116 protein-coding genes and 1 riboswitch (2 of these 117 running past the window's edge) are annotated in these 109,132 nt (G+C 61.3%); of the genes, 82 read left to right on the top strand and 34 right to left on the bottom strand.

Annotated elements, in window-relative coordinates; all coding sequences use genetic code 11:
- Positions 1-1,451: the 3' portion of a methyl-accepting chemotaxis protein gene (locus O9X91_RS21135; protein ID WP_142912404.1), read on the top strand. It extends 907 nt beyond the left edge of the window; only the last 1,451 of its 2,358 coding nucleotides appear in the window; its start codon lies beyond the left edge, outside the window; it ends in the stop codon at positions 1,449-1,451.
- Positions 1,452-1,525: 74 nt separating this feature from the next.
- Here O9X91_RS21135 and O9X91_RS21140 read toward each other — a convergent pair whose 3' ends face one another.
- Positions 1,526-2,413: a LysR family transcriptional regulator gene (locus tag O9X91_RS21140; RefSeq protein ID WP_269833742.1), complete on the bottom strand. Its 888-nt coding sequence runs from the start codon at positions 2,411-2,413 to the stop codon at positions 1,526-1,528.
- A gap of 96 nt (positions 2,414-2,509) precedes the next feature.
- Between O9X91_RS21140 and O9X91_RS21145 the strand changes: the two genes are divergently transcribed.
- The 9 genes from O9X91_RS21145 (at position 2,510) to O9X91_RS21185 (ending at position 9,218) form a co-directional block, all read left to right on the top strand.
- Positions 2,510-3,052 carry a GNAT family N-acetyltransferase gene (locus O9X91_RS21145; RefSeq protein WP_142912406.1) on the top strand — a complete coding sequence of 181 codons (543 nt, stop codon included), beginning with the start codon at positions 2,510-2,512 and terminating at the stop codon, positions 3,050-3,052.
- Between the two features lie 180 nt (positions 3,053-3,232).
- Positions 3,233-4,084: a class I SAM-dependent methyltransferase gene (locus O9X91_RS21150; protein WP_142912407.1), complete on the top strand. Its 852-nt coding sequence runs from the start codon at positions 3,233-3,235 to the stop codon at positions 4,082-4,084.
- A gap of 187 nt (positions 4,085-4,271) precedes the next feature.
- Positions 4,272-4,874, top strand: a complete 603-nt coding sequence (locus tag O9X91_RS21155) for a superoxide dismutase (RefSeq protein WP_142912408.1) — start codon at positions 4,272-4,274, stop codon at positions 4,872-4,874.
- 112 nt (positions 4,875-4,986) lie between these two features.
- Entirely contained in the window at positions 4,987-5,832 is an 846-nt protein-coding gene (locus tag O9X91_RS21160; protein WP_173988374.1) for a metallophosphoesterase, read from the top strand.
- A gap of 260 nt (positions 5,833-6,092) precedes the next feature.
- A complete protein-coding gene (locus O9X91_RS21165; protein WP_162520410.1) occupies positions 6,093-6,527 on the top strand; it encodes a c-type cytochrome in 435 nt (144 codons plus the stop codon).
- A 91-nt stretch (positions 6,528-6,618) separates the two neighbouring features.
- Positions 6,619-7,539: a cytochrome c gene (locus O9X91_RS21170; RefSeq protein WP_269833743.1), complete on the top strand. Its 921-nt coding sequence runs from the start codon at positions 6,619-6,621 to the stop codon at positions 7,537-7,539.
- A 66-nt stretch (positions 7,540-7,605) separates the two neighbouring features.
- Positions 7,606-7,833: riboswitch (cobalamin riboswitch) on the top strand.
- Between the two features lie 161 nt (positions 7,834-7,994).
- On the top strand, positions 7,995-8,177 hold the full coding sequence (locus tag O9X91_RS21175) for a CbtB domain-containing protein (RefSeq protein WP_010971223.1): 183 nt from the start codon (positions 7,995-7,997) through the stop codon (positions 8,175-8,177).
- Between the two features lie 11 nt (positions 8,178-8,188).
- Complete coding sequence (locus O9X91_RS21180; RefSeq protein ID WP_269833744.1) at positions 8,189-8,899, top strand: CbtA family protein; 711 nt, start codon at positions 8,189-8,191, stop codon at positions 8,897-8,899.
- A gap of 4 nt (positions 8,900-8,903) precedes the next feature.
- Entirely contained in the window at positions 8,904-9,218 is a 315-nt protein-coding gene (locus tag O9X91_RS21185) for a hypothetical protein (protein WP_269833745.1), read from the top strand.
- Positions 9,219-9,392: 174 nt separating this feature from the next.
- Here O9X91_RS21185 and O9X91_RS21190 read toward each other — a convergent pair whose 3' ends face one another.
- The 4 genes from O9X91_RS21190 to O9X91_RS21205 all read right to left on the bottom strand — a co-directional run bounded on the left by O9X91_RS21190 (position 9,393) and on the right by O9X91_RS21205 (position 11,494).
- The gene (locus tag O9X91_RS21190) at positions 9,393-9,959 is read right to left on the bottom strand and encodes a type 1 glutamine amidotransferase family protein (protein WP_269833746.1); all 567 of its coding nucleotides are present in this window, start codon (positions 9,957-9,959) and stop codon (positions 9,393-9,395) included.
- A gap of 21 nt (positions 9,960-9,980) precedes the next feature.
- Positions 9,981-10,469 (bottom strand): GNAT family N-acetyltransferase, encoded by a 489-nt coding sequence (locus O9X91_RS21195; protein ID WP_077982725.1) that lies wholly within the window; start codon positions 10,467-10,469, stop codon positions 9,981-9,983.
- 203 nt (positions 10,470-10,672) lie between these two features.
- Positions 10,673-11,086 (bottom strand): MerR family transcriptional regulator, encoded by a 414-nt coding sequence (locus O9X91_RS21200; protein ID WP_077983013.1) that lies wholly within the window; start codon positions 11,084-11,086, stop codon positions 10,673-10,675.
- A gap of 60 nt (positions 11,087-11,146) precedes the next feature.
- Positions 11,147-11,494, bottom strand: coding sequence for a hypothetical protein (locus tag O9X91_RS21205; RefSeq protein ID WP_162520411.1), 348 nt, complete (start codon positions 11,492-11,494; stop codon positions 11,147-11,149).
- Between the two features lie 129 nt (positions 11,495-11,623).
- Here O9X91_RS21205 and dmeR point away from each other — a divergent pair, with 129 nt between their 5' ends.
- Entirely contained in the window at positions 11,624-11,896 is a 273-nt protein-coding gene (gene dmeR, locus O9X91_RS21210) for a Ni(II)/Co(II)-sensing transcriptional repressor DmeR (protein WP_077982723.1), read from the top strand.
- Positions 11,897-11,973: 77 nt separating this feature from the next.
- Positions 11,974-12,969, top strand: a complete 996-nt coding sequence (gene dmeF / locus O9X91_RS21215) for a CDF family Co(II)/Ni(II) efflux transporter DmeF (RefSeq protein ID WP_269824426.1) — start codon at positions 11,974-11,976, stop codon at positions 12,967-12,969.
- A gap of 10 nt (positions 12,970-12,979) precedes the next feature.
- Here the strand turns inward: dmeF and O9X91_RS21220 are convergent, their stop codons facing one another.
- From O9X91_RS21220 to O9X91_RS21240, 5 genes are all read right to left on the bottom strand, one after another.
- Complete coding sequence (locus tag O9X91_RS21220) at positions 12,980-13,267, bottom strand: hypothetical protein (RefSeq protein ID WP_077982721.1); 288 nt, start codon at positions 13,265-13,267, stop codon at positions 12,980-12,982.
- Positions 13,268-13,555: 288 nt separating this feature from the next.
- Positions 13,556-14,674 (bottom strand): quaternary amine ABC transporter ATP-binding protein, encoded by a 1,119-nt coding sequence (locus O9X91_RS21225; RefSeq protein WP_269824425.1) that lies wholly within the window; start codon positions 14,672-14,674, stop codon positions 13,556-13,558.
- Positions 14,667-15,575 carry an ABC transporter permease gene (locus O9X91_RS21230; RefSeq protein WP_077982719.1) on the bottom strand — a complete coding sequence of 303 codons (909 nt, stop codon included), beginning with the start codon at positions 15,573-15,575 and terminating at the stop codon, positions 14,667-14,669. The genes O9X91_RS21225 and O9X91_RS21230 overlap by 8 nt, the downstream gene beginning before the upstream one ends.
- Positions 15,576-15,819: 244 nt before the next feature.
- Positions 15,820-16,830 carry an ABC transporter substrate-binding protein gene (locus O9X91_RS21235; RefSeq protein WP_077982718.1) on the bottom strand — a complete coding sequence of 337 codons (1,011 nt, stop codon included), beginning with the start codon at positions 16,828-16,830 and terminating at the stop codon, positions 15,820-15,822.
- A 494-nt stretch (positions 16,831-17,324) separates the two neighbouring features.
- A complete protein-coding gene (locus tag O9X91_RS21240) occupies positions 17,325-19,424 on the bottom strand; it encodes a S9 family peptidase (protein WP_269833747.1) in 2,100 nt (699 codons plus the stop codon).
- 223 nt (positions 19,425-19,647) lie between these two features.
- Here O9X91_RS21240 and O9X91_RS21245 point away from each other — a divergent pair, with 223 nt between their 5' ends.
- The 4 genes from O9X91_RS21245 to O9X91_RS21260 all read left to right on the top strand — a co-directional run bounded on the left by O9X91_RS21245 (position 19,648) and on the right by O9X91_RS21260 (position 23,203).
- Entirely contained in the window at positions 19,648-20,049 is a 402-nt protein-coding gene (locus O9X91_RS21245; RefSeq protein ID WP_077982716.1) for a DUF930 domain-containing protein, read from the top strand.
- A gap of 106 nt (positions 20,050-20,155) precedes the next feature.
- Positions 20,156-21,064, top strand: coding sequence for a dihydrodipicolinate synthase family protein (locus O9X91_RS21250; RefSeq protein WP_269833748.1), 909 nt, complete (start codon positions 20,156-20,158; stop codon positions 21,062-21,064).
- Between the two features lie 51 nt (positions 21,065-21,115).
- On the top strand, positions 21,116-21,841 hold the full coding sequence (locus tag O9X91_RS21255) for a polysaccharide deacetylase family protein (RefSeq protein WP_269833749.1): 726 nt from the start codon (positions 21,116-21,118) through the stop codon (positions 21,839-21,841).
- Positions 21,842-22,111: 270 nt separating this feature from the next.
- Entirely contained in the window at positions 22,112-23,203 is a 1,092-nt protein-coding gene (locus tag O9X91_RS21260) for a bifunctional transcriptional activator/DNA repair enzyme AdaA (RefSeq protein ID WP_165691181.1), read from the top strand.
- Positions 23,204-23,220: 17 nt separating this feature from the next.
- On the opposite strand, the gene O9X91_RS21265 is transcribed toward O9X91_RS21260, so the two are convergent.
- Positions 23,221-24,381, bottom strand: a complete 1,161-nt coding sequence (locus tag O9X91_RS21265; RefSeq protein WP_077982713.1) for an AI-2E family transporter — start codon at positions 24,379-24,381, stop codon at positions 23,221-23,223.
- 84 nt (positions 24,382-24,465) lie between these two features.
- Positions 24,466-25,326, bottom strand: coding sequence for a VOC family protein (locus tag O9X91_RS21270; RefSeq protein ID WP_269833750.1), 861 nt, complete (start codon positions 25,324-25,326; stop codon positions 24,466-24,468).
- A gap of 277 nt (positions 25,327-25,603) precedes the next feature.
- On the opposite strand from O9X91_RS21270, the gene O9X91_RS21275 reads away from it, so the two are divergent.
- The 4 genes from O9X91_RS21275 (at position 25,604) to O9X91_RS21290 (ending at position 28,031) form a co-directional block, all read left to right on the top strand.
- Positions 25,604-26,014 (top strand): universal stress protein, encoded by a 411-nt coding sequence (locus tag O9X91_RS21275; RefSeq protein WP_269833751.1) that lies wholly within the window; start codon positions 25,604-25,606, stop codon positions 26,012-26,014.
- Positions 26,015-26,094: 80 nt separating this feature from the next.
- Positions 26,095-26,415 carry a TraR/DksA family transcriptional regulator gene (locus tag O9X91_RS21280; protein WP_077982711.1) on the top strand — a complete coding sequence of 107 codons (321 nt, stop codon included), beginning with the start codon at positions 26,095-26,097 and terminating at the stop codon, positions 26,413-26,415.
- 327 nt (positions 26,416-26,742) lie between these two features.
- On the top strand, positions 26,743-27,411 hold the full coding sequence (trhA, locus tag O9X91_RS21285) for a PAQR family membrane homeostasis protein TrhA (RefSeq protein ID WP_173988408.1): 669 nt from the start codon (positions 26,743-26,745) through the stop codon (positions 27,409-27,411).
- A 122-nt stretch (positions 27,412-27,533) separates the two neighbouring features.
- Entirely contained in the window at positions 27,534-28,031 is a 498-nt protein-coding gene (locus tag O9X91_RS21290; protein WP_269833752.1) for a GNAT family N-acetyltransferase, read from the top strand.
- Between the two features lie 184 nt (positions 28,032-28,215).
- Here the strand turns inward: O9X91_RS21290 and msrB are convergent, their stop codons facing one another.
- The gene (gene msrB, locus O9X91_RS21295) at positions 28,216-28,623 is read right to left on the bottom strand and encodes a peptide-methionine (R)-S-oxide reductase MsrB (RefSeq protein WP_269833753.1); all 408 of its coding nucleotides are present in this window, start codon (positions 28,621-28,623) and stop codon (positions 28,216-28,218) included.
- Between the two features lie 201 nt (positions 28,624-28,824).
- Between msrB and O9X91_RS21300 the strand changes: the two genes are divergently transcribed.
- The 10 genes from O9X91_RS21300 to O9X91_RS21345 all read left to right on the top strand — a co-directional run bounded on the left by O9X91_RS21300 (position 28,825) and on the right by O9X91_RS21345 (position 37,295).
- Complete coding sequence (locus tag O9X91_RS21300) at positions 28,825-31,209, top strand: putative monovalent cation/H+ antiporter subunit A (RefSeq protein WP_142912420.1); 2,385 nt, start codon at positions 28,825-28,827, stop codon at positions 31,207-31,209.
- Positions 31,206-31,625 carry a Na(+)/H(+) antiporter subunit B gene (locus O9X91_RS21305; protein WP_269833754.1) on the top strand — a complete coding sequence of 140 codons (420 nt, stop codon included), beginning with the start codon at positions 31,206-31,208 and terminating at the stop codon, positions 31,623-31,625. Before O9X91_RS21300 ends, O9X91_RS21305 begins: the two co-directional genes overlap by 4 nt.
- On the top strand, positions 31,625-32,002 hold the full coding sequence (locus O9X91_RS21310) for a Na+/H+ antiporter subunit C (protein WP_077982705.1): 378 nt from the start codon (positions 31,625-31,627) through the stop codon (positions 32,000-32,002). The genes O9X91_RS21305 and O9X91_RS21310 overlap by 1 nt, the downstream gene beginning before the upstream one ends.
- 19 nt (positions 32,003-32,021) lie before the next feature.
- Positions 32,022-33,599 (top strand): Na+/H+ antiporter subunit D, encoded by a 1,578-nt coding sequence (locus O9X91_RS21315; protein ID WP_077982704.1) that lies wholly within the window; start codon positions 32,022-32,024, stop codon positions 33,597-33,599.
- The gene (locus tag O9X91_RS21320; protein ID WP_077982703.1) at positions 33,596-34,075 is read left to right on the top strand and encodes a Na+/H+ antiporter subunit E; all 480 of its coding nucleotides are present in this window, start codon (positions 33,596-33,598) and stop codon (positions 34,073-34,075) included. The genes O9X91_RS21315 and O9X91_RS21320 overlap by 4 nt, the downstream gene beginning before the upstream one ends.
- Entirely contained in the window at positions 34,072-34,458 is a 387-nt protein-coding gene (locus O9X91_RS21325; RefSeq protein WP_137409957.1) for a cation:proton antiporter, read from the top strand. Before O9X91_RS21320 ends, O9X91_RS21325 begins: the two co-directional genes overlap by 4 nt.
- The gene (mnhG, locus tag O9X91_RS21330) at positions 34,455-34,793 is read left to right on the top strand and encodes a monovalent cation/H(+) antiporter subunit G (RefSeq protein WP_077982701.1); all 339 of its coding nucleotides are present in this window, start codon (positions 34,455-34,457) and stop codon (positions 34,791-34,793) included. The genes O9X91_RS21325 and mnhG overlap by 4 nt, the downstream gene beginning before the upstream one ends.
- A 427-nt stretch (positions 34,794-35,220) precedes the next feature.
- Complete coding sequence (gene ros, locus O9X91_RS21335; protein WP_003497181.1) at positions 35,221-35,649, top strand: MucR family transcriptional regulator Ros; 429 nt, start codon at positions 35,221-35,223, stop codon at positions 35,647-35,649.
- Between the two features lie 403 nt (positions 35,650-36,052).
- Entirely contained in the window at positions 36,053-36,475 is a 423-nt protein-coding gene (locus O9X91_RS21340; protein WP_077982700.1) for a helix-turn-helix domain-containing protein, read from the top strand.
- Positions 36,468-37,295: a DUF6456 domain-containing protein gene (locus tag O9X91_RS21345; protein WP_269833755.1), complete on the top strand. Its 828-nt coding sequence runs from the start codon at positions 36,468-36,470 to the stop codon at positions 37,293-37,295. The genes O9X91_RS21340 and O9X91_RS21345 overlap by 8 nt, the downstream gene beginning before the upstream one ends.
- 3 nt (positions 37,296-37,298) lie before the next feature.
- Here O9X91_RS21345 and O9X91_RS21350 read toward each other — a convergent pair whose 3' ends face one another.
- Both O9X91_RS21350 and O9X91_RS21355 read right to left on the bottom strand, forming a co-directional pair.
- The gene (locus O9X91_RS21350) at positions 37,299-37,715 is read right to left on the bottom strand and encodes a SufE family protein (protein WP_077982698.1); all 417 of its coding nucleotides are present in this window, start codon (positions 37,713-37,715) and stop codon (positions 37,299-37,301) included.
- A 200-nt stretch (positions 37,716-37,915) separates the two neighbouring features.
- Positions 37,916-38,341: a DUF5330 domain-containing protein gene (locus O9X91_RS21355; protein WP_269833756.1), complete on the bottom strand. Its 426-nt coding sequence runs from the start codon at positions 38,339-38,341 to the stop codon at positions 37,916-37,918.
- 487 nt (positions 38,342-38,828) lie between these two features.
- On the opposite strand from O9X91_RS21355, the gene O9X91_RS21360 reads away from it, so the two are divergent.
- The 3 genes from O9X91_RS21360 to O9X91_RS21370 all read left to right on the top strand — a co-directional run bounded on the left by O9X91_RS21360 (position 38,829) and on the right by O9X91_RS21370 (position 41,868).
- A complete protein-coding gene (locus O9X91_RS21360; protein WP_142912617.1) occupies positions 38,829-40,361 on the top strand; it encodes a sensor histidine kinase in 1,533 nt (510 codons plus the stop codon).
- A complete protein-coding gene (locus O9X91_RS21365; RefSeq protein ID WP_269825847.1) occupies positions 40,333-41,235 on the top strand; it encodes a peptidoglycan-binding domain-containing protein in 903 nt (300 codons plus the stop codon). The genes O9X91_RS21360 and O9X91_RS21365 overlap by 29 nt, the downstream gene beginning before the upstream one ends.
- Before the next feature lie 279 nt (positions 41,236-41,514).
- Complete coding sequence (locus O9X91_RS21370; RefSeq protein WP_173988424.1) at positions 41,515-41,868, top strand: DUF1491 family protein; 354 nt, start codon at positions 41,515-41,517, stop codon at positions 41,866-41,868.
- Between the two features lie 56 nt (positions 41,869-41,924).
- Here the strand turns inward: O9X91_RS21370 and O9X91_RS21375 are convergent, their stop codons facing one another.
- On the bottom strand, positions 41,925-42,860 hold the full coding sequence (locus O9X91_RS21375) for a DUF2336 domain-containing protein (protein ID WP_202048193.1): 936 nt from the start codon (positions 42,858-42,860) through the stop codon (positions 41,925-41,927).
- A 561-nt stretch (positions 42,861-43,421) separates the two neighbouring features.
- Here O9X91_RS21375 and O9X91_RS21380 point away from each other — a divergent pair.
- On the top strand, positions 43,422-43,610 hold the full coding sequence (locus O9X91_RS21380) for a hypothetical protein (RefSeq protein WP_162854287.1): 189 nt from the start codon (positions 43,422-43,424) through the stop codon (positions 43,608-43,610).
- Between the two features lie 19 nt (positions 43,611-43,629).
- Here the strand turns inward: O9X91_RS21380 and O9X91_RS21385 are convergent, their stop codons facing one another.
- Both O9X91_RS21385 and O9X91_RS21390 read right to left on the bottom strand, forming a co-directional pair.
- Positions 43,630-44,178, bottom strand: coding sequence for a DUF1254 domain-containing protein (locus O9X91_RS21385; protein WP_077982692.1), 549 nt, complete (start codon positions 44,176-44,178; stop codon positions 43,630-43,632).
- Entirely contained in the window at positions 44,171-44,758 is a 588-nt protein-coding gene (locus tag O9X91_RS21390) for a DUF1214 domain-containing protein (protein ID WP_077982691.1), read from the bottom strand. The genes O9X91_RS21385 and O9X91_RS21390 overlap by 8 nt, the downstream gene beginning before the upstream one ends.
- A gap of 111 nt (positions 44,759-44,869) precedes the next feature.
- Between O9X91_RS21390 and O9X91_RS21395 the strand changes: the two genes are divergently transcribed.
- On the top strand, positions 44,870-46,258 hold the full coding sequence (locus O9X91_RS21395) for a M20 family metallopeptidase (protein WP_269833757.1): 1,389 nt from the start codon (positions 44,870-44,872) through the stop codon (positions 46,256-46,258).
- Here the strand turns inward: O9X91_RS21395 and O9X91_RS21400 are convergent.
- Positions 46,255-46,863 (bottom strand): LysE/ArgO family amino acid transporter, encoded by a 609-nt coding sequence (locus O9X91_RS21400; protein ID WP_269833758.1) that lies wholly within the window; start codon positions 46,861-46,863, stop codon positions 46,255-46,257. The genes O9X91_RS21395 and O9X91_RS21400 overlap by 4 nt on opposite strands.
- A 286-nt stretch (positions 46,864-47,149) precedes the next feature.
- Between O9X91_RS21400 and O9X91_RS21405 the strand changes: the two genes are divergently transcribed.
- Entirely contained in the window at positions 47,150-48,049 is a 900-nt protein-coding gene (locus O9X91_RS21405) for a LysR family transcriptional regulator ArgP (protein WP_269833759.1), read from the top strand.
- Positions 48,050-48,254: 205 nt separating this feature from the next.
- Here the strand turns inward: O9X91_RS21405 and O9X91_RS21410 are convergent, their stop codons facing one another.
- Entirely contained in the window at positions 48,255-50,447 is a 2,193-nt protein-coding gene (locus O9X91_RS21410; protein ID WP_136903022.1) for a transglycosylase domain-containing protein, read from the bottom strand.
- Between the two features lie 253 nt (positions 50,448-50,700).
- Between O9X91_RS21410 and O9X91_RS21415 the strand changes: the two genes are divergently transcribed.
- Positions 50,701-51,192, top strand: a complete 492-nt coding sequence (locus O9X91_RS21415) for a YcgN family cysteine cluster protein (protein ID WP_077982686.1) — start codon at positions 50,701-50,703, stop codon at positions 51,190-51,192.
- 169 nt (positions 51,193-51,361) lie between these two features.
- Positions 51,362-52,186, top strand: a complete 825-nt coding sequence (gene blaOXA, locus O9X91_RS21420) for a class D beta-lactamase (protein ID WP_077982685.1) — start codon at positions 51,362-51,364, stop codon at positions 52,184-52,186.
- 34 nt (positions 52,187-52,220) lie between these two features.
- Here blaOXA and O9X91_RS21425 read toward each other — a convergent pair whose 3' ends face one another.
- Together O9X91_RS21425 and O9X91_RS21430 are read right to left on the bottom strand one after the other, a co-directional pair.
- Positions 52,221-52,556 (bottom strand): type II toxin-antitoxin system YafQ family toxin, encoded by a 336-nt coding sequence (locus O9X91_RS21425; protein ID WP_142912432.1) that lies wholly within the window; start codon positions 52,554-52,556, stop codon positions 52,221-52,223.
- The gene (locus tag O9X91_RS21430; protein ID WP_077982683.1) at positions 52,553-52,828 is read right to left on the bottom strand and encodes a type II toxin-antitoxin system RelB/DinJ family antitoxin; all 276 of its coding nucleotides are present in this window, start codon (positions 52,826-52,828) and stop codon (positions 52,553-52,555) included. The genes O9X91_RS21425 and O9X91_RS21430 overlap by 4 nt, the downstream gene beginning before the upstream one ends.
- 212 nt (positions 52,829-53,040) lie before the next feature.
- On the opposite strand from O9X91_RS21430, the gene O9X91_RS21435 reads away from it, so the two are divergent.
- The 7 genes from O9X91_RS21435 (at position 53,041) to O9X91_RS21465 (ending at position 57,684) form a co-directional block, all read left to right on the top strand.
- Positions 53,041-55,620: a heavy metal translocating P-type ATPase gene (locus O9X91_RS21435; protein WP_162520414.1), complete on the top strand. Its 2,580-nt coding sequence runs from the start codon at positions 53,041-53,043 to the stop codon at positions 55,618-55,620.
- Complete coding sequence (gene cueR, locus O9X91_RS21440) at positions 55,620-56,042, top strand: Cu(I)-responsive transcriptional regulator (protein WP_142912433.1); 423 nt, start codon at positions 55,620-55,622, stop codon at positions 56,040-56,042. The genes O9X91_RS21435 and cueR overlap by 1 nt, the downstream gene beginning before the upstream one ends.
- A gap of 53 nt (positions 56,043-56,095) precedes the next feature.
- On the top strand, positions 56,096-56,296 hold the full coding sequence (locus O9X91_RS21445) for a heavy-metal-associated domain-containing protein (protein ID WP_077982682.1): 201 nt from the start codon (positions 56,096-56,098) through the stop codon (positions 56,294-56,296).
- Between the two features lie 68 nt (positions 56,297-56,364).
- A complete protein-coding gene (mazE, locus tag O9X91_RS21450; protein ID WP_127758200.1) occupies positions 56,365-56,631 on the top strand; it encodes a type II toxin-antitoxin system antitoxin MazE in 267 nt (88 codons plus the stop codon).
- The gene (gene mazF / locus O9X91_RS21455; RefSeq protein ID WP_142912434.1) at positions 56,631-56,990 is read left to right on the top strand and encodes a type II toxin-antitoxin system toxin MazF; all 360 of its coding nucleotides are present in this window, start codon (positions 56,631-56,633) and stop codon (positions 56,988-56,990) included. Before mazE ends, mazF begins: the two co-directional genes overlap by 1 nt.
- Positions 56,991-57,059: 69 nt before the next feature.
- Positions 57,060-57,329, top strand: a complete 270-nt coding sequence (locus O9X91_RS21460; RefSeq protein ID WP_077982680.1) for a ribbon-helix-helix domain-containing protein — start codon at positions 57,060-57,062, stop codon at positions 57,327-57,329.
- Positions 57,319-57,684, top strand: coding sequence for a KluB (locus tag O9X91_RS21465; RefSeq protein ID WP_077982679.1), 366 nt, complete (start codon positions 57,319-57,321; stop codon positions 57,682-57,684). Before O9X91_RS21460 ends, O9X91_RS21465 begins: the two co-directional genes overlap by 11 nt.
- Here O9X91_RS21465 and O9X91_RS21470 read toward each other — a convergent pair.
- Positions 57,681-57,929, bottom strand: a complete 249-nt coding sequence (locus O9X91_RS21470) for a hypothetical protein (RefSeq protein WP_077982678.1) — start codon at positions 57,927-57,929, stop codon at positions 57,681-57,683. The two genes, O9X91_RS21465 and O9X91_RS21470, sit on opposite strands and share 4 nt — an antisense overlap.
- 176 nt (positions 57,930-58,105) lie before the next feature.
- Between O9X91_RS21470 and O9X91_RS21475 the strand changes: the two genes are divergently transcribed.
- Positions 58,106-59,494 carry an MFS transporter gene (locus O9X91_RS21475; RefSeq protein ID WP_173989587.1) on the top strand — a complete coding sequence of 463 codons (1,389 nt, stop codon included), beginning with the start codon at positions 58,106-58,108 and terminating at the stop codon, positions 59,492-59,494.
- A 75-nt stretch (positions 59,495-59,569) separates the two neighbouring features.
- Here O9X91_RS21475 and O9X91_RS21480 read toward each other — a convergent pair whose 3' ends face one another.
- Positions 59,570-59,743, bottom strand: a complete 174-nt coding sequence (locus O9X91_RS21480; RefSeq protein ID WP_077982677.1) for a hypothetical protein — start codon at positions 59,741-59,743, stop codon at positions 59,570-59,572.
- A 68-nt stretch (positions 59,744-59,811) separates the two neighbouring features.
- Positions 59,812-61,527 carry a glycoside hydrolase family 32 protein gene (locus O9X91_RS21485; RefSeq protein WP_269825842.1) on the bottom strand — a complete coding sequence of 572 codons (1,716 nt, stop codon included), beginning with the start codon at positions 61,525-61,527 and terminating at the stop codon, positions 59,812-59,814.
- A gap of 168 nt (positions 61,528-61,695) precedes the next feature.
- Here O9X91_RS21485 and O9X91_RS21490 point away from each other — a divergent pair, with 168 nt between their 5' ends.
- A complete protein-coding gene (locus O9X91_RS21490) occupies positions 61,696-63,156 on the top strand; it encodes a protein adenylyltransferase SelO (RefSeq protein ID WP_191217130.1) in 1,461 nt (486 codons plus the stop codon).
- A gap of 193 nt (positions 63,157-63,349) precedes the next feature.
- Here the strand turns inward: O9X91_RS21490 and O9X91_RS21495 are convergent, their stop codons facing one another.
- Positions 63,350-64,450: a saccharopine dehydrogenase family protein gene (locus O9X91_RS21495; protein WP_173988442.1), complete on the bottom strand. Its 1,101-nt coding sequence runs from the start codon at positions 64,448-64,450 to the stop codon at positions 63,350-63,352.
- A 144-nt stretch (positions 64,451-64,594) separates the two neighbouring features.
- On the opposite strand from O9X91_RS21495, the gene O9X91_RS21500 reads away from it, so the two are divergent.
- Positions 64,595-65,026 carry an Lrp/AsnC family transcriptional regulator gene (locus O9X91_RS21500; protein ID WP_077982674.1) on the top strand — a complete coding sequence of 144 codons (432 nt, stop codon included), beginning with the start codon at positions 64,595-64,597 and terminating at the stop codon, positions 65,024-65,026.
- Between the two features lie 215 nt (positions 65,027-65,241).
- Here the strand turns inward: O9X91_RS21500 and O9X91_RS21505 are convergent, their stop codons facing one another.
- On the bottom strand, positions 65,242-65,610 hold the full coding sequence (locus O9X91_RS21505; RefSeq protein WP_269834375.1) for a winged helix-turn-helix transcriptional regulator: 369 nt from the start codon (positions 65,608-65,610) through the stop codon (positions 65,242-65,244).
- Positions 65,611-65,752: 142 nt separating this feature from the next.
- Between O9X91_RS21505 and O9X91_RS21510 the strand changes: the two genes are divergently transcribed.
- Complete coding sequence (locus O9X91_RS21510; RefSeq protein ID WP_269825841.1) at positions 65,753-66,592, top strand: SDR family oxidoreductase; 840 nt, start codon at positions 65,753-65,755, stop codon at positions 66,590-66,592.
- Positions 66,593-66,615: 23 nt separating this feature from the next.
- Here O9X91_RS21510 and O9X91_RS21515 read toward each other — a convergent pair whose 3' ends face one another.
- The gene (locus tag O9X91_RS21515; protein WP_269833787.1) at positions 66,616-68,256 is read right to left on the bottom strand and encodes an alpha/beta hydrolase; all 1,641 of its coding nucleotides are present in this window, start codon (positions 68,254-68,256) and stop codon (positions 66,616-66,618) included.
- Positions 68,257-68,615: 359 nt separating this feature from the next.
- On the opposite strand from O9X91_RS21515, the gene O9X91_RS21520 reads away from it, so the two are divergent.
- From O9X91_RS21520 to O9X91_RS21570, 11 genes are all read left to right on the top strand, one after another.
- Positions 68,616-69,131, top strand: coding sequence for a hypothetical protein (locus O9X91_RS21520; protein WP_142912439.1), 516 nt, complete (start codon positions 68,616-68,618; stop codon positions 69,129-69,131).
- Positions 69,128-70,387 carry a DNA-packaging protein gene (locus O9X91_RS21525; RefSeq protein ID WP_162520415.1) on the top strand — a complete coding sequence of 420 codons (1,260 nt, stop codon included), beginning with the start codon at positions 69,128-69,130 and terminating at the stop codon, positions 70,385-70,387. The genes O9X91_RS21520 and O9X91_RS21525 overlap by 4 nt, the downstream gene beginning before the upstream one ends.
- Before the next feature lie 570 nt (positions 70,388-70,957).
- Complete coding sequence (locus O9X91_RS21530) at positions 70,958-71,596, top strand: hypothetical protein (protein ID WP_142912440.1); 639 nt, start codon at positions 70,958-70,960, stop codon at positions 71,594-71,596.
- 58 nt (positions 71,597-71,654) lie between these two features.
- Positions 71,655-71,963: a Dabb family protein gene (locus O9X91_RS21535; RefSeq protein ID WP_003522330.1), complete on the top strand. Its 309-nt coding sequence runs from the start codon at positions 71,655-71,657 to the stop codon at positions 71,961-71,963.
- 269 nt (positions 71,964-72,232) lie between these two features.
- Positions 72,233-73,399, top strand: a complete 1,167-nt coding sequence (locus tag O9X91_RS21540) for a phage portal protein (RefSeq protein ID WP_269833760.1) — start codon at positions 72,233-72,235, stop codon at positions 73,397-73,399.
- 194 nt (positions 73,400-73,593) lie between these two features.
- Positions 73,594-73,914, top strand: a complete 321-nt coding sequence (locus O9X91_RS21545) for a DUF6107 family protein (RefSeq protein WP_077982668.1) — start codon at positions 73,594-73,596, stop codon at positions 73,912-73,914.
- A 29-nt stretch (positions 73,915-73,943) separates the two neighbouring features.
- Entirely contained in the window at positions 73,944-74,516 is a 573-nt protein-coding gene (locus tag O9X91_RS21550) for an HK97 family phage prohead protease (protein ID WP_077982667.1), read from the top strand.
- Between the two features lie 32 nt (positions 74,517-74,548).
- On the top strand, positions 74,549-75,817 hold the full coding sequence (locus O9X91_RS21555; protein WP_269833761.1) for a phage major capsid protein: 1,269 nt from the start codon (positions 74,549-74,551) through the stop codon (positions 75,815-75,817).
- Positions 75,818-75,917: 100 nt separating this feature from the next.
- Positions 75,918-76,487 (top strand): head-tail connector protein, encoded by a 570-nt coding sequence (locus O9X91_RS21560; RefSeq protein ID WP_077982665.1) that lies wholly within the window; start codon positions 75,918-75,920, stop codon positions 76,485-76,487.
- Positions 76,488-76,490: 3 nt separating this feature from the next.
- Entirely contained in the window at positions 76,491-76,826 is a 336-nt protein-coding gene (locus O9X91_RS21565; RefSeq protein ID WP_269833762.1) for a phage head closure protein, read from the top strand.
- Positions 76,823-77,218, top strand: coding sequence for a DUF3168 domain-containing protein (locus O9X91_RS21570; protein ID WP_142912445.1), 396 nt, complete (start codon positions 76,823-76,825; stop codon positions 77,216-77,218). Before O9X91_RS21565 ends, O9X91_RS21570 begins: the two co-directional genes overlap by 4 nt.
- A gap of 7 nt (positions 77,219-77,225) precedes the next feature.
- Here the strand turns inward: O9X91_RS21570 and O9X91_RS21575 are convergent, their stop codons facing one another.
- Positions 77,226-78,425 (bottom strand): MFS transporter, encoded by a 1,200-nt coding sequence (locus O9X91_RS21575; protein WP_269833763.1) that lies wholly within the window; start codon positions 78,423-78,425, stop codon positions 77,226-77,228.
- A gap of 89 nt (positions 78,426-78,514) precedes the next feature.
- Here O9X91_RS21575 and O9X91_RS21580 point away from each other — a divergent pair, with 89 nt between their 5' ends.
- From O9X91_RS21580 to O9X91_RS21680, 21 genes are all read left to right on the top strand, one after another.
- On the top strand, positions 78,515-78,922 hold the full coding sequence (locus O9X91_RS21580) for a phage major tail protein, TP901-1 family (RefSeq protein WP_142912623.1): 408 nt from the start codon (positions 78,515-78,517) through the stop codon (positions 78,920-78,922).
- A complete protein-coding gene (locus O9X91_RS21585; RefSeq protein ID WP_077982662.1) occupies positions 78,922-79,281 on the top strand; it encodes a gene transfer agent family protein in 360 nt (119 codons plus the stop codon). The genes O9X91_RS21580 and O9X91_RS21585 overlap by 1 nt, the downstream gene beginning before the upstream one ends.
- Complete coding sequence (locus O9X91_RS21590) at positions 79,278-79,487, top strand: rcc01693 family protein (RefSeq protein WP_142912447.1); 210 nt, start codon at positions 79,278-79,280, stop codon at positions 79,485-79,487. The genes O9X91_RS21585 and O9X91_RS21590 overlap by 4 nt, the downstream gene beginning before the upstream one ends.
- Before the next feature lie 70 nt (positions 79,488-79,557).
- Entirely contained in the window at positions 79,558-80,139 is a 582-nt protein-coding gene (locus tag O9X91_RS21595) for a phage tail tape measure protein (RefSeq protein ID WP_269833764.1), read from the top strand.
- A gap of 45 nt (positions 80,140-80,184) precedes the next feature.
- Complete coding sequence (locus tag O9X91_RS21600; protein ID WP_077982659.1) at positions 80,185-80,823, top strand: TIGR02217 family protein; 639 nt, start codon at positions 80,185-80,187, stop codon at positions 80,821-80,823.
- Complete coding sequence (locus O9X91_RS21605; protein ID WP_269833765.1) at positions 80,820-81,704, top strand: DUF2163 domain-containing protein; 885 nt, start codon at positions 80,820-80,822, stop codon at positions 81,702-81,704. The genes O9X91_RS21600 and O9X91_RS21605 overlap by 4 nt, the downstream gene beginning before the upstream one ends.
- Positions 81,701-82,135: a C40 family peptidase gene (locus tag O9X91_RS21610; protein ID WP_173988463.1), complete on the top strand. Its 435-nt coding sequence runs from the start codon at positions 81,701-81,703 to the stop codon at positions 82,133-82,135. The genes O9X91_RS21605 and O9X91_RS21610 overlap by 4 nt, the downstream gene beginning before the upstream one ends.
- A gap of 15 nt (positions 82,136-82,150) precedes the next feature.
- The gene (locus O9X91_RS21615) at positions 82,151-85,951 is read left to right on the top strand and encodes a baseplate multidomain protein megatron (protein WP_269833766.1); all 3,801 of its coding nucleotides are present in this window, start codon (positions 82,151-82,153) and stop codon (positions 85,949-85,951) included.
- 34 nt (positions 85,952-85,985) lie between these two features.
- A complete protein-coding gene (locus tag O9X91_RS21620; protein WP_035262738.1) occupies positions 85,986-86,192 on the top strand; it encodes a hypothetical protein in 207 nt (68 codons plus the stop codon).
- 136 nt (positions 86,193-86,328) lie between these two features.
- Positions 86,329-86,583 carry a hypothetical protein gene (locus tag O9X91_RS21625; RefSeq protein WP_003497070.1) on the top strand — a complete coding sequence of 85 codons (255 nt, stop codon included), beginning with the start codon at positions 86,329-86,331 and terminating at the stop codon, positions 86,581-86,583.
- Between the two features lie 93 nt (positions 86,584-86,676).
- Positions 86,677-87,348, top strand: a complete 672-nt coding sequence (locus tag O9X91_RS21630; RefSeq protein WP_006311298.1) for a response regulator transcription factor — start codon at positions 86,677-86,679, stop codon at positions 87,346-87,348.
- Positions 87,338-88,738, top strand: a complete 1,401-nt coding sequence (locus O9X91_RS21635) for an ATP-binding protein (protein WP_077982654.1) — start codon at positions 87,338-87,340, stop codon at positions 88,736-88,738. Before O9X91_RS21630 ends, O9X91_RS21635 begins: the two co-directional genes overlap by 11 nt.
- A 105-nt stretch (positions 88,739-88,843) precedes the next feature.
- Positions 88,844-89,272 carry a hypothetical protein gene (locus O9X91_RS21640; protein WP_077982653.1) on the top strand — a complete coding sequence of 143 codons (429 nt, stop codon included), beginning with the start codon at positions 88,844-88,846 and terminating at the stop codon, positions 89,270-89,272.
- 174 nt (positions 89,273-89,446) lie between these two features.
- Entirely contained in the window at positions 89,447-90,601 is a 1,155-nt protein-coding gene (gene ccmI / locus O9X91_RS21645; RefSeq protein WP_269833767.1) for a c-type cytochrome biogenesis protein CcmI, read from the top strand.
- Positions 90,598-91,110, top strand: coding sequence for a cytochrome c maturation protein CcmE (gene ccmE, locus O9X91_RS21650; RefSeq protein WP_269833768.1), 513 nt, complete (start codon positions 90,598-90,600; stop codon positions 91,108-91,110). Before ccmI ends, ccmE begins: the two co-directional genes overlap by 4 nt.
- Positions 91,107-93,098 (top strand): heme lyase CcmF/NrfE family subunit, encoded by a 1,992-nt coding sequence (locus O9X91_RS21655; RefSeq protein ID WP_269833769.1) that lies wholly within the window; start codon positions 91,107-91,109, stop codon positions 93,096-93,098. The genes ccmE and O9X91_RS21655 overlap by 4 nt, the downstream gene beginning before the upstream one ends.
- Positions 93,095-93,559 (top strand): cytochrome c-type biogenesis protein, encoded by a 465-nt coding sequence (locus tag O9X91_RS21660; protein ID WP_269833770.1) that lies wholly within the window; start codon positions 93,095-93,097, stop codon positions 93,557-93,559. Before O9X91_RS21655 ends, O9X91_RS21660 begins: the two co-directional genes overlap by 4 nt.
- A gap of 152 nt (positions 93,560-93,711) precedes the next feature.
- Positions 93,712-95,280 carry a Do family serine endopeptidase gene (locus O9X91_RS21665; RefSeq protein ID WP_191216914.1) on the top strand — a complete coding sequence of 523 codons (1,569 nt, stop codon included), beginning with the start codon at positions 93,712-93,714 and terminating at the stop codon, positions 95,278-95,280.
- A 301-nt stretch (positions 95,281-95,581) separates the two neighbouring features.
- Entirely contained in the window at positions 95,582-96,340 is a 759-nt protein-coding gene (locus O9X91_RS21670; RefSeq protein ID WP_080791074.1) for a response regulator transcription factor, read from the top strand.
- A 9-nt stretch (positions 96,341-96,349) separates the two neighbouring features.
- Positions 96,350-97,759, top strand: a complete 1,410-nt coding sequence (locus O9X91_RS21675; protein ID WP_269833788.1) for a sensor histidine kinase — start codon at positions 96,350-96,352, stop codon at positions 97,757-97,759.
- 211 nt (positions 97,760-97,970) lie between these two features.
- Positions 97,971-100,940, top strand: coding sequence for a bifunctional [glutamine synthetase] adenylyltransferase/[glutamine synthetase]-adenylyl-L-tyrosine phosphorylase (locus O9X91_RS21680; protein WP_269834372.1), 2,970 nt, complete (start codon positions 97,971-97,973; stop codon positions 100,938-100,940).
- A 216-nt stretch (positions 100,941-101,156) separates the two neighbouring features.
- Here the strand turns inward: O9X91_RS21680 and O9X91_RS21685 are convergent, their stop codons facing one another.
- The 3 genes from O9X91_RS21685 to pepN form a co-directional block, all read right to left on the bottom strand.
- Positions 101,157-103,493 carry a PAS domain-containing sensor histidine kinase gene (locus tag O9X91_RS21685; protein ID WP_142912459.1) on the bottom strand — a complete coding sequence of 779 codons (2,337 nt, stop codon included), beginning with the start codon at positions 103,491-103,493 and terminating at the stop codon, positions 101,157-101,159.
- Positions 103,494-103,719: 226 nt separating this feature from the next.
- The gene (locus O9X91_RS21690; protein WP_142912460.1) at positions 103,720-104,040 is read right to left on the bottom strand and encodes a carboxymuconolactone decarboxylase family protein; all 321 of its coding nucleotides are present in this window, start codon (positions 104,038-104,040) and stop codon (positions 103,720-103,722) included.
- A 138-nt stretch (positions 104,041-104,178) separates the two neighbouring features.
- A complete protein-coding gene (pepN, locus tag O9X91_RS21695; RefSeq protein ID WP_142912461.1) occupies positions 104,179-106,827 on the bottom strand; it encodes an aminopeptidase N in 2,649 nt (882 codons plus the stop codon).
- Between the two features lie 440 nt (positions 106,828-107,267).
- Here pepN and O9X91_RS21700 point away from each other — a divergent pair, with 440 nt between their 5' ends.
- Positions 107,268-108,203: a DMT family transporter gene (locus O9X91_RS21700; RefSeq protein WP_077982642.1), complete on the top strand. Its 936-nt coding sequence runs from the start codon at positions 107,268-107,270 to the stop codon at positions 108,201-108,203.
- A 297-nt stretch (positions 108,204-108,500) separates the two neighbouring features.
- On the opposite strand, the gene O9X91_RS21705 is transcribed toward O9X91_RS21700, so the two are convergent.
- Together O9X91_RS21705 and O9X91_RS21710 are read right to left on the bottom strand one after the other, a co-directional pair.
- Positions 108,501-108,692, bottom strand: a complete 192-nt coding sequence (locus O9X91_RS21705) for a hypothetical protein (RefSeq protein WP_003509784.1) — start codon at positions 108,690-108,692, stop codon at positions 108,501-108,503.
- Positions 108,693-108,844: 152 nt separating this feature from the next.
- Positions 108,845-109,132: the 3' portion of a uracil-DNA glycosylase gene (locus tag O9X91_RS21710; protein WP_269833772.1), read on the bottom strand. Its footprint extends 597 nt past the window's final position; the window shows 288 of its 885 coding nt (coding positions 598-885); its start codon lies off the right edge, out of view; its stop codon occupies positions 108,845-108,847.

Consider the following 109,132-nt stretch of genomic DNA (forward strand, 5'->3'; position numbering starts at 1 on the left):
CTGAAGCGATGGATGTTCTCAACGCCAATGCCGAAAAGGCGAGACAGGACGCCTTTATCGGCGCGATGATCTATCTCGCCGCGTTCATCCTCACACTTGGCATCTGCATTCTCTGCCTTGCCGTCATCGTCGGCCGCGTCACCCGTCCCATCAGCCGCCTGACAAATGCGATGATGGAATTGTCCACCGGCAACCTGACCATCGATGTGCCCGGCGCAAAACGCGGCGACGAGATCGGCGAGATGGCCCGCGCCGTGGAAATCTTCCGCGAGGCGGCCGTCCGCAACAGGCAGCTGGAAGCCGACGCCGTCGCCAACCGGGAGCAGGCCGAACGCGACCGGGCCGAACTGCAGCAGCGTGCGGAGGCGGAGGCCGAAGAGCGGCTCAATCAGGCGACCGGTTCGCTGGCCGGCGGTCTTCGCCGGCTTGCCTCCGGTGATATGGTCTGCGAGATCGCCACGCCGTTCGCACCGCAATTCGAGGCGTTGCGGCACGATTTCAACAGCTCCGTGCACCAGCTGCGCGAGGCGCTCAGCAGCGTCGGCCAGTCCGTGCAGACGGTGAATGGCGGCGCTCACGAGGTGTCGTCGGCCTCCGACGATCTTTCCCGCCGCACCGAGCAGCAGGCCGCTTCTCTCGAAGAAACCGCCGCTGCGCTGGAAGAGATTACCGCCAATGTTTCCGCCACCTCCAAACGGGCGAGCGACGCGCGCGACACGGTGCGTGAGGCAAGGACAAAGGCCGATCTTTCCGGCAAGGTTGTGCGCGATGCTGTCGCCGCTATGGAGCGCATCGAACATTCCTCGCGCCAGATCGGCCAGATCATCGGCGTCATCGACGAAATCGCCTTCCAGACCAACCTTCTGGCGCTGAATGCCGGCGTCGAGGCGGCACGGGCGGGCGATGCCGGCAAGGGCTTTGCCGTCGTCGCACAGGAAGTGCGCGAACTGGCGCAGCGCTCCGCCAACGCCGCCAAGGAAATCAAGCAGCTCATCACCGCGTCAGCCGTTGCGGTGGGTGAAGGCGTGAAGCTGGTGGCCGATACCGGCGTCGGGCTCTCCGAGATCGAGCAGCTGGTGCTTTCCGTCAACAGCCATATGGACGCCATCGCGACCGCAGCACAGGAACAGTCGGCCGGCCTTTCCGAGGTCAACACGGCCGTCAACCACATGGATCAGGCCACGCAGCAGAATGCCGCCATGGTTGAGGAAATGAATGCGGCCGGTGCCGGCCTCGCGCAGGAATGCGCCAATCTCCAGGCGCTGCTGGCACAGTTCCAGCTGGGTCAGCAGACTTCTGCCTTGCGGGAGACGGCGCGGCAGATGCAGCGTGCTGCAAATCCGGTCCACGCGCCCGTCGCACCGGTCACTTCCTCCCCCAAAGCCCGCCCGGCTGCCGCCCGTGGCAATGCGGCGCTGGCCGTGAAGGGTGACGACTGGACGGAGTTCTGAAAGCGGGGCTGTCTCAGGTCCGTCATGACGGAAGAAGAGTATCATGAAGCCCGCGCCGGAGACCGGCGCAGGCTTCACCGTTTCCGCGCATCCGGCAGCGCAGCGGCAAGCGCCCGCAGCGGCGCCGTCATGTGTTTGTCTCTCCGCATCGCCAGCGCGATCCGCCTTTCAAGCGGCGGTTCGAGCGAGCGGTGTCCGAGCCCGGACGCCGCATCTTCATGCTCCATCGCCATGCGCGGCACGATGGCAATGCCAAGGCCCGCGCCCGCCAGTTTCTTGATGGCCTCGACGCTGCCCAGTTCCATGGCGGGCTGCACGGTGCGGCCGCTCACCGAAAACCATTGATCCACCAGCCGGCGCGTATTGCCGCCCTCGTAAAGCAGCAGCGGCCGCGCCGAAAGCGTCTCGGCGTTGAGCACCGTTGCGTCAGAAACGGAACCTTGCGGGAAAACCGCGACGAGTTCGTCGAGATGGATGTCGCGAATATCGAGGCTGCGGCCACTGGCGGGCAGGGCCACCACCGCCGCATCGATGGTATTGGCCTCCAGAAGCCGGAGGATATCGTGGGTATTGCCGGTCTGCACAACGATCTCGATGGCGGGCATGGCCTGCCGGATTTTGCCCAGCACCGGCGGCAGCAGATAAATGCAGGCGGTGGCGCCCGTGCCGATACGCAGGCTTCCTGTCGCTCCGCTACGGTGCGGCGCAACCGTTTCGATCGCATGCGCCACCTCTTCGGATATGCGCCTTGCATGGACGAGAAAATCCCGCCCCGCCGCCGTTGGCTGCGCCCGCCTGCCGACCCGCTCGATCAGCCGCACGCCCAGTTGTTTTTCTAGAAGCTTTATATGCAGGCTGACGGCTGGCTGCGTGAGCCCGGCCTTGTCGGCGGCGGCGGAAAAACTGCCGAGATCGGCCACATCCATGAAGCTGCGCAACTGCCGCAAGTCGAGGTCCATCATCAAAGAAAACCTTATCGTTTGTATAAGATAGATAATCTTTATTTTGGCTGCGTCGCAATGCACAATGAGGATGTGAATGATCCGCAGGACAAAAGAATGACCCTTTCCACCGTTTCCAGCCTTTTAATCCGCCCCTGTGAGGAGGCAGATATTCCAGCCATCACCGAAATTTACCGGGATGCCGTCTTGCATGGCCGCGCCAGCTTCGAGATCGATCCGCCTGATGTGGAGACCATGGCCGAGCGTCGCCGGCTGCTGGTGGAGGGCAATTACCCCTATCTCGTCGCCGAACACGATGGAAAGATAGCCGGGTACGCCTATGCCGGCGCCTACCGCGCCCGCCCGGCCTATGGCGCGACGCTCGAGGATTCCGTTTATATCGATCCGGCCATGAAGGGCATGGGCATCGGCCGCAAACTGCTCGATGCGCTGATTGCGGAAGCCACCGCGCGTGGCTTTCGGCAGATGATCGCCGTCATCGGCGACAGCGCCAATGCGGCTTCAGTCGGCGTGCATCGCGCTGCCGGTTTCGAACTTGTCGGCACCTTCAAGTCCATCGGCTGGAAACACGGCCAATGGCTGGATACGGTGCTGATGCAGCGGGCCTTGGGCGAGGGCGATACCACGCCGCGTTTCTGACAGGGAATTTCGATCTTCATCTTATCGCCGGAGATGTCATTTTCGATCATGGGGATGAGTGGTTAAAATTATAAATATTGATAACATACTGCGATGTTGGCGAAATATATAGAGAAAATTAATCGATTCCGACGTAACAGTTGCCAGAATATTAATTGCAGCGAAATTAAGAGAGACAGTATGTCACTATTAGAATCATTTAAAAGATTATTCACAATATCCGATCTTAAGGGCAAAAATAGCGAAGATGGATCAGCGTTACTTGATCCTTACGCCCTTCTTTCGCCAGGCATGCGGGAAGTGAGAGATTGGAAGACGATCAAAAATCCTCCATTCGAACCGTTGGAAAACACCATTTCAGGAAAGATTTGGGCCGAAATCTCTGGTGGTCACAAGTGGCTCGACTACTTCGCCATCTACGATCGAGAATTCTCGCGATTCCGTAATATGGCGCCTCGTGTCCTCGAAATCGGCGTTTATAAAGGAGCTTCTATTCAATTATGGAAAGAGTTTTTTGGCAAAGACGCCAATATCGTCGGTGTTGATATTGACCAAACTTGCCACGCTTTTCACGCGCCTGAGAAGGGTATTTTTGTTGAAATTGGATCACAGGCAGATTTTAGCTTTCTTCAAGGAGTCGTTGCCCGGTACGGACCCTTCGATATAGTTATCGATGACGGCAGCCATGTTGCCTCCCACCAGATTGCATCATTCAACGCCTTGTTCGGATCAGGTCTGAAAGACGGAGGCATCTATTTCGTCGAGGACTTGGAGTGCATATATTGGGGGAACACGGATGAATACCGTGATCAGCCAATATCCTCTGTCGACTTCTTTAAGATGTTGGTCGACGTTCAGAATCGTATATTTGCCGAATATAGCTACGCTGATTTCGCCCTTCACTTAGACCAGTCGCTCGACGGCGTGTTGTCTCCAGAGATAGCTCGCCACCTCGCCAGTGTAAAATTTTATCGCGGTATTGCTGTAATAGAAAAAAAGCTTCAGATGCCCCCCCGCGTGTTGCATATTTAATCAGTAGATCTTTCCCCCGAGCCATTCGGGTTGTGAAACAAATGTGGTGACGGCTGGCTTGAGAGGAATTTTCCCCTTTGGCGGAACATTTTGATATTTCACAGGTTGCCCAAATGGAGCTTCGCTCCTATGGTCCGCTCACACGGTTTCTAGGAGCGGTAACCCGCTGCAAAAAGGAGTAAAAACCATGGCCTTCGAACTTCCTGAACTCCCCTACGACTACGACGCGCTTGCACCCTACATGTCGCGCGAGACGCTCGAGTTCCATCACGACAAGCACCACAAGGCTTATGTCGACAACGGCAACAAGCTGGCTGCCGAAGCAGGTCTTTCCGGCCTGTCGCTCGAAGAAGTCGTGAAGAAGTCCTTTGGCACCAATGCCGGTCTCTTCAACAACGCCGCGCAGCACTACAACCACGTCCATTTCTGGAAGTGGATGAAGAAGGACGGCGGCGGCAACAAGCTGCCGGGCAAGCTGGAACAGGCATTCGCCTCCGATCTCGGCGGCTACGACAAGTTCAAGGCAGATTTCATCGCTGCCGGCACCACGCAGTTCGGCTCCGGCTGGGCATGGCTCTCCGTCAAGAACGGCAAGCTTGAAATCTCCAAGACCCCGAACGGCGAAAACCCGCTGGTTCACGGTGCAGAGCCGATCCTGGGCGTCGACGTCTGGGAACATTCCTATTACATCGACTACCGCAACCTGCGTCCGAAGTACCTCGAAGCCTTCGTTGATAACCTCATCAACTGGGACTACGTCCTGGAGCGTTACGAAGCCGCTGCCAAGTAAGGCTTGGCGAACGGAATTTTCCAAACACCCGACCTTTGTGCCGGGTGTTCTGTTTTTGGCATGTCGCGCGTTGTCACAAGCTTGTCATCCGCCGGGTTTATCGCGGCGCATCATGACTGAAAAAACCACGCCTCTCTTCTCCTTCGGCATTGTCGCCGATCCCCAATATGCCGATGCCGATCCGCGCCCGGAGATGGGTCGTTATTACGCCGAGAGCCCGAAAAAGCTCGCAGACGCGATCGACGCCTTCAACCGCGAGGAATTGGCCTTCGTGGTAACGCTCGGCGATATCATCGATCGCGGCTTCGACAATTTCGACGCGATCCTTGCCGTTTACGACGGGCTTCGACACCGCTCGGTCCTGCTGCCGGGCAATCACGATTTCGCCGTCGCCGCCGAGCATTTGCCGGCTATCCACGCCCGCCTCGGCATGTCCGCCCCCTGGCATGATTTTTCCATCGGTGATATCCGCTTCGTCGTGCTTGACGGCAACGAGGTCAGCCTGTTCGCGCCGCCGCCTGGCGATCCGCGACGCGCGCTTGCCGCAGACCGGCTGAAGCGCCTCAACGATGCGGGTGCCATCAATGCGCAGGACTGGAACGCCTCGCTTGGCGACGAGCAGTTCGAATGGCTGCGGGAGGTTTTGCAAAAGGCGGATGCGGCGGGCGAAAAAGTGATCGTTCTCTGCCATTATCCTGTCTATCCGGAAAACGCCCACAACATGTGGGACGCGCCGCGTATCCTTGAGCTTCTCGGCTCCCACCCGTCAGCCGTCGCATGGTTCAACGGCCATAATCACGAGGGCAATTACGGCCTGTTGGGCAATACCCACTTCGTGAATTTCAAGGGCATGGTCGATACGCCTGACCAGAACACCTTCGCCATCGCCGATGTCTTCGGCGACCGCATAGCGATCCGTGGTTTTGGGCGTGAGGAAGACCGCATTTTGGCCCTCTAAACCGGGCCTTGGCTTCTCCAATCGGCAACTGCGTGGGGGAATACGCCGCGCCGCTTGCTTTCAGCCAATTATTCTCATTCAGCCTGCCGTCAGAGTGAGGCCCTAGAGCCGGGGGGTGACCTGCATTGTCACCTCGTCTTAGGCTTCTGTTTTCACGATGGAATTCACCGCAATGTGACTTCTTTTCGCCATCCGGAAAGGGCATCCTCGCGCCGTTCCATCTAGCGCCCGGTGTCCCGGCCGGAATCAAGGAGAGTTGCATGAAACTGAAAACCATCACGGCGGCCATGTTGTTCGGCTGTCTTTGCGCCGGAGCGGTCTACGCTGCCGGCGAAGTCGAAAAACGTGAAGGCATGATGAAGCAGATCGGTGGGGCGATGGGTTCGCTTGCCGCCATCTCCAAGGGTGAAAAGCCCTTTGACGCCGATACCGTCAAGACTGCCGTAACCACCATCGGCGCCAATGCCAAGGCTTTCCCGGACCAGTTCCCCGTGGGCTCAGAGACCGGCAGCGCGGCTGCTCCCGCCATCTGGGAAAACTTCGACGACTTCAAGGCCAAGGCCGCCAAGCTCGGCACGGATGCGGACATGGTTCTCGCCAATCTCCCCACCGATCAGGCCGGCGTCGCCACCGCCATGAAGACGCTCGGCGCCGATTGCGGCGCATGCCACCAGACTTATCGTCTGAAGAAGTAGTCGCAGCACTTTGAAAACGCCGCTTCCCGGCGGCGTTTTCTCAAGGCACGAAAGACATCTGACCGGATCAGGTGAGAATGGGGAGAGGGGCATGTCCTCCATCTGGACGAAACTCGTCGGCGGGGCCGTCGTCGCGGCCATTGCGGGCTACGGCATTTTCGCCTGGGTTACCGCGCCGCAGCGGCAGGCGCCGAGCCATTGGGTGAGCCTGGGCGAACCGGATCTGGCCAATGGCGAAACGCTGTTCTGGGCGGGCGGCTGCGCAAGCTGTCATGCAGCACCCGACGCGAAGGGCGAGGCGCTGTTGACGCTTTCGGGCGGGCAGGCGCTGAAAAGCCCTTTCGGCACCTTTCATGTTCCCAATATTTCCTCTGATCCGCAGCACGGCATCGGCGGCTGGACGCTGGCCGAATTCGGCGATGCGATGACGCGCGGCGTCGGCAGGAACGGCGAACATCTTTACCCGTCCTTTCCCTATGCTTCCTATGCTCGCATGACGCAGAAGGACATCAACGATCTCTTCGGTTATCTGAAGGTTCTGCCCGCCAGCCAGAATGACGCGCCGGATCACGACCTGCCTTTCCCGTTCAACCTGCGCATGGCCTTGGGCGGCTGGAAATTCCTTTATTTCGATCCCGCCGCACCGCCGCGCGTCGAACTCGCCAATGCCAATGCCGAATTGCTGCGCGGCCAATATCTGGTGGAGGGCCCGGGCCATTGCGGCGAATGCCATACGCCCCGCGACGCGCTCGGTGGTTTCCTTGCGGGTAAATGGCTGGCCGGTGGCCCCAACCCGGAAGGCGAGGGCCGCATTCCCGACATCACCCCCGGTTCGCAAAGCATCGGAAGCTGGGCCGAAGCCGATATTGCCAGCTATCTCGAAACCGGCTTCACGCCGGAATTCGACAGCGTCGGCGGCTCCATGGTCAAGGTGCAGCAGAACATGGCGCATCTGACCACCGAAGACCGCGATGCGATCGCCGCCTATCTCAAGGCCATTCCGGCGCGGTAACCCTCAGCCGAGGCGAGGCACGCGGGTCGAAAGCAGGCCTGCCATTGACTCCTGCATCTGCCCGACGGATAACATGTCCGTGATGGTTCCTTCCGGGCGTTCCGGAAGGTGAAAAGGGAACACGATAGGGAGAAATCCTCATTCGTGGCTGCCCCCGCAACTGTGAGCGGAGAGCCTGAAACGAAATGCCACTGGCAAGCCATATCGCCTCCATCAAGGGCGAAGGCGATGCCGGGAAGGTGTTTCAGGTTTTGACCCGTAAGCCAGGAGACCTGCCATCGCGGAAATATCCATGCCGGCGGGGTGTCCGGAAGAGCGGAATTTCAGGGTGGTGGCATCAATGCCTCCCTGTATCAGTCTCGTATCCCCGTGGTGAAGTATATCGCATGCGGTCCTGCGGCTTTGCCGTTCGGCCGCATCTAAAGGCGCGGGGTCGCGCCGGGAGAGGGGTCACCATGTCCACCAACCTGAATACGGCCAATTCAGCCGTTTCCGTAAAAACAGCCAGCGTCGCGCAGTCGCTGACAGCGATCGTGCTTGGCCTGTTCGTCGTCGGTTTTGTCGGCTTTTCCCATGTGGAAGCCGTTCACAATGCCGCGCATGACACGCGTCATGCCAATGCCTTCCCCTGCCATTGAGGGGAAACGGCATGTCGTTTTTTCGCAATATCGTCTTCACCGCCATTCTCGTCGGTATCCTTGGTGGCTTTGCCGTTTCCGCCATGCAGGCTTTTGGCACCACGCCGCTCATCCTTCAGGCGGAAACCTATGAAAGCGCCGGCGAAGCGTCCCACAGCCATGATGCGCCGGCGCCCGGCGCTGCCGTTCCCGCCCATGAGCACAATGACGAGGCCTGGGCTCCCGCCGATGGTTTTGAGCGCACGGCCTATACCGTCGCCGCCAATGTCTTGACCGCCATCGGTTATGCGCTGGTGCTGACCGGCCTCATGTCGCTGCGCGGCACCAATACCGGCTGGCGCGAAGGCCTTCTCTGGGGCGTTGCGGGTTTTGCCGCCGTCATGCTGGCCCCGATGATCGGCCTGCCGCCGGAACTGCCGGGCAGCCCGGCCGCCGCCCTTGAGGTGCGCCAGATCTGGTGGCTCGCCACCGTTGCCGCAACCGCGGGCGGCATTGCACTGATCGCGTTCCGCCGCGAACCGTGGGCAGCTCTGCTCGCGCTGGTGCTGATCGTCGCGCCGCATGTGGTGGGCGCCCCCCTGCCGCCGGAAGGCGAACATGCGCTGGCGCCACTGCCGCTGGAACGTCAGTTCATCGTTGCCGCCACCATCACCAGCTTCGTCTTCTGGGCGTTGCTTGGCACGTTGAGCGCGTTTTTCCTGAAGCGCTTCCAAGAGGCTTGAAACCATGCACGACGCAGCGGAATGGAGTGAGGAGCTCGATGCGCTGCGTTTTGCCGTTCCCGGCCACGGCGCTTTCTGCGCCGTGCACCGCCTTGCCTTCAAGGCCGTCCTCGGGGCAATCCCGGGGCGCGAGGCGGCTCTCTCCTGCTTTCATGAACACCAGGCTGCTTTTATCGCTGCTGCGCTCAGTAAGATAAAACGCTCGAATTTGCCCGCGGGTCGCAGCCTGCATCTGAACAGCCGCGATATTCGCCGTGCGATTGCAGGTGAGGGCGATGCTTCGGCGGCGCGGGTGTGCCGGGTGCTTGATCGATATTGACTTGCTCCATATTCCCACCACCGTCATCCCGGCCTTGAGCCGGGTTCCCGTCAACGCGCGTCTGCGCGGCGGGAAGAGTCTTTTTCAGCCCAAGGACTTAGGCTGGCTGGATTCCGGCTAAAGGTTGGAGTGACGGGGAAGTGGAGGGTTGTGAAGCATTGAGGCGGATGCGCCTCAGCGATGCTCCGCCGCAAAAACCTGAAGTTCCGCCTCGGCTTCCGGACCAAAGAGGCCGAGGCTTTTCAGAATTTCCACCGCGAAACTCACCGGTGCGCTGCCGGGTGCCGTGACGATGCCACCATCGCTGACCGCTTTGGGCTGATCGCGATAATGCGCCTCACCGCGATAGGCCGGATAGGCCTTGTGGGATGCCAGCGAATTGCCGGTATGGGCGATATCGTTCAGAACACCCGTGCCGCCGAGCGCACTTGCCGCCGCGCAGATGCCGGCCACCAGCCGATCCCTGTCGCGAAACCGGTGCACCAGCCCGCCAAGATCGACAGCCGTTCCCTTTTCCCAGCTGAGACCGCCGGGAATGACGAGCGCATCGATGTCAACGGGATCAAGCGCATCATAGGATGTGTCCGGCGTCACCTTCAGCCCGCCCATCGACGTCACCGGCCCACCATCAGGGGTGGCATAGACGATTTCGACGCCGAGATAGCTGCGCGCTGCCGCCGTAAGCAGCGCCGGCTCCCAGTCGGCAAAATCCTGCGCGAGCGCAATGGCGATCCGTGTCATGACCGTCTCCGTGGGCTTTAATCAGGCGATGGACTGCATGTAGCGCATGCCGGTAACCGGCCGCGGCGCGAAATCCATGTTTTCGTAGAAACGATGCGCCGCCACATTGCCGGTCGTGGCGCTGACGGAAAGATAATCGCAGCCGAGCCGCTTGGCGATATCCCGCGCGCGGGAAACCAGATGCTGGCCGGTGCCATGACCGCGATGGCCGTCACGCACGAAGAGATGATGCAGCTCCAGTCCGCGCCGCCCTTCCTGCGCCCTGTAGAGCGGCAGAAGCAGGGCGTAACCGATCAGCGCGCCATCGGCTTCGGCGACGAGACCATGCACCCAGGGCAGGGCGCCGAACAGGTCGCGCTCAAGCTTCGCCGGCGTGATCGCCGCCGCATCGCCATGGTAGGAGGCAAGCAGCGTGATCATCTCATTGAGTTCGGGCAGATCGGTCTTGCGCGCGCCGCGAATGATGACGACGGGCGGTCTTTCCAGTGTCAGGGAGCTATCTTCGGTCATTTTTTCGGTCCTTTGGTCTTATCGGTGCCGTCAGGACGTTTGAAAACAACAAAGCCGCCTGACGGCGGCTTGTTGACAATATGATCTGTCGAGCCGCCCTTAGAGGAAGGCCCAAAAATACGAGCAGGAGATGGGTGCGCGTTCGTTGATCATGGGAAATGCAATGCGCTCGAATCCATATTCTGTCAAGCCCGGTTTTCGGCTCAATGCTCGCCCTCGCACATGCCGTGGTTGGAAAGCGCGCGGATGACGTAGCAATCCTCGATCGAATGGCCGTGGCAATGGGAGACGATGCGTTCCAGCTCGTGTTCCAGCTTCTTCAGGCTGGCAATCTTCTCGCGCACGTCAGCAAGATGTTCGGCGGCGATGCGATCCGCACCCTCGCACGGCATTTCCCGGTGCTGACTGAGCGCGATAAGTTCGCGAATGGCATCAATGTTGAGGCCGAGATCGCGCGCATGGCGGATGAAGGTCAGCCTTTCGAGGTCGGATTTCTCGTAACGGCGCTGGTTTCCCTCCGAACGATCCGCCTCGCGGATGAGGCCCATCTGCTCGTAATAGCGGATCGTCGGCACCTTCACGCCGGTGCGTTTCGATAGTTCACCGATGGACAGCATGGCTTTCTCCATATCTCCAGTCTCTAGAGATATGGCTTTTTCGCGCCCGGTTCAATGGCCTCAAGTGGCGTCGTTGACGCCAAGAGCATGGGCCAGCGCCTTCAGAATCTGCGATTCGAGGCTTGCCATGTCCGGCTGGGCGGAAGCGGCCACGTCAGCATTGGCGCCAGTTGCGGCGGAAGCGCCGCTATCCATGTTCCAGAGAGCAGCGGCCAGGCTGGCGGAGGCACCGGCAAGCGGGGCTACGGCAGTGGCGACATTGCCTGCCACCGAAATGGCGCGATGGGCCGCCCGCGTCAGCTCCTGCAAAGCCTCGGTGGTGGACTGGCTCTCCCGGTTGTGCGCAGGCGCGATGCCGCGGACCGGAGAGGCGAAATTGATGCTGCTGGTTGCTGCGATAGTCGTCATGACTGTGAGTCCCCTAGTTCTGATGGGGCATTTTTAAGGTCCGAAACATTCCCGAAGATTGCGTCATGCACGCCTTGTGCAAAAAGTAGACGAAATATAGTATACCCCCCTATAGTATATGAGGTGCATATGTCCCACACGATCCGCAACAAGGACAAGTTGCTGGCCCGCATCCGGCGTCTGAAAGGGCAGATGGAGGCGGTGGAGCGCGCATTGGACGAGGCCAAGCCCTGCGGTGAGGTGCTGCAATTGCTCGCCTCCGTGCGCGGCGCGCTTTCAGGCCTGACCGGGGAGGTGATGCAGGAGCACCTGCACGAACATGTCGTTCATGCCGAAAATGAAGACGAGAGGGCGCGGGCGGCGGAAGAGCTGGCCCAGGTGCTGAAGACCTACATCCGGTAGGTCGACGCAGGCCAGCAGAACCGAAAAAGCCGGCACAGCTGAGAAGCGCCGGTAGAGTCGAGAGAGGATTGAGCGACATGACGACGACTTCCGAGCCTTTCGCCACGGCGGAGCATCACCATATTTATCTCGGTCAGAATCATGAGCGCAATGAAAGGCGCGTCTGGATGGTCATTGCATTGACCACCGTCATGATGGTGGCGGAGATTGTCGCCGGCCACTGGTTCGGCTCCATGGCGCTGACGGCTGACGGATGGCATATGTCCACCCATGCGGGCGCAATGCTGATTTCGGCGCTCGCTTATCTCTATGCAAGGCGCGAGGCGCGCAATCCGCGCTTCAGCTTCGGCACCGGCAAGTTCGGCGATCTCGCCGGTTTCGCCAGCGCCGTCGTGCTCGCCGTGGTGGCGCTGCTTATCGCGGTTGAAAGTGGCCTGCGCCTCATCAGCCCCGTCGAGATCGATTTCAACCAGGCGATTCTCGTTGCCGTCATCGGACTTGTCGTCAATCTCGTAAGCGCCGTGCTGTTGAAGGATGACCATCACCACGATCATGGCCACGGCCATGGCTCGCATGCCCATCACGGCCATGGCAGCCATGCCCACCACGATCACGGTTCGCATGCGGAGCAGGGTGCAAAGGGCGGGCGGGACAATAATCTGCGCGCCGCCTATCTGCATGTGCTGGCGGATGCGCTGACCTCGGTCCTTGCCATCGTTGCACTGCTGCTCGGCAAGTGGAACGGCTGGAACTTTCTCGACCCGTTGATGGGTATCGTCGGTGGTCTGGTCATTGCCCGCTGGTCATGGGGGCTCATTCGTTCCACGGCAACGACGCTTGTCGATGCGGTGCCGCTGGCGGACGACCTGCCGCAGGAAATCCGTGAAAGTGTGGAAACGGAAGAAGATCGTATCACCGACCTGCATGTCTGGCAGGTAGGTCCCGGCCACCATGCGGCCATTGTGGCAATCCATTCGCGGGCGCCGAAAGCGCCGGCCTTTTATAAGCAGAAACTTGCTGCCATACATGAACTGTCGCATGTGACGGTGGAGGTCAGCCCGGCAAGGGCCTGATTGGAATCGCCTATTCGGTATATTCCGAATAGGCGCTGCGCACCCATTCAGCCTGGGCTTCCGCCGTGTCTTCGGCGGAGGCCGCGACCGTCTCCTGATAAGCGGGCGCGCTGCCATTGCCCACGGCCCACAGAACATTGGCCAGCGACTGGGAAAGAATGGTGCTGGAAACGGTGGGGTTGCCGGGGCCGCGCTTCACGGCCTGCTCTTCCGGCGCACTTTGCGCGCTGCCAGCTTTTTCGATGTCGCGGATGCGACCCTGATAATTATATCCGCCAATATTGCTTTCGATCTGCATGTCGATGATTCCGCGTTCAAAAGTTAACGAATGGTTAACGGCGGCAACTTGTCCGAAGCTTGCGCTTGCTGCGTTGCAGCGATCGCCGAGGGTTGACAGCCGGCGAAGTAGTGCTTCGTTTTTGCATGGAGGGGGCGGGGCGTGCGAGGATGCAGCAGCCGTTTATATACGAGACGAGGCAGGATCGCATGGGTGCCGAAAGGCCTGCCTCACACTCCACGTCATCCTCGCCTCAAGGGCGAGGATGACGTGGAGAGTTTTAGAACTTTATAGACAGGATCAAGCGGATCACACCGTTTCCTTCTGCACCGGAGCAACGGGCTCCGGTACCTTCTCCGGTTTATCCGTCGCCTTCACCTCCACCTCAACCGTCGCCACCGTCTCCTGCTGCGCAGGCGTCACCATGGCGGCCACCAGCGTGTCGAGACCGATGCTGCCGACCGGCTTGCCGTCCTCATCCACCACATGGGCCTGGGTTTCATTGGCCTCCGACATGTCGCGGGCAATGGTTTCCAGCGTCGCGTTCTCAGGCACGGACATGCCTTCCGGCTTGCTGTCCAGCGGCTCCATCACCGTCGTCGCCTGCAGCACGCGGCTGCGATTGACGTCGCGAACGAAGTCGGAGACGTAACCATCGGCCGGTGAAAGGATGATGCTCTGGCCGTCGCCCTGCTGCACCACTTCGCCGTCCTTCAGGATGGCAATGTGGTCGCCGAGCCGCAGAGCCTCGTCCAGATCGTGGGTGATGAACACCACGGTCTTTTTCAGTTCCTGCTGAAGATCGAGCAGCATCGTCTGCATATCGACGCGGATCAGCGGATCGAGCGCCGAATAGGCTTCGTCCATCAGGAGAATATCGGCGTCATTGGCAAGCGCGCGGGCAAGGCCGACACGCTGTTGCATGCCACCGGAAAGCTGGTTCGGATAATAATCCTCGTAGCCGTCAAGGCCGACACGATTGAGCCAGTAACGGCCTTTCTCTTCGCTCTCCTTGCGCGGTATGCCCTGGATGTCCAGGCCGTAAACGCTGTTTTCCAGCACTGTGCGGTGCGGCAGCAGGCCGAATTTCTGGAACACCATCGCCGTCTTGTGGCGGCGGAATTTCCTGAGCGCCGACGTGCTCATGCCGCAAATGTCTTCGCCGTCGTAGAGAACCTCACCGGCGGTCGGGTCGATCAGCCGGTTGATGTGGCGGATCAGCGTCGACTTGCCGGAACCGGAAAGCCCCATGACGACGGTGATCTTGCCGCCCGGCATGGTGATGTTGATGTTGTTGAGACCGAGTACGTGGTTGTGTTTGTCGTTCAGCTCGACCTTGTCCATGCCTCTTCGTACCGCTTCGAGATATTTCTCGGGATGCTTGCCGAAGATCTTGTAAAGGTTGCGGATTTCGATGCTTTTAGCCATGGGAGACCTCGCGGTATTTCTGCAGGCGTTTGCCGAAAGCCTGGCTCGCCCGGTCGAACATGATGGCGATGGCGACCAGAGCGAAACCGTTCAGGAAACCTACCGTGAAGAACTGGTTGTTGATGGCCTGCAGCACGTTCTTGCCGAGCCCGCCGACACCGACCATGGAGGCGACGACGACCATGGCGAGCGCCATCATGATAGTCTGGTTGATGCCGGTCATGATGGTGGGCAACGCCAGCGGCAGCTGCACATTGAACAGCTTCTGGCGGTTGGAGGAGCCGAAGGCGTCCGCCGCTTCCAGCACTTCCCGGTCCACCAGGCGAATGCCGAGGCTGGTCAGGCGGATGACGGGCGGAATGGCGTAGATCACCACTGCGATCAGGCCCGGAACCTTGCCGATGCCGAATATCACCACCACGGGGATGAGATAAACGAAGCTCGGCATGGTCTGCATCACGTCCAGCACGGGGTTGATGAGGCGCTGAAGGCGTTCCGAGCGTCCCATCAGGATGCCGAGCGGCAGGCCGATGACGATGGCGATCAGGGTGGCGATGGCGACGATGGACAGCGTTGTCATCGCGTCGCGCCAGAGGCCCACTGCGCCGATCATCAGCAGCGACGCCGCGGTACCGGCGGTGATCTTGATGCTGCGACCGGCGAAATGCACAATGGCAAGAATGACCAGCATGGTGATGATCCACGGGGTCTGAATAAACAGCCGCTCCGAGGAATTGAGGAAGAGTTGCAGCGGATGCACGACGACGTCGATTGCATCGCCGTAATTGCGCACGAGATCGCGAAAGCCGTCATCGATGGTCTTGCGTGCCACACGCATGGTTGAATTGTCGATGGCGGGGAACTTGCAGAGCATGTCCGGCAAGTAATTGCAGAGGGCCATTATTGTTGTTTTCCCTATGGGTTTTGGGGGATGGGTGGTGGAGGTTGGAGTGCGCGGGCACCCCCCCTCTGTCCTGCCGGACATCTCCCCCTCAAGGGGGGAGATCGATCTGCGGCAAGGTCTCGCCCATCTCGATGGTTGAGGATGAAGCGGTGAAAGCGCGCCCAGCCGATCTCCCCCCTTGAGGGGGAGATGCCCGGCAGGGCAGAGGTGGGTAAGCGGCTTGCGCCAACCCCGCCAGCAATCACATCGAAGCCTTGATCTTCTCGACCACCTCGGCCGGCACCCACTTTGTCCAGATGTCCTCATGGTTCTCGAGGAAATATTCCGCGCCGTCCTCGTTGGTGCCCTGGTTCTCATCCATCCAGGCGAGGATTTCGGCCACCGTCTTGTTGTCCCAGCTGCGGGCCTTGATGTAGTCCAGCGTCACGCCGGCCTTGCTTTCGAAGTCCTTGGTGATGACGGTATAGACATCGGCCACCGGATAGGCGTTGACCTTGGGGTCGGCGCAGTCGACCTTCGCCGTGCATTCGTCGAAATGGGCGCGGTCTAGTTCGACGCCATCGTCCAGCTTCACCATTTCGTATTTGCCGAGAATGGCGGTGGGCGACCAATAATAGCCGAGCCAGCCCTGCTTCTTTTCAAACGCATTGGCAATGGAGCCGTCAAGGCCGGCGGCCGAACCCGTGTCGACCAGCGTGAAGCCCTTCTTGTCGCCTTCGCGCGCCTTGTAGAGATTGGCGGTCGTCACCTGGCAGTTCCAGCCGGAGGGGCAATTATGCACGGCGCCCTTGCTGGCGTCTTCAGGCGCCGGGAACAGTTCGGGATGTTTCAGAGCATCCTCGACGGTCTTGATGTCGGGGTGTTCGTCGGCGATGAATTTCGGGATCCACCAGCCTTCGATACCGCCATCGGTGAGAATTTTCGAGGCTTCGATCAGCCGGCCTTCCTTGACGGCGGCATTAAGCGGCTCGCGCACGGCATTGACCCACAATTCGGGCGCCATGTCCGGCTGGCCCTTTTCGTTCATGGAAGCGAAGGTCGGCATGGTGTCGCCACTGACGACATTGACCGTGCAGTCATAGCCGTTTTCCATGATGAACTTGTCGACATAAGCCGCGACGCCGGCGGATGCCCAGTTCATTTCGGCGATGGTGACGCTGCCGCACTCTTCGGCGGCATTGGCGGAATTTGCTGCACCGGCAGCGATGGTAAAGCCCGTTACGAGAATGGTCGAGGCTAGGAGTTTCTTCATGGTGTAAGACCCCCAAGTCTGATGCAGTGTTTTCAGTTGGCAAAGCGGGAGCACTGCAAAGCCCGGATTGCCAAGGGCGAACTGACATAGCGCGTGAAAAAGCCGAAAATTGACGGCAAGAAGAATAACCGCAGAACACGCTGCGGAATTGCCGCAAGAACAACGGCGAAAATGCGCATGAATATGTCAACGGTCGGCATAATACGGCCAAAAAGTGATATTGCAACGCAAAATGGCGCATCGCAGCCATGCGTTCGATTTTTGGAGCGTTCTTTATTTGGTGTAATACATGGAATATATTCTAATTTTTCAGAAATATATTACATATTTCAGTATGGCGAAATAAAAATCCCGGTGGAATCAAGTCGGAATTCAAGGAGAAAATAAAGTCGCGATTTTGTGGAAAAAATATTCGGAAAGAGGGTTTGTGAAGGTATTTTTATGCTGTTTCGATGCGGGCGGCGGCCCTGTCGCCGCCCGACAACGGTCAGATGTCAAACAGCGTCCTTGCCGGCCACCTTCAGCGCAAAGGCATATTCGAAGGCGATTTCCTCCAGCCGCTGGAAACGCCCGGACTTGCCGCCATGGCCTGCCGCCATGTTGGTCTTTAGCAGGATGGGCGCTTCCCCTATCGTCTTTTCGCGCAGCTTCGCCACCCATTTGGTCGGTTCCCAATAGGTCACGCGCGGATCGGTGAGACCGGAAAGCGCGAGAATTGGCGGGTAGGGCTTAGCACCCACATTGTCATAGGGGCTGTAGGCGGCGATCCAGCCATATTCCTCCGCCGATTCCAGTGGGTTGCCCCATTCCGGCCATTCCGGCGGTGTCAGCGGCAAAGTGTCATCGAGCATGGTGGTCAGCACGTCCACGAAGGGAACGGCGGCGATGATGCCGGCGAATTTTTCCGGCGCCATATTGGCGACCGCCCCCATCAGCATGCCGCCGGCCGAACCGCCTTCGGCGACGATGCCCTGATAGGAGGTAAAACCTTCCTGAACGAGATGATCGGCAGCGGCGATGAAATCCTTGAAGGTGTTCTGTTTGGCTTCCATCTTGCCGGTTTCGTACCATTCGAAACCCTTGTCCTTGCCGCCGCGAATATGGGCGATGGCATAGATGAAACCACGGTCGGCGAGCGACAGCGTGGTGGTGGAGAAGGAGGCGGGGATGGTGATGCCGTAAGCGCCGTATCCGTAGAGCAGGCAGGGGGCGGAACCGTTAAGCGCCACATCCTTGCGATAGAGCAGGGACACCGGCACCAGTTCGCCGTCATGGGCAGGCGCCATGATACGGCGGGTGATGTAATCGTCCGGATTGTGGCCGGAAGGCACTTCCTGCGTCTTCAGCAGCGTGCGCTCGCGGGTCACCATGTCGTAGTCGAACAGCTGGCTCGGCGTCGTCATCGAGGAATAGGAGAAGCGGATGACATCGGTGTCATATTCCGCCGCGCCATGCAGGCCGAGAGAATAGGCCTCCTCGGCAAAGGCGATGGAATGTTCCTCGCCGGTGCGGCGATCGCGGATGACGATGCGTGGCAGGCCGTCGCGGCGTTCCAGCCAGATCAGGTGGCGGGCATAGGCGTCGACGGAGAGGATGAGGCGGCCCGGCTCGTGGGGCACGACTTCTTTCCAGTTTTCCTTGCCGGGTGCGGTGACGGGCGCTTCCACGATGCGGAAATCCTTGGCGTCGCCGTCATTGGTGAGGATGAAGAACACATCGCCGCCTTCGCACATCGAATATTCGACGCCCTCTTCGCGCTCCGCCACGACAGCAGGCTCGGCGGTCAGGTCTTTCGTGGAGAGAATGCGATATTCGCTGGTCTCATGGTCGTGAATGTCGATGAAGATGAAATCGTCGAGCACGGACGCGCCGACACCCATGAAGAAGCCGGGATCCTTTTCCTCATAGACCAGCCGGTCGGCCGATTGCGGCTCGCCGATGATATGGTGGAAGACTTTCGACGGACGGTGGTTCTCGTCCTGCAGCGTATAAAAGAAGCTCTTGCCGTCGGGCGCCCATGCCCCGCCGCCGCCGGTATTTTCGACGACGTCGGCAAGGTCCTCGCCGGTCTCGAGGTTGCGGATGCGCAGCGTGAAATATTCCGAGCCCTTGTCATCGTAACCCCAGATACCGTGGCTATGATCGGAAGACTGGTCGAGACCGGCAAGACGGAAATAATCCTTGCCCTCCGCTTCCTTGTCGCCGTTCAGCAGCACATGTTTTTCGCCGCCGCCGCGCGGGGTGCGGAAATAATGCGGCTGCTCGCCGCCGGTCACGAACAGGGTGCCATAGGCGTAAGGACCGTCATTGACCGGAACGGAGGAATCGTCCTGCTTGATACGGCCCTTCATTTCGTTAAACAGCTTTTCCTGAAGCGCCTTCGTGTCCCCCATGGCCGCTTCCATATAGGCGTTCTCGGCCTCCAGATGGGTACGGATGGCGGGGTCGAGCAGGGTAGGGTCCTTGAACATGGCCTGCCAGTTATCGGCCCGGAACCAGGCGTAATCGTCGGTGCGGGTAATGCCGTGATGCGTATCCTGAACGGGCCTTTTTTCGGCGGTCGGGGCGGCGGGCAGGTTCTTGAAAATCGGCAAGGGAAACTCGCTTTCCTGTAAAAAATCTTGGGCGGCACCAAGATGTAGAGCGGGCCTTGCGGCCGATCAAGTTTCAAATCTCCAGAGGCGGAATGCGGCTCGGGCACAATTTCGTCAGCTTTCGATCACATTTTGGCAATATCCGGCAAATCAGCGATGATGGATGCAGGCTGCCCGGCCTGCCGCCCACCACAAGAACAAACGAAAAAACTGACAGGACCCCATGCGAAAGCTTCTTCCCGCTGCCCTTTCTGCCTTTTTCCTTGGCTTGCAGACCTTCACCCCCGCTTTTGCGATCGATGCCAGCGTCATGCGGCAGTTGAACGCGCTGGCCCCCGAGGAGCGGCTGGAACAGCGCTGCGATATCGAGGCGATGGAGCGCATCGCAACGGAGCAGAAGGGCATGAAACCCGACAAGGTCATCGCCTATACTTTCGGCGATCCGGAAGTGGGCAAGAACTCCATCAAGGCGCCCGGCGCAGTCTTCAGGAGTGCGGGCGAATGGTACAAGCTGAAATATAAGTGCCAGCTCAAGAGCGACAGTCTCAGCATCCAGTCCTTCGACTACCGTGTGGGCGACAAAATTCCCGAACAGCAGTGGAAGAAGTTGTATCTTTATGACTGAGCACGGAATTTTTCGATTTCAGGTCAGCCTTTAACCGCCGCTTTTGTTGCGGCCGTGCGGCCGGCTCTGTAACCCTGACTTCCGATCGAAGTGAGGGGACATAGACATGGCGAGACGATTCAAGGGGCTTTCTGCTTTTCCGATCACGCCCGCCGATGAGGCCGGGCGGGTCGATGTCGAGGCCTTCTGCGCCCTGATCGAGCGGCTGGATGCGGCGGCGGTCGATTCCGTCGGTATTCTCGGCAGCACCGGCATCTACATGTATCTCACGCGTGAGGAGAGGCGCCGTGCCATCGAAGCGGCCGCCGGCATCCTCAAGGGCAAGCGCATATTGATGGCAGGCGTCGGCGCCTTGCGCACCGATGACGCCGTGGCGCTGGCAAAGGATGCGGAAGCCGCTGGCGCTGATGCGTTGCTGCTGGCGCCCGTGTCCTACACGCCGCTGACGCAGGAAGAGGCCTATCACCATTTCGCCGCCGTGGCGGGTGCGACGGCGCTGCCGCTCGCCATCTACAACAATCCGACGACCACGCGCTTCACCTTCAGCGACGAGCTTCTGGTGCGGCTTGCCTATATCCCCAATATCCGCGCCATCAAGATGCCGCTGCCGGTCGATTCCGATTATGCTGGCGAGCTTGCGCGGCTGCGCCCGAAGCTGGGGCAAGATTTCGCCATCGGTTACAGCGGCGACTGGGGCTGCGCTGACGCCACGCTTGCCGGCGGCGACGCCTGGTACAGCGTGGTCGCCGGCCTGCTGCCGGTTCCAGCCCTGCGGCTGATGCGGGCGGCTCAGGCCGGCAATGCGGAAGAGGTCAAGCGGATCGAAGTGGCCTTCCAGCCGCTCTGGACGCTGTTTAAGGAATTCGGCAGCATTCGCGTGGTTTACGCCGCCGCCAACATGCTGACGCTGACGGTGAGCGAACCGCCCCGGCCGATCTTGCCGCTCACCAGCGCCGAACGCCAGCGGGTGGAAGAGGCGCTGGAGGCGCTGTCTGCGCTGGAAACCGCGCCTTAATTCGGGCGCTTTGCGGGCGGATTGCCAGCTCTTCACACTCCGGAACACAAAATGCTGCGTCGCCTCTTCATCGCCACCCTGTTTTTCTCCGCCTCATCCGTCGCCTTTGCGGGAACCGGCCTTGTCGAGCCGTCGCTGAAAATGTCGCCGCAGCATGACGGCAAGGTGCGGGTGGCGATGACGCTGGACGCCTGCATGGGCAAGACCGACCACCGCATCCTCGATACGCTGGTGAGGGAGCGCATTCCCGCGACGATCTTCGTCACCGCCCGCTGGCTGAAGCATAATGGCGAGGCGCTGGCCGTGCTCATGGCGCATCCGGATTTGTTCGAGATTGAAAATCACGGCGAGAATCATGTGCCGGCAGTGGACAAGCCGGTTTCCATCTACGGCATCGCCGCCGCCGGCTCCGAAGCGGCGGTCGAGCAGGAGGTGGGGGGCGGCCGTCAGGCCATCGTCGCCGCCACCGGCCTCCAGCCGCAATGGTTCCGCGGTGCGACGGCCAAATATACCAACTCCTCCATGGCCACCATCAACCGGCTGGGCATGCGGGTGGCCGGTTATTCCATCAATGGCGATGGCGGCTCGCTGCTGGGTGCAGCCATGACGGCGAAACACATCGCTTCGGCAAAAGATGGCGATGTCATCATCTCCCACATCAACCAGCCCACCCATGAGGCGGGCGAGGGCGTGGTGAAAGGGCTTCTGGCGCTGAAGGCGCGCGGCGTGATTTTTTCACGGCTGGACGACCCGTCCTTCGCACCGCCTGTGAATTGATCCGCAAGGTCGCCGCCCGTTTCTTCTCCCCGCCGGGGAGAAGATGCCCGAAGGGCAGATGAGGGGGCAAGCTCCCCGCATTTTTCCACCGTCGCCCCCTCATCCGGCGCTGCGCGCCACCTTCTCCCCGGCGGGGAGAAGAAATATGCCGCACCGGCTCACCTCACTGAAAGCAGCCGTCGTCAGGGCTGAAGGATGAAGATACATCCTTCCACATCCATGCCTGTTTTTCGGCGGCGCGGGTCAAAAATTTGCGCTAGCATCCTCCCCATGATGCTGTTCAAACGCCCCGATACCGAAACGCTCTATTCCGCCCTTGTGAACAAGGACCCCGCCTATGAGGGCGTGGCCTATGTGTGTGTGACGTCGACGAAGATTTTCTGCCGCTTCACCTGCACGGCGCGAAAGCCGAAGATCGAAAACTGCCGGTTCCGCGAGACCATCGCCGAATGTCTGGAGGCGGGTTTCCGTCCCTGCAAGCGCTGCAAGCCGATGCTGTCCTATGGCTCCGCCGACGAGACCGTGACGTCGCTGCTGACGGCGTTGGAAAGCGACCCGGCGCGGCGCTGGCGCGAGGAGGATGTGGTGGCGCTCGGCCATGATCCTTCCACCGTGCGCCGCACCTTCAAGCGCCGTTTCGGCATGAGCTTTCTGGAAATCGCCAGATTGCGGCGGGTGGGCGGTGCGGCGGAGAGCCTCGCTTCCGGCGAAGCGGTGATAGGCGCCCAGATCGATGCCGGTTATGAATCCGGCAGCGGCTTCCGCGCCGCCATCAACCAGTTCTTCGGCTCTTCGCCCGTCGCGATGAAAGGCAAGGGGTTCTTGAAGGGCGACTGGATCGATACGCCGATCGGCCCGATGCTCGCCGTCGCTGACGATCACGCCCTGCATCTCCTCGAATTTGCCGACCGGCCGGCGCTCGCCGCCGAATTGAAGCGGCTGAAGACGCGCACCGGCGCGGATATGGTGCTTGGCCGGACGGCCGTGACCGGCCAGATCGAAGCGGAACTCAAGGCCTATTTCGCCGGTCATTCGGCTGCCTTCAAAACGCGTCTTGCCGGCCATGGTACACCTTTCGAGCGCGATGTCTGGCGCAACCTGCGGGAAATCCCGGCGGGCGAGATCGTCAGCTATTCCTCGCTCGCAACCGCCATGGACAGGTCATCCGCCGTACGTGCGGTCGCGCGTGCCAATGGCGCGAACCAGATCGCCATTGTTGTGCCGTGCCACCGTGTGCTGGGCGCCGATGGCAGCCTGACTGGCTATGGCGGCGGGCTGTGGCGCAAGAAATGGCTGATCGAGCACGAGCGCCGCATGGCGCAGACGCTCCGCGGCGTGCAAAAAGTTCCGCTCGCCTCCTGATGGCGCCGAAGAAGAGGCTAGTCGGGCAGGTTCGGCACCACCCGGCGGGTGGGGAAGAGTTCGCGTGTCACCGTCATGGCGATCAACGATAGCGGCAGGGCGAGCATCGCGCCGGCCGCCCCCCACATCCACGTCCAGAAGATGATCATCACGAAGACCAGGAAGGGATTGATTTCCATGTTACGGCCGACGACAGCCGGGAAGGCGAGGTTCTCCATCAACAGGTGAATGGTGAAGAAGGCGCCTGCCGGCAGCAGCGCGAGGACCATGTTGTCATGGGTGATGATGCCGGCGACGGTGAGCGATATGGTCATGAGGGTAATGCCGAGAAACGGCACGAAGCTCGAAAGGAAGGCAAAAAGACCCCACAATAGCGGCATGGAGAGGCCTCCGAGATAAGCGATCACGATCATGGTGACGCCAAGCGCGGCGTAGATCAGGCTCGCCGTGGCAAAATAGGTGCCGAGCACTTTTTCCACCGAGCCGATGATGCGGATGGTTCTAAGTCGCTGATGGCGCGCCGGGAAGGCCATGATGAGGGCCTTGCGCAGCCGCAGGCGGCTGTAGAGAAACATCAGGAGCGCCGCAAGGAAGATCAGCCCCTGCACGATCGCGGGCGTCACGTTCGCGCCAAGCAACGAGATGATTTCGCCGCTACGCGACAGCAGCGATTCCATTGACATGGAGCCCATGCTGAAGGTGGCCGCAGAAATATTCAGCCACCTCATATTTTCGAAATAGGGCAAGAAGCGATCAATGGTCCGCTCGATCAGGGCTGGGCCCTCCGATGCCAGTTGGGAGACCGGGTCCACCAGCGAATTGACCACGAAGAAAATGACGGCGGCGACGAGTGTGGACAGGATGATGGCGACGCCTGCGCCCGGTATGCCGTAGGAGGCCAGTTTCTCGGCCGAGACGCCGAGGATCATACCGACGACAACCGCCATCACAACAGGCATCAGGATCATCGACAATTCATGGATGACCGCCATGGACACGATCAGGAAAATGCCGATGATCGACCAGGCAACGAAGACATCAAGCGCCTCTCGTCCGAGCGGTTGCTGGCTGCGCGCGTCATCGCGCTGCGAAACCGAAGCCGGTGTCGCAAGTGGATCGGCCTTGTCCAGCAGCAAGGCCGCAGTGTCGGCGAGATCCGGCTTAGCGTTCTCATTCATCGAACTATCCCCCAATAAGGTGGCTAACGTCCGACAAATCCGGCGGTTCCGGGGCGGCACAAATTTCTGCCGCCCCTGTTGTGTTTATGCGGAAAGCTTCAGCCCGATGCCCCACGGATCCTTCAGCGCAATGCCGTCGCTTTGCCGCTCTGTGGCGATTTCCAGCCGGTCGAGCGCGGCAATCGCCGTCTCAAGCGCAGCCGGCTCGTTAAAGGTCAGCGAATAGCCGGAAAGACCGGTCATATTGTCCTTGCGGGCGGCCGCACCCCGGCTGTTCCAGATATTGGCGGCGACGTGGTGGTGATAGGCGCCCGACCCGAAGAAGCTCGCGCCGGGATAACGCGCCATGATCTTCAGCCCCAGCACATCCTGATAAAATTCATCCGCCTGCGGAATATTGCCCACCTGCAGATGGATATGGCCGATGGCTGTTCCTGCCGCCGCACCGGTAAAGGCCGTCTTCGGCGCGCTGTCGTAAAGCGCCTGAAGGTTGAGGCCGAGGGTGGCCATTTCCACCGTGCCGTCCTGCTGGTAGGTCCATTCGTCCGGCGAACGGTCGCGGTAGACTTCTATGCCGTTGCCTTCCGGGTCGGCAAGATAGATCGCCTCGCTGACCAGATGGTCGGACGCGCCCTGAAACTGGACATTGTTATGGGCGGCATGCGCCAGCCAATGGGCCAGATCGTTCCGGCTCGGCATCAGGAAGGCGGTGTGGAACAGGCCCGCGGCGTTGCGCGGCGCGCGTTGCGTCGTGCCGGAGGTGGAAAGTGTGAGCAGCGGCTGGCCGCCGACACCCAGCACTTCGCCGCTCGGGTTGTTTTCAAGAACGGAAAGACCGATGATCTTCCGGTAAAAATCCGAAACGCGCGGCAGATCGTGAACGACGAGATGCGCCTGGCCGACATAGGCCGGCCGCGTCAGGGCGAATTGTTTGATTTCACTCATCATGATCTCCATATTGAATCCGAAGCGCCCTGGGGCGGATCGGTCGCCGAAATTATCGGCCGACGCCGCTTTGCGGCGTTTGTCGAAGGCAAATATGGGCTGGTTTCGTCGTTCAGCAAAGATCGTCGTCTGGCGATTGACCGTCCACTATTCGTTGACAATGCCCCGTTCCGGCCTGGCTCCGGCTTTGACTTCGATCAAGGTGAAGGCCGTGCCAACGGGGAATATAAGCCTAGTCCGACACGCCAAACGGCGGATCAAGCCAAAGGAGACAGCCATGTACAAGAAGATCATCGTACCGGTAGACCTCAGCGCCACCGACAAGGGCGAAAAGATTCTCGAAAAGGCCAAGGCGCTTCTGGATCCCGATGGCGAGATCGTTCTCATCAACGTTGTCGAGGAGCTGCCGGGCTATATGGCGATCGACCTGCCGGTCGACCTGATCGAAAACGCCATCAAGGACGCCAAGACCAGGCTTTCGGACATCAAGAGCAGGGCCGGTTTCAAGGGCAGCCAGGAAATCCGAAGCGGCGCGCCCGCGCGCGAAATCATCGCCGCCGCCGAGGAACACAAGGCCGACCTCATCATCATCGCGTCGCACACGCCGGATTTCAGCAATTATTTCATCGGCGCCACCGCCGACCGCGTGGTGCGCCACGCCAAATGCTCGGTGCTGGTCGACCGATGAAAGCCTGACATTTCAGGGGTGCGGGCGGGTTTTCCGTCTGGAAATGCGACGATGCAAGAAGATCGGCTGGAGGAAAAAACATGAATGTCGAAACTTACGAGAAAATCCTGCGAGACCGCCAGCGCGAGCTTTATCGCCGCCTGCACAAAATCGAGGCCGATTTCGAAGAGCCTCGCAATCCCGACGACGAGGATCGCGCCACCGAACGCAGCAATGACGAGGTGCTGGACGAACTGGGGCAGGTGGGTCAGGACGAGCTGCGCGCCATCGACGCAGCCCTCGACCGTATCGCCAGCGGCACCTTCGGCACCTGCGTCAAATGCGGCAAGAAGATTTCGGAGGATCGGCTGAAGGCGGTGCCATACACGCCGTTCTGCCAGGAATGCGCTGCGGCTTTGTGATTGCGGCTAAAAAGGATTATTGCGTGGTACGACATCACGGCAGGTTTCTTCTCCCCGCCGGGGAGAAGGTGGCCCGAAGGGTCGGATGAGGGGGCAAGCTCTCCGGATATCTCTACCCTCGCCCCCTCATCCCGCTGCCGCGACCTTCTCCCCGGCGGGGAGAAGAAACAAGCGGCGGTCGCTCGCTACACCGGTACAGGCCGAAACAAGACCTCTCCTTTCGCAACAACGCCGAACGCAATTTGATCGCCGTTAACCGGCCGCTGTCTTGTTCCTGTCTAATATTGTCTCCATGCTTTGATGAAAGCACGCAGACGGGATTGGACTATGAGCGATTTATGGCGGTTCGGACGCCAATATGATTTTCACGAGATTGTCGCCGATGGCATCGTCCATGGTGTCGGCATCGTGTTTGCGCTTATCGGCGCCACGGCGCTGATTTTCTACGCGACCGCCTGGGGGACGCTCAGCGCGATCGCCGCCGCGTGGATTTACGGTCTCGGACTTGTCGCCTGCCTCTCCGTGTCCTTCACCTATAATATCTGGCCGCACTCAAGGGTAAAATGGTTCCTGCGCCGGCTGGATCACTCGGCAATCTTCATCCTCATAGCCGCCACCTACACGCCATTCCTGATGCGCGGCATCCACGATCCGCTGATCGCCGTCATGCTGGGGCTGATCTGGCTTGCCGCCATCTGCGGCATCCTCCTCAAATGCCTGTTTCCCGGCCGCTACGACCGGGTCGCCATTGGTCTCTATCTTGCCATGGGCTGGAGCGGCATCATGGTGGTGGAACCTTTGTCGTCGCACCTCGCCCCCGTCACGCTCTGGCTCATCGTCGCCGGCGGCGTCATCTATTCGCTCGGCGTGATTTTCCATGTCTGGGAAAAGCTGCGCTTCCAGAATGCCATCTGGCACGGTTTCGTCGTCTCGGCAGCCGCCGTCCATTATTTCGCCGTTGTCACCGCCTTCAGCCTCGTCCCGATGGCGTCCTGACGCCCTTTTTTTGACGGGGTAAGCAACGCGCTGGACATTGCGCGGCGTCATCCCTTAAGGCTCGTCAGAGGAGCAGCCGTCTTTTGCAGCCGCTCATCTAGACATATGAGGGCGAAGCAACAATGACCGTGGAACTGCGCGACGCGACCGTGGACGATCTCTCCGGCATCATGGAGATCTACAACGATGCGGTGGTGAACACGACCGCGATCTGGAATGAGGTCGTGGTCGATCTGGATAACCGGAAAGAATGGTTCGCCGCCCGCACGTCTCGCGGTTTTCCGGTCATCGTCGCCATTCACGACGGCAAGGTTGCCGGTTATGCATCCTATGGCGACTGGCGCGCCTTTGACGGCTATCGCCACACCCGCGAACATTCGGTTTATGTGCACAAGGATGCGCGCGGCCACGGCATCGGCAAAAAGCTGATGCAGGCGTTGATCGATCATGCGAGCGGCAACGACGTGCATGTGCTGATCGCCGCCATCGAGGCGGAAAACATCGCCTCCATCCGCCTGCATGAAAGCCTCGGCTTCCGGGTCGTCGGCCGGTTCTCGGAAGTCGGCACCAAGTTCGGACGCTGGCTGGATTTGACGTGTATGGAACTGAAGCTGGGCTGAAAGCTGAAGGCCACCTCTGGATCGGGCTTATGCCGCTTGTTTCTTCTCCCCGCCGGGGAGAAGTCCGCGGCAGCGGGATGAGGGGGCGAGCTCCCCGAAATACGGCAACGTTACCCCCTCATCTGACCCTTCGGGCCATCTTCTCCCCGGCGGGGAGAAGAAACTCGCGGCACGGTCTTGCCGCTCAAACCGGCTCGAACACCATCGAATGGCCGTTGATGCAATAACGCAGGCCGGTGGGCTTCGGGCCGTCCGGGAAGACGTGGCCAAGATGGCCGCCGCAATTGGCGCAACGGATTTCCGTGCGCACCATGCCGTGGCTGGCGTCGCGATGTTCCGTCACCGCGCCCGCTTTTACCGGCTCGAAATAGCTCGGCCAGCCGCAGCCGGCATCGAATTTCGTATCGGAGAGGAACAGCGGCTCGTCGCAGGCCGCGCAGCGATAGAGGCCCTTCTGGAATGTATCCCAATAGGGCCCGGTGAAGGCGCGCTCGGTGCCGTGTTCGCGCAGGATGCGATATTGTTCCGGCGTCAGCTGCTCACGCCATTCGGCATCGGTCTTTTTGATCTTGGGGGATGTCAGATCGCTCATGGAATGATCCTTTCTTTGCGTCTCAGATAGTCATCGCCGCCGCCGATTGAAAGGGGAACGACGTCATAACGCGTTCGTTATGGGACGGGAGTACCGATTTGGGTTGAGAAGGGCGTGTCTATGCCTTAACTGGAAAATCGATTTGAAAGAAGAACGCCATTTATTGGCGCGCAGGGATGGGGTATATCCCGGGAGACGTGAATGACATCCGATGTCACGCCGCTGACATTCCTATCGCTTTTTCTGCCGTTTCTGGCAGCGCTCGCTGCGCCGGCCCTGGTGAAACGGTTTGGCCACAACGCGGCATGGGTTCTGGCGATTGCGCCTGCTCTCGCCTTTGCGCATTTCGCGCTGATGCTGCCGCAGATCGCGGCAGGCGGGGTGGTGACAGGCGGTTATGCCTGGGTGCCGAGCTTCAATCTCAGCTTTTCCTGGTTCATCGACGGCCTGTCGCTGACTTTCGCGTTGCTGATCACCGGCATCGGCCTGCTGATCGTGCTCTATGCGGGTGGTTATATGAAGGGCCATCCGCAGCAGGGCCGGTTCCTGTCCTTCCTGCTGCTCTTCATGGGCGCGATGCTGGGCGTCGTCGTTTCCGACAGCCTGCTGATGCTGTTCGTCTTCTGGGAACTCACCTCCATCACCTCTTTCCTGCTGATCGGCTTCGATCATGAGCGCGCCGCCTCGCGCCGCGCCGCGTTGCAGGCGCTGGTGGTGACGGGCGGCGGCGGTCTCCTGCTGCTCGCAGGGCTGATCTTCATCTGGGACATCAGCGGCATGACGCAATTGTCGATGCTGGTGCGCGGCGGCGATGTCTTGCGCGACAGCCCGTTTTATCTGGCGGCGCTGCTTCTGGTTCTCGGCGGGGCCTTCACCAAATCGGCGCAGTTTCCCTTCCATTTCTGGCTGCCCAACGCCATGGAAGCGCCCACTCCGGTTTCGGCCTATCTGCACTCGGCGACCATGGTGAAGGCGGGCGTCTATCTCTTGATGCGGCTCAACCCGGTGCTCGGCGATACCGCCGCCTGGCAGATCCTGCTGCCTTTCTTCGGCGGGCTGACCATGCTTATCGGCGCGCTGCTGGCCGTGCGCCAGACCGATCTCAAGCTGATGCTCGCCTATACCACGGTGTCGTCGCTCGGCCTTTTGGTCATGCTGACGGGCTTTGGTTCCGCCCATGCCATCGAGGCGGCGGTGCTTTATCTGGTGGCGCATTCGCTGTTCAAGGGCGCGCTGTTCATGGTCGCCGGCATCATCGACCATGAGACCGGCACCCGCGACGTCACGAAGCTCGGCGGCCTGCGAAAAGCCATGCCGATCACCTTTACAGCGGCGCTGGCGGCTGCGATTTCCATGGCCGGCCTGCCGCCCTTTTTCGGGTTTCTCGCCAAGGAAGAGATCTATTACGCGCTGGCGCATGGCAATCCGCGGGCCGTGCTGTTCACCGGCATCGCCATCCTCGGCAACGCGCTGATGTTCGCCGTCGCCTTCGCGGTGGCGCTGAAACCCTTTCTCGGCAAGCCGGTGAAGACCCCGAAACACGCGCATGAAGGCCCGCTGTTGCTCTGGCTAGGACCGGCGCTTCTGGCGCTGAAGGGGCTGACGATCGCGCTCTTTTCCGGCGTCGCGCACTTCTATGTCTCCACGCCGATGGCGAGCGCCATCGCCGGTGAAGCGCGCCCGGTGGAAATCTCGCTCATCCCGCATATTGGCGTGCCGCTCGGCCTGTCGCTGCTGACGATTGCGCTCGGCATTGCTCTCTATGCGCAGCTTTCCACCGCCCGTGGGCTGATCGACCGCACCTTCAAGGCGTTGGGGGCGGGGCCGGACAGGGGCTTTGACGTTTTCATCGACATGCTGGTGAAAGTCTCGTTCCACATCACCCGGCTCATTCAGCCGGGTAGGCTGGAGTTTTACGTTACCGCCACTTTCGCCGTCATCGCCGCCGTGCTGCTTGTGCCGCTGTTCCTTTATGGGGAGTTGCCGTCCATGCCGTCATGGCCGCACGATATGCAGGTCCATGAACTCACCTTCATCGTCATTGCCGTGGCGGGCCTCATCGCGGTGCCGACGGCGTCGAGCCGGCTCACCGCCATCATCGCGCTCGGCATTCAGGGCTTTGCGGTGGCGGTCATTTTCCTGCTGTTCGGCGCGCCTGATCTCTCCTTCACGCAATTCATGGTCGAGACGCTTTCGGTGGTCATTCTGACGCTTGTCATGACGCGGCTTCGCCTGTCGCCGTCAGACCATCGCGGCCTTGGCCAGAAGCTGATGGACGGCACCATCGCCATCGCCTGCGGAACCGGCTTCGCTTTGTTCCTGATGCGCGCGACGCAGGCGAGCTTCGACAACCGCCTGACGGACTTCTACAACACCTATTCCAAGGCCATCGCCCACGGCGCCAATGTGGTCAACGTCATCATCGTCGACTTCCGCGGCACGGATACGCTCGGTGAAATCGCCGTCGTGATGATAACGGGCCTTGCCATCCTTGCGCTGATCCGCATCCGTCCGGCCGCCGCCGTCAAGGGAGCCGCCGTCAAGGGACCGGCCAGAACCGCGAAGAAGAAAGGAGCGCGGGTATGAACACGCTCATTCTGCGCACCGTCACTCCCGTTGTCACCAGCCTCATGGTGCTGTTTTCCATCTTCGTGCTGCTGCGCGGCCATAATGAGCCGGGCGGCGGTTTCATCGGCGGCCTGATTGCGGTCTCGGCGCTGGCGATCTACGGCATAGCCTATGGCGTGACCGCGGTTCGGCGCGCCATCGTGTTTCATCCGCTCGCCATCGCCGGGGCGGGGCTGTTGCTGTCCATGCTTTCCGGCCTCGTTTCCATGGCCGCCGGCGTGCCCTTCATGACCGGGCTGTGGGTCTATCCGAACCTGTTCGGTGTCGAAATTCCGCTATCCACCGTCATGTCCTTCGATATCGGTGTCTATCTTGTCGTGGTCGGCGCCATCACCTCCATCGCACTGGCGCTGGAAGAAAGGGAAAGCGACTGATGGAAGCGGTCTTCTCCATTCTCGTCGGCATCTTCTTTTCGGTGGCGATCTACCTCATGCTGTCGCGTCACAGCATCCGCATGCTGCTCGGCGTCGCCATTCTCGGCAATGCAGTGAACCTCCTGCTGTTCACTGCGGGCAGGCTGACGCGCGAAGTGCCGCCGATCATTCCGCCCGGCATGGACACGCTGCCCCCGGGTGCGGCCAATCCGCTGCCGCAGGCGCTCATCCTCACGGCAATCGTCATTTCCTTTTCTTTCTTCTGTTTCCTTCTGGTGCTGACCTGGCGTGCGTTTCAGGAATTGCAGACCGACGACACGGACGAAATGCGCACCGCAGAACCCGCAGGCGAGCCGATGCCGCCGCTCGGTTATTGAGCGGCGAGGCTGAGACAACATGGCATCTTCCACCACTTCCGCAGTCACCGATCTTTCCGCAGCGCTCGTCACGACGCCCGTGCCGCTCACCGACTGGCTGATCATTCTTCCCATCGCGCTCTGCATTGGCGCAGGCGCGGTGCTGATGATGATGCGCCACGCCATCCGCCACCACGCGACCGTCGCCATAGCGGCGCTGTTCCTGCTGGTGCTGCTCGACGCCGCGCTTTTGTGGAAGGTCGCCGCTGAAGGCCCGTTCACCATGGTGATGGGCCGCTGGCTGCCGCCCTTCGGCATTGCCTTTACCGCCGACCTGACGGGCGCGCTGCTGTCGCTTGCGGCCGCCATCGTGGCGCTTGCGGGCGCCATCCATGCTGGCGCGGATATCGATGCCAGCGGCAGGCGATACGGTTTTTATCCCTTCCTGATGCTTTTGATGGCCGGTGTCACCGGCGCGTTCCTGACCGGCGACATCTTCAATCTTTATGTCTGGTTCGAGGTGCTGCTGATCTCGTCCTTCGGTCTCATCGTGCTCGGCTCGACGCGCGAGCAGATCGACGGCGCGCTGAAATACGCCATTCTGAACCTCATCGGCACGACGCTGTTCCTGATCACGGTCGGTTATCTCTACGCCATCTTCGGCACGCTCAACATGGCCGATATAGCCCGGAAGGCGACGACGCTGCGCGACGCAGCGCCGCTGATGACGCTTGCGAGCCTGTTCGCGCTCGCCTTCGCCATGAAAGCCGCGGCCTTTCCGGTGAATTTCTGGCTGCCGGCCTCCTATCACACGCCGCGCATCGTCGTGTCCGCCCTGTTCGGCGGCCTGCTCACCAAGGTCGGCATCTATTCGCTGCTGCGCGTCATGGTCATGCTGTTTCCGGTCGAACGGGAAGAACTCAGCATCGTCATCGCCATCTCGGCGGCGTTGACCATGGTGCTCGGGGCCATGGGCGCGCTCGCCCAGAACGATATCCGCCGCATGCTTGGCTATATCGTCATCTCGGGCATCGGTTACATGATGGCCGGTATCGCCATCGGCACGCCCTCCGGTGTGTCCGGCGCAATTTTTTACGCGCTGCACTCCATGGTGCTGATGACGGCGCTCTATCTTGCCGCCGGCCACGCCGCCCGCCTTGGCGGAGGTTTCAGCCTCACCTCACTCAGGGGCCTTTACCAGCAGGCTCCGTGGTTTTCGGCGCTGGCGCTGGCGCTGTTCTTTGCCGGTTCCGGCCTGCCGCCCTTTTCCGGCTTCTGGCCGAAGGCGGTGCTGGTCAAATCGGCGATCGATATCGGCGCGTGGTGGCTCGCCGGCTCCATCCTCGCCTCCGGCTTCATCGCCACCATCGCTTTCGGGCGAATCTTCCTTTTGTGTTTCTGGCGTCCGGTGGCGGCATCCTCAGGTCAGTCGTCCCTGCCGCAGGCGCCACCCTCGGCAGCGCCGTCTTTTACGCCGCTGGTGGGTCTGACGTTGCTGGTGGTATTCTTCGGCCTGTTTCCGGAAAGCCTGCTCAATCTCAGCCAGCAGGCGGCCGCAGGCCTCGGTGACCCGCGGGCCTATATCAACTCGGTCTTTTCCGAAGGGGGCAAACCATGAGCCTCTATGTCGTACAACTGCTTTTCGTCGCCGTATGGCTCGCTGTCACGGGCAGCGTCAGTCTGGCAAACATCCTGTTCGCCCTCGTCGTTTCGACGCTCGCGCTTGGCATCATCCGCCACCAGCTTCCCGCCGGACGTAACCACTGGCTGAGGTTCGCCCGTATGCTGTCGCTGGTGCTGCTGTTCTTCAAGGAGCTGGCGCTCTCCGCATGGAAGGTCGCCATGCTGGTGACGCGGCCGAAGCTCGACGTGCAGCCCGGCATTTTCGCCTATCCGCTGACGGTGACGACGGATTTCCAGATCACGCTGCTCGCCAACCTCATCACGCTCACGCCGGGCACGCTTTCGGTCGATGTTTCGGCGGACAGAAAAACGCTTTACGTGCACGCGATCGACTGCAGCGATGTCGAGGCCACGAAAAACGACATCCGCAACGGCTTTGAAAAAAAGATCATGGAGGCGTTTCAAATATGACGCCAGAACAGACAGTTTCATTTGCAACTATACTTGCATCGGTTGTTCTGTCGGCGGCCTTTTTGCTGACAGTATATCGGGTCGTCGTCGGCCCCACCTTGCCGGACCGTATCGTTGCGCTCGACATGCTGGTGGGCATCGCCATCGGCTTCATCGCGGTCATCGCCATCCGCACCGGCTTCAATCTTTATGTCGACATCGCCATCGCGCTCGGGCTGGTCGGTTTTCTGGCAACGGTGGCCTTCGCCCGCTTCGTATTGTCCCGGGGCCTGGACGAGCGGCGCGGGCCGACGACGGTTCTCGACGGTGAAAGGGCATCTGAAGTCGTTGAAAAAACGATGAAAAAAGGTGTTGTAGGCGGAAAGGGAAAGGGCCGACGATGATGAATTGGGTTGTGACTATTTTCGTTTCAGTGCTGCTGCTCTCGGGCGCCATTTTCTCGCTGATCGCGGCAATCGGGCTCAATCGGCTGCCGGATGTCTATACCCGCATGCATGCGGCTTCAAAGGCGGGAACGGTGGGTTCCGGCCTGCTGCTTCTGGCGGTCGGCATTCATTCCATGGAAATATCGACGCTCGCGCGGGCGCTTGCCGGTTTCTTCTTCTTTGTCCTTACAGCGCCGGTCTCGGCGCATCTTCTTGCCATGGCCGCTCATAAAGCAGGTTATCCGCTTGCCGTTAAATCGGTAGTTGATGACATGAAGAAAATTTCAAGTTGAAAATACCCCCAATAATTGGGGGTATTCATTTTCAATTGCTACTTGGTCTAGTATTTTATTACCCGTAATTTTTTGTATTCCGATTAGACTGTTTTGAACTGAAAAATCTGCAATAGGAATTTGACTTTTGCTGTTTTGCTGTTATCCAAATTAAGTGTAAAATTGCTAGTCGCAATTTGCATCTAGCCTCTTCATAGTCGGCATAGGCATTTTATTAATGTCTAATCTATGGCCCACCGGGCCATTGCTGCCCATGTCGCGGGCCATACGTTGAATCTCGGACCAATTCGTTTCCGGTTTTCGCTCGAAATCTAGGGGTAGGTTTCATGTTGGTTTCAACAAGGCGAAGGTGGGGCACCGGGTAACTTCACATCGCTCGATGCGGCGTTTGCCCGCGTCAGGGGATCAATAAACAGGAGATACTTAAATGACGGAAACTGCATACGGTAACGCCCAGGATCTGCTGGTCGAACTGACGGCGGATATTGTGGCTGCCTATGTTAGCAACCACGTCGTTCCGGTAACTGACCTTCCCGGTCTTATTTCGGATGTTCACACGGCGCTCAGCGGAACATCGGCGCCGGCGTCGGTGGCGGTCAATGTCGAAAAGCAGAAGCCTGCCGTCTCCGTCCGCAAGTCGGTTCAGGATGACCACATCGTCTGTTTGGAATGCGGCGGCTCGTTCAAGTCGCTCAAGCGGCATCTGACGACGCATCACAGCATGACGCCGGAAGAATATCGCGAAAAGTGGGACCTGCCGGTCGACTATCCGATGGTTGCGCCCGCCTATGCCGAAGCCCGCTCGCGGCTCGCCAAGGAAATGGGTCTCGGTCAGCGCCGCAAGGCCAGCCGTTGATTTTAACGCGGGTCTGCGGGGGTTGTTTCTTCTCCCCGTCAGGGAGAAGGTGGCCCGAAGGGTCGGATGAGGGGGCAAGTTCTCCGCATATCTGTACCCTTACCCCCTCAACCTGCTGCCGTGACCTTCTCCCCGGCGGGGAGAAGGCGGCAGTGCGCATTCGCCCGCTCCCCATGTTTCCTTAGAAACTGTCTTTACATCACATGAATATCCAGCCGGTCCGTAGACCGGCTTTTTTATTGCCGCTTCGAATATTTGGTGAGGAAAAAAATCCTTTATAGAAGACCTCATTTCTAAAAAATATAGAACCATATCAGAGGCATGTTCTTCTTCTGCAAATTCACGCTTCCCCACGTACTTCCTCAGGTGTATGAATTAATTCCTATTCGTAGAGGAGTTGCATATGCCGTCGGATACTGTGTTTCTGCCTGCCGCCGCGCGGCCTTGCGTGCGTGTCGGTGATCGACCTTTTCGTCATTGGCCGTCTGCGGCGGGGCGGGAGGAGATTTCCCGTCTTTGCCGTCTGGTACGGCAGCTCACCGGCGAGATGGTGCAATTGACGGGCGACCGAACGCTGGTGCGCCGCGACAGCCGGCGCACGGAATGCCACATCCGCCAGATTGCCATGTATGTGTGCCATGTGCAGCTGGGCATTCCCATGTCGGATATCGGACCCTGTTTCGGCCGGGACAGGACGACGGTGGGCCATGCCTGCCAGGTGGTGGAGGACCGGCGTGACGAACCGGCATTCGATGAGTTCGTCGCCGCGCTGGAGCGGCTTACCGGCAATATCTTCAATGCGATGAAAGGCGCCCGGGATGAGTGAGGAAAAAAGCGCCCCGATCTCCCCCCAGAACCCACATCTCCTGCGGCTGCTGCGTTGCATCGCCGCGGGCGCGGTGGAGATGTCGCAGGAGGGTGGCGACATCGTCCTGCGCCGGGCGCGGGCAGGCCATCCTGTGCTGCGGTTTTCGGTCGCGACGGTGCGGTTTGCCATTTCTTCCGGGCTGGTCGAGCAGCGGGAAAACACCCTTTCCGCCGCGCCGCCGCTCGCTTCCTGGCTGAAACGTGCAATGGCGAAAGACCGGGATGAGGTTTTTCAGGACCAGCACCGGCATATGCAGACGGTTATTGTGGATGTCGGCGAAGGAAAGCAGCCGGCCCGGCGCAATCTCAACAGCTCTCCCCTGACCAGCCTTGCAAGGCTGAAGGAACGGGACGGTGCGGCGTTTTTCCCGGCGGATGCTCTGGGAGCGGGTGAACGCCTTGCCGCCGATTTTCATCGCGGCCATCTCAATCCGAAGGTAACAGCGACATGGGAGCCGAGAATAGCGAACCGCACCAAAGGTGAGGCGGGAGGGGCGCTCGATCTCACCGAGGCGGCAATGGCCGCAAGAACGCGGTTTTCCCGCGCGGCCGATGCGATGGGGCCTGAACTGGCGGGCGTCGCCATCGATATCTGCTGCTTCGAAAAGGGGCTGGAGACGGTGGAGCGCGAAAGGCAATGGCCGGCGCGGTCGGCAAAACTGCTGCTGCGCGCAGCACTGCTGGCGCTTGCCCGCCATTATGCGCCGCCTGCGGCCCGCGCGGGCAGGAAGGAACACCATTGGGGCGATGCGGATTATCGCCCGTCGATGACGAGGTGAAAGTCAGGCCGCCAGCAGCCGGGCTTCCTCGCGGATGCGCTTGATCATGGAGCGCAGGCCGTTGGCGCGCTGCGACGACAGATGTTCCACCAGCCCGATCCTGTCGAACACCTCAATCGCGTCGAGATCGGCGATTTCTGAGGCTCTCTTGCCGGAATAGACGGCGAGCACGATGGCGACGAGGCCGCGCACGATATGCGCATCCGAATCGCCTTCGAAGGTCAGGAGAGGGTCTTCGGCGCCATCGCTATGGCTGACGAGCCAGACCTGGCTTGCGCAGCCATGCACCTTGTTCTCGGGCGCGCGCTTGTCTTCCGGCAGATCGGGAAGCGCCTTGCCGAGTTCGATGACATAGCGATAGCGATCCTCCCAGTCGTCGAGGAAGGCGAAGTCGTCAAGGATCGTTTCGAGAGAGGCCATTTGCGCGCCGTATCATCCATCATTGCAAGGTGTTTGCTAGGATATAGGGGAAGTGCGGCCGGTTTTGAACCATGGACCATGAAAAAGCCCACGGAAAACAGGTTTCCGTGGGCAAGTCAGGCAGGCAATCGGCAGCCGGATATTTTCGGCTGCAAAAAGGGGTTGTGGCGCGCTGGCCGGCAGGGATCAGGGCGACAGCATCAGGGCGCAGGGCGCTTCTGCGGCAGGGGAATGACGGTGCCGGTCTTCAGCATGTCGGTATCCTTCGGAAATTCGACGCTGACGACCGGGGCTTCGGCCAGTTTTTCGGCCCCGACTGCGAGTTCAGCCGCGGGAGCGGGCTTGTCGCCGGAAGCGAGCTGCTTGTCCAGCAATTCATAGGCGACCTTCGCCCCTTCCTTTGCCCTCTCGCCGAGCGCATGGAAAGTTTCGGCGCCCTTGACGCAGACATCGGGCTTTTCGATGCAGATGGCGCTGACATAACGATAGGCTTCACCGGCGGCTGAAACGGCGCTGGGAATATCGAAGGCCGAAGGTTCCTTGGCCGGATCGTTGCTGCTGCCGAAATAGGACAGCGCCACCAGCACCAGCGAAAACCAGAATGTTCCCTTGATCAGAAACCACATTGTCAGACACCCTGCCAGATGATCTTTGTTTTCTAAAGCCCCGCCCGGTTTCGGGTCATCGGCCTTTGTCCCGTTTTTCGGGCTTGTGAAGAAGCTACAGGCGACCGGCGAACAGCCGATTGCAAAAAGCGACGCAATTTAATTCAAATTGTACCTATTCTCCTCGTATCGGGACGCCTGCCGAGAATTCATTCGAATTTTAACAGTCGATGTTAAGCATAATTGCGACAGAGGCCGCACGTTCCGGGCGAAAGCGGCGCACGGCTTTGCCACAAAAGTTAACATGATGGCAAAAATGAAGCGAAATCCGTCGCTTACCCGTCATTAACCATGATTGGGAAAGCTTCGAAGAAATGCCCCGTAATGGGACTGCGCAGCATTTGACGGGCCTTTGAGGCCATTCTTTTTATCCATTCCTTAAGCCGCCGCCTTCTATTGTCGGAGCCGTTAGAACCGCCTCAGGGATTCGGTGTTGGTATTGCGTAATATGAGAGAAAAAGCGGTCGCATTGGTCGACCATGCCGCAGGCAGATGGCTTGCGCGCATGGAAGAGGACACCGAAAGGCGCGCCGGAACCGTTGCGCGCCTGCGCTGGCTGATCGCCTTCAGCGCCGTCGGTCTTGTGGTGACGCCGGCCCTTTTCAGCCTTGTCGTCAGCCCCGCCATCGCACTGCCCATTGGCGCTGCTCTGGTGCTGGCGCTGTTTCTGGCTGCCGCCGCACTTCTGATCGCCTTTTCCCACTCCGCACGCGGCGCATCTTCTCATTCGGTCTCGCCGGTGCACGACGACCTTATCACGGCATCGCAGGTGCCGGGCCTTGTGTTGATGATCGGTGAGACCGGTTTCGTCGAGCACGTTTCCGGTCGCGATCTCGCGGCGTTTCCGAACGACCTCCAGGCCAGCAAGGGCCATGTCCTCGTTGAATACGTCCATGTTTCCGACCGCATCGAACTGATGCAGGCTTTCGACATGTTGCGGCAGGGGGAGGACAGGGCGACGGTGGAACTTCGCTTCGAGACCGGCGCGAAGTCGCGTCAGGCGCAATTCATGCACGGCCGCATCGAAATGACGGCCATTCGCGGTTCAACGGGCCGCCTGCGCCGTATCGTCGCCCAATTGACCGATGTTACCGACATGGTACGCCTGCGCCGCGATGTCGCCCGCAAGGCGGCCGAGGCGGAATCGGCCAATGATGCGAAATCGCGCTTTCTCGCCGCCGTCAGCCACGAGCTGCGCACGCCGCTCAACGCCGTCCTCGGTTTTTCCGATATTCTGGCCGGCGAATATTTCGGCCGGTTGGAGAACGACCGCCAGCGGGAATATGTCGGTCTCATCCGCCAGTCGGGTGCGCATCTTCTCTCTGTCGTCAACACCATGCTCGATATGAGCAAGCTGGAAGCCGGCCGTTACGAGCTGATGATGGAAAGCTTCCCGATTGCCGAGACCATCTCGTCCTGCGAGGCGATGCTCAGCCTGCAGGCGAAGGAAAAGGGTCTGACTTTGACCAGCCGCATCCAGCGCGGTGTCGGCGAAATCTCGGCCGATCAGCGCGCCATCCGGCAGGTTCTGATCAATCTTGCCGGCAACGCCATAAAATTCACCGATGCGGGTGGTGTGGTGTCGATCGACGCCGCGCGTGAGGGCGCGATGTTGAAGCTGACGGTGAGCGACACCGGCATCGGCATCGCTTCCGACAAGATCGAATTGCTGGGCCAGCCCTTCATGCAGGTTCAGAATGAATATACCCGTCGCTATGAGGGCACGGGTCTGGGATTGTCCCTGGTCAAGGGGCTTGTGGCACTGCATGGCGGCACTTTCGCCATTGCCAGCAAGCCCGGCGAGGGAACGGTCGTAACGATCACCCTGCCTGCCGACGGTTCGGGCATGGCGGGTGGCGGCGAAAGCGCCGAAGCCGAAAGCATGGTGGAATTTCCGCCCCGCATCCGGCAGCTCGGCGATATGGCCGCAATGATGAAAAAGGATGGTGACAATGGCCCCGCGAAAGCGAAAACCGCCTAAGAAAACAACGGCCCAGATTGGCGCCGGGCTTGTTTCCTTGGTGGTTTCTGCCATCGGGCGAGAAATCCTGCGCCGTCCGAAACTGGTGGGCGGCTCAGGCGCCTTTGCGGTCGTCTTCGGTTTTGTCGCCGCCAATGCGCTCTGGTATCAGCCGGGCGTGCACCCATCGCCTTTCCTGCGCACGCGTGACGCGGAAAACCCAAATGGCATTGCCGGTTATCGCCCGGCCGAGCATCTCGGCGTGCAGGGCGATGTCACCACCTTCCGCATAGAACGACCGGCGGAGACGCAAAACGCGCAGCAAGCGACGGCCGAAACGCCGGTGCAATCCGTCGCAGAAAGCCAGAAGCCGCAGCAGATCGTTGCCGATATTCAGACAGAACTGAAGAAACGTGGGCTTTACGAAGGCGAGGCGGATGGCCGCATGGGCCCACGCACCGCCGCCGCCATCATGTTCTTCGAGGAAACGCTCGGCATGGAACAGACCGGCGAGCCGACGACCCGGGTGCTGGCGGCGCTGAAGATCGATGGCGCGACCGTTGCCGCGATCCCGAAAGACCGGCCTTCCGACACCAGCGGCGGTGGAGTGGAAATCGACCCGGTCGCGGCCGCCATCCGCAAGGCGGAGAAGCCGCAGGTAAAGGCCGAACCCGTTTCCCTTAATAGCACGTCCAAGCCTGCCAGCCGGGATCTCATAGCCAGGATACAGCAGGGGCTGATCAACATCGCTTATGCCGATGTGAAAGTGGACGGTGTGGCCGGCCAGCAGACCCGTAATGCTATCAGGGCGTTTGAAAAACATTATCGCCTGCCGGAAACCGGCGAGCCGAGTGAGGTCGTGCTGAAGAAGCTGAAGTCGATCGGGGCGCTTTAGATTTGAGCTTCCGGAGGGTTGACGACGGACCGAAGGTGCTTGGGGCTTTACCCCCCTCTGCCCTGCCGGGCATCTCCCCCTCAAGGGGGGAGATCGATATGCGGCAAGGTCTCGCCCATCCCGACGCTTGAGAATGGAGCAGTGAAAGAGCCTCCTGCCGATCTCCCCCCTTGAGGGGGAGATGCCCGGCAGGGCAGAGGGGGGTGAAGCCCCGCGCACCATCGCCCCTTAAATTCAACATTGCAAAGCACGCCCACCATTTCCATCGAAAGCAACCCCATGCGCCTCAAATCCGAAATGTTCGTCTCAGCCCTCATCCGCCGCGTCTTCGCCGCCGGCGGATTTGCGGCTGTCGAAAAGAAGGGGGCGGAGGAGGCGGGGGCGATCTTTATCCGCCAGCGCCTGCGTGATGGCCGCGAGAACCTCTATGGGCCCGCGCCGCAAAGTTTTGCCGATGATGAGGACATCCGCGCCGAGCGCCGTTTCGAAACGCGTCTTGCGGGTGCGGATGGCGAGGAAAGTGCCGCTCTTCTTGAGAGGGAACGACGCTTCGACAGCGACCTGTGGGTGGTGGAGATCGAAACCGATGAGATCGGGAGCCTGCTGACGCTGGTTGATGGGCCGAAGGCCTAGAATTGGCCGGCGATGGCCCGCCTCTTCAATCCGTGAAGGCGCAAGGCCAGACCTGATTATCCTTGCGTCCCGGTTCTTTGCGCAGACGGTGTGTTGTGGCCCGGTCGTTCGCGGCCATGCGTATAGCTGTCGGCCCGCCGCCAGCTTTCCAGCCGCTCTTCGCATTCCACGATGTCGAGACCGTCGAGCAGGGCTTCGGCACGGTTCATATCGCCTGCGGCGGCGGAAAGATGCGGATAGAAACATTGCAGCACGAAAGCCGCCTCGGAGAATTCCATGCCAAGGCCGGTCAGCGTCGTTGCCAGCTGCGCGCCTGATATATCGAGCATGATGCGCTCCGACAGCCAGTAGCTGGAGGAGAGAGAATCCGCCAGCGTCACCGCGAATTGCCGGGCGTTGCGCTCGCGGGCGAAACGCACCAGCAGCGCTTCCTGCACCTCGCTCAGCCGGCGAAGGCCGAGAACGTCGCTTTCCGGGCGGTTGAGGTGATGCGCCATCTGCTTGATCCGCTGGCGCATTTCCTCTTCGAGCGCGGAGGCGGCGGCGATGTTGTCCGTCTTTTCTTCCGCTTTCGGCTCTTCAGGGCTTTCCGCCGCCTGCGGTTCGGCAGCCGTCGTCTGTTCATCCGGCCGCTTCAGATCTTCGGCGTGACGCAGCCCGACAAGCGCGTCGATGACGGTGGGGGAAAGGTCCTCGCGGCGCACGATGGCGCGCGCATGCGCCGCCCCTTGCGTGCGGGCAATGGTGATCAGCGTGTCGTCATCGAGGCATTTGGAGGAAATGAGGAATGGCGCTGCAAGCGAAATCGGCTGGCAGGCGATGAAGAAGGCTACAGCCGAAGGCACGCTCGGATGCTGCGAGAGCGCGGCGATCGCCTCCCGCTTGGCTTCATCGGTGGAGGCGTTGAAAAGCGGCATGAAAAGTTCGGCGAACTGCCGAAGGTCCGTTTTTGACGGATGCGAAACATTCTCGAAATTCGTCACGGTGGCCATCAGCACCACATCTTTCTTCCTCACGGCTCTTGGCCTCTCAAGTTCTCGAAACCGGTCGGTCAACGCACTACCCAACAAACGCAAACACAATATCGGCTCAAATTAGAGCAAATGCGTTGACGCCCTGTTAACTATGGGGGGTGGCAAGAGAGAATCCGCATCTTTCAACAAGGAAATTTTAAAACCTTGATGACGGACGAAGGACCGTGGAACTTTACCGCATCGCCTTTGTTTTCAAGGCGGGCAGCTCCGGCCGGAATAAGTTGGGGTCCGGCAATTAAGGTTAACGGATCATTAACCTCTGTCTGTTTGTAATTTCATGGGCAGTATTAGGATTCCATGTTATTCTTATCGACGGAATAAATGAGAAAATGGCATGTGAAGCCTGAATCTGCGCACGGTCCCCTTATAAGAATCGCCTTGGATTTTTGGATCGTGCGAAAACCAGTCTGTGGACTGGCCTATGCGCAATGTGATGGTGATGAAATTCCCGACGCAAGACGAGGCTTGCGCGGTTCCCATGGGCAACATTGACAATCATGTCCCGAAGAGGAGATGAGCATGGCAGAGATTATTCCAATCGGCGACGCCCGACGAAACCTGCGCCCCGCCGGCGCGGTGGCAACCGTGATCGGCCCGGCGAAAGTCGTGCTGTTTACCGGCGTGCGCTATGAAAAACGCGATACCGAGCCGACCGGAAAAGTCGCGCGCAAGGGCAAATCCGCAGCGGAAACTGCCCTCAAATCCTGACGGCGCACGACAACCGACGTTATTTCCACGCCGTCGGCTGGCATTTCGCCTCGTTCAGGAACCGTTCCGCCTCTTCGCCGAAACTCGGCTGCGGGACCATGGTCCGCAACACCACATACCCTTTCGTCTGATCCGATTCCGCCAGAATGGCTTGCGAAAGCGCGGGTGGTTGCGCCTTGCGGATGGCGGCGATCTGCACCGCATCCGCCACCAGAATATCCATCACCCCGCCGGCGGACGTGCGGTCATTCATGCTGAAAACCTCATTCGAGGCCTTGTCGTAAACCGCGACCGACCAGAAGGGCACGGCCCCGATGGCAGTCAGCCTGACCGGCTTGTCCTCGATATCGAAGGTGCAGACCGCGACCCGCATGAAGGGATCGCCGCTGCCAAGCGTCTTTTTCTCCGCCGTCTCTTCGAGCAGATGAAACTGATGCGGCTTTCCTTCCGCCACCGCGCGCGTATAGGCGTCGCGATTGCTGAAATGCGGTATCGCCAGAAGAATGATGACATGCAGCACGGCTGCGCCGACGAGACCGGTGAGGATGGCGAGCAGAACCCTAAGCATTGCCACACCCCAGCTTGCGGATTTGCGGCATGGAAATGTCGATCAGGCCGGAACTGCCCGCAACGGGCGTGTCGAGCAGGGTCATGACCAGCCTGAAGGTCTGGCCCTGCGGCACCGACAGCCAGTTATAGGTCTGGGCGTCAGCGGCAATGGTGATGTCGACGCCGCCATCGGCGCTGCGCAAAAGCGTGCGGGAATTCAGCGCGAAGGGCCGCCCCGCATCTTCCGCCAGCACATTGCCCTGCTGATCGGCGGTGTATATCGTCCAGAATCGTGCGGGCGGCACGGCGCCGGCCAGCCGGTAGCGGCACTCGCCGCTCAAGCGTTGCCCATCGCTGTCGACGGAGGCGGTGAAGGCCAGACCTTCCGCGGTTCCGTAAAGCAGCTTGCCGGCGTCGGCGCGGTGCGATTTGGCGTAAGGATCCGCCTCGATCGTCTGCGCCACGGGAAAGGCGTCCCAGGAGCCGACGCGGATCGATCCAAAGCCGGATGTCGCCTCAAGGGCTGCCAGCGTTGCGGCAATACCGCCGCCAAAGGCGATCAGAAGGGCGATGCCGACAAGGAATGGAACTCGGAACACGCTGTTTTCCCGTTTTTGAACAGGTCGAGGACTATCACTGATTCCCTGTTTGGAAAATGGCGCGGCTTGTTTAGTCTTCGTGAAAATGATCACAACCGGGGATATTCCATCATGTCGCGACAATCCGCAATCGACCGTGCCGCCGCCTGTTTTGACGATGGCGGCTTCGAGCGGGATTTGTCGCGACGCGTTTTGCGACGGACCGAAAGCCAGAATGAGGAGCAGGGCGAGGAACTGACGCTTTATCTGGAACAGGAAATGCTGCCCGCATTCGCCGCCATGGGTTTTTCCTGCACCATCCTGCGCGACCCGGCGGCGGATTTGCCGTTTCTGATCGCCGAGCGTTTCGAGGGCGACACGCTACCGACCGTGCTGGGATACGGCCACGGGGATGTGGTGCGCGGTCAGGACGAGGGCTGGGCCGAGGGCCTTTCGCCCTTTGTGATGTCTGAACGCAATGGCAGGTGGTATGGGCGCGGCACGGCCGACAACAAGGGGCAGCATTCCGTCAATATGGCGGCGTTGAAGGCCGTGCTCGAGACACGCGGCAGGCTTGGTTTCAACGCCAAACATCTGATCGAGATGGGCGAGGAGAGGGGATCCCCCGGCCTGAGGGAGATTTGCCGGAACCATGGCGAGCGGCTGAAAGCCGATCTTCTGATCGCCTCCGATGGCCCGCGCCTGAATGCGGAACGGCCGACGGTTTTTCTCGGCGCGCGCGGCGGCATCACCTTCGATCTGGTGATCGAGGCGCGTGAGGGCGGCCATCATTCCGGCAATTGGGGCGGGGCGCTCTCCAATCCCGGCGTGCAGCTGGCCCATGCCGTCGCAAGTCTCGTCGGCCCGACCGGCCAGATCCGCGTGCCGGAACTGGTGCCGGAGGAATTGCCGAAAGCGGTGCGTGAGGCTCTTGCCGATTGTGAAATCGATGGCGGGCCGGACGGCCCGAAGATCGATCCGGACTGGGGCGAGCCCGGCCTTTCCACCGCCGAGCGGGTGTTCGGCTGGTGCGCGCTGGAAGTGCTGGCTTTCGAGACCGGCAATCCGCGTGCGCCGGTCAACGCCATTCCGCCTCGGGCGTGGGCGCGGCTGCAATTGCGCTTCGTTGTCGGTATCGATCCGGAGGCGGTTCTGCCCGCCGTACGGCGTCATCTCGACCGACAGGGTTTTGCAATGGTGGAAATCGCGCCTGCCGGCGACGAGATTTTCCGCGCGACCCGGCTCGATCCGCAGGATCCATGGGTGGATTTCACGCTGCGCTCCATTGCCCGTACCACGGGCAGAAAACCGGCGCTTCTGCCCAATCTCGGCGGTTCGCTGCCCAACGATATCTTTGCCGATATCCTCAAACTGCGCACCATCTGGGTGCCACATTCCTATCCCGGCTGCTCGCAGCATGCGCCGAACGAACATTTGCCGAAGGAGATCGTACGCGAGGCGCTTACCCTTATGGCCGGGCTCTATTGGGATATCGGAGCCGGCGACACGCCGCCGCTTTAGGCGCCCATGACAAGCTTGAAGGCGATGGCCCACATGGTGACGGCGATGACGCCTTCAAGAATGCGCCAGGCGGAGGGTTTTTCAAAGATTGGCCGCAGCCAGCGCGCGCCGTAACCAAGTGAAAAGAAGAACACCAGCGAACCGGTGGCCGCGCCCGCCGCGAAGGTTTTTTCGAAGCCGGGAAACTGCGTTGAAATGGTGCCGAGCAGCACGACGGTATCCAGATAGACATGCGGATTGAGAAAGGTCAGCGCGAGACAAATGGCCAAAGTCTGCCACAGGCTCGCCTCCTGCCGCTCCGACACCGAAAGCGTCGCGGAAGAGCGCAGCGCCGAATGCAGGCTTTTGGTGCCATACCAGACGAGGAAAGCGGCCCCCGCATAACGCATGATGGGATCGAGCGCCGGCATGATGGCGCTGATCCGCTGAAAGCCGAACACGCCCACCGTAATCAACAGCGCATCGGCAAGGGCGCAGGTGGTGCAGACGGCAAACACATGCGAACGCGCCAGCCCTTGTTTCAGCACAAACGCATTCTGCGCGCCGATGGCGACGATGAGGCTGAGGCCCATCGTCAGGCCGGTGAAGAAAATCTGGATGTCCATGCGCGTCGCGGCCCCTGCCTCTGTCCATTGTGGAATGGCCGGGGGCGTTGCTCCCGGCCGAGTGCTTGGATATTTCCGCCAGATGGTTTAATCCAGTTAAATAAACTCAATCCAGATAAGCTGAGCTAATGGCGCACTTCTCTCTTCAACGTCTCGATTTTCCGCCACGTTGCCACATGTTCACCGTCATTCCTGTTCCCCGGAACAAGAATGAGGGAAGGAGAGGCCGTCGCCTATGGCTTCCAAGGCCATCACGCCACCTCCAAACCCCGCATGAGGTGCCGTAATGCTCGACTATCCCTCCATGCGGGCCGTGGCGCTCGTGGCCCAGACCGGCAGTTTCGAAAAGGCGGCGCAGGTGCTGTGCGTCACGCCATCGGCCGTCTCCCAGCGCATCAAGCAACTGGAGGAGCGGCTGGGCGTGGTGCTGATCGTGCGCGGCAACCCCTGCGTGGCAACGGAAAAGGGCGAATGGCTCTGCCGTCACATGGATCATGTCGGCATGCTGGAAAGCGAATTGTTCCGACAGCTTCCGGTGCTGGCGGAAGCCGGCGCAGCGCAGGAGCGCGTGACGCTCAACATCGCCACAAACGCTGACAGCCTCGGCACATGGTTTCTGGATGCGGTTTCGAAATTCACCGGCGGCAGCGATTATCTCGTCAATATCGCGGTGGACGATCAGGACCACACGGTGGAATGGCTGCGCGGCGGCAGGGTGCTCGCCGCTGTCACGGCCCATGCCAAGCCCGTGCAGGGCTGCCGGGTAACGCCGCTCGGCGTGTTGCGCTATCATGCCACCGCCAGCCCGGATTTCATGGCCCGCCATTTCGCCGGAGGTGTCACGCCCGCCGCCCTTGCCTGCGCGCCCGGGCTCACCTTCAACCAGAAGGACAGGCTGCAGGCGAGTTGGGTCAGGAAGGTGCTGGGCGAGGAAATCGCCTATCCCACCCACTGGCTGCCTTCGACGGACGGTTTCGTGAAGGCGAGCCTTTCCGGCATGGGCTGGGGGCTCAATCCGGTGCAGCTTGTGGGGGATCACCTCAAGACGGGCAGGCTGGTGGAGGTCGTTCCCGGCACGCCGCTCGATATTCCGCTTTACTGGCAGGTCAACCGGCTCGCGGCGGAGCGGCTGGGGGTGTTGACGTCGCATGTGGTGGAGACGGCGAGAGGAGTGTTGTTGCGATAAGTTGCGGTTTGGAGAAGCGGTGGCGATGGAGTGCATGGCTTTACCCCCCCCTCTGCCCTGCCGGGCATCTCCCCCTCAAGGGGGGAGATCGACGCGCGGATAGGTCTCGCCCATCTCAACGTTTACGAATGAAGTGGCGGTAGCGCCTCCTGCCGATCTCCCCCCTTGAGGGGGAGATGCCCGGCAGGGCAGAGGGGGGTGAACCTCACCGCCGTGCCGCATCCTCCTTGCCCTCGCGCAAAGACGCATCCGCCACCTTCTGCGTCGTCACACTCAAGGCCGAAGCGTCCTTCATCTTCCTGGCGATGGAGCGGATCACACGCGTTGCCTCGGCCGAGAGCGAGCGTGGGCGGGTGAGGGCCGGCAAAGCGGGGGTGCTGGCGGCTGCGGCCGCCACTTGCGCCGAAGGTTGCGGGCGCGCACCTGTCGGCAACGGGTTCTGGATGCCGGGAATGGGGCGCAGCTCCATGCCCTGATGGGCATAGTCCATCAGCCGCTTGAAAGTCATGGCCGGAAGCGCGCCTCCCGTCATATTGTTCATCGGCGTGAAATCGTCGTTCCCGAACCAGACGGCCGTGGTGTAATTGCCGGTGAAACCCACATACCAAGCGTCGCGATAGGCCTGCGAGGTGCCGGTCTTGCCGCCGGAAACGATGCCGTTATCCAGCGCGCCGCGCCTAGCCGTGCCCATGACCGGAATGGTCACCAGCATCTGGTTCATCTTCGAATTGGCGTCTTCGGAAAGCACCCGTTTGGCGGGCGCTTCGTTGTGGCTGAAATCGTAGAGGACATTGCCTTCGTAATCCAGCACCTGCTCGATGCCGTGGCGGCGCGACTGCATGCCGTCGGCCGGGAAAACGGCATAGGCGGTGGCCTGATCGAGCACCGTGACTTCCGATGTCCCGAGCGGAATCGTCTTGTCGCTGCGCAGCGGCGTGGCAACGCCCATGGCCTTGGCGGTATCGACGATGACCTGCGTGCCGAGCACGTCCTTGGCAAGACGCACGGGCACGGTGTTGTAGGATTTGGCGAGCGCCATCTGCAGCGTCACCTTGCCGGCATAGGAGCGGCCGTAATTCTGCGGCGACCAGCCGCGCCAGGTCACCGGCGCGTCGGAGATCAGCGTCTCCGGCTTCATGCCCTTTTCCATGGCGGCCGAGTAGGTGTAGACCTTGAAGGAGGAGCCCGGCTGGCGCAGCGCCGCCGTGGCGCGGTTGAACTGGCTTTCGCCATAGTCGCGCCCGCCGACCATGGCGCGCACGCCGCCGCCGTTCTCGATCATCACCATCGCGCCCTGCTTGACGCGGTAACCTTCGCCGAATTCGCGCAGGCCCATTTCCATCGCCTGTTCGGCCGCCTGCTGCAGGCCGGTATCGATTGTGGTGCGCACGACCACGGTGTGGTCCCTGAACTTGCCTTCGGCGGCCAGCCGCTGCACCTCGTCAAAGGCCCAGTCGAGGAAATAATCAGGCGCCTTCACATCGGCGCGGTCGATGACGGTGGCCGGGTTGCGCCGCGCGCCGATCACCTGCCCCTCGGTCATCAACCCGCTCTGCACCAGGTTGGAAAGCACGGTGTTGGCGCGGGCACGGGCGGCGGGCAGGTTGACATGCGGCGCATATTTGGCCGGGGCCTTGAACAGGCCAGCCAGAATGGCGGATTCGGCGAGCGTCACGTCGGTAAGATTCTTGCCGAAATAAAACTGCGCCGCCGCAGCAGCACCAAAGGTGCCGCCGCCCATATAGGCGCGGTCGAGATAAAGGCTGAGGATTTCCTTCTTCGACATGTTGGTCTCGAGCCACAGCGCGAGGAAGGCTTCCTTGATCTTGCGCTCCAGCGAGCGCTCATTGGTCAGGAACAGGTTCTTGGCAAGCTGCTGCGTCAGCGTCGAGCCGCCCTGCACCACGCCGCCGGCGCGGGCGTTTTCGCTCATGGCGCGGGCAAGGCCGATGAAATCGATGCCGAAATGGTCGAAGAAACGCCGGTCCTCGGTCGCCAGAACCGCCTTGATGAAATGATCCGGCATCTGGTCGATCGGAACGGAATCCTCGTGGATGATGCCGCGGTGGCCGATGGTGTTGCCGTAACGGTCTAGGAAGGTGACGGCGAAGTCGCCGCGATACCGCCAGTCCTTCTTGGTTTCCTCGAAGGCCGGCATGGCGAGCGCCAGAAGCACGACGGACCCCGCCGTTCCGAACGTCAGTGCGTCGCAGGTCAGGTTGACGAGAAGCTTCTTCCAGCCCCGCACATGCAGCTTGCGCGAGGCGATGGTGACGTCTTCCCAGAAATCCACCAGCCTTGCCGCAGCCGTCCACAGGCCGGAGTCGATGAAGCTATCGATCCGGAGCAGGATGTGCCGTTTTTTACGGCCTTTTTTTTCGTTTTTTTCTTCCTGCACCTGGCGATGTTTTCCTGTTCAACGCAACGCGATCATCGATATTCTGCGCTTCAACCCATTCCCGACGCAAAACCGTGGCATGGTTGTGTCGGAAGTGCTTGACGCGGCGGCCTTTCGCGGGCCAATGACCCCCAGCCGCCTGCCAATATGCTAAAATATCGTACAAACCAGCCCTTGGCGATACGATATAAAGGATTAGGGACCGGTTAAACACTCCCGTCCAAGAGATCAAAATGAAACGGAAATGTTAACGATGAATGACGCGCCGTTCTGGAAAACCAAATCACTCACGGAGATGACCGGCGAGGAATGGGAAAGCCTGTGCGACGGCTGCGGCCTGTGCTGTCTGAACAAGCTGGAAGACTGGGACACCGGCGAAGTCGTGTTCACCTCGGTCCGCTGCGTGCTGCTCGACGGCGAGAGCTGTCGATGCTCCGATTACGAAAACCGCCGCGCCACGGTGCCGGACTGTATTCAGCTCGACCTGAAGAAGGTGCATGAGATCGGTTGGCTGCCGCCAACCTGTGCCTATGCGCTGGTGCGCGACGGCAAGGATCTCTACTGGTGGCATTATCTCGTCTCCGGCGATACGCAAACGGTGCATCAGGCCGGCATTTCCGCCCGCGGCCGCACCGTCAGCGAGGCCGATGTGGATGTTGACGACTTCGAGGATTATGTGGTCGACTGGCCCCTGACAGTGGGTGAGACGGTCGGCGAGAGGGCGGGCGAAAAGGAACGGACCTGACGGAAAACGTCAATTTTTGTTTGGTCCTATTCCTGCCCCATCCGTCTCCTAAAGGCATGTCATCCGAAAGCGTGTCACGGTTTCGGGGTACGACTTGTCTGAAAACAAAGACAGCTTCCGGCCATTCCGGCAAATGATCCGCAGAAGCGGACGAGGGACATCGAAACGCATGCGCTACCGGCTGCCCGCCATCGTTCTTTCATGCCTTGCCCTTCCGGGGCTCCTGCCGTTTTCCGCTGACGCCCAGCAACAGCCACAGGCCTTCGAATGCACGCTGGTCACGTCCATCGAGACCGGCGCCATCATCAACCAGCAGGGCGCCTGCGACCAGCGCGTGGCGCCGGCCTCCACCTTCAAGGTGCCGCTGGCGCTGATCGGTTACGACGCCGGCATCCTTCAGGATGAAAAGACGCCCGCCTGGGACTGGAAACCCGGCACGGAGGCGCGCGCCTCCGACCGCAAGACGGTCGATCCCTCCATATGGGAACAGGATTCGGTCCTGTGGTATTCGCGTGAGATCACCCGCCGTCTCGGTCCGGAAAAATTCGCCGCCTATGTGAAGCGTCTCGGTTACGGCAATGCCGATGTTTCCGGTGAGCCGGGCAAGAATAACGGCCTGACCCATTCCTGGCTCGGATCGTCGCTGACGGTCTCGCCGGTGGAACAGGTCGGCTTCCTGCGCCGCCTTCTGGCCGGCAATCTGCCGGTTTCGCGCGATGCGCAGGCGAAGACCAGGGCAATCGTGCCGGTCTTCGATGGGCCGGAAAGCTGGGCCGTGCACGGCAAGACCGGAACCGGCTACATGCGCGACGAAAAGGGCAATCCCGACCGCAACCGTCCCTTCGGCTGGTTCGTCGGCTGGGCGGAGCGCGAAGGCCAGCACATCGTCTTTGCGAGACTGCGCGTTTCCGACAAACCGTCAAACGAGCCACTCGGCCCCGCCGTGCGCGATGCCTTCCTGCGCGATATTCCCCGGCTGGCCGTGCACCGATAGCGAGATCGACCTCAATATCTTTCGGATTGCGCGTTTACCTGAAAAGCTCGGCGTGCGTTCCTGCGCGGGTGAAGATGAGAAGGTTCTGCTTCTCATCAAGTTTATAGATCAACAGAAAGTCCCCGCCGACATGGCATTCGCGATGATCGTGCCATTCTCCGGTCAGTTCATGGTCACGAAACTGCGCCGGTAATGGCGCTTCGCCGGCGATGAGAAGGAGCATGATCTCCTTCAGTTTCACCATGTCATAGCGCCCGGAATTGTTCAGCCGTTGCCAGTCCTTGATAAATTGCCTGGTGAAATCCGAACTACGCGGCAGCACCGTTCGTTTCGATGCCGCGTCTTTTCCGTGACCTTTTTTATCCGTCACCGTTTGTTACCATCAAGGGCGTCAAACAGGGCTTCCGCCGTGCCGAAACGATTGCGCCTGGCAGCCGCGATGGCGCGCGCTTCTTCAATCGCGGCGAGCGTTTCAGCGTTCGGTTGCGTCAGTTCTATCGGCAGTGCTTTTTCTCGGGCAATGCGCGTCAGCATCATTCGCATGACATCGGAAACAGTCAGCCCCAGACTGTCGAGCACGGCAGTCGCGTCATCCTTGAGCGCCTGATCGATGCGCGCTCTCACATAAGCATTTGCGGTCATGATCGACCTCCTTTTATAAAAAGCTGTATGTAGCTCAAATGAGCATCAAATTCAACGAGTGTATTGCTGCCCCTTCGTATTCTCCCTTGCCGCGCAGGCGACGACAACAAGCCCGGCCGCACTCACGATTGTGTGTTCGACAAAAAGTTTCCGCTTCCCTTGACCTTCCCATCATGGGAATCTCTACATAGGGTCTCGAAAGGGGATTTCCCATGAACGAGACAGTCAAACACGCCCATCGACATGAACCGGTTTCCATTCCCGTGGAGGGCATGACCTGCGCTTCCTGCGTGCGTCGGGTGGAAACGGCCGCGGCCAAGGTGCCGGGTGTCATGTCGAGTTCCGTGAACTTCGCCACGAAGAAGCTCACCGTCGAGCCGGCCGAAGGTTTTTCGGCCAGAACGCTTGATGCCGCCATCAAGAAGGTCGGTTACGACATCGCGCCGGAGCGTCACGAATTCGCGGTGGAAGGCTTGCGGGGCGAGGCTGAGGCCGGGCGGCTGAAGGCCGTTCTGGAAGCGGTCGCCACCACAATCGTCGTCAAGGTCGATGCGGCCTCCGGCAAGGCCTCCGTGGAAACGATTGGCGGCCGACGTGAACGGGATACGCTGGTGGAAACGGCAAAGCTCGCCGGTTTTGCGCTGAAGACGCCGGGACCGCGCGACAATTCCGCCCATCAAGGTCACGGCCAGCACCACGGACATCATCAGGGCCACGGCCAGATGGCGGCGGGCGAGACTGGCGGCCACGACCATATGCAGCATGCGGGCGAAGAGGGCGCGCTGAAACGCGACCTGACGATTGCCGCGATCCTGACCGCGCCGCTTTTCGTGCTGGAAATGGGCGGCCATCTCTATGAGCCGATGCATCACTGGCTGATGGGCATCATCGAGACGCAGAACCTCTATTACATCTATTTCGTGTTGGCGACGGCGGTGATTTTCGGGCCGGGCCTGCGCTTTCTCAAGACCGGTTTTCCGGCCCTGCTGCGCGGTGCGCCGGAAATGAATTCGCTTGTGGCGCTGGGCGTCACGGCGGCTTACGCCTATTCCGTCGTGGCGACTTTCGCGCCTGATCTGCTGCCGGCGGAGGCGCAGTTCGTCTATTATGAAGCGGCAACCGTCATCGTGACGCTGATCCTGACCGGACGGCTTCTCGAAGCCCGCGCCAGCGGCCGCACGGGAGACGCCATCCGCAAGCTGATGAGCCTGCAGGCGAAGACTGCCCGCGTAGAGCGCGACGGCGCCACCATCGATATTTCCCCTGACGATCTGGTGATGGGCGATATCGTCGTCATCCGTCCCGGCGAGAGGCTGGCGGTCGATGGCGAAGTCGTCGAAGGCTCGTCCTATGTCGATGAGTCCATGATATCGGGCGAACCCGTGCCGGTGGAAAAGAAGATCGGTGCAACGGTTGTCGGAGGCACTATAAACAAAACAGGTGCTTTCAAGTTCAAGGCGACCAAGGTGGGCGCGGATACCATGCTGTCGCAGATCATCCGCATGGTGGAGGAGGCGCAAGGATCCAAGCTGCCGATCCAGCTGCTGGTGGACCGCGTCACCGCGCTTTTCGTGCCCGTTGTCATAGCAATCGCTGTTCTGACCTTCATCGTCTGGGCGATCTTCGGCCCCGAACCCGCCTATACATTCGCGCTGGTCAATGCGGTCGCGGTGCTCATCATCGCCTGCCCCTGCGCCATGGGTCTCGCCACGCCGACATCCATCATGGTTGGCACCGGTCGGGCGGCGGAGCTGGGCGTGCTGTTTCGCAAGGGGCAGGCGTTGCAGGAGCTACGTTCGGCTGAAATCGTCGTGGTCGACAAGACCGGCACTGTCACCAAGGGCCGCCCGGAACTGACCGATCTTGTGGTTGCCGAAGGATTTGCCGACAACGAGGTGCTGAGGCTGGTCGCCGCCGTCGAGGACCGCTCGGAACATCCGATTGCCGAAGCCATCGTCCGGGCTGCGGAAGAAAAGAATGTGACGACCCCGGCAGGACCTGAACCCACAACCGTCGAAAACTTCGAGAGTGTGACGGGCTACGGCATCGCCGCCACCGTCAATGGCCGTAGGCTGGAAGTCGGTGCGGATCGTTACATGGCCAAACTCGGCCATTCCGTCGATATTTTCGCTGAGGTCGCCGCAAGGCTGGGAGATGAAGGCAAGACGCCGCTTTATGCCGCCATTGACAACAGGCTGGCGGCTGCGATTGCCGTCGCCGATCCGCTGAAACCCTCGAGTATCGCTGCGATCAAAGCATTGCAGGCGATGGGCATAGAAGTGGCGATGGTGACGGGCGACAATGAACGCACGGCAAACGCCATAGCCCGGCAGGTCGGCATTTCCCGCGTGGTGGCGGAAGTACTGCCCGAGGGCAAGGTGAAAGCGATCCATGAGATGCGGGCAGGCGGCAAGGTGCTGGCCTTCGTGGGGGACGGCATTAACGATGCGCCGGCGCTCGCCGAAGCCGATATCGGCATTGCCGTCGGCACGGGCACGGATGTCGCCATCGAAAGCGCCGATGTGGTGCTGGTTGGCGGCGATCTTCTGGGCGCAGTCAACGCCATCGAAATGAGCCGGGCGACCATGCGCAACATCAAGGAAAACCTGTTCTGGGCCTTCGGTTATAACGTGGCGCTGATACCGGTTGCGGCGGGCGTGCTCTATCCGGCCTTCGGCATCACCCTGTCGCCGATGATCGGCGCGGGTGCGATGGCGCTCTCCAGCGTCTTCGTTCTCGCCAATGCGCTGAGATTGAAACGGGCGAAGGTGGTCCATCGGGAGGTGACGTAATGAATATCGGGCAGGCATCGGAAGCATCGGGCGTTTCCGCCAAGATGATCCGTTATTACGAGCAGATCGGCCTCATCACGCCGGCCGCCCGCACCGGCAATAATTACCGGGTCTATGGCGAGCAGGACGTGCACAATCTGCGCTTCATCAAGCGGGCGCGCACGCTCGGTTTCTCGCTGGAAGAAACCGAGACGCTGCTGAAACTCTGGCAGGACAAAAGCCGTGAGAGTTCGGCGGTGAAGGAAATCGCGCTCGTCCACATCGCCGATCTCGAGCAGAAGATCGCCGAGATGAAGAGCATGGTGAAGACGCTCTCTCATCTCGCCCATTGCTGCGGCGGCGACCACCGGCCCGATTGCCCCATCCTCGATGATCTCGCGGGTGCCGACAAGACAGACGGCAAGCTAGCCAGAACTCACTGAACTTTAATGACAACCGGCGCGACAATATCGCTACCGGCCAGAAGGAGAAAACCATGAGTGCAACCACCTTCCTCATTCCGGACATGACCTGCGGCCATTGCGAAAAGACGCTGCGCGGCGCTCTGACGGAAGTGCTTCCCGGCGCATCCGTCAGCATCGACCTCGATGCCCACAGACTGACGGTTATGGGCGATGCCGCAACCGCGGAAGCGGCGATCCGCGAAGCCGGTTATTCGCCGGAACGGGCGGGTTGAGGCACGACCTCCGTTTGCGCAGGCTTGAAAATGTGCTACATATATTGCACAAAATGGAGCGCAGACTGATGACCGTAACGACGAGAATAAGACGTCAGGGCGGTGCGGCGGTGATGACCATCCCGCCCGCTCTTTTGAAGATGCTGGGGCTGGAAATCGGTGAGCAATTGACGCTGGAGGTCGATAACGGCGCGCTGGTCGCAAGCCCTGTTCGGCAGGAAAAGAAACGCTTCACGCTTGCCGAATTGCTGGAGGGGGCGGATGAAGTCGCCGCTCTCAATGCCGGCGCGCGGGAATGGGACGAAGCGCCGCCAGTCGGCAAAGAAGCTCTTTGATGGTCCGCAGTCAGGTTCCAAAACGTGGCGACGTTTATCTGGTCGACCTCAATCCTGTGATCGGCAGCGAAATCAGGGACGAACATCGTTGTATCGTCATCACGCCCAGAGAAATCAACGCGGTTGGACTGTGCCTTGTCGTTCCCGTGACCACGGGCGGGCTATTCACGCGCAGGGCGGGGCTTGCCGTGAACATATCGGGCCATAAGACAACCGGTGTCGCACTATGCAACCAGGTGAGAAGCATGGACATTGTTGCCCGTGCCGCCCAGAAGAAAGCGAAATATATCGAAACCCTTGACGATGCGACGATCGACGAAATCGCCGGTCGTGTCATCAGCATGATCGATCCCGCCTGAGAACACCCATTGGAACAATGGGCGAAATATGCTACTGAGTAGTAGCTCTTTTGAACCGGGAGTGCCACAGTGTCCGTCAAGGCGTCAGTTTCCATCTCCGATCAACAGGATAGCTTCGCCCGCAGGCTGGTGGAGGAAGGGCGTTATGCCAGCCTCAGTGCCGTCGTGCAGCGTGGGCTGGAACTGCTTCGGCAGGAAACGGAGCTGCGGGACGCCGAACTTGCCGCGCTTCGTGATTTGCTGGTTGAGCGAGGGCAGGGTGACTTCGTCTCCGTGGAAGACGGCAAGCAAAGAACGGCAGCGATGATAGCAGCCCGGAAGGCCAGCCATGGCCTTTAAGGTCCTGCGTTCGACGCAGACGGATCAGGACCTCGACCTCATTCTCGATCATCTTATCCAGTCCTATCTCGACCTCGGCGATGCCTTGCCAGCGGCTTTCACGCGCGCCGCGCGACGCGTGGGGTCGATTGAAGCGGACATGGAAGCGCTTCACAAAGCGCCTTTTCAGGGGACATTGTTGCCCGAAATATTACCCGGCCTTCGCCGGGTAACGAAAAATCAGGCTGTCTTTTATTTCGATGTCGATGAGGGCGAAAAGATCGTGCGTATTCTTGCAGTCTTTTTCGGCGGGCAGGATCATCTACGCCATATGCTCACGCGCCTTTCGTCCCGTCGCGCCCTGAATCTTCCCTAAACCTCGTCGAAAGCTCCGCCTTCCCGCGAAGGGTTGCGGTTGATCACCCGTTCCTCGGCATCGTCGGGCAGGGCCTCGTCGCTTTCCTGATAGGGGTCGTCCTCGGTCTCCGCCTCTTCTTCCTCGATTTCCTGTTCGATGGATTGCGGAATCTCTCCCTTGGCGGGCAGGGAGTCGATGTCGAGATCGAGCAAATCCTCGTCCATGGCGTCTTCGTTAAGGGGCAGGATTTTCTTGCGGTCCATGACGGTGTCCTTTCTGTCGGTCCTTCGGCAAACGAGCGGGCGCGCGGAGGGTTCCTGCCGTGCGGGATACCTTCAAAACAAATGACGTGAAAAAGTCGTCTTGACCTCAATGGTGCTTGAGGTTCTAGTTTGCCCGCCGTGCCCGAAAAAATGGAAAGGATACGGCTTTGTCGAGTATGGAAATGGTGGAGAAAAACGGCTGGGGCGAATTGCTGAGCGGGGCTAACCTCTCGCTTCTGACCGTCATCTCCTCGGGTATCGGCCTGCACGCTTTCAACCAGTTCGCGGTGGTGACGGCCTTACCCGTGGCCGTCAACGAAATCGGCGGCGCTGCTTTCTACAGCTGGGCCTATAGTCTTTATTTCGTCGGTTCCGTCGCAGGCGGTGTCACCGCCGTGCTGTTCCGCGAACGTTTCGGCGCGCGCGCCGTCCTGCTTCTCTGCTGCCTGATATTTTCCTTCGGTTCGGTCCTTTCGGCAATCGCCGGCGACTTTTTGTGGGTCGTTATTGGCAGAGCCTTGCAGGGACTGGCCGACGGGCTGATCGTGGCCGTGTGTTACAGCCTCATTCCCGCCGGTTTCCGCTCCGGACTGTTGCCGAAGGTCTTCGCGATCGAAGCGGCGATCTGGGCGGTCGCCTCCTTCATCGGTCCGCTGACCGGCGGTTTCGCCACCGAGCATATTTCCTGGCGCGCCACCTTCCTGCTGTCGGCGCCGCTGATCCTGCTGCTTCTGGCCTATACCGCGATTGCCGTTTCCGCTGAGCGGCCGGTGGCGGCGACGCGCAGACCGCTTGTGCCGCTGGTTCTCTGCCTCGTCGGCGCATTGGCCTTTTCCGCCCCTTCCGCCTTCGAGGATGCGAGCCTGCGGGCGCTCTCCCTGCTGGCGGGGGCAGCGCTGCTGTGGGCCTCCCTGCGGGCGGGCATCCGGCCCTCGATCGGGCTTTTCCCGAAGAATTCGTTCCGGCTGAAGACGGTGCTCGGCAGCGGTTTCTGGGTGTTGTTCCTGATGTCATATGCCCATGCGCTGGGCAGCGTCTATCTCGCTTATGTCGCCATCAATCTGTGGCGGCATGAGCCGACCTTTGCCGGTTTCATCGTGGTGACGATGCCGCTTGCCTGGAGCTTTGTGGCAATGCTGATCGGCAGCCTGCGTTCTGCCCGTCTGCGGGAGATTTGCCTGCATTACGGTCCCTACCAGATGGTGCCGGGCTGTGCGCTGCTGGGGCTCGGGCTGGCGACCGGCAACTGGGGAGAAATGCTCGTCGGGCAAATCCTGATCGGATCGGCTTTCGGCATGTCCTGGGCCGGCATCAGTCAGGCCGCCATGGAAGCAGCTCCTGAGGAGGAGCGCAAGATGACAGGTGCGCTCTTGCCAACTGTCGCGACGCTGGGCGCCGCCGCCGGTGCGGGCGCTAGCGGCACCGTCGCCGCCGCCACCGATCTGGTGGGGCAGATCGAGCGGGCGGATGTGACGATGCCGATGGTTTATCTCTATGGGCTGGGTGTTATCGTATCGGTGCTGGCGATCATGACCGCCAGCGGATTGCGGGGCGAAAGGCGCTGAAGCACTTTCAGAAAAAGTGGGATCCGGTTTTCCGTCCGAAATGCGGCAAAGCGAAAGGCGGCTCTTCCGCCGCCGTCAGGACTGGGTGGCGGCGATGGTGATCGCCGCCAGGTAAACGACGAAGGCCATGATCGCGATTGCGCCGATGATGACGACGATGCCCTTGCCGGCGCGTTTTTTCTCGGCCTTGTTTTCATTGGCTTCTGTCGGAAACAGGATCGGATCGCTGGTGTCGCGGATTTTGGTCATGCCGTTTCTCCTTATCCGTGGAATGGGCGCTGTCGGTCTATCAACCGCCCAATCCGCAAAAAGGTTCCTCAGGGTTTCAGCGCCCAGCTTGTGGCATGCACCACCGCGCCGGGGGCGGCCTTCAATAGCGCCGAACGCACCGGTTCGAACCCTTCGATGCGTTTGGTGCCCACATATCGGCCGCGATTGGCGAAGACTTCGATGGAGCCGTAATCGAGGAAGATGCGGATGCGGGATGCCTTGGCTCCCTTGGCGATATAATGTGGTGAGGCACCGTCACGGCCGTCCTCATGGCGGATCCACAGCCCTGTTTCATCCGACACGACGCCCAGAGTGACCGTCGGATGATCGAGCATCAGTTCGAAGGGCGCGCCGGGCGAGGCAAGCTCGAACAATATTTCCACCGCCCCGTTGATAAAGGTGACGCGTTCGCCGGAGGCAAGCCGCGTGCGGTCAAGGATATGGCTGCGCAGGCTTTCCGCCGCACCGATGGGCGGGGTCAGAAGCTCGCCGTTCACATAATGAATCCGACGCGGCAGGGTCATGGAGGTGGGGAAGTCGATTTCCGGATTGGCATCCGCCCAGTTGGCCAGCCAGCCGATGCCGATGATGCTGTCGCCATCCAGAAAGGCCTGGAAGGCGTAATTGTCGGTGCCGAAATCCAGCTCCTGCCCGGTTTCCTTTGTGAAGACCTTGCCGTCGAACCAGCCGACATCGGCCATGGTGAGGTTCTTGCGGCCGGTCTCCGGGTCCTCCGAATGCATCAGCCCATAGACCAGCACCCAGCGGGTGGAGCGGGCATTGGCGGGTCCATCGAGCGGCAGCAGGCAGGGGCATTCGATGGCCGTGGTTTTATATCGCGTTTCCACCCACAGCTTGCCCACATAGGTCCAGCCCGATGCAGCGGTGGGGTCCTGCGTCTCGTAAAGCAGAATGACGCCGCCGCCATCGCTCTGGCTGCCGAGCACCATTTTCCATAAGCCATCGGGGCCGCGGAAAACATAGGGGTCACGGAAATCCGGCGTCAGCCCCTGTCCGTCCGGGCGGTGGCCCAGAATGACCTCGGCCTGCCCGGCCATGATGAGATCGGCGGAGGTGGCGGTGAGCTGAATCTGCTGTTCGGGAATACGGTCCTGCACCTGCTCGGTGAAGAAGACGCGGATGCCCGTTCCTTCAACCAGCGGAATGGTGGAGCCGGAATAGGCGCCGCCCCGCTTGTCAGGTCTTGTCGTCAGATCTTCCGAAGGGAAAAGGAAAATAGGCAGGTGCCGCCAGCGCAGATAATCCGACGAGACGGCGTGGCCCCAATGCATGGTGTTCCAGCGCAGCCCATGCGAATAATGCTGATAGAAGAGATGCGGCCGCCCCTCGAAACGACCGAAACCGTTCGGGTCGTTCATCCATCCGAAGGGTGGACGGAAATGATAGCTGCCGGGAAGTTCGGGTGCGGCATTGTCCGGCTTGGTATGGACGACCGTGATTCCGGTTTCGAGCACATCCGACGCGGTGAACCAGTAGATGACGGAAACGGCGGTCGTCACCGTATCGTAACTGATCTCCACATGGCCGCCGCCGAAAACCTGATAGATTCGAAAGCCGAACTCTTCCGTGTTGACGCTTGAAACCTCAGCGAATTTTCCATTCTGATTGGAAAAGGAGACGGCACCCGGCTCGGCGTCTTTTTTCGCTTTTAACCAGACATGGAAGGTGGCGTTGACGGGCAAGTCGGTATGAATGGTGCGGATGGCGCTTTCCGGTTCGGCTGCGGCTTCAACGACGGTCATTGCTTTTCCTTTCCTTCGGCATTCTGCGGATCAAGCATAGGAACGATGATGGCGCAGTAAAGTTCATTGCGCAAAATTGAATGAAGCAATCCGGAAGCTGTCGCATTTATCGCTCGCATCCGCCGTCTTCCGGCCCCATATAGGGGCAAAGCAGGGAGTTTACCCGTGATGAAATTCGACAATTCCTATGCCCGCCTGCCGGAGCGCTTCAGCGCCGCCGTGTTGCCGACGCCGGTGAAGGCGCCGCGTCTCATCGCCTTCAATCGCGAGCTGGCCGATGAACTCCTTCTCGATGTGGCCGGCCTTGACGATGAAAGGCTGGCGGCGATCTTTTCCGGCAATGTCGTGCCGCAGGGGGCCGAGCCGCTGGCCATGGCCTATGCCGGCCACCAGTTCGGCGGTTTCGTGCCGCAGCTGGGCGATGGCCGCGCCATTCTGCTGGGTGAAGTGATCGACAGGAACGGAAAACGCCGCGATATCCAGCTGAAAGGCTCCGGCCCGACGCCGTTTTCGCGCCGGGGCGACGGTCGCGCGGCGCTCGGCCCCGTCCTGCGGGAATATATCGTGTCGGAGGCGATGTTTGCGCTCGGCATTCCCGCCACGCGGGCGCTGGCGGCTGTCCTCTCCGGCGAGAGGGTGCAGCGTGAGGTCGGCCTGCCGGGCGGCGTCTTCACCCGCGTTGCGGCAAGCCATATCCGCGTTGGTACCTTCCAGTTTTTCGCCGCGCGCGAGGACAACGAAGCGGTCAGAAACCTCGCGGATTACGTCATCGATCGGCATTATCCCGAGGCGAAACAGGCGGATAATCCCTATCTCGCCTTGCTGCAGGGCATTGCGCAACGGCAATGCGACCTCATCGCCCGCTGGATGATGGTGGGCTTTATCCATGGTGTCATGAACACCGACAATATGGCGCTTTCCGGCGAAACCATCGATTTCGGCCCCTGCGCTTTCCTCGATGAATATCACCCCAACAAGGTCTTTTCCTCCATCGATGCGCAGGGCCGTTATGCCTTCAACAATCAGCCCGGCATCGCCCAATGGAACATTGCCAGGCTGGCGGAATGCCTGTTGCCGCTGCTCGATCCGCAGGTGGAAAAAGCCGCCGAACGCGCCAATGCCGTTCTCGCCGATTTCGCCGCGGCCTTTCCCCAACGCTGGCTTGCCGGCATGCGCGGAAAGCTTGGCCTGACGGTGGAGGAAGAGGGCGACATGGATCTGGTGCAGGCGCTGCTGGCGCTGATGCAGGCATCGGAAGCGGATTATACGCTGACCTTCCGGCGTCTTTCCCATGCGGCCAATGGTGACGCCGAGCCGTTTCGCGGCATGTTCGTCGATATTGCGGGGGCGGACGAATTTCTGGAGCGCTGGCGGGAAAGAGCCGGTCGCGAGGGGATTTCCGATTCCGAAAGGTCAGCGGCGATGCTGGCCGCCAATCCGGCCGTCATCCCGCGCAACCATCGGATCGAGGAACTGATCGAGGCGGCGGTGGAAGAGGATGATTTCGAGCCCTTCCACGCCATGCTGAGAGCGATCGCCACGCCTTTCGAGGAGCGGCCGGATAACTTCGTCTATATGCAGCCGCCGATGAGCCATGAACGGGTGTTCAGGACTTTTTGCGGGACGTAAGCGTAGCGCTGATCCGCAACGCCGGCGCGAGCGAGTGCCTGTTTCGCCTTCTCCCCGAGGGGGAGAAGGTCGCGGCAGCGGGATGAGGGGGCAAGGGTGCGATCCATCGCTGGCGTCGCCCCCTCATCCGACCCTTCGTGCCACCTTCTCCCCGGCGGGGAGAAGAAACCGGCGGCAATGCTGTGCCCTCAAGTCACCCAACCCGCGCCAGTGGCTCATGCGCGCCGTAATAGTGGCCGAACCGGTTTTCGAGGAATTTCGGCAGCGCCACTTCCTCCTGTCGCACGAAGCCCTTCTGCGGCAGCGCGCCTTCGGCGAGCAGATCGAGAACCGTGCAGATACCGGCGGCTGTGGTGATCTGGATGGCGCTCATCATCCGGCCGGAAACCGGGCCGGCATAGACCTTGTTGGCATAGGTTTCCTGCAGGAAGCGGCCGTTGCGGGTGCCGCAGACGGTGACGAAGACGATGACCACATCCTGCATGGTGCCGGGCAGGGCGTTTTCGAACAGGTCCTTCAGCACATCGCGGCGATTGCGCAGGTTGAGGTCGTTCAGAAGCGCCTTCATGATCGCCACATGGCCGGGATAACGGATGGTGCGGTAATTCATCGTCCGCACCTTGCCTTCCAGCGTGGCGCAGAGCGTGCCAAGCCCACCTGAGGTGTTGAAGGCCTCGTAGGTAACGCCGTCCAGCGAAAATTCCTCACGTTCTTCCAGCGCCGGAACGGCGGTGAGGCGGCCTTCGACGATCGCTTCGCACGGCTCGATATATTCGTTGATCAGCCCGTCCGTGCTCCAGGTGAGGTTGTAATTGAGCGCATTGGACGGATATTGCGGCAGAGCGCCGACGCGCATCCGCACGCTGTCCAGCTTGTCGAACTTGGCGGCGAGATCGGCAGCGACGATGGAGATGAAGCCGGGGGCAAGGCCGCATTGCGGAATGAGCGCCGTTTCGGCGGTTTCCGCCAGCGCCTTGACCCTGCGGGTGGATTCCACGTCTTCAGTAAGATCGAGATAATGCGTGCCGACGGCAACGGCCGCTTCGGCAATACCCGCCGTCAAGTGGAAGGGGGCGGCGGAAAGCACGGCGAATTTGCCTTTCAGCAGTGCTTCCAGAGCGGGACGGTCGGTGATGTCGACGATCTCGGTGTCGACCCGTTCATGCGCCGGCACATTGGCCAGCTGATCGGCTGAACGATCGGCGACGGTGATGCGATAATCGCCTGATGCGGCCAGCATCCAGGCGATTGCCGAACCGATATTGCCCGCGCCGATGACGACAATGTTTTTCATGTTTTTGTTCCCCGCAGTGAATGCAAATGTGTCAGCGCAGATACGCTTCCAAGACAGAATGCCAGTTTTTATTGACGATTCGCAGCTTCACTATGTGCGGATAGCAGGTTAATGTTAGGCAATAAGACGACAGGATTGGTCATTATGACAATTACCGACAAGGATCGGGCGCTGCTCGCCCTGCTTTCCGAAAATGCCCGCATGCCGGTGGCGGAGCTGGCGCGCAAACTCGGCCTTTCGCGCACCACGGTACAGGCCCGTATCGAGCGACTGGAAGCGGACGGGGTGATTGCGGGTTATGGCCTCAGGCTTTCGGAAAGCTATCTTTCCGGACTGGTGCGCGCCCATGTGCTGATCACCATCGCCCCCAAGGCCTTGCCCGGCGTCACGGCGGCCCTTGCCGCCATCAAGGAGGTGACGACGCTGCATTCGGTGAGCGGCACTTTTGACCTCATCGCCATTCTGGCCGCACCTTCGATCCTCGATCTAGACCAATTGATCGACCGCATCGGCGCGCTTGACGGCGTGGAGCGCACGCTGTCGTCGATCATTCTGTCGACGCGGATTTCGCGGTAGGGATTTCGCGGTAGGGATTTTGGGGAGTGCGGTGGGTGCAGCGCTGACTGTTATTGCGGACGCTCTCTTCCTCCTCATCCCATTGCTTGTCACAGGGATCCAGCCGACGCGCGTCTGCGCGGCGAGAAAAGTCCTTTCAGCCCAAGGACTTGGGCTGGCTGGATTCCTGTGACAGGCACGGGAATGAGGGGCGCATGGGTATGCCGCGCCTCGATTTAAACCACCGCCCGTTCATCGTATGCCCTCTGCGCCGCCATCACAGCGTCGATATTCCCCTCCGCCCAGTGGGCAAGCGCCGCCACCGTGTCGGTCAGCGTCCGCCCCAGCGGCGTCAGCGAATATTCGACCGTCACCGGCACGGTCGGAAACACCTGCCTCGAAATCAGCCCGTCGCGCTCGAGCTTCTTGAGCGTCTGCGACAGGACCTTTTGCGAAATGCCCTTTATCTCCCGCCGCAGCAGGTTGAAGCGCACCGCTTCCACCTGCAGCCGGTCAAGGATCAGGAGCGCCCATTTGTCGGCAATCCTGTCCAGCACCATGCGGGTGGGGCAGCGGTCTTCATAGACGTCATAGATACGTTCCATGGGTTTGTTCCATCGTTTCAGGGCCATTCCGGTTTCCGCGAGGATACCAGATAACCAAAAAGTGCTCTCTTTTCATGATTTCGCAAACGCAGTACCTGTGTTTTCGAAACATGGTTTCCATTAGATACTACGGAGATTTGAGATGACAGGCAAGATACTCGTAATCGGTTCCACCGGCACCATCGGCACGCCGCTGGTGAAAGCGCTGCTTTCCAGGGGCGAAAGCGTGAAGGCCGCCTCGCGCAGCGGCAAGGCGGCGGACGGCGCGGAAGGGGTGCGCTTCGATTATACCGAGGCCTCGACTTATGCGGATGCCTTCGACGGCGTTGACAGACTGTTCCTGCTTCTTTCCGGTGGGCGTCTGGACGCTATCGACGCGCTGACGCCCGTGGTCGAGGAGGCGGCGCGCCGCAAGGTGAAGATCGTGTTCCTCAGCGTCCTTGGCGTCGATGCCGACGATTCCATTCCCTATCGCCAGATCGAGTTGAAGATCATCGCTTCGGGCACGCCTTACGTCATCCTGCGCCCCAACTGGTTTGCCGATAATTTCCACAGCTACTGGAAAGCCGGCATCGACCACGGCCAGATCGCCGTGCCGGCCGGTGAGGGCAAGTCGAGCTTTATCGACGTGCGCGATATCGCCGACAGCGCTGCCGCCGCCCTGACTTCTGACGCCGTTAACGGCAAGGCTTTCAACCTGACGGGTCCGAAAGCCCTGGGTTACGGCGAAGCGGCCGCGCTGATATCGCAGGCGATCGGCAAGCCGGTGTCCTACGCGGCCGTTTCGGATGAGGTTTTCATCGGCATTCTCACCGGTGCGGGCGTGCCGCAGGACTACGCCTCGTTCCTCGCTTCGATCTTTTATCCCGTGCGCGAAGGCTGGACAGCACTGGTGACCGGCGATGTCGAAACGCTGACAGGCCATGCGCCGCGTTCACTCGAGACCTATATCACCGACAATCTGGACCGGCTGAAGGGTTGAGGCTCCAGGCAAGCCCGCCGCGCTCACGCCGGATCGGTGGAGCCGCGGCGGGCCTTGAAGAACATCTTCAGCCGCTGGATATCGTCCGCATTCCATTCCTGCGGCTGGGTCACTTCCATCCACGCGTCGATATAATGTTCCGGCGCATAGACATGGCCATAACCCATCGGCGCCGTGGTCGCGGCGGCAACATCGAGACCGAGCTGCAGCAGGGTGACGACCGGGAACCAGCGGAAGGACGTGGAAACGTCAGGCCCGTGATGCACCATCCATTGCGGCCGCCGGTAAAGCGAGGCGGCCTCGAAGAAGGTAATCGGGTCGCTGGCATATTGCAGATAGACGATCCGCATCGGCCCCCATTCCGCATCGGTTATATGGGCTGTCGTATATTGGTTGGCGAAGCGGATGACGGAAGAGTCGCGGAAGCGCGGCAGCCATTCCGGCGTGCCTTTCACCCGGCCATTGGTCGCCATGCGCCAGGTGGGGCTGGAAAAGGGCGGCCCGCTCCACAATGCGCCCTGGAAGGGATCGGAGAGCACATCGTAGAGATCGGAGGATTTCTGTGAATTGAGAGAACCGAGGCTCAGGCCATGCAGGTAGAGCTTCGGTCGCGTTTCCTTCGGCAACGTCGTCCAGTAGCCGTAGATGGCCTCGAACAAAGCGCGCGCCGTCTCGACTCCGTAATCCGGTTCGGTCAGCAGCGCGATCCAGCTGGAGAGATAGGAATATTGCACGGCGACGCTGGCGATATCGCCATCATGCAGATATTCGACTGTATCGAGCGCTTCCGGGTCGATCCAGCCGGTGCCGGTGGGAATGACCACCAGAAGCACCTTGCGCTCGAAACCGCCGACCCGTTTCAGCTCCTCCAGCGCCAAGGCTGCTCTTTCTTCCGGCGTCGACGCCGAGTTGAGGCCCGCATAGACCCGGAGCGGCTCTTTTGCCGGACGATGGGTGAAGGCGGATATCTCGGTAGCCGCCGGGCCTTCGGCGACGAATTCACGCCCGCGACGGCCAAGCGATTCCCATGTCATCAGCGAGGCGCTGCTGCCTGTCTTGAGCGCGTCTGACGGGCGCGGCACATCCGGTTCGATCAGCGCATCCACCTGTTTCAGCGAGGAATCGGCAAATCTGAGGCCGATATCGAAGATCAGCCCATTGAGCAGCATCCATGAGAGGATGATCGCCGCTGCGATGCCGAGAACATTGGCAAGGCGGCGCGGCAGGAAATGGCGGCTGCGCGCCGCAAAGAACCAGCGGATAAGCTGGAACAGCCGACCGGCGCCGATGAGAATGGCGGCGACCAGCACCGCAAGGCCGCCCGTCTTCGTCGGGTGGGCGCTCGGCAGCGGATCGAGCTCCATCAATACGCGGATGGAATTCTGCCAGTCCTTCGCCTGCCATAAAAACGTGATGGCCGTGATGGTGGCGGCAAGCGCGATGAGAAAACGAATGCCGCGCGCATTGTGGCGGGAGGGTTCGGGCAGTTCCAGATAGGTCCAGACGGCATGCAGGGCGACACCGATCAGATAACCGATGGCGAAGGAGAAACCGCACAGCACGCCCTGCATCAGCCAGGTGCGCGGCAGGAGCGAGGGAGTAAGCGAAGCGCAGAACAGAATAGTGCCAAAGACGATGCCGGTTGCCGAAAGACCTGCGAACAACCGCTCAACCCATTGTTTTACCAACTTCTCTCGCCCCTTGTACTCACCGCGTGGTGCTGAGTGTAATATGTGACGGACGACGGTGCAAATCCTGCGGGAAGGATAAAAATCACAAGAATAGGAAAATAATCCTTTACAGCGTGACGGTGATTTGGTAGTGTTTGGCTACAGTCGGAGATTTGCGGCTGGGTCGCGGTTGGTTCAGAAATATCAGAGCGCTGGATTTTCGAGTACAAGGCTCTGTTCTCTTCCCTCAGTCCTGTGCTTGTCAGAGAAATGAGGGCTGTGCGGAGGTACCACCCGCAAATGAACCGCATCGCAGCCCATGTTCATCTCCATTTCCCTCTCAGGCCAATCCGATGACAAACGCTCATAATTGCGACCCCGCGCTCTACGGAGCCTGGCCGGACAGGCCTGCTTATGCGGATGAGGCTGCGCCTGAGACCAAATCGCGGGCGGACAGGCTGGTCGCCGAAGATGCGGCGCGCAACGGCAGTCTGCGGCAGTTGCTGAACGAGCTGACGGAGGAGATGCGGGATCAGGTCTGCCTGTATCGCAATCTTCGGCAATCGGGCGAGGCGGGCCTTTTGCCTGACGCCGACGACACGGAGGGAAAGCAGGCCCGAGCCGATGTGAAAGTTGCAACGGATCAGCTGTCGCTCATCGTCCGCACACTGGAGCGGATCGACGCTCTGCAACGGGTGCTGGCGGAAGAACGGCAGGCGCTTATGGGCGAGGATGAAAACGATACGCAGGATTATGAGGCGGCGGTAGCGCATTTCCTCAACCGCATCGACGAACTGGCTGAACAGAAATGCCGCGCGAAGATGGAAGCAAATCCCGTCCGCAGCTCCCCCGCTGAAGCTGACAGATGATGGATATGTCGACCGGAACCCATCTGCCAGCGCAGGTCTTCAACCTTCTGCGCGACTGGCGTTTCATCGGCAACCTGCCACAGCAGCCGCCTGAAGGCGACTGGCGAACATGGCTGCTGATCGGCGGGCGCGGTTCCGGCAAGACGCGGGCCGGGGCGGAATGGGTGCATCGTGTCGCCTCTGCCGGCAAGCAGTCGGATTTGCGCATCGCGCTTGTTGCCGAGACGCTGGGCGACGCCCGCGAGGTGATGATCGACGGCATTTCCGGCATCTGCCGCATTGCCCGCCGCCATCGCCCCGCCTTCGAGGTGTCGCGCCGGCGGCTGCTGTGGCCGAATGGCGCGATGGCGCAGGCGTTTTCCTCGGAAGACCCGGAAAGCTTGCGTGGTCCGCAATTCCACATGGCCTGGGCGGATGAGTTGGGCAAATGGAAATATCCGCAGGAAACCTGGGACATGCTGCAATTCGGCCTGCGTCTGGGTGAGGCCCCCCGGCAACTGGTGACCACCACGCCCCGGCCCATTCCGCTGCTGAAGGAGCTTCTCGCCGATCCCACGACACGGGTGGCGCGGATGCCCACGGCCATGAATGCCCGCAATCTCTCGCCCGGTTTTCTCAAGGCCATGCAGGATCGTTACGGCGGCACGCGGCTGGGGCGCCAGGAAATCGGCGGCGAACTGATCGACGAGCGCGAGGGCGCGCTGTGGAAACGCGCCGATCTGGAAGCGATAATCGAAGCGGCGCATGAGCCGCTCACGCGCATCGTCGTGGCGGTAGACCCGCCCGCCGGCGTCGGTGAACATTCCTGCTGCGGCATCGTCGTGGCGGGGCTCGGCATGTCCGGGCGTCTTAACGTGCTTGGGGATTGTTCTGTGGAAGGCGAAACGCCGGCAGGCTGGGCCCGCGCCGTGGTCGCCGCCTTCCGCCGCCACGAGGCTGACCGGGTGGTGGCCGAGGTCAATCAGGGCGGCGAGATGGTGCGGGCGATGCTGCAGAGCATAGACGCCAACCTGCCGCTGACGTTGGTGCGGGCAAGTCGCGGCAAATTCACCCGCGCCGAGCCGGTTGCGGCGCTTTACGAGCAGGGCAGGGTGAGCCACGCCGCACGGTTCGAAAAGCTGGAAGACCAGATGACGGATTTCGGGCCGGATGGTCTGTCGTCAGGGCGCTCGCCGGACAGGCTGGATGCGCTCGTCTGGGCGATCACGGCGCTGACGACGATGGTGGTGAGTGAACCGAAGGTGCGGGGGATGTGAGTTGGCTGATTATTGGCTCCCGCGAAGGAGAGCCAATTACCGGTCGAGCGGATGCCCCGGTTTCTTCTCCCCGCCGGGGAGAAGGTGGCGCGCAGCGCCGGATGAGGGGGCCACGGTCAATATATGCGGAGACAGTAGAGATATCTGGAGATGTTGCCCCCTCATCTGACCCTTCGGGCCATCTTCTCCCCGCCGGGGAGAAGAAAAGTGGGGTGCCGTCAACGCCCGAAATCGGGCGTCTGGCAGGTCTTATTTCTTCGGAGATTGCGCCGGTTTAGGCTGGGAGCCGGTTTCGCGCATCTGGCGCCACTCGTTTTCGAGGCGGTCATAAACGGTCTGGGGGATTGTCGCTGTCATGGTGGCATTCCTCCTTGAATGGTTAACGCAGCTGAACTGCGCGGTGAATGGAGTAAGCCCGCTAAGGTTCCGAAATTCAAGGAATTTTTTACCTCAATCCCCCAGCCTTCGGATTAAAATCGATTAAGGTTTTTTCAAATCGATTTAGTTCTGACGGCCGTCATGTGGGAAAAAACCGGGCGTCATGTCGCCTGTCATTTTCAGGAGCCTTCCATGGCCTATAATGAGGCGCGATTCTTCGCGTCGGCGCGGATTTCGATTTTCGACGGTCGCCTGCGCACCGCCCAGCTCGCCGGCACCAAGACGGTGCTTTCCGGCTTCGAAAAGGCGCTGCCGGGCGGCGATCCGCGCTGGCTCGCCTATATGCTGGCGACGGCCTTTCACGAGACGGCGGCGACCATGCAGCCGGTGCGCGAAACATTGGCGGCAAGCGACGCCGAAGCAATCGTCAGGCTCGACCGCGCCTTTGCGGCGGGCAGGCTGCCCATGGTGCGCAAGCCCTATTGGCGGCCGGACGAGGAGGGTAAAAGCTGGCTGGGGCGCGGCTTCGTGCAGCTGACGCATCGGCGCAATTACAAGGCCATGTCGGTGCTGACCGGCGTCGATCTCCTGGAGCGGCCGGAACGGGCCATGGAGGCGGAGGTGGCCACCGCGATCCTGATCCACGGCATGGCGGGCGGCGGTTTTACCGGCCGCAGGCTTTCCGATTTCTTCGGCGACAGGCGCGAGGATTGGGACGGCGCCCGCGCCATCATCAATGGCAGCGACAGGGCGCGGCTGGTGGGCGGTTACGGGCGCGCATTTCATCACGCGCTTGTCGCGGCGCGGATTGAACCCGGGCGGGCCAGATGATAACCCGTTACCCGGCGCCGAAAAAGCTGCCTTCGAATTCTGCATGACAGGTGACACCGTGATCCGCCATATCGTCTTTTTCACCGTTCCCGAGGAAAACCGCGACGCCGTGCGCAGGGGGCTTTCCGGCCTGACCGCGATACCGCATTCGCTGAAGCTGGAAATCGGCGAGAACGTGAAGAAGGACCAATGGGGCAATTCGGTCGATTTCATCGTCTATGGCGAGTTTGAAAACGAGGCGGCGCTGGCGGCCTATAAGGCCGATCCCGCTTATGATCTTTCGACCCGCACGGTAAAGCCGCTGCGCGAGACCCGCGTCGCCGCCGATTTCGACAGCGACACGGCGGTGAAAGCGCCGATCCGGTAAACGTCCGGTTTCGCCGAAGTTGGCGCGAGATATTGCCGCTGTGCGGACGGGGTGCCTCACGCGCGACGTCATCCTTGGGCTTGTCCCAAGGATCTGATCACGTCCAATAAAATCGAGACGTTGCAGATGCTCGGGACAGGCCCGAGCATGACGAAAGAGAGCTTTCAGGACTTCGTCAGAAATGTCAGGGTCTAGCCTGTCGGTGAAAACCCCACGCGGGCGACGCCGCAGGACTCGACGCCGCGCGCCATCAAAACAAGGACAACTCCATGCGATTTCCCTTCTCCCTGCCGTGGCTGCGCCCGGCGGATGGCAGAGCCGCGCCTGAAAGCCGGAAAATGGCCGATGGCTTCATGGCGGTTGCCGTGCAGGGCGGGCAGGCCTTCTGGTCGGGCCGGTCCTATGCCGCGCTTGCCCGCGAAGGCTTCATGAAAAACCCGGTCGCGCACCGGGCCGCCCGCATGGTGGCGGAGGCGTCGGCCTCGGTCCGCTGGCTGCTTTATGATGGCGATGAGGAACTGACCGATCACCCGCTTTTGGCGTTGCTTCTAAAACCGAGCGCCCATATGGGCGGGCCGGATTTTTTTGAGGCGCTTTATGGCCACCTCATGCTCGCCGGAAACGCCTATATCGAGCCGTTGACGGTGGGCGGGCGGCTGCGAGAGCTGCATCTTCTGCGGCCCGACCGGGTCAGCATCGTCGAAGGGCCGGATGGTTGGCCGGTAGCCTATGACTACCGCGCCGAAGGCCGCGCCGCGCGGCGCATCGCCGCCGAGCGCGACGGGCTGGGGCTTCTGCATGTGAAACTTTTCCATCCGCTCGATGATCGGGCGGGTTTTGCGCCGCTCGCCTCCGCGGGTGCGGCGCTCGATCTCCACAATGCCGCCAGCCAGTGGAACAAACGCCTGCTCGACAATTCCGCCCGGCCTTCCGGGGCGCTGGTCTATCAGCCGAAGGAGGGCGGCAATCTCTCCACCGAGCAATATGAGAGACTGAAGCGTGAATTGGAGGAAGGCTATCAGGGCGCGATGAATGCCGGCCGTCCGCTGCTGCTGGAGGGCGGGCTTGACTGGAAGGCCATGGGTCTTTCGCCGCGCGACATGGATTTTCTGGAGGCCCGCAACGGGGCGGCGCGCGATATCGCGCTTTCGCTCGGCGTGCCGCCGATGCTGATCGGCATTCCCGGCGACAATACCTATGCCAATTACCAGGAGGCGAACCGCGCCTTTTATCGCCTCACCGTGCTGCCGCTGGTTTATCGCACGGCGGCACGGCTCTGCGGCTGGCTTTCTCCGGTCTTCGGCCCGGGGTTGAGGCTCGAACCCGATCTCGACAAGATTGCCGGGCTTGCCGGCGAGCGGGATGCGCTCTGGTCTCGCATCGGCGCGGCCTCGTTCCTGAGCGACGAGGAAAAGCGCGAAGCCGTCGGTTATTGATCGCCGTCCGGCGGGATCGAAACCCCGGTTTCCTGTTCAATCATTTTCTGAAGAACCGGACTCTCTTTGTGAGGTGTTCCGCCCAAGCTTCTCCGAAGATTCGCAAAATCATCCGGCGCAGGCGCGCAAAAAACGCCTGCGTGCGACGCGGCGCGTCCGCCCGATGACAACATCCTAGAACGGAATGATTACCCATGTCTGAATTCGCCAATGAGGCCGGCATCTGGGCCGCCCGCATCACCGGCGCCGTGGCGGGCGCGGGTGTATCGCTCGTTTATCTCCTGCCGAAAAGCAAACGCGAGGCTGCGAGCCGGTTCATCACCGGCGTTTCCTGCGGCATGATCTTCGGCGGGCCTATCGGCTTGTGGATCGTGCAGCAGCTCGATATCGCCGGCGCGCTTTCGGGCCGGGAAATCATGGTGGCGGGTTCCGCCGCCGCCAGCATGGGCGCGTGGTGGGGGCTGGGCCTGCTGGTGCGCATCGCCGATCGTTACAGCGCCCGTCCACGCGGCTGACATTCCCCTTCACATCGCAGGAGTTACCCATGCACGTCTATCGCGGGCCGCGTCCCGCCACGCGCAAATTCGCCAGTCTGGAGCTGCGCGGCATAACCGTCGACGGCACCTTTTCCGGTTATGCCAGCGTCTTCGGCGAGGTCGATCTCGGTCAGGATGTCATCGAGCGCGGCGCTTTCCGCCGCTCCATCGAGGAGCGGGGCGCAGCCGGCATCCGCATGCTCTACCAGCACGATCCGGCCGAGCCTATCGGCGCTTGGCGCACCATCCGCGAAGACGAGCGCGGCCTTTATGTCGAGGGCGTTCTTGCCCCCGGCGTTGCCCGCTCCCGCGAGGTGCATTCGCTGATGAAGACCGGGGCGCTGGATGGGCTGTCCATCGGCTTTCGCACCGTACGTTCCGGCAAGGCGGCGAACCAGGGTGTCCGGCGCATTCTGGAAGCCGATCTGTGGGAAATCTCGGTCGTGACCTTTCCGATGCTTCCCTCGGCGCGGGTTTCCGACGTCAAGCATGCCCGCTTCTTCCGCGACCGCGAGACCGAACTGGTGCGCAGCATGCGCCGCGCCGCCCGCTCGCTGTTCGACACAACCTTCAAACGCTGACCGCAAAGATATCAACGAACAAGGAAAACCAGATGACGGAACAGATGACGAAACCAGCCCCGATGACCGCCGCGCCGCAGGTGAAGGCCGTACCCGATACGGTGACGGCCGCCTTCGACGAGTTCATGGAGGCTTTCGAGGTCTTCCGCGAAACCAACGACCAGCGGCTTGCCGATATCGAGCGCAAGATGGGCTCTGATGTCGTGACCCGCGACAAGCTCGACCGCATCGACAGGGCGCTCGACGACAACCGCAAAATCATGGACGACCTGGCGCTCAAGAAAGCGCGCCCCGCGCTTGGCCGCAAGGATGCGCTTTCCCACGATGCCGAGGAACACAAGGCCGCTTTCGAGGCCTATATCCGTCGCGGCGAGGAGGGCGCGCTGCGCGATCTGGAGGCCAAGGCCTTTGCCGGTTCGACCGGGGCCGATGGCGGTTTTCTGCTGCCGAACGAGACGGATGGCGAGATCGGCCGGCGCATGACGGCGATTTCGCCGATCCGGGCGCTGGCGACCGTGCGGCAGGTTTCGGCCGCCGTTTTGAAGAAACCCTTCTCGCCCGGCGGCATGACGACCGGCCGGGTTTCCGAGACGGCGGCACGCCCGCAGACGGCAACGCCGCAGCTTGCCGAACTGTCCTTTCCGACCATGGAGCTCTACGCCATGCCGGCCGCGACTCAAGGGTTGCTGGATGACGCGGCAGTCGATATCGGAGCCTGGATCGCCTCCGAAGTTGACATTGCTTTTGCCGAACAGGAGGCCGCCGCCTTCATCGCCGGCGATGGCGTGAACAAGCCCAAGGGTTTCCTCTCCTACACCGCCGTCGCCAATGATGGCTGGAGCTGGGGCAATATCGGGTATGTCGCGACTGGCGTTTCGGCCGGTTTCGCCTCCGCCGGGCCGATGGATGTGCTGCTCGACGCCGTTTATGCGCTGAAGGCCGGCCACCGCCAGAACGGAACCTTCCTGATGAACCGCAAGACGCAAGGGGCGCTGCGCCGGTTCAAGGATACCAGCGGCGCCTATCTCTGGCATCCGCCGGCCGCCGCCGGCCAGCCGGCCTCGCTGATGGGCTTTCCGGTGACGGAAGCGGAGGACATGCCGAACGTGGCGGCCAACAGCTTTGCCATCGCCTTTGGCGATTTCCGCGCCGGCTATCTCGTCGTTGACCGCACCGGGGTGCGCATCCTGCGGGATCCCTATTCGGCCAAACCTTACGTGCTGTTCTACACCACCAAACGCGTGGGCGGCGGCGTGCAGAATTTCGAGGCGATCAAGCTGGTGAAATTCGGGGTGAACTGAACCTCGACGGTGCCGCTCCTTTCTTCTCCCCCACGGGGAGAAGAAATTCGTTGCGCCCGCTCGCTCATCCAGCCTTTATTGCCGTCACCCCGGAGACCCCATGACCTATGCCCTCATTCATCCGCCGCAGGCGGAGCCGCTGACGCTTGCCGAGGCGAAGGCGCATCTGCGTCTCGACAGCGGCGATGAGGACGCGCTTCTTGCCGCGCTCATCCGCACCGCCCGCGAGCATCTGGAACGCACGACCGGACTTTGCCTGATCCGCCAGACCTGGCGGCTTTATCTCGACCGGTGGCCTGAGAACGGTGTGATTCTGATTGGCAGGACACCGGTGCAAGCCATCGAAACCATACTGGTTTTTGACGGCGAGGGGCGCCCGGCGGACATTACCGCCGGGGAAAAATTGCTCGATGGCGCGGCGCGTCCCGCAAGGCTGTGGCTGCGCGATCCGCCAGCCCCTGGACGGGCGATGAACGGCATCGAGATCGATTTCATCGCCGGTTACGGCGAGGCGGGAACGGATGTGCCCGACACGTTGAAACGCGCCATGCTGATACATGTGGCGCAGATGTTCGCACTTCGCGGCGCGGTCGCCCCGGAAAACCAGCCCGCCGCTGTTCCCGCCGGCTACGAGCGGCTGGTGGCGCCCTTCTGCCGTCTGGGGCTTTGAGACATGAACCTTGTTTTTCTCGATCCCGGCAGGCTGACCGCGCGGCTGGAACTGGAGGTGCGGACCGAAACGCCGGACGGGCAGGGCGGTGCTGCGGAAAGCTGGAATTTCCTGCGCTCGCTCTGGGTTGCGATCGAACCCCTTTCCGAGGCATCTCATGAAAGGGCCTCGGCCGAGGGCGTGACGATCACCCACCGCGTCTGGCTGGCTTACCGTGGCGACATCGCCCCCGGCATGCGCTTTCTCAAGGGCCGCCGCATTCTGGCGATCCGGGCGGTCATTGACCCGGATGAAACACGCCGCTTCATCGTCTGCCGCTGTGAGGAGGAAAGCCGATGAGCGCCGCAAACCTGCTTCTTCAGGCGATTTTCGCGCGACTGACGGGCGATGCGGCGCTGACGGCGCTCATCCCCGGCGGTGTCGTCGACCGGCTTTTGCCGCGCGCGGTTCTGCCGTGCATCGTTATCGATGATCTCGAAAGCCGTGACTATTCGACGGCGACGGAAAGGGCCGAGGAGCATTTCCTGTCGCTGCATATATGGAGCGACGCCAATGGCCGCAGGGGTGCAGGCGAAATCGTCGACCGGGTGACGATCCTGCTCGATGATGCCGCGCTGCCGATTGCCGGCGTCTCTCTCGTCAACCTGCGGCTTCTTTCCAGCCGCTCGAGGCGCGAGGCGAAGTCCCGGAACTTCATCGCGGAGATGCGTTTCAGGGCGGTGACGGAGTAGCGCCGTTTCAGGCGCTTTGCCTGCGTACGGTTTTCCACAGAAGGACAAGCAGCACGAACGAAATGGCGATCAGCACGGCGGCGATGCCAAGCATGGCCGCCACCCCGCCGCGCTCCAGCGCCAGCGTGAAAATAACGGGTGCAACGGCGATGGCGAGGTTTTGCGGCAGCGAGATGCGCGCCGCCTGAAGACCGTATTCCCCCGGGGAAAACACCGCCAGCGGCAAAACGGCCCGGCTGACGGTGAGCACGCCGGCGCCGAAACCGAAAAGCACGATGAAGCCTATGAAGGCCGGTATGGCCGGGGCAAAGGCCAGCAACAGCAGCAGCGACAGGAGCAGAAGACAGAGGCCGATCATGGCGGTAAGAAAGGGACCGCCGCGTTTTCCCAGTAGGAAATCCAGCCCGCGCGCCGTAATTGCCAGCAGGCTGCGCGCCGATGCCAGCTGCACCGCAAGCGATTGCGTTGCGCCCGCCTGAACCAGCAGCAGCGGCAAGAGCGGCGACAGGCCGAAGGTCGTAAAGGCGCAGATTGTCGTCATGGCCGCCAGAAGCAGAAAAGCCCGGCGTGTATCGACCGGCGAAGACGAAGGAGCGTCGGATGTCTGCCGATGCGATTCCTTGTGGGGCGGACGGGCGGGAAGGACAAAGAGATAGAGGGGCAGAAGCACGAATATCTGCAGGCAGGCATAGAGCAGAAGTGTGCCGCGCCAAGCGAGATGCTGTTCAACAAACGCGGTGAGGGGCAGAAAAACCGCCCCCGAAAGCCCGGTGAACAGCATCAGAAGCGTCAGCAACCGGCCGCTTTCCGCGCCCACGCGCTCCACCACCGCCGTATGGGCAGCTGTCGTCAACCCGCAGGTCGCGGCCAGACCCATGACGGCCCAGCCGAAAAGATAACTTGCGATATCGCTCGAAACGGCAAGCACGGCAAAACCGACGGCGAACAGCACGGAACCGGCCGTCAGCACGGGGGCCGCGCCGCGGCGGACGAGCATTCTTCCCAGCAGCGGGCCGCAAAGCGCGCTGATCAGCATCATGATGGTGAGGCCGGCAAAAACGACCTCATTGCCGATCGCCAGTTCGCCGCCAATGCGCGGCGCAAGAACGGCCAGCATATCGAAACCGGTGCCCCAACTCACGATCTGCCCGAGCGCAAGCACGCCGATAAGGCGCGCGCGGGACGTCAGGGTGGCAGCGTCGGACATGGCAAGATCGCTGAATGCGAGAGGAAGAAACATTTTTGGTCGCAGGCCCGCAACACCCTGCAACCGCAATCGAAACGGAAGGAAACATGATGGTGGCGCAGAAGGGCAAGGATTTTCTGCTGAAATTCAACAATACCGGAACATATGTCACTGTTGCCGGGCTCAGAACCAAGCGGCTGGCCTTCAACGCCCAGGCGGTGGACATTACCGATGGGGAAAGCGCCGGTCGCTGGCGCGAGTTGCTGGCGGGTGCTGGCGTGCAGAGAGCCGCGCTGACGGCATCGGGCATCTTCAAGGATGCGGCTAGCGATGCACTGGTGCGCGGCGCATTTTTCGCCGGCACCATTCCGGGCTGGCAGATCGTCATTCCCGATTTCGGCACCATTGCCGGCCCGTTTCAGATCGTGGCGCTCGAATATTCCGGCCGCCACGATGGCGAGGTGCAATTCGAGATCGCGCTGGAATCGGCCGGTCTTCTCAATTTCGGAGCGTTGTGATGGCTGAGCGTTTGCGTTACGGGCGGGCGAACCGCCATCGCGGCGAGATCGAAGCGCTGATCGACGGCGAAAGGCGCATTCTCTGCCTGACGCTCGGGGCTCTCGCCGAACTCGAAACCGCCTTTGCAGCAGAGGACCTCACCGCGCTCGCCGAACGTTTCGCGAGCGGCCGCATGAAGGCGGCCGACATGATTAGAGTGATAGGCGCGGGCCTGCGAGGTGCGGGCAATGTCTTTTCCGACGACGATGTGGCCGCCGCCACGGTGGAAGGCGGCATTGCCGGCCATGCCGCCATTGTCGCCGATCTTCTGACCGCGACCTTCGGCGGCCTGAAAGGTGAGACGCCACCGGACCCTTGAGCGCCGCAGCAGGCGAAGCGACGCCGCGCCCGTTCCCCTGGGAGGCGGTTGTCCATGCCGGCTTCTGCCTGCTGCGGCTCTCCTCAGAAACCTTCTGGCGGCTGACCCCGCGGGAATTCTTCGCGATGACGGGCGGCAACGCCGTTCCCCGCGGCCCCGACCGTCCGGCGATGGAAGCGATGATGCGGCGGTTTCCGGATCGGTGAGTTAATTCCCTAAAACGATCAAGCATTTCAAAAATTTATGGTTCCGATTTGAATCAGAAAGGCAAGCGCGATGGCGGGCGAAGGATCGATGGCGGAAAACCGGCAAGAGGCGGAGGCGTTGTCGGAGGCGATGGGCGATCTCGAACGCCGGTCTGAGCGGTTCGGGGCGGCCCTGTCCTCGGCCCTGCAGGCGGCGACGGCGGGCGGCAAAGGGCTGGATGACGTCTTGCGCGGGTTGGGGCAGCGGTTGTCCGGCATTGCGCTCTCTGCCGGTCTGAAACCGCTTGAGGGCATGATTGGCAATGCCGTCAGCGGGCTGTTGAGCGGCGGTGGTTCGCTGTTCGCCTTTGCCGATGGCGGTGTGCCGGGACGCGGCATCACGCCCTTTGCCGATGGCGGCGTCGTTTCCAGCCCCGCCTTTTTTCCGATGGGCGGCGGGCTTGGCCTGATGGGCGAGGCGGGGGCGGAAGCGATCCTGCCGCTGAAGCGCGGTTCGGATGGCGCTCTCGGCGTTGCCGCGCCGTCGGGCGGCGGCGGGGCGCAGATCGTTTTTAACGTGACGGCGACGGATGCTGCGAGCTTTCGGAAAAGCGAAGGCCAGATCGCCGCCATGCTGGCGCGCAGCGTCGGGCGCGGCCAGCGCGGATTGTGACGCGCTCTTTTCCCAGACCACAGAAAAGAATCCAGGAACAACGACATGGCGGCATTTCATGAAGTGCGGTTTCCGCTGCGGCTTGCGCTCGGCGTCAGCGGCGGGCCGGTGCGCCGAACCGATATCGTTAACCTCTCCAATGGCCGCGAAAGCCGCAACCAGCGCTGGAGGAACGCCAGACGCAGCTATGACGCCGGGTCCGGTATCCGCTCCATCGCCGATCTTTATGAGGTGCTTGCCTTTTTCGAGGCGCGGCGCGGCGAACTATATGGCTTTCGTTTTCGCGACCCTGTGGATTTCAAATCCTGCCCGCCGGGGAAGACGCCCGCCGCGACCGATCAGAAGATCGGCACCGGTGACGGGACGACAGCAGGTTTTCACTTGCGGAAGATCTATGCCGATGCGGGCGGCGCGTTCTCCCGGCGGATCGAGAAGCCGGTCGAAGGCTCGGTCATGGTTTCGGTCGAGGGGGTGAAGGTTGAAGCGGCTGATGTGGCGGTCGATCATGTAACCGGCATGATCGTGTTCCGGGCGGGGCGGGTTCCGCACGCCGGCGCCGCGATCCGCGCCGGTTTCGAATTCGACGTGCCGGTCCGCTTCGGGATCGACCGTATCGACGTGAATCTGACCGCTTTCGAGGCGGGCCGCATTCCCTCAATTCCACTGATGGAAATCCTGCCATGAAAACCATTCCCGCCGCGCTTGCGGAGCATCTCAAGGCCGATGCGACGACGACATGCCATTGCTGGAAGGTGACACTGAAAGATGGTGCGGTGATTGGTTTTACCGATCATGACGAGGCGATTTCGTTTGCCGGCACCTCCTACCTTGCCGCCAGTGGCTTTTCTGCCAGCGATAGCGAGGGCGAAACGGGGCTCGGCGCAGGCGTCGGGGAGGTGGCGGGTGGTTTTTCGAGCGAGGCGATTGCCGAGGGCGATCTGGCCGCCGGACGTTTCGATGGCGCGAGGGTGGAGCTTTTCCTCGTCAACTGGCAGGCGCCCGAGCAGCATGTGCTGCTGAACAGGCGCGAGATTGGCGAGGTGACGCGGGCCGGCGGGGCGTTTCGCGCCGAGCTGCGCAGCCTCGCCCACCGCCTCAGCCAGCCGCAGGGCAGGGTCTATGGGCGGCGCTGCGACGCCGCCCTTGGCGACGGGCGTTGCGGCGTCGATCTGGCGCGCTTTACCGGGCACGGCCGCGTGGCGGCGGTGGACGCCTCGGGCGGCCTGATCGTCTCCGGGCTAGATGCCTTTGCCGATGATTTCTTCAGCCGGGGGAAGCTGCATTTTCTGACCGGCCCGCTCGCCGGCAAGGGGTTTGATCTCGACGGGCAAGAGCGACGAGACGGCGGGGTGCTTCTGTCCTTCTGGCTGCCGCCGGAACAGACGCCTTCGCCGGGAGACACGTTTTCCGTCACCGCCGGCTGCGACAAGAGTTTTTCCACCTGCCGGGCAAAATTCGCCAACCATCTGAATTTTCGTGGTTTTCCGCATCTTCCGGGGTCGGATTTCGCCTATTCCTATGCCGCAGGCGGCGAGAGCCATGACGGCGGGGCGCTGTTTTCATGAGCGATACCGGCGAAAGAGTGCTGGCGCTCGCCGAAGGCTGGATCGGCACGCCCTATCGGCATCAGGCTTCGTTGAAGGGTGTCGGTTGCGATTGCCTCGGCCTCATTCGCGGCGTCTGGCGAGACCTTTACGGCCTCGAACCGGAATTGCCGCCGCCCTATGCGCCCGATTGGGCCGAACGCGGCGGCGAGGACCGGCTGATGGCGGCGGCAAGACGCCATTTTCCGGCGGTGTCGGGCATGGAAGAGGCAAGGCCGGGAGACCTGCTCCTGTTTCGCTGGCGGGCCGATGCGGCGGCCAAGCATCTCGGCATTCTGGCCGGGCCGCAGCATTTCATCCATGCCTATGAACAGGCGGCGGTCGTGCGTTCGGCGCTGGTGCCGGGCTGGCGGCGGCGCATCGCCGGCGTTTTCCGTTTTCCCGATCCCTGATTTTTCGAGGCAAGCATGGCGACAATCGTTTTTCAGGCGGCGGGTGCGGCACTCGGCGGCATTTTCGGTCCTTTGGGCGCAGTAATCGGCCGGGCGGCCGGGGCGCTGGCGGGCAATGCCATCGACCACACGCTGCTTTCCAACGGGCGGACGGTAACGGGCGCGCGGCTCTCGACCGCGCGCATTCCGGGGGCGGATGAGGGCGCGGCGATCAACCGGCTTTATGGCGCAGCAAGGATCGGCGGCACGTTGATCTGGGCGACGCGTTTTGAAGAAAGCGTCGAGGTGGAGCGCCGTGGCGGCAAGGGCAACCGTGGGCCGAAGGTCGAAACCTTCAGTTATTTTGCCAACGTCGCCATCGGCCTTTGCGAAGGTGAGGCGGCCATGGTGCGGCGTGTCTGGGCCGATGGGCGGGAGTTGGACCTGAGCGCCATCGAGATGCGTTTTTATCCCGGCAGCGAGACACAAATGCCCGATCCGTTGATCGAGGCGAAGCAGGGGGCGGGCAATGCGCCGGCCTTTCGCGGACTGGCCTATGTGGTCTTCGAACGCCTGCCGCTCGACGGCTTCGGCAACCGCATTCCGCTGATGCAGTTCGAAGTGGTGCGGCCTGTCGGGCGGCTGGAAAAATCCATCCGCGCCATCACCGTCATTCCTGGCGCCACCGAGCATGGATACGCCACCGCGCAGGTTTGCGAACGCACGGGCATCGGCCAAAGCCGCATCATGAACCGCAACGGCCTGACCGCTTCGACCGACTGGCAGGCGGCAATCGACGAATTGCAGGCGCTCTGCCCTAATCTTGAGAGCGTGGCGCTGGTGGTGAGCTGGTTCGGCACGGATATGCGGGCGGGGGAATGCCGCATTCTGCCGGGCGTGGAAGTGGTCGGTCGGGATGGGGAAACCACGCCCTGGTCGGTCGCCGGCCTGTCGCGCGATGAGGCGCATCCTGTCAGCCATCATGGCGGCGGCCCGGCCTATGGCGGCACGCCGAACGACGAAAGCGTGTTGCAGGCGATAGCCGATCTCACGGCGCGCGGCCTTCGGGTGTGCCTTTACCCCTTCGTGATGATGGATGTTCCCATCGGCAATCGGCTGCCGGACCCCTATGGCAAAAGCGAGCAGGACGCCTATGCCTGGCGCGGGCGCATCACCTGCTTTCCCGCCCCCGGCAGAGCCGGCTCTGCGGATCGGAGCGCGGGTGCAAGGGCGCAGGTTTCCGCCTTCTGCAACCGCGATGAAGGCTACCGTCGCATGGTGCTGCACTATGCGGCGCTGGCGGCCCGGGCGGGTGGGGTGGATGCCTTCCTGATCGGCTCGGAGCTGCGTGGGCTGACGGCGCTGAGAGACGAGAACGACGCCTTTCCCTTCGTGGCGGAATTGGTACGGCTGGCGGGCGATGTGCGGGCGATATTGGGGCCGGCGGTGAAGCTGACCTATGCGGCGGACTGGAGCGAATATTTCGGCCACCAGCCGGCGGACGGTTCGGGCGACGTATTCTTCCATCTCGATCCGCTCTGGGCGAGCCCGAATATCGACGCCATCGGCATCGACAATTACATGCCGCTTTCCGACTGGCGCGACGGGGATTCCGCAAACGGCAATCCGGACGGCATGACCGGCCCGGACGATGTGAGCGCCTTCCGCCGCACTATTACGGCGGGAGAGGGGTTCGACTGGTATTATGCCAGCGATGCGGACCGCGCTGCGCGGCTGCGCACGACGATTACCGACGGGCTGAAGGGCAAGGCGTGGGTGTTCCGTTACAAGGACCTGCGCAACTGGTGGGGAAACCTCCACTACGACCGGGTGCGGGGTGTGGAGAAAACCACGCCGACGGCATGGGCGCCGCGCTCGAAGCCCATCTGGTTCACTGAACTCGGTTGCCCGGCGGTGGACAAGAGCGCGACGCGCCCCAATGTCTTTCCCGATCCGAAATCGGCGGAAAACGCCTTTCCCTATTTTTCCCGCCGCAACCGCGCCGACAGCCAGCAGCGACGGTTTCTGGAGGCGCATCTCGACCATTGGGGAAAAGGCGATGCGGCGATGGTCGATGCAGGCAGGGTCTATCTGTGGACCTGGGATGCAAGGCCCTTTCCCGCCTTTCCGCAGAATGGTGCGGCCTGGAGCGATGGCGGCAACTGGCGCACCGGCCACTGGCTGAACGGAAGGCTGGGCACCGCAACGCTTTCCGATGCCATCGCCGCCATCCTCGCCGATCACGGCTTTTCCGACTTCGACGTTTCGGCCGTCAGCGGCGATCTGGGAGGTTATGTGCAGGGCGACGTGACCTCGGCCCGCAACCTCCTTGAGCCGCTGATGGCAGCGTTTCAGGTGGATGTGACGGAAGATGGCGGAACCCTGCGCTTCCGCTCCCGCAATACGGCGGTCTTGCCGGTGCGGGATATTGTCGTGCTGGCCGATCTGGAGGACGAGCCGCTCTGGTCGGAAAATCGCGGCCATGACAGCGATTTCGCGGCTGAAGCCGTGCTGACGTCTTTCAACCTGGCGCTGGATTACGAGCAGGCAAGTGTAAGGTCCCGCCGCATCGACAACGCCGGCAGCCGGGTGATGCGGCTCGATCTCAACGCTGCCCTGCCTGCGGAAACGGCGGAAGCCGCTGTCGAGGCGTTGTTGCGCGACAACCGGCAGGCTCGGCGCAGCCTGCGCTTTGCTCTGCCGCCTGGCGATATCGCGCTTGAACCGGGTGATTGTATTCGTCTGCCGGAAGGGGCTTTTCCACAGGCGCCGGCAGGGCGGTTTCTGGTCAGCCGGATCGAGGACGGCGCGGTGCGGCAGGTGGAGGCGCGGGCTTTTTCCGCTGTCTTTCCGGTCTTTGCCGGCGGCGCGGAGGAACGGCGCAGCAGCGGCGCAAGCGGAGCGGAAGGTTTCGCCCCGGAGGTGCTGTTTCTCGATCTGCCCTACCATGACGGCACTGCGCCGGAGGATTCGGCGCGGATTGCGGCGCTTGCCAAGCCCTGGCGGCCAATCATCATTTCCGCGTCGCCGGGCAGGGAAGGTTACGGGCAGCGCGTGCTGCTGGACCGGCCGGCGATGATCGGCGCGCTGGCGATGCCGTTGACATCGGGCCCTTCCGGCCGCTTCGACCGGAAAAACACCGTCTTCGTCGATCTGCCCTTCGGCGAGGTATCGTCGGCCGGGGAGCTTTCGGTGCTGAATGGCGACAACCGTCTCGCCATCAAGGCGGCGAACGGCGTGTGGGAAATCGTCGCCTTTGCAAAGGCCGAGGAAATAGCACCCGCACGCTGGCGGCTCTCCGCTCTTCTGCGGGGACTGGCCGGCACGGAAGATGCGCTCGCCGCAGGCGCGCCGAAAGGTGCGCCGGTGGTGGTTCTGGATGCGGCGGTGCGGCCTCTCGGTCTTGCCGCGAGCGAGCGCGGACGACGCCTGAACTGGATTGCGGAAGCTGCCGGAATGGCGGGCGCACCCAGCGGTCCTTCTGCCTTCGAGGGCGGCTTGCGGGCGCTGACACCGCTCGCGCCGGTGCATCTTGCCGCCGAACGGCGCAGGGACGGCGTTTTCATCGGGTGGAAACGCCGGGGCCGGGTGGAGGCCGACGGCTGGGATGCGAGCGACATCCCGCTGGACGAACCCTTCGAGCTCTATCGCATCGAGGTGCTGGACGGCGAGACCGTGCGGAGGGTGGCGGAGGTTTCGCAACCCTTCTGGTTTTACGCCGCCGCAGACGAACTCACAGATTTCCCGGCATTGCGGGATCACATTTCCGTGCGTGTCCGAATGCTCGGTCGCGCGGTGCCCTCGGGCGTGGTGGCGCAGGCCACCCTCCCGATCTGACATATGCCTGAAAAACAACACAAAGGATGAGACGATGGACAGCACCAAAGCATGGTATCAATCGCGCACGATCTGGGGCGCCCTGGTCGCGGTTTTCGCACCGCTTTTCAGCATTGCCGGCCTCGATCTGCCCGCCGGTCTGCAAGGCGAACTTGCGGACGGGCTGGTGACGGTTGCGGGCGGAATCGGCGGTCTGGTCGCACTTTACGGCCGTCTTTCGGCGACCAGCGCCATTCGCTGACAGCGCCCACGACGCCGCCGTTCCCGCCATGCGCCCATGCGGCGGGGGCGGCATTCATTTGCCATTCAGACGCTTTGCGCTACATATTCGCTCACAATAAGGTTCGAGACGCACCCGGTTTTTGGAAGTTTGTAGAATGGCATCACCTCTCATCATCGCGACGCTTGCAGCCGGGCTTTCCGGTTTCACGGCGCCCGAGGCTGATCTGCAGGGCCATTACATTCTGGCGGCGAGCGATTGCGGCGCAGCCGTCGCCCGCGTGGTGCGCGAAACCGGTGGTCAGCTGCTTTCGGTCTATCCTTCCGGTGACGGTCAGTCCTGTGTCGTCACCGTTCTCGTCCAGGGCAATGGCGAACGCCCGCGCAAGGTAACGATGCGCGTGCCGATGTAGCTTGCCCGCATCGCTGAAATATCGGAAAACAACCCGACACATGTAGCATGACCGGCCACCCGCGTGGGCCGGGACGGAAGGAAAGGGCGGACAATGCGTATTCTCGTTGTTGAGGACGATGCTAATCTCAATCGTCAGCTGACCGATGCGCTGAAAGAAGCCGGTTATGTTGTCGATCAGGCATTCGACGGCGAGGAAGGCCATTACCTCGGCGATACCGAGCCCTATGACGCCATCGTTCTCGATATCGGTCTGCCGCAGCTCGACGGCATCACCGTCGTTGAAAAATGGCGTGCGGCCGGCAAGGCCATGCCGGTGCTCATCCTCACCGCCCGCGACCGCTGGAGCGACAAGGTCGCCGGCATCGATGCCGGCGCCGACGATTACGTCACCAAGCCTTTCCATGTCGAAGAAGTGCTTGCCCGCGTGCGCGCGCTCATCCGCCGCGCCGCCGGCCACGCCTCTTCCGAACTGGTCTGCGGCCCTGTCCGGCTCGACACCAAATCCTCCAAGGCGACCGTCAACGGCACGACGCTGAAGCTCACCTCGCACGAGTTCCGGCTGCTATCGTATCTGATGCACCACATGGGCGAGGTCGTCTCGCGCACGGAGCTGGTAGAGCACATGTACGATCAGGATTTCGACCGCGATTCCAACACCATCGAGGTGTTTGTCGGACGTTTGCGCAAGAAGATCGGGGTTGATCTGATCGAGACGATCCGTGGTCTCGGTTACCGGATGCAAGCGCCGGCAGATGCGAAGTAATTCCCTCACCGCCCGCGTTCTGCTGCTCGCCTCGCTCTGGTCGGTGCTGGCGCTGGTGGTGATCGCCGTCGTGATCTCGACGCTTTACCGGCAGGGAGTGGAGCGCAGCTTCACCGATCTTCTGCGGGCGCAGCTTTACAACGTCATCAATTCCGTGACGATTTCCAACGAGAACACGCTGGCCGGCAGCCCGCAGCTCGGCGATCTGCGCTTTTCGCAACCCGATACCGGCTGGTACTGGGTTGTCGAGCCGCTCGGCAATTTTCAGACCGCGCCACTGGTGTCATCGTCGCTCGGCGTCTCCACTTTGCCGGTGCCGAGCATTCTCGATGCGCCCTTCGACAACCGCTATGAGCGCTTTTATGCCGTGACCGACGAGGCGGGTAATCAGGTGCGCGTGGCGGAAACCGAAGTCGTGCTGGATGGCGAAGGGCGCGCGGCGCGTTTCCGTGTCTCCGGCAATCTGAACGTCGTGGAAGACGATGTGCGCGATTTCTCCAACAGCCTCTACTTGGCGCTGGCGGTCTTCGGTGTCGGCAGTCTCGTCGTCAACGGCCTTGCCATTCTCTACAGTCTGCGGCCGCTCGATCAGGCCCGCGTGGCGCTCGGCAAGATCAGGGGCGGGGAGGCGGAAAGCCTCGAAGGCGAATTCCCGCGTGAAATCCAGCCGCTGGCCAATGAGGTCAATGCGCTGATCGACAGCAATCGCCGCCTCGTGGAGCGCGCCCGCATGCAGGTCGGCAATCTGGCGCATTCGCTGAAGACGCCGATCGCCGTTCTTCTGAACGAGGCCCGCACGCTGGAGCCGCAGCATGGCGATCTGGTGCGGGCGCAGGCAGATGCCATGCAGGCGCAGGTGCAATCCTATCTCTCCCGCGCCCGCATCGCGGCCCAGCGCGGCTCGATCCTTGCCCGCGTCGAAGCGGAGCCGGCGCTGGAACGGCTGGTGCGGGTGATGCGCCGTCTGAACCCGGACAAGCAGTTCATTCTGAACATTGACGAGGCCGGCGCCGTGCTCGGTATGGAACAGCAGGATCTGGAAGAGGTCGTCGGCAATCTCCTCGAAAATGCCGCGCGGTTTGCCCAGACGCGTGTGGTCATCACGCTCGCCGCTGGCACGCACCCGTCCCCCGATGCGGAAATCGCCCGTCGCGCCTGGGTGGAACTGACGGTGGAGGATGACGGACCGGGGCTTGAGCCGGAACAGATAAGCGAAGCGATGAAGCGCGGGCGGCGGCTGGACGAGAGCCGGCCGGGCACGGGCCTTGGATTGTCGATCGTTTCTGAGGTGGTGTCAGAGTACCATGGCCGCTTTTCGTTGTCGCGCAGCGGCATCGGTGGGCTGAAAGCCGATCTGATTTTGCCCGGCCTTTCGAAAGAGCTTGCGTGAGGCAAGAAAAAAGGCAAGAAATTCAATGGCGATATATTAGGTGCAATGCGGTAGGAAAGAGGACAGGGTTTGGTTGACGTGTATGATGGCTGTCGCTCCGTGACGATGCGCTCGCTGGTGTCACGCCCGGCGCTTGTCTCGATCCTGTGCGTATCGATGCTAAGCGCCTGCACCACCACGGGCACCCGCCCGGCGGGCGGCGGCCTGTTCGGCCGCTCGTCGCAGCCCTCGACGCCGTTTCTTGCCAACCTGCAAGGCGGCATCATCGGGCGAAGCGGCGTTGAGCTCGACAGGGGTGACCAGACCAAGGCGCTGGAAGCCGAATATAAGGCGCTGGAAGCGGCGCCCGTCGGCACGCCGGTTTCCTGGGCCGGCGATGACGCCAAGGGACAGGTGGTCGCCAATGCGCCCTATCAGGTCGGCAACCAAAATTGCCGGCAATATTCGCACACCCTGACGGTCGACGGACGTGAAACCAAAGTGCGCGGCGCAGCATGCCGTAATGCCGACGGAAGCTGGTCGCCTCTCACGTAATGACTTTGCGTAAAATACTTTGACGTAAATCAAGGTCACGGGCCTTTTGCGATGACAGGAAGAGGCATGGCGGTGCAGCCGGGAGAGGGTCTGCGGTGCGGCGTGATGTCTCAAATTCGCGTCATCCCCACGCTTCGTGTTTCCATGCGCCGCGCATTCGAGTAATTGAGCCTTATGTTCTGGATTGTCGTTGCGATATTGACGGCGGCTGTCGCCATCGTCCTGATGTACCCGCTGATGCGGAAGACCGAGGCGCCGCAGACGCGCCGCGACGGTGAAGTCGCCGTTTATCGCGACCAGCTGGCCGAACTGGACCGCGAACGCGCCGCCGGCCTCATCGGCGACACCGAGGCGGATTATGCCCGTGCCGAAATCGGCCGCCGGCTTCTCGCCGCCGCCGAAGCCGAGGAAACGCCGGCGAAAGAAAGCCGGTCGCGTCGACACCATCTCGCCACAAGCTTCATCACCCTTCTTCTGCCGGCGCTCGGCCTTTGTCTTTACGTCTGGAACGGTAGTCCGGATACGCCGGACATGCCGCTCGAGGCGCGTCTTGAAAATCCCGGCAACGATATGAACATGCTGGTGGCCCGCGCGGAACGGCATCTGGCGCAGAACCCTGAGGATGGCGCTGGCTGGGATATTCTGGCGCCGATCTATTTCAAGATGCAGCGCCTTGGCGATGCCGAGCTTGCCTACCGCAACGCGCTGCGCATCCAGGGGCCGAGTGCTGAACGGCTGACAGGCCTTGGCGAAACGCTGGTGGCCAGCAATGACGGTGTCGTTATCGAGGCCGCGCGCGACGCTTTTGCCGAGGCTGACCGGCTGAGCCCCGGTAATCCGCGCACCCGTTTTTATCTGGCGTTGGCGCTCGAACAATCGGGCAAGTCTGAGGAGGCGCAGTCGGCCTTTGCGGCCCTTGCCGCCGCCGCCCCCGCCGGTGCTCCGTGGCTGCCATTGGTGCAGGAACATATCGCCCGCACTGGCGGAAAAGCCGGAACAGGGCCAACTGCCGCCGATGTTGCGGCTGCCAAAGAGATGGCGCCAGCCGACCGGCAGGCGATGATCGAGGGCATGGTGGCGAGCCTCGACGCCAAGCTGAAGGATAACCCTGATGATTTCGAAGGGTGGATGCGCCTCATGCGCGCCTATTCCGTGCTGAAGAACGAGGCTAAGGCCGGTGAAGCCTTGCGGGCCGGCCTGCAGGCTTTCCCGCCGGAGGGCGAAGAGGGCAGGCAGCTTCTGGCGCTGGCGAGAGAACTGGGTGTTTCCGCCGGTCCGATCCGCATGAACGGGCAGCAGGATGCCGCGCCGCAGGGAGTGACGCAATGACCCGCAAACAGAAACGTCTGGCGATTATCGGCGGCGGAATGAGCTTCATTGTTGCAGCCGTGCTGCTGGTCATGTTCGCCTTCGGCCAGTCCATTGCCTATTTCTATATGCCGGCCGATCTGGAGAGGACGCCGGTCAACCCCGGCACCCGCATCCGCCTCGGCGGGCTGGTGGCGGAAGGCTCGATCAAGCGCGGCGAGGGCCGGACGGTCAGCTTCACGGTGACCGATGGCGAGGCAACCGTGCCGGTCAGCTATACCGGCATCCTCCCCGATCTTTTCCGCGAAGGGCAGGGCGTTGTGACCGAAGGCATGTTCGATGCCGCGACCCACGGTTTCGTGGCCGACAGTGTGCTGGCCAAGCACGACGAGAACTACATGCCGAAGGAAGTGGCCGACCGGCTGAAGGACAAGGGCCTGTGGCAGCATGCGGGAGACGGCGAGGAACCCGCCGCCGCAACGCCAGCGGCCAGCGCACCTTCTTCCGACAAGACCGGAGCGACCAGATGATCAACGAGATCGGCCATTATGTTCTGGTTCTGGCGCTCGGTGTGGGGCTGATTGTCTCAACGCTGCCGGTCATCGGCGCGCGCCGCAACGATCGGGCGCTGATGGATATCGCGTCCATCGGCTCGGTGCTGATGTTCCTTCTGGTCGGCCTGTCTTTTGCGGCACTGACGAGAGCCTATGCCGTTTCGGATTTTTCCGTGCGCAACGTCTGGGAAAACTCCCATTCGCTGATGCCGATGCTCTACAAGCTGACCGGCGTGTGGGGCAACCATGAAGGCTCGATGCTGCTGTGGCTGCTCATCCTGGTGTTTTTCAGCGCGCTCGTCGCCGCCTTCGGCCGCAACCTGCCGGAAACGCTCAAAGCCAATGTTCTTGCCGTACAGGCATGGATTTCCGTCGCTTTCCTGCTGTTCATCCTGCTCACCTCCAACCCGTTCCTGCGGCTGGAGCCGGTGCCCGCGGAGGGGCAGGACCTCAATCCCATTCTTCAGGATTTCGGCCTCGCCATCCATCCGCCGCTGCTTTATCTCGGTTATGTCGGCTTTTCCGTCTGTTTCTCCTTTGCCGTTGCGGCACTTCTGGAAGGACGCATCGACGCCGCCTGGGCGCGCTGGGTACGGCCGTGGACGCTCGCCGCATGGACCTTCCTGACCGCCGGCATCTCCATGGGCTCCTACTGGGCCTATTATGAACTCGGCTGGGGCGGCTGGTGGTTCTGGGATCCGGTGGAAAACGCCTCCTTCATGCCCTGGCTTGCCGGAACGGCGCTCTTACATTCAGCGCTGGTCATGGAAAAGCGCGAGGCGCTGAAGATCTGGACCGTGCTTCTGGCGATCATGACCTTTTCGCTGTCGCTGCTTGGCACCTTCCTCGTGCGCTCCGGCGTTTTGACCTCGGTGCATGCTTTCGCCACCGATCCGAGCCGCGGTATCTTCATTCTCGGCATTCTGACGATCTTTATCGGTGGCGCCTTCGCGCTGTTTGCGTGGCGTGCGCCGTCGCTCAAGGCAGGCGGCCTGTTCGCGCCGATCTCGCGTGAGGGATCGCTCGTTCTCAACAACCTGATCCTGACGGTCTCCACCGCGACCGTACTGATCGGCACGCTCTATCCGCTCATTCTGGAAACGCTGACGGGCGAAAAAATCTCGGTCGGCGCACCCTTCTTCAACCTCACCTTCGGCCTCCTGATGATCCCGATCCTGATCGTCACACCCTTCGGCCCGATGCTCGCCTGGAAGCGCGGCGATCTTCTCGGAGCCTTCCAGCGGCTTTATGTGGCCGCGGCGCTTGCCGCTCTTGCCGGGCTGACGCTGTGGTATATCGAAAATGGCGGCCCGGTGCTGGCAGCGCTTGGCATCGCGGCTGGTTTCTGGCTGATCTTCGGGGCTTTCACCGATCTCTGGTATCGCACCAACTTCGGCAAACTCGCCTTCGGCATTGCATTCCGCCGCCTGAAAGGCCTGCCGCGTTCGGCCTTCGGCACGGCGCTGGCGCATATGGGCCTCGGCATCACCGTGCTCGGCATCGTCATCGTGACCACTTTCGAAACCGAAACGGTGGTGGAGATGAAACAGGGCATGGTGGCGGAAGCGGGCGGCTACAGCCTGACCTTCGACGGCATCCGCCACGCCGTCGGCCCCAATTTCACCGAGGATCGCGGCCATTTCACCGTGCGCAAGGCGGGGGTGGAGGTGGCCGATGTCTGGTCGTCCAAGCGGCTCTATACCGCGCGACGCATGCCGACGACGGAAGCCGGCATTCTGACCTTCGGCCTCAGCCAGCTTTATGTCTCGCTTGGCGACCCCATGGCCGATGGCGGCATGGTGGTGCGCATCTGGTGGAAACCCTTCATCCTGTGCATCTGGGGCGGCACGCTGTTCATGATGGCGGGCGGTTTGATCTCGCTCTCCGACAGGCGATTGCGCGTAGGCGCGCCGACCCGCAAGGCAAAACCTGTACGGGCTGCAATGCCGGAGGCGGCGGAATGAGGGAGGTTGTGGCAGGGCTCACGCTCCTTCTCGTCCTCATGGTTACGTCATGGCCGGCCTTCGCCTTCAACCCCGACGAAGTGCTGAAAGACCCCGTGCTGGAGCAACGCGCCCGCAACCTCACGTCTCAGCTCCGCTGCATGGTCTGCCAGAACCAGTCCATCGATGACAGCAATGCCGAACTGGCGCGTGACCTGCGCGTCCTCGTGCGCGACCGGCTGGTTGAGGGTGACAGCGACAAGGCCGTCATCGATTATGTCGTGTCGCGTTACGGCGAATTCGTGCTCCTGAAACCGCGCCTCAGCCTTCGAACCGTGCTTTTGTGGGGCGCGCCCATCGGCCTCACCCTTGCCGGGATTTTCGCCGTCTTCGTGTTTTCGCGTCGCCGCGCCACTCAGGAACAGCCACAAAAACTGAGTGCGGACGAAGAAGAGCGAATTCGTAATCTCATTGAAAAATAATCGGTTTCCTTTTTTCTCCCGGTTCTTTTTCAACATTACGGATTTTTCATTCATCAGACACTTCGCCGTAAGGTGTTGCCTCCTATATCTTCATCATCCACCGCTTCCCCGGTCACACGGGTTCCAGTCTGAATGAAGAAAGAAGGTACACCATGTCTCATTCGCAAAACGGCCATTCCTCGCTAAAGACGGCCTCGCTGAAGACGGCCCTGAAGGCCACGACCGTTGGCGGCCTTGCGGCGCTGATGCTCTCGACCGGCCTCGCCGCTCCGATCCTTCACTCGTTTGCTGCCCCTGTCGAAGTAACCGCGCCGCAGGTTCCGAGCTTCGCCAATGTGGTCGATGCCGTCTCGCCCGCCGTCGTTTCCGTTCGCGTGCAGTCGAACGTGCAGCCCGCTTCCGACGATTCCAGCAACTTCTCCTTCAATTTCGGCGGCCGCGGCCTCGACCAGCTGCCGGATGACCATCCGCTGAAGCGTTTCTTCAAGGAATTCGGCGGCCCCAACCAGGATCGCTCCGACCGTGGTCCGAACCGCCATCGTGACGGCAAAGGTCCGCTGCGCCCGGTCGCGCAAGGCTCCGGTTTCTTCATTTCCGAAGACGGTTATGTCGTCACCAACAACCACGTCGTCGATGACGGTTCCGCCTATACGGTCGTCATGAATGACGGCACCGAACTCGACGCCAAGCTTGTCGGCCGCGATCCGCGTACCGATCTGGCGCTGCTCAAGGTCGATGTGAACCGCAAGTTCACTTATGTGAAATTTGCCGATGACACCAAAATCCGCGTTGGTGACTGGGTCGTCGCCGTCGGTAACCCCTTCGGCCTCGGCGGGACGGTGACGTCAGGCATCATTTCGGCCCGCGGCCGTGATATCGGCTCCGGCCCCTATGACGACTATCTCCAGATCGACGCTGCCGTGAACCGCGGTAACTCGGGTGGTCCCGCCTTCAACCTCAACGGTGAAGTGGTCGGCATCAACACCGCCATCTTCTCGCCCTCCGGCGGCAATGTCGGTATCGCTTTCGCCATCCCGTCCTCGGTCGCCAAGGATGTGATCGCCGACCTGCAAAAGGACGGCAAAGTTGAACGCGGCTGGCTCGGTGTGCAAATCCAGCCCGTCAGCAAGGATATCGCCGAATCGCTCGGCCTTGCCGAAGCCAAGGGCGCGCTGGTCGTTTCGCCGCAGTCCGGCTCGCCGGGCGACAAGGCCGGTATCAAGCAGGGTGACATCATCACCGCCGTCAACGGCGATCCCGTCAAGGATGCCCGCGATCTGTCGCGCCGCATCGGCGGCATGGCGCCCAACAGCAAGGTTGAAATCTCGCTGTGGCGTGGTGGCAAGTCGCAGTCCGTGACGGTGACGCTCGGCGATCTCACCAGCGATGAAGCCTCCAAGGCGACACCAGGCCAGAACGACGACAAGGGCAGCCAGTCCTCCAGCGAGAAGGTGCTCTCCAGCCTCGGACTGACGGTTGCTCCCGCCGATGACGGAAATGGCCTCGCCATTACCGATGTCGATCCCGACAGCGATGCCGCTGCCCGTGGTCTTAAGACGGGTGAGAAGATCACCTCGGTCAACAACCAGCAGGTCGCCTCCGCCGCCGATGTCGAGAAGATCCTCGAGCAGGCCAAGAAGGACGGTCGTTCCAAGGCCTTGTTCCAGATCCAGACAGATGACGGCAGCCGCTTCATCGCACTGGATATCGACCAGGGCTGATAATTTGAAAGGCGATGCCGGTTCCTTTGGGATCCGGCGTCGCATCTCGCTCTTGAGACGGGGCGGTTGGGTATGGCACGGCGTTGCGGCCCGTTTCTTCTCCCCGAGGGGGAGAAGGTGGCCCGAAGGGTCGGATGAGGGGGCTAGCCCTCGTTTTATCTTGACCCTTGCCCCTCATCCCGCTGCCGCGGACTTCTCCCCGGCGGGGAGAAGAAACAAGCGGCGACCACTCGCTCCACAGGTAGTCGCCCATCTTGAAGCGAGATAACGCCATAGGCCTTAAGTCTTCGGAGGAAACCTCATGGAAAACAAAGTTCAGGAAGTTACTCCCGCATCTGTTTCCGGTTGTGCGGAAAAGGGCGAGGGCGCTATTGTCCCGCACATGAAGATTCTTGTCATTGAAGACGACCTAGAGGCTGCGGCCTATATGACCAAGGCGTTCCGCGAAGCCGGGATCGTCGCCGATCATGCCAGCGACGGTGAGAGCGGCCTGTTCATGGGCTGCGAGAACGCTTACGACGTGATGGTGATCGACCGCATGCTGCCGCGCCGCGACGGGCTTTCCGTCATAAGCGAGCTGCGCCGCCGCGGCATCGAGACGCCGGTTCTGATCCTTTCCGCGCTGGGGCAGGTGGATGACCGCGTCACCGGGCTGCGCGCCGGCGGCGACGATTACCTGCCGAAGCCCTATGCCTTTTCCGAACTGCTCGCCCGTATCGAGGTGCTGGGTCGCCGCAAGGGCAAGCCCGAGCAGGACATGATCTACCGCGTCGGCGATCTCGAACTCGACCGCCTGTCGCACGATGTTCGCCGCGGCGGCAAGGAAATCCTGCTGCAGCCGCGCGAATTCCGCCTGCTCGAATATCTGATGAAGAATGCCGGCCAGGTGGTCACCCGCACCATGCTTCTCGAAAATGTCTGGGACTATCATTTCGACCCGCAGACCAATGTCATCGACGTGCATGTGTCCCGCCTGCGCTCGAAGATCGAGAAGGACTTCGAAAAGCCGCTCTTGAAGACCATTCGCGGCGCCGGTTACATGATGAAGGACGAGGGCTGATTGGCGAAAATGGCCCGCCTCAGAATATTGTTCAGATCGACGGCGGTGCGCCTTTCGGCGCTCTATATTCTGCTGTTCGCACTCTGCGCCGCCTTCCTCGTCTTTTACGTCACCGCTCTCTCCGAACGGTTGCTGAACCAGCAGACGCGCGATGCCGTGTTGCAGGAAGTCTCGGATGTACAGCGCATCTATAATCGTGGCGGCATCAACCCGCTGCTGCGGATGATGGAGCGACGCGCCCGCCAGCCGGGTGCGAGCCTTTACATCATTGCCGGCCCGAATGGTGAAATCCTGGCCGGCAACGTCGCCTCCGTGCAGCCCGGCGTCTTCGACAAGGAAGGCTGGACAGGTTTCCCTTTCCGTTACGAGCGTTATTCCGAAAGCGGCAACAGCGTTCAGCATCTGGCCACCGCTAATGTCTTCACGCTGGACAACGGTCTGCGCATCCTGATCGGCCGCGATCTCGGCGAGCCGACGAAGTTCCGGGCGCTGGTGCGCAACGCGCTGATGGTGGCGCTGGCGATCATGGGCGGCGGCGCTTTGCTCATCTGGTTCGGCATTGGCCGCAATGCGCTGAAACGCATCGACCGCATGTCGGCGGCGACCAAGAAGATCATGGCCGGTGACCTTTCCCAGCGCCTGCCGCAGGGCCGCTCCGGAGATGAATTCGACCGCCTGTCCGGTTCGCTCAACGCCATGCTCGGCCGCATCGAAAAGCTGAATGAGGGTCTGCGGCAGGTCTCCGACAATATCGCACACGACCTGAAGACGCCGCTGACACGGCTGCGCAACAAGGCGGCCGCAGCGCTCGACGACGATGACGAGACGAAACGCCGCGCAGCGCTTGAAGGCATCATCGCCGAATCCGATCAGCTTATCCGCACCTTCAATGCGCTCTTGATGATCTCCCGCGTCGAGGCAGGTTCGATCGCCGCCGAAATGACCGATGTGGACGTCTCGGCGATTGCCGAAGACAGCGCCGAACTCTACGAGCCGGTGGCCGAGGATGCGGGGCTGGCTCTGGAAACCGAAATCGAGCAGGGCCTTGTCGTCAAGGGCAACCGCGAACTGATCGGCCAGGCGCTCTCCAACCTCATCGACAACGCCATGAAATATGCCTGCGAGGGCGAGGGCGATAAAAAACTCGTCGTGCGTCTGGCAAGAGAGCAGGAGGCCATTGTGCTCTCCGTCGCCGATAACGGCCCCGGCATTCCCGCTGACAAACGCGGCGAGGTGCTGAAACGCTTCGTCAGACTGGATGAAAGCCGCTCGAAACCCGGGACCGGGCTCGGCCTGTCGCTGGTGGAAGCGGTGATGGAACTGCATGGCGGATCGCTGAAGCTGTCGGACACGGACGCCGCGAATGCGGCCTGCCCGGGGCTGACCGTTTCGATGGTGTTTCCGCTGACCAAACTGTAAGCGGGGGTCACGCTCGCCCCTGGCAGCCAGCACGCCGTTCGCCCTGCCTTGGAGGGTGGATGCGATGGATTGGTACGCTTGCACCGATCTCGGATCCGGGAAAGCATCTCCCTCAGCGGTTTTTTGATCGCAAAGCACTCGGCATTTGTTACAACGCCAGAGAGGCGCGCCGGCAGGCTCTGGCAGGACGGGCGGAAGAGGGAGAGACACAGTGACGAAACGGGAAACCGCCGAAAGGCGGCTGAGCGAGGTTCTGCCGGGCGTGATCCGCCCCTATACGCAGACGGAACTGAAATCCGTTCTTTCGACGCTGAAGGATATCGGCAAAAGCGAGCCTGCGGTCGCCGCGCTGCTTGCCGGAGAAAGCCCGCTGAAGGAATTTATCGCCGCGGCTTTCACGCTGTCCCCCTATCTGCGTGACATGGCGTCGGCGGATGAGGGGCTTTTGTCGCTGGCGATGTCGAAACCGCTCGAGCCGCTGCTGACCGAGCTCGTCCGTGATGCGCGCGATTGCTGGAAGCCGGGCGAAGAAGGTGGGGCGCCGAGCGAAAACGAGGTGATGTCGCGGCTGCGGGTAGCCAAGCGGCGGCTCTCTTTCATCGCAGCACTTGCCGATCTGGCGCGCATCTTCACCGCGCGCGATACGACACACTGGCTGAGCGACATGGCGGATGCATCGCTCTCCGCCGCCATCGATCACCTGTTGCTCGCCGCCCATGAAAGCGGCAAGTTGAAACTGAAGAACGTGGCCGCACCCAGCGAAGGTTCTGGCCTGATCGTGCTCGGCATGGGCAAGCTCGGCGCGCGCGAGCTCAACTATTCCTCCGATATCGACGCCGTTGTGTTCTTCGAACCGTCTGCGGGCATCATGGACGATCCCTATGATGCGACGGAGAATTTCGGCCGCATGATGCGCCGCCTCGTGCGCATCATGCAGGAGCGCACGGCCGATGGTTACGTGTTCCGCACCGATCTGCGGCTGCGGCCGGACCCCGGCTCGACACCGCTTGCCATCCCCGTGGAGGCGGCGCTGCTTTATTACGAGGGCAGGGGCCAGAACTGGGAACGCGCCGCCTATATCAAGGCGCGGCCGGTTGCCGGTGATATCAAGGCGGGCGAGAATTTCCTGCGCGAGCTGACGCCTTTCATCTTCCGCAAATATCTCGATTATGCGGCGATTGCCGATATTCACTCCATCAAGCGGCAGATCCACGCCCATAAGGGCCATGGCGCCATTGCGGTGAAGGGCCACAATGTCAAACTCGGGCGCGGCGGCATTCGCGAGATCGAGTTCTTCGCCCAGACGCAGCAGCTCATCGCCGGCGGCCGCATGCCGCCGCTGCGCGTGCGCGCGACGGAAGAGGCGCTGGCGGCGCTGACCGAGGCGAAATGGATCGACGCCGAGACCCGCGACAGCCTGACGGCAGCCTACTGGTTTTTACGCGAGGTCGAGCACCGCATCCAGATGGTGCGCGACGAGCAGACCCATGTGTTGCCAGACACTGAAACTGAATTGAAGCGCATTGCCTTCATGCTCGGCTTCGATGACACCAAGACCTTCTCGAAGACGCTGGAAGAGGTGCTGCGGCTGGTGGAGCGGCGTTATTCGGCGCTGTTCGAGCAGGAGGTGAAACTGTCAGGCGAGGCGGGCAATCTTGTCTTCACCGGCCAGAAGGACGATCCCGATACGCTGAAGACACTTTCCACGCTTGGCTTTCAACGGCCGGAGGATATTTCTCGCGTCATCCGCACCTGGCACAATGGCCGCTATCGTGCGACGCAATCCGTCGAGGCGCGCGAGCGGCTGACGGAACTGACGCCCGACCTGCTGCGCGCCTTCGGCGAAAGCAAGCGGGCCGATGAGGCGCTGCTGCGTTTTGATAATTTCCTCTCCGGCCTGCCGGCTGGCATCCAGCTCTTCTCGTTGCTCGGTAACAACCCTGCGCTTCTGTCGCTGCTGGTGACGATCATGTCCTCGGCCCCGCGTCTGGCTGAAATCATCGCCGCCCGCCCGCATGTCTTCGATGGCATGCTCGACCCGGCTCTGATGAGCGACGTGCCGACCCGCGATTATCTCGCCCAGCGCATGGGCAACTTTCTATCCAATGCCCGCCACTACGAGGATATTCTCGACCGGCTGCGCATCTTCGCCGCCGAACAGCGCTTCCTGATCGGGGTTCGGCTGCTGACCGGCGCAATCCGCGGTGAAGTCGCTGCCCGTGCTTTCACTCATCTTGCCGATCTTGTCATCGAGGCGGCGTTGAATGCGGTTCTTTCGGAGATGGAAGCGGCGCATGGGTCCTATCCCGGCGGTCGCGTGGCCGTCATGGGCATGGGCAAGCTCGGCTCCTTCGAGCTGACGGCCGGTTCGGATGTCGATCTCATCCTCCTCTACGATTATGACGATGCCGCCCATGAATCGACCGGCGCAAAACCGCTCGATGTGGTGCGTTATTTCACCCGCGTCACGCAAAGGCTGATTGCCGCGCTTTCCGCACCGACGGCGGAGGGCGTGCTTTACGAGGTGGACATGCGGCTTCGTCCCTCCGGCAACAAGGGGCCGGTGGCGACCCGCATTTCCGCCTTCGAGAAATACCAGCGCGAGGAAGCCTGGACTTGGGAACATATGGCGCTGTCGCGCGCGCGGCTCATCTGCGGCGAAGCCTCGCTGATGGAGGACGCGCGCCGCATCATCGCCTCCATCCTTTCGCAAAAGCGCGACGTGGCCAAGGTCTCGGCCGATGTGCTGGAAATGCGCAGCCTCATCGAGCAGGAAAAACCGCCGGAAAACAATTGGGACTTCAAGCTCATCAATGGCGGCCTGATCGACCTCGAATTCATCGCGCAATATCTGGCGCTGGTGGGGCCGGTGAAAGGACTTGCCGCGCATGAACCGGGGCGCAACACGGCCGAAGCGCTGCAGGCGCTCGCAGCACCCGTCATGGAGCCACAGGCTCTCGATGACTGTATGGCGGCGATGGGGCTTTATACCGAGATATCCCAGATCGTGCGGCTGTGCATCGATGGGGCGTTCAATCCGAAAGAGGCGCCGGCGGGTCTGATCGATCTCGTGTGCCGAGCGGGGGATTGCCCAGATATCTCAACGCTGGAGGGTGAGGTGAAGCGGCTGGCGAAAGCGGTGCGGAAAGCGTTTGTGGGGACGGTGAAGAATGGTGGGTGAGGCTTCACCCCCCTCTGCCCTGCCGGGCATCTCCCCCTCAAGGGGGGAGATCGGTATGCGGCAACGGCGCGATCATCTCAAATGTTGCGAATTTGGCGGGGAGCATCCGTCTAGCTGATCTCCCCCCTTGAGGGGGAGATGCCCGGCAGGGCAGAGGGGGGTATCGCGCACTCGACCTTTACTTATTACAGGACAGTCGGCGCATCCAACGCCACCTCAATGCACCATCCCACACCGCCCCGCCGCATGTGGAATAATAATCGTCACCACCGTCCCGCGACCCTCACACGAGCGAATTTTCATCGTTCCGCCATGCAGCTTGACGAGCGAGCGGGAAATCGCAAGACCAAGTCCCGAGCCGCCCTGGCTTTTGGCGTATTGGCTTTGCACCTGTTCGAAGGGTTGGCCGATCTTGTCGAGCGCCTGGGCGGGGATGCCGATGCCGGTGTCGGCGATGGTGAGGATCATCGCGGCTTCGTGCACATGGGTGCGCAGCGCGATACGGCCGCCCTCGCCGGTGAATTTCACGGCGTTGGAGAGCAGGTTGAGCATGATCTGCTTCATGGCGCGGCGGTCGCCCTGCATGGTGAGGCCAGCGCAGACCTTCTGCTGCACTGTGATGTTCTTCTGCTCGGCCTGAATGGCGGTGAGACGCAGCGTTTCCTCGATCAGCGGCGCGAGATCGATGGTCTCGCGGTTGATGCGCATATGGCCGGCTTCAATCTTCGACATGTCGAGAATGTCGTTGATGACGTTCAAGAGGTGTTTGCCGCTATCGTGGATATCGCGGGCATATTCGGAATATTTCGGCGAGCCGACCGGCCCGAACATCTCGTTCAGCAGGATTTCGGAAAAGCCGAGGATAGCGTTGAGCGGCGTGCGCAGCTCATGGCTCATATTGGCCAGGAACTCCGATTTCGCCCGGTTTGCCGCCTGGGCGCGCTCTTTTTCGGCGAGGTAATTGGCGTTGGCGTCCGAAAGTTCCGTCTTCTGCCGCTCCAGCTTGTGCTGCGAGGCGGAGAGATCGCCAATGGTCGCCATCAGCCGGCGCTCGGAATCGCGCAGCCGTTCCTGATGGCGCTTTAAAAGGGTAATATCGGTGCCGACCGAAACGAGGCCGCCATCTCGGGTGCGGCGTTCGTTGATCTGCAGCCAGCGGTCATCGGCAAGCTGCACTTCCGTGGTGCGCGACAGGCCGGATTGGTCCGGATCGGCAACGCGACGCTCAACGACAGGGCGAGCGGCTGCAGCATAGACGGTGCTTTTTTCGGTGCCCGCAACCAGCACGCTGTCCGGCAGGCCATAGGCCTTCTGGTAATGGGTGTTGCACATCACCAGGCGATCATTCTTGTCCCACAGCACGAAGGCTTCCGAGGTGGATTCGATGGCGTCGGCAAGGCGTTGGTCGGCCTCGGCGTAGCGTTGCGCGAGGCGATGCTGTTCGGTGACGTCCATGGCGATGCCGATGACGCGCGGGCCGTTATTGGTGCGGATGACCTGGGCGCGGGCGCGCAGCCAGACGTAATGGCCCTTGGCATGGCGCATGCGGAAAATCTGATCGATCTGGCGCAGGTTGCCGCAGCCGACGGCGCGGGCAAGCTCATAAAGATTGCCGTCTTCGGAATGCATCATGCGGGCAGCGTCGGAGAAGGAGAGCGGTGCGGCCTTCGGCGGCCGCCCGAGAATTTCGTAGAGTGAGCCCGACCAGAACATGCGCCGGCTGGCAAGATCGAAATCCCACAGGCCGCAGCGGCCGCGCGACAGCGCCGTTTCCACCCGCAGGTTCGATTCGGCGAAGATGTCGTCCGCGTCGCGGGCGCGCTTCACCTGCATGTAATAGGCGTAGAGCACGACGAGCAGGATGGAGGAGATGCCGGCGAACAACGTCACGTTCATGGCGATCTCGCTGCGCCAGAAGGACCGGATCGGCTGCAGCGAACGCGCCGCGATCACCATCGCGCCATCGTCGCCGAAGGGGATCATCGTCGCATAATGCTGCTGGCCATCGATATTGGTCTCGATGGTGCCGGGTGCGCCGGGGAAACGCTGCACGATGGCAATCTCGGGAAGCAGGGCGGGCAGCGAGGTGCCAACGTAAAGCAAGGCATCCTTACCGGCGCCTGCGAAGATGCGGCCATTGCTGCCAGAGAGCAGCACCATGGTGCCATCGGCAAGGCTGCCCGATGGCAAAGCGGCGACAAGGTTCGCCTCGGCGCGGGTCCGATCCTGCGTGGTGAAGACGGTGTCGTTGTTGAGAAGGGCCGCTTTGGCAGTCAGCGCCGTCAGCGCGGTGGAATGGCGGGCGGCTTCTTCCATGCGGCTATATTCGGCAACGATGCCCATCATGCGCGAGGCGGCAACGACGACGAGGAAGGCGAGGATGAGAATGGGGATCAGACGTTTCAGCAGGGTCTCGACCTGCGCCGGCGGTCGGTCGGTGCCATTCATCAAACCCATCAGGTCGCTGGAAAGCCTTTCACCCCAGGCCGCCAGATCAGAAAATTTGGCATACGGCCGCTCATCGCCCGCAGTCGCCCGCCGCACGTTCGTCATTGTCCCGCCTTTTAGATATCCCCACTGATTCGAAGCGCCGCCGCTCGAATATCCCTAATGAATCAAATGCGATTCGCCGTGTCCAGAGGCAAAAGTTAAAAGAATTTTAACCCCTTGAACCGACTCCGTATTTTTTCGGGACGGTTTGATGCTGCTCAGGAAAAAGCGCGTTTTGTCAGCAAAATCAGTGAGCCAGAACCTCAATTCCGGCGGTGCAGGGATGTGCTCAAACGCCGTCGAAAGCATCCAGTGCAGGCCCAAGCGCACCGATCACGCCATTGCCGGCGGCGGGGAGGCCGGTCAGCACTGCGCTGATGATATCGTCGCGGCTTGCACCGCGCGCCTTGGCTTCCACCACATGAAAACCGATGCCGCTTTCCAGGCGCAGTGCGGCCAGAATGGCGATATAGATCAGGCTCTGCGTCTTCACATCCAGCGTCGAGGCCGCACCCAGACCCTGCACGGCCTGAAACCATGCCGCCTTGTGGGCCGGGGCATCGGTCATGAAACGCTGAAACGAGGCGCTCGTTTTCGACATGTCCGTCATCTGCCATTCCTTTCTGATCCCGGACCGGCTTCGGCCCCTTGAGCAGCATAATGCCGCCCAATGCATGACGCCGCCTTGATGGAAATCAAGACGGCGTCATGGCGTCGATCAGGGTGGCCGTGCAGCCTCGGCGGAGGTTCAGCCCTTCAGGATGCGCCCGACAATATCGCTTACATCCGTCGAGAGGCCCTTTGCCTCGGCAATGGTCGAAAGCGCGGCTTTCGCGTGTTCGGCACGGCTTGCCTCCAGAGAACGCCAGGAGCGCATGGAGGTGAGGATGCGCGCGGCAAGCTGTGGATTGCGTTTGTCGATGGCGATGATCTGCTCGGCCAGGAAGCGATAGGCCGCGCCATCCGCACGGTGGAAACCGGTGGGGTTTGAGAAGGCGAGCGTGCCGACCAGCGAACGCACCCGGTTCGGATTGGTGGCGATGAAATGTTTCGATTTCATCAGCGTCTTGATGCGGTCAAGCGCACCGTCGCCGGGAATGGCGGCCTGTAGCGAGAACCACTTGTCGAGAACGAGCGCATTGTCGGCAAAGCGCGTTTCGAAGGCGGCAAGGGCTTCCTTCGTCTCGGCGCTATCTGGGAAACGCTGCGTCAGGACGCTGAGCGCATGCGCGAGATCGGTCATGTTGGTGGCGTCGGCATAGGCCTTCGCCGCCCGCTCCGGCGTTCCCTCGGCAAAGGCGAGGAAGCTCAGGGCGCCGTTTCGCAACGAACGGCGTCCGGCGCTGTCGGCGTCGGGGCTGTAGGCCTCGGCATTGGCAGCACTGTCGGCAAGCCGTCGCAGCGTCTCGAGGCCGGTCGTGGCAATGGCCTTGATTGTGGTATTGCGCGCCTTGTGGATGGCGTCGGGATCGGTGTTGCCGCCGAGTTCGCGGGCGATATCCGTTTCGCTCGGCAGGGCAAGCGCCTGCGCCCGGAACGCCGGCTCAAGCGTATCGTCACCGATGATTTCGATGAGCGTGGTAGAGAGCGCCGCATCCGTCTGTATCTCTTCACCGTTCTGCACCGCCTTGGTGGCGGCAATCAGCGCCGGCAGGGCAAGATCGGTCAGCGCCTGGAAACGGGCGAACATGTCGGTTTCATGCCGGGCGATCTGCACCAGATCATCGGCATTCTGTTCGAAATCCAGATTGATCGGTGCCGAAAAACTGCGGTTGATCGACAGCACCGGGCGCGAGGAAATGCCGGAGAAGGAGAAGGTCTGGTTGCGCTCAGTCAGATGCAGCACGCCATCGCGATACTCGCCGCCTTCGACGGCCTGCGGTTCGGCGATCTGGCCGTTATCAAGGATCAGCGCCAGCGAGAGCGGAATGTGGCGCGGCTGTTTTACCGGCTGGCCGGGCGTTGGTGCCACGGTCTGTTCCAACGTCAGGCTGAAAGTGGCCTTGCCGGCATCGTAAGCGGACGACACCGAGACCAGCGGCGTGCCGGCCTCGGTGTACCATAGCGAAAACTGCGAGAGATCGCGACCGCTGGCATCGGCAAAGCTCTTGACGAAATCTTCGACCGTCGCTGCTTCGCCGTCATGCCGTTCGAAATAGAGGTCCATGCCCTTCTTGAAGTCTTCAGCGCCAAGAATGGTGGCGATCATGCGGGTGACTTCGGCACCCTTCTCATAAACGGTCGTCGTGTAGAAATTGTTGATTTCGCGATAGGTATCCGGGCGCGGCGGATGCGCCAGCGGACCGGAATCCTCCGGGAACTGCTCCGATTTCAAGTGACGTACATCGGCGATACGCTTGACCGGACGCGAGCGCATGTCGGCGGAAAATTCCTGATCGCGATAAACCGTCAGGCCTTCCTTCAGGCAGAGCTGGAACCAGTCGCGGCAGGTGATGCGATTGCCCGTCCAGTTGTGGAAATATTCATGCGCGATGATACGCTCGATATTGGCGTAGTCAGCGTCGGAAGCGGTTTCCGGGTCGGCCAGCACGAATTTGTCGTTGAAGACGTTGAGACCCTTGTTCTCCATCGCGCCCATGTTGAAATCGGATACGGCGACGATCATGAATATATCGAGGTCGTATTCGCGTCCGAAGCGCTCTTCGTCCCATGTCATCGAACGCTTCAGCGCATCCATGGCATAGGCCGCGCGCGGCTCCTTGCCGTGCTCGACATAAATCTTCAACGCAACGTCGCGACCGGACATGGTGGTGAAGCTATCTTCCACCACACCGAGATCACCGGCGACGAGCGCGAAGAGATAGCTGGGTTTCGGATGTGGATCGAACCAGGCCGCGAAATGACGGCCTTCATCGTAATTGCCGCCGCCGAGGAAATTGCCGTTCGAGAGCAGCAGGGGATTGCCTTCCTTCGCCGCGATGATCGTCACCGTATAGGGCGCCAGAACATCGGGGCGGTCGGGGAAATAGGTGATGCGGCGGAAACCTTCCGCCTCGCATTGCGTGCAATAAACGCCGTTGGTGCGGTAAAGCCCCATCAGCTGCGTATTGACCTGCGGGTTGATGTAATTGGTGACGCAGATCTCGAAGGGCGCCTCCGCCGGCAGGTCGCGGATGGTCAGGCTCTCCGGCGTTGCCTCATATTGACCGGCGGGAAGCTCCACCTGGTCGAGCAGCAGGCTGGAAAGCGTCAGCTCGTCGCCATCGAGAACCAGCGGCGCCTGCCGCTCAGCACCTTCGCGCCGATGAAAGATCAGACGGGCTTCGACCTTGGTATTCTTGGGGTCGAGTTCGAAGGTGAGATCCACCCGCTCCAGAACGAAATCGGTGGGGCGGTAATCTGCCAGGTGAACGATCTGGCCCGTGTCTGTTCGCATGACTATCCCTGAATAACTTGGCGTGGTCTTCCCGGCATCATGTCGTCATAAGGCCCGGATGTAAAATAGGTGGAGTATTGGTCACGTTCATGTGCGCATCGGAGGACATTCTGTCCCGCCATGGAAGGCTTCGTCGGCCCCGCAGACGATCCTCCCGCCGCCGGACTTCAGGACCATCGCAGCAAATGTTGAACGATTGCTGAAATTATATTTTATTTTCTTCAAATTTTAGCGCGTGTCGCTTTTGGTGCGCGGCCATCCCGCCAGCCGGGCAAACGAAGCTTCTCCAGATCAACCGAATTCATGGGTAAATAGCATTTTTTGCTGTAAAGCCCGGGAAGAATGCTCTAGCCTTGGCGCATCCACTTCTCCTGCGTCGTCCTTTCCCGCATGAAAATCTCCAGATGGCGTGTTTGCGCAGCCGATATGAGTAACTGCCAATGAACGCCGAACCGATGAATCCCTTTCGCGGGATTAGCATGAAGCTGATTTCGGTCGGCTTCTTTCTCGTCATGCAGACCTGTATCAAGGCCGCAGGTGATGTGCCGGCCGGCCAGATCACCTTCTTCCGCTCCGCCTTCGCCATTCTGCCCATTGTCGTTTATCTCGCCTGGCTGCACGCACTGGCAAGCGCGCTGCACACCAACAATCTTCTCGGCCATTTCAAACGCGGTTTTCTCGGCATTCTTTCCATGGTCTGCGGCTTTTACGGGCTGACCATGCTGCCGCTGCCGGAGTTCATCGCCATCGGTTATGCCTCCCCCCTGCTTGCCGTCGTTTTCGCCGCCTTCATCCTGCGTGAGAAGGTGCGCATCTATCGCTGGAGTGCTGTCTTCGTTGGCATGATGGGCGTGCTGGTCATTCTGTGGCCGAAGATGACGCTTCTGCGGGAGGGCGGCTTTGCCGCGGGCGAGGGACTGGGCGCCATTGCAGTGCTGTGCGGCGCAGCACTCGGCGGACTGGCGATGATCCAGGTGCGGCAGCTGGTGGAAACGGAAAAGACCCCGACCATCGTCCTCTATTTTTCGCTGACCGCCACGTTGTTATCGCTGATCAGCGTGCCATTGGGCTGGAGCACGCTGACGATGACACAGGCCGTGCTGTTGATCACCAGCGGCATCTGCGGCGGCGTCGCGCAAATCTTCCTGACGGAAAGTTATCGCCACGCGGAAGTCTCCGTCATCGCGCCCTTCGAATACAGCTCCATCGTCTTCGGGATCGCTGTTTCCTACATTCTGTTCGGAGATATTCCCACGCTGACGATGCTTATCGGCACGGCGATCGTGATTCTCGCCGGCATCTTCATCATCTTCCGCGAGCATCAACTGGGTTTGGCGAGACGCGCGGCCCGCAAGGCCTCGACGCCGCAGGGGTGATGTTGCGGCTCCCGTGGTATGCTTGCGTGCCGTTCTCTTGAAGTTGACGACGACGGGTCTCTCTTCTCTCGGCGTCATCCTCGGGCTTGTCCCGAGGATCTGCCAACGTTTTGATTTTGTTGAGGTGCTTAGATCCTCGGGTCAAGCCCGAGGACGACGTCAGAGCATTGGGGAGCTCAAAAACCTCGCAACCCTCTCGCGAAAAAAGCTCCACAAAAGCAAAAGGCGCCTTCCCGAAGAAAGACGCCAGCGCGCAATCATATCTATGGGCCAGTGTTAAACTGGCCTGAGAGCATCTCAGCGCTCGCGGAAATCCGCAAAGACTGCCGAGGGACGCGTCACGCGGACCTGCTGCATGGCAGCGCGTGCGGTCATCTGTTCGTTAGCGGCTGCGCCGAAACGATGGTAACCCTGACTGGAGCGAGGGCCGAGGCCCGCCAGGCGGAGCGTTTCAAAGCCGGAATGGACCGGACGGAAGCGAGTGGTCATTGCCTTGGTTCCTTTAACCGAATTCCTCCCAAGACACGTCCGATATATCGCAGCGCAGCATGGATTCGGCAAGCGGACCAAATGCGCCGCTGTTATGCGTAATGCGCATGGCTTTTTTCATAATTCATTTACATTGACCAGGAATGAGGCAGTCAGCCTTCAGTAATCTTGGCCTGAAAAGCCAATAAATCCTGCCATGCCAGGGACTTGCTGGCCGGCGCGTTCAACAGTTCCTGCGGATGCAGGCTTGCGAGCGCCGGCACAATCAGGTGTCCGGCTGCGACATCACGCCACTGTCCGCGCATCGTATGGATGGTGCCGGTGCCGCCAAAGAAGAAACGAGCGGTGAAGTTGCCGAGAAGCAACAGGTGTTTCGGCTCGGCAAGCGCGATCTGACGCTCGATGAAGGGGCGGCAGATATCCATTTCGGCCTGAGTCGG

This window comes from Agrobacterium salinitolerans (assembly GCF_027498475.1).
GTDB classification, from domain to species: domain Bacteria; phylum Pseudomonadota; class Alphaproteobacteria; order Rhizobiales; family Rhizobiaceae; genus Agrobacterium; species Agrobacterium salinitolerans.

Excerpts from the sequence above, each read along its gene's own strand:
- O9X91_RS21355 (WP_269833756.1), bottom strand. The coding sequence starts at position 38,341 with ATGTGGTTTCTGATCAAGGGAACATTCTGGTTTTCGCTGGTGCTGGTG.
- O9X91_RS21560 (WP_077982665.1), top strand. The coding sequence starts at position 75,918 with ATGACCTATGCCCTCATTCATCCGCCGCAGGCGGAGCCGCTGACGCTT.
- O9X91_RS21155 (WP_142912408.1), top strand. The coding sequence starts at position 4,272 with ATGGCCTTCGAACTTCCTGAACTCCCCTACGACTACGACGCGCTTGCA.
- O9X91_RS21375 (WP_202048193.1), bottom strand. The coding sequence starts at position 42,860 with ATGGCCACCGTGACGAATTTCGAGAATGTTTCGCATCCGTCAAAAACG.
- O9X91_RS21415 (WP_077982686.1), top strand. The coding sequence starts at position 50,701 with ATGAATGACGCGCCGTTCTGGAAAACCAAATCACTCACGGAGATGACC.
- O9X91_RS21690 (WP_142912460.1), bottom strand. The coding sequence starts at position 104,040 with ATGACGGACATGTCGAAAACGAGCGCCTCGTTTCAGCGTTTCATGACC.
- O9X91_RS21570 (WP_142912445.1), top strand. The coding sequence starts at position 76,823 with ATGAGCGCCGCAAACCTGCTTCTTCAGGCGATTTTCGCGCGACTGACG.
- O9X91_RS21575 (WP_269833763.1), bottom strand. The coding sequence starts at position 78,425 with ATGTCCGACGCTGCCACCCTGACGTCCCGCGCGCGCCTTATCGGCGTG.
- O9X91_RS21670 (WP_080791074.1), top strand. The coding sequence starts at position 95,582 with ATGGAAAACAAAGTTCAGGAAGTTACTCCCGCATCTGTTTCCGGTTGT.
- ros (WP_003497181.1), top strand. The coding sequence starts at position 35,221 with ATGACGGAAACTGCATACGGTAACGCCCAGGATCTGCTGGTCGAACTG.
- O9X91_RS21585 (WP_077982662.1), top strand. The coding sequence starts at position 78,922 with ATGGCTGAGCGTTTGCGTTACGGGCGGGCGAACCGCCATCGCGGCGAG.
- O9X91_RS21380 (WP_162854287.1), top strand. The coding sequence starts at position 43,422 with ATGGCAGAGATTATTCCAATCGGCGACGCCCGACGAAACCTGCGCCCC.
- O9X91_RS21280 (WP_077982711.1), top strand. The coding sequence starts at position 26,095 with ATGAATGTCGAAACTTACGAGAAAATCCTGCGAGACCGCCAGCGCGAG.
- O9X91_RS21250 (WP_269833748.1), top strand. The coding sequence starts at position 20,156 with ATGGCGAGACGATTCAAGGGGCTTTCTGCTTTTCCGATCACGCCCGCC.
- O9X91_RS21145 (WP_142912406.1), top strand. The coding sequence starts at position 2,510 with ATGACCCTTTCCACCGTTTCCAGCCTTTTAATCCGCCCCTGTGAGGAG.
- O9X91_RS21580 (WP_142912623.1), top strand. The coding sequence starts at position 78,515 with ATGGTGGCGCAGAAGGGCAAGGATTTTCTGCTGAAATTCAACAATACC.
- O9X91_RS21260 (WP_165691181.1), top strand. The coding sequence starts at position 22,112 with ATGATGCTGTTCAAACGCCCCGATACCGAAACGCTCTATTCCGCCCTT.
- O9X91_RS21270 (WP_269833750.1), bottom strand. The coding sequence starts at position 25,326 with ATGAGTGAAATCAAACAATTCGCCCTGACGCGGCCGGCCTATGTCGGC.
- O9X91_RS21550 (WP_077982667.1), top strand. The coding sequence starts at position 73,944 with ATGCACGTCTATCGCGGGCCGCGTCCCGCCACGCGCAAATTCGCCAGT.
- O9X91_RS21325 (WP_137409957.1), top strand. The coding sequence starts at position 34,072 with ATGACGCCAGAACAGACAGTTTCATTTGCAACTATACTTGCATCGGTT.
- O9X91_RS21180 (WP_269833744.1), top strand. The coding sequence starts at position 8,189 with ATGTCGTTTTTTCGCAATATCGTCTTCACCGCCATTCTCGTCGGTATC.
- O9X91_RS21470 (WP_077982678.1), bottom strand. The coding sequence starts at position 57,929 with ATGGACCGCAAGAAAATCCTGCCCCTTAACGAAGACGCCATGGACGAG.
- O9X91_RS21675 (WP_269833788.1), top strand. The coding sequence starts at position 96,350 with ATGGCCCGCCTCAGAATATTGTTCAGATCGACGGCGGTGCGCCTTTCG.
- mnhG (WP_077982701.1), top strand. The coding sequence starts at position 34,455 with ATGATGAATTGGGTTGTGACTATTTTCGTTTCAGTGCTGCTGCTCTCG.
- O9X91_RS21320 (WP_077982703.1), top strand. The coding sequence starts at position 33,596 with ATGAGCCTCTATGTCGTACAACTGCTTTTCGTCGCCGTATGGCTCGCT.
- O9X91_RS21480 (WP_077982677.1), bottom strand. The coding sequence starts at position 59,743 with ATGACCAAAATCCGCGACACCAGCGATCCGATCCTGTTTCCGACAGAA.
- O9X91_RS21170 (WP_269833743.1), top strand. The coding sequence starts at position 6,619 with ATGTCCTCCATCTGGACGAAACTCGTCGGCGGGGCCGTCGTCGCGGCC.
- cueR (WP_142912433.1), top strand. The coding sequence starts at position 55,620 with ATGAATATCGGGCAGGCATCGGAAGCATCGGGCGTTTCCGCCAAGATG.
- O9X91_RS21545 (WP_077982668.1), top strand. The coding sequence starts at position 73,594 with ATGTCTGAATTCGCCAATGAGGCCGGCATCTGGGCCGCCCGCATCACC.
- O9X91_RS21705 (WP_003509784.1), bottom strand. The coding sequence starts at position 108,692 with ATGACCACTCGCTTCCGTCCGGTCCATTCCGGCTTTGAAACGCTCCGC.
- O9X91_RS21345 (WP_269833755.1), top strand. The coding sequence starts at position 36,468 with ATGAGTGAGGAAAAAAGCGCCCCGATCTCCCCCCAGAACCCACATCTC.
- mazF (WP_142912434.1), top strand. The coding sequence starts at position 56,631 with ATGGTCCGCAGTCAGGTTCCAAAACGTGGCGACGTTTATCTGGTCGAC.
- O9X91_RS21685 (WP_142912459.1), bottom strand. The coding sequence starts at position 103,493 with ATGACGAACGTGCGGCGGGCGACTGCGGGCGATGAGCGGCCGTATGCC.
- O9X91_RS21200 (WP_077983013.1), bottom strand. The coding sequence starts at position 11,086 with ATGCTGTCCATCGGTGAACTATCGAAACGCACCGGCGTGAAGGTGCCG.
- O9X91_RS21510 (WP_269825841.1), top strand. The coding sequence starts at position 65,753 with ATGACAGGCAAGATACTCGTAATCGGTTCCACCGGCACCATCGGCACG.
- O9X91_RS21605 (WP_269833765.1), top strand. The coding sequence starts at position 80,820 with ATGAAAACCATTCCCGCCGCGCTTGCGGAGCATCTCAAGGCCGATGCG.
- O9X91_RS21245 (WP_077982716.1), top strand. The coding sequence starts at position 19,648 with ATGCGAAAGCTTCTTCCCGCTGCCCTTTCTGCCTTTTTCCTTGGCTTG.
- O9X91_RS21400 (WP_269833758.1), bottom strand. The coding sequence starts at position 46,863 with ATGGACATCCAGATTTTCTTCACCGGCCTGACGATGGGCCTCAGCCTC.
- O9X91_RS21660 (WP_269833770.1), top strand. The coding sequence starts at position 93,095 with ATGAGGGAGGTTGTGGCAGGGCTCACGCTCCTTCTCGTCCTCATGGTT.
- msrB (WP_269833753.1), bottom strand. The coding sequence starts at position 28,623 with ATGAGCGATCTGACATCCCCCAAGATCAAAAAGACCGATGCCGAATGG.
- O9X91_RS21565 (WP_269833762.1), top strand. The coding sequence starts at position 76,491 with ATGAACCTTGTTTTTCTCGATCCCGGCAGGCTGACCGCGCGGCTGGAA.
- O9X91_RS21615 (WP_269833766.1), top strand. The coding sequence starts at position 82,151 with ATGGCGACAATCGTTTTTCAGGCGGCGGGTGCGGCACTCGGCGGCATT.
- O9X91_RS21445 (WP_077982682.1), top strand. The coding sequence starts at position 56,096 with ATGAGTGCAACCACCTTCCTCATTCCGGACATGACCTGCGGCCATTGC.
- O9X91_RS21150 (WP_142912407.1), top strand. The coding sequence starts at position 3,233 with ATGTCACTATTAGAATCATTTAAAAGATTATTCACAATATCCGATCTT.
- mazE (WP_127758200.1), top strand. The coding sequence starts at position 56,365 with ATGACCGTAACGACGAGAATAAGACGTCAGGGCGGTGCGGCGGTGATG.
- O9X91_RS21185 (WP_269833745.1), top strand. The coding sequence starts at position 8,904 with ATGCACGACGCAGCGGAATGGAGTGAGGAGCTCGATGCGCTGCGTTTT.
- O9X91_RS21255 (WP_269833749.1), top strand. The coding sequence starts at position 21,116 with ATGCTGCGTCGCCTCTTCATCGCCACCCTGTTTTTCTCCGCCTCATCC.
- O9X91_RS21265 (WP_077982713.1), bottom strand. The coding sequence starts at position 24,381 with ATGAATGAGAACGCTAAGCCGGATCTCGCCGACACTGCGGCCTTGCTG.
- O9X91_RS21490 (WP_191217130.1), top strand. The coding sequence starts at position 61,696 with ATGAAATTCGACAATTCCTATGCCCGCCTGCCGGAGCGCTTCAGCGCC.
- blaOXA (WP_077982685.1), top strand. The coding sequence starts at position 51,362 with ATGCGCTACCGGCTGCCCGCCATCGTTCTTTCATGCCTTGCCCTTCCG.
- O9X91_RS21365 (WP_269825847.1), top strand. The coding sequence starts at position 40,333 with ATGGCCCCGCGAAAGCGAAAACCGCCTAAGAAAACAACGGCCCAGATT.
- pepN (WP_142912461.1), bottom strand. The coding sequence starts at position 106,827 with ATGCGAACAGACACGGGCCAGATCGTTCACCTGGCAGATTACCGCCCC.
- O9X91_RS21230 (WP_077982719.1), bottom strand. The coding sequence starts at position 15,575 with ATGGCCCTCTGCAATTACTTGCCGGACATGCTCTGCAAGTTCCCCGCC.
- O9X91_RS21635 (WP_077982654.1), top strand. The coding sequence starts at position 87,338 with ATGCGAAGTAATTCCCTCACCGCCCGCGTTCTGCTGCTCGCCTCGCTC.
- O9X91_RS21300 (WP_142912420.1), top strand. The coding sequence starts at position 28,825 with ATGACATCCGATGTCACGCCGCTGACATTCCTATCGCTTTTTCTGCCG.
- O9X91_RS21315 (WP_077982704.1), top strand. The coding sequence starts at position 32,022 with ATGGCATCTTCCACCACTTCCGCAGTCACCGATCTTTCCGCAGCGCTC.
- O9X91_RS21700 (WP_077982642.1), top strand. The coding sequence starts at position 107,268 with ATGAACGCCGAACCGATGAATCCCTTTCGCGGGATTAGCATGAAGCTG.
- O9X91_RS21385 (WP_077982692.1), bottom strand. The coding sequence starts at position 44,178 with ATGCTTAGGGTTCTGCTCGCCATCCTCACCGGTCTCGTCGGCGCAGCC.
- ccmI (WP_269833767.1), top strand. The coding sequence starts at position 89,447 with ATGTTCTGGATTGTCGTTGCGATATTGACGGCGGCTGTCGCCATCGTC.
- O9X91_RS21665 (WP_191216914.1), top strand. The coding sequence starts at position 93,712 with ATGTCTCATTCGCAAAACGGCCATTCCTCGCTAAAGACGGCCTCGCTG.
- O9X91_RS21530 (WP_142912440.1), top strand. The coding sequence starts at position 70,958 with ATGGCCTATAATGAGGCGCGATTCTTCGCGTCGGCGCGGATTTCGATT.
- O9X91_RS21220 (WP_077982721.1), bottom strand. The coding sequence starts at position 13,267 with ATGCAGATCGAAAGCAATATTGGCGGATATAATTATCAGGGTCGCATC.
- dmeR (WP_077982723.1), top strand. The coding sequence starts at position 11,624 with ATGTCCCACACGATCCGCAACAAGGACAAGTTGCTGGCCCGCATCCGG.
- O9X91_RS21520 (WP_142912439.1), top strand. The coding sequence starts at position 68,616 with ATGACAAACGCTCATAATTGCGACCCCGCGCTCTACGGAGCCTGGCCG.
- O9X91_RS21160 (WP_173988374.1), top strand. The coding sequence starts at position 4,987 with ATGACTGAAAAAACCACGCCTCTCTTCTCCTTCGGCATTGTCGCCGAT.
- O9X91_RS21475 (WP_173989587.1), top strand. The coding sequence starts at position 58,106 with ATGGAAATGGTGGAGAAAAACGGCTGGGGCGAATTGCTGAGCGGGGCT.
- O9X91_RS21340 (WP_077982700.1), top strand. The coding sequence starts at position 36,053 with ATGCCGTCGGATACTGTGTTTCTGCCTGCCGCCGCGCGGCCTTGCGTG.
- O9X91_RS21600 (WP_077982659.1), top strand. The coding sequence starts at position 80,185 with ATGGCGGCATTTCATGAAGTGCGGTTTCCGCTGCGGCTTGCGCTCGGC.
- O9X91_RS21485 (WP_269825842.1), bottom strand. The coding sequence starts at position 61,527 with ATGACCGTCGTTGAAGCCGCAGCCGAACCGGAAAGCGCCATCCGCACC.
- trhA (WP_173988408.1), top strand. The coding sequence starts at position 26,743 with ATGAGCGATTTATGGCGGTTCGGACGCCAATATGATTTTCACGAGATT.
- O9X91_RS21305 (WP_269833754.1), top strand. The coding sequence starts at position 31,206 with ATGAACACGCTCATTCTGCGCACCGTCACTCCCGTTGTCACCAGCCTC.
- O9X91_RS21175 (WP_010971223.1), top strand. The coding sequence starts at position 7,995 with ATGTCCACCAACCTGAATACGGCCAATTCAGCCGTTTCCGTAAAAACA.
- O9X91_RS21625 (WP_003497070.1), top strand. The coding sequence starts at position 86,329 with ATGGCATCACCTCTCATCATCGCGACGCTTGCAGCCGGGCTTTCCGGT.
- O9X91_RS21495 (WP_173988442.1), bottom strand. The coding sequence starts at position 64,450 with ATGAAAAACATTGTCGTCATCGGCGCGGGCAATATCGGTTCGGCAATC.
- O9X91_RS21555 (WP_269833761.1), top strand. The coding sequence starts at position 74,549 with ATGACGGAACAGATGACGAAACCAGCCCCGATGACCGCCGCGCCGCAG.
- O9X91_RS21235 (WP_077982718.1), bottom strand. The coding sequence starts at position 16,830 with ATGAAGAAACTCCTAGCCTCGACCATTCTCGTAACGGGCTTTACCATC.
- O9X91_RS21505 (WP_269834375.1), bottom strand. The coding sequence starts at position 65,610 with ATGGAACGTATCTATGACGTCTATGAAGACCGCTGCCCCACCCGCATG.
- O9X91_RS21640 (WP_077982653.1), top strand. The coding sequence starts at position 88,844 with ATGCGCTCGCTGGTGTCACGCCCGGCGCTTGTCTCGATCCTGTGCGTA.
- O9X91_RS21190 (WP_269833746.1), bottom strand. The coding sequence starts at position 9,959 with ATGACACGGATCGCCATTGCGCTCGCGCAGGATTTTGCCGACTGGGAG.
- O9X91_RS21195 (WP_077982725.1), bottom strand. The coding sequence starts at position 10,469 with ATGACCGAAGATAGCTCCCTGACACTGGAAAGACCGCCCGTCGTCATC.
- O9X91_RS21225 (WP_269824425.1), bottom strand. The coding sequence starts at position 14,674 with ATGGCTAAAAGCATCGAAATCCGCAACCTTTACAAGATCTTCGGCAAG.
- O9X91_RS21525 (WP_162520415.1), top strand. The coding sequence starts at position 69,128 with ATGATGGATATGTCGACCGGAACCCATCTGCCAGCGCAGGTCTTCAAC.
- O9X91_RS21290 (WP_269833752.1), top strand. The coding sequence starts at position 27,534 with ATGACCGTGGAACTGCGCGACGCGACCGTGGACGATCTCTCCGGCATC.
- O9X91_RS21140 (WP_269833742.1), bottom strand. The coding sequence starts at position 2,413 with ATGATGGACCTCGACTTGCGGCAGTTGCGCAGCTTCATGGATGTGGCC.
- O9X91_RS21405 (WP_269833759.1), top strand. The coding sequence starts at position 47,150 with ATGCTCGACTATCCCTCCATGCGGGCCGTGGCGCTCGTGGCCCAGACC.
- O9X91_RS21395 (WP_269833757.1), top strand. The coding sequence starts at position 44,870 with ATGTCGCGACAATCCGCAATCGACCGTGCCGCCGCCTGTTTTGACGAT.
- dmeF (WP_269824426.1), top strand. The coding sequence starts at position 11,974 with ATGACGACGACTTCCGAGCCTTTCGCCACGGCGGAGCATCACCATATT.
- O9X91_RS21430 (WP_077982683.1), bottom strand. The coding sequence starts at position 52,828 with ATGACCGCAAATGCTTATGTGAGAGCGCGCATCGATCAGGCGCTCAAG.
- O9X91_RS21655 (WP_269833769.1), top strand. The coding sequence starts at position 91,107 with ATGATCAACGAGATCGGCCATTATGTTCTGGTTCTGGCGCTCGGTGTG.
- O9X91_RS21275 (WP_269833751.1), top strand. The coding sequence starts at position 25,604 with ATGTACAAGAAGATCATCGTACCGGTAGACCTCAGCGCCACCGACAAG.
- O9X91_RS21310 (WP_077982705.1), top strand. The coding sequence starts at position 31,625 with ATGGAAGCGGTCTTCTCCATTCTCGTCGGCATCTTCTTTTCGGTGGCG.
- O9X91_RS21630 (WP_006311298.1), top strand. The coding sequence starts at position 86,677 with ATGCGTATTCTCGTTGTTGAGGACGATGCTAATCTCAATCGTCAGCTG.
- O9X91_RS21610 (WP_173988463.1), top strand. The coding sequence starts at position 81,701 with ATGAGCGATACCGGCGAAAGAGTGCTGGCGCTCGCCGAAGGCTGGATC.
- O9X91_RS21595 (WP_269833764.1), top strand. The coding sequence starts at position 79,558 with ATGGCGGGCGAAGGATCGATGGCGGAAAACCGGCAAGAGGCGGAGGCG.
- O9X91_RS21435 (WP_162520414.1), top strand. The coding sequence starts at position 53,041 with ATGAACGAGACAGTCAAACACGCCCATCGACATGAACCGGTTTCCATT.
- O9X91_RS21500 (WP_077982674.1), top strand. The coding sequence starts at position 64,595 with ATGACAATTACCGACAAGGATCGGGCGCTGCTCGCCCTGCTTTCCGAA.
- O9X91_RS21465 (WP_077982679.1), top strand. The coding sequence starts at position 57,319 with ATGGCCTTTAAGGTCCTGCGTTCGACGCAGACGGATCAGGACCTCGAC.
- ccmE (WP_269833768.1), top strand. The coding sequence starts at position 90,598 with ATGACCCGCAAACAGAAACGTCTGGCGATTATCGGCGGCGGAATGAGC.
- O9X91_RS21165 (WP_162520410.1), top strand. The coding sequence starts at position 6,093 with ATGAAACTGAAAACCATCACGGCGGCCATGTTGTTCGGCTGTCTTTGC.
- O9X91_RS21350 (WP_077982698.1), bottom strand. The coding sequence starts at position 37,715 with ATGGCCTCTCTCGAAACGATCCTTGACGACTTCGCCTTCCTCGACGAC.
- O9X91_RS21620 (WP_035262738.1), top strand. The coding sequence starts at position 85,986 with ATGGACAGCACCAAAGCATGGTATCAATCGCGCACGATCTGGGGCGCC.
- O9X91_RS21360 (WP_142912617.1), top strand. The coding sequence starts at position 38,829 with ATGAGAGAAAAAGCGGTCGCATTGGTCGACCATGCCGCAGGCAGATGG.
- O9X91_RS21205 (WP_162520411.1), bottom strand. The coding sequence starts at position 11,494 with ATGACGACTATCGCAGCAACCAGCAGCATCAATTTCGCCTCTCCGGTC.
- O9X91_RS21540 (WP_269833760.1), top strand. The coding sequence starts at position 72,233 with ATGCGATTTCCCTTCTCCCTGCCGTGGCTGCGCCCGGCGGATGGCAGA.
- O9X91_RS21370 (WP_173988424.1), top strand. The coding sequence starts at position 41,515 with ATGCGCCTCAAATCCGAAATGTTCGTCTCAGCCCTCATCCGCCGCGTC.